This window comes from Flexilinea flocculi, assembly GCF_001192795.1.
Taxonomy (GTDB): Bacteria; Chloroflexota; Anaerolineae; order Anaerolineales; family Anaerolineaceae; genus Flexilinea; species Flexilinea flocculi.
In genome coordinates, this window is sequence record NZ_DF968180.1 from 1 (window position 1) to 115,343 (window position 115,343).

A 115,343-nucleotide genomic window follows, 5' to 3' on the forward strand; every position below is an offset into this window, starting at 1 on the left:
TAGGGGTTGTTCCATATTATGCAAGTTGTGGAATAGCCCCATTTTTTCTTCCAAAATTAATGAAAATATTGAACTTGCACAGGATTAAAATCCAATCTAAAAATTGCGACAAAAAATCTCTTAGCCTTTTAGCTAAGTTCAGAACTACAAAATACAGAGCAATCATGACCTTGCATGTATGTTCAGTCTTTCCTTTGATACAATCCATTCCATAGAACCGTTTCCCTTCACCAAATTTGCCTTCAACAGCATTCCGTTTTCTGGAATCCATTTGGGCAATTTTTCTTTCCGCTTTCTCCTGATTGACCTGTTTTCTGCCAAGTTTTGGCCCACTCAGTCGTATTCCTAATTCAGCACATTTTCGCCGGTTTTCTTTTGTTCGATAGATTTGATCTGCCAGAACAGCTTCCGGATAATGCCCCGTGCGAAGTTTATACGCTTCTATCTGTGACCAAAGGTCTTCACTTTCATTGTAGGAATCGAATTGGACGCGATCCAAATATGAATACCCATCAATTACGCTGATCGATATCTTTGCTCCGAATTCTGTTTTATTTTTTGCTTTTCCCCGGACAATCGGACGAATGTATGGCTGTGAAATGCTGACAATCCGGTTTTCGACATTATGCTTTTTTGCGCGATACATTTCCTCCTGTTGTTGATATACCAGACGAGTTGTCTCCAATTCCCTTTTTTGTTTCTCACTCAATAATTCAATTAAACCCGGCTCTTTTTCCAGCATCTGATCGATAGTTTTGAAATTCCTCCTGACATAGCCGATTTGTGCTTTTATTGCATTTCGGATCGCTCTTTGACTTGGATTCCGGTTCTTTGCAAACATCAAATACTTTTTTCGGGCAGTTTTTCGATAAGTCCTTGGTTTCTTTTTCCGTTCGCTGCTTCCAGCATACATGATGTCGATGATTTTTTCCTGCTTTTCCCTTCCTTCATTCAATAGATCGGTATCTTTCGGATATCGTATATCGGAGGGTACGCAAGTTGCATCAATTATCAGTTCGCCCTTGTTGTCACCTTTTCTCTCATCATCGCTCTTTTTTCCAGCCGTATTTGAATTTTCTCCGGGACGTCCGATTTCCTCAATCAGTCCCATAATCATCCCCAGATCGATCCTGTCTCGCCATTTGCTCAACATACTGTAACTGAATGGCAGCTCAAATTCAAACCTTTCCAACCCGATAAAGTATTGTAAGTACGGACTTTCCACAATTGCTTCTATCGTTTTCCGATCTGACAAATCCATCATTCGCTGGATTATCAACGTCCCCAATCCCATTCTTACCGGATGCGCTGTGTGCCGGGATTTCTCAGAAAATTGTTTGGCATATTCTTTTTCAAAACTATCCCATGGGATGATTTCTGCTAATCTTACCCATCGGTTTTCCGGATTTAAATTCCGATCGAATTGATACCACTGAGCGGTTTTACACAAATCTTGCTGTTGATTCTTTCGCAGATACATCGGCTTTTCTTTCTGATTGATGCAAGGTTTTTTGGTTCTTTTTGCTTTTTTCCGTGCACTAATTGTATCAGAAAGATCCTTTTTTATCCAATTTTACTCGTAGTTTTATGCCATCCTTAACAAATATTTCCTTTAGGAACAACCCCTAATTAACCTTTACGTTATGCTATAGTAATACAGCAACTTGTCAGGTTTTGAGAGGAGGAATTCTTCACCTCGATGATGTTGGGGGTGCCATTGCTTTCAAAAAATCGACTGACTCGCAAGGAAAAATTATTGATTCGTTAGAGTATTCTGCTGAAGATGAAATCGCTCTGGATTATAGAAAAATACAAAACACTTTCAATGTCGATTTTTATTATTCATATCCACGGGTGGAGGCTTTTACTAAGTTTTTGAGCAGCATCTCAATTTAGCACAACATTTTTCCGATTTCGATTTACGCCTAATGAGCTTTGTTCTCCTCGGGATTCAAAGCTCTTTTTTATTCCCAAGTGTAAAACTCGGGTTTCGTTGTTTTTGTTCTCCATTTATGCTAAATCTCCCGAAAAATAACGACCAAGCTGATTGCAAAGCTCTAGTGCTCGTTCAAGCGTCTGATCCATATTATAATATCTAAAATCGGCCAAGCGACCACAGTAGAACAGATTTCTGATAGAGTCCGCTTTTCGCTTAAGGGTAGCATAATGCTGCTGGCTTTCCACAGTAAGAATAGGATAATAAGGCTCGACCTGATTTTCGGCTTGATAGGGCAGCGGATATTCAACCGCATAGCTTGTACCATGAACATCTTGAACAGGGAGTTTCTTATATTCTGTAATGCGGGTATATCCCTCTGCCTGAGGATAGGCAACCACAGGAGCATCCTGCAAGCTGTTTATCTCTTCGTATTTCCATTCGAAGCGGAGGGAGCGGTAGGGGAGTGCACCCTTTTCTTCAAGCAGCTCATCAAGCGCCCCAGTATAGATAACCGGAATATCCATTGGTATGTCGTCTATCAGCAATGCATCACCGGAAGGTGTTACTCGTAGATGGTCGAGAGCTTCTATGCCCAGTTCTACCTGTATATTGGAATGATTAAGCAGTTTCTGAAAAAAATGTGTATAGCATATGTGAGGCATAATCTGATAGGAATCGTCGAAATAACCTGTTTTATAAGAGAATAGAATCGGCACGCGCTTGAGCACGCTTACATCGATCTCAGTGGGAGAAATGCCCCATTGCTTGGCTGTATAAAGGCTATAGTCCTTTTCAAACAAAAACGTGGCGTATTCCTTTATTACAGGATCTGGATGCTCCAGAAGATCGATGATTGTGGCTTTGTCCTGACCGGGGTATGCCAAGACCAATCGGTTTTTTAAATTCTCCGCCTGTTCAGAGGGGTAATAATCATCAATTGTTTGAAAATTAAAAGGACTGGGGGTGTATTTTCCGTCGATTTTTGTCAAACAGGTCAAATTATACTTATCCCATGTTCCAAACTGGCATAAATAATCGTAAAGATACTTTTTATTTGTATGAAATATATGAGGACCATATTGATGTACCAAGATACCGTGCTCATCTACGTAATCATACATATTGCCAGCAATATGATTGCGTCTTTCCCAGATAACAACATGTTTCCCTAGTTCTTCAGCCAAATAACGTGCAATTACGCTGCCACTAAGACCACAACCTACAACAAGGCAGTCCATCTTTCTTTTTTCAGAACCCACCATATGTTTCCATAAACATCGAGAATGTTTGCAGGTTTTTATCTTTTTCTGCAAGAATTATCTGATAATCTACTAGTTCCAAGGGCCATTTTATCCCGATATTCGGGTCGTTCCACATAATACCATCATCATATTCACCATAAAATTTTTCAGCACATTTGTAAGACATGATCGACTGTTCAAGGACAAGATAGCCATGAGCGCATCCTGCGGGAATGAGCAGCTCGCGCTTGTTTTCCTCATTGAGCTCAAAGTTGAGCCATTTTTTAAATGTAGGGCTATCCTTGCGCAAATCCACAACAACGTCAAAAACCTTTCCCAACACACAACGAATCAGCTTAGGCTGTTGTTTTTCACGTTGAAAGTGCAAAGCACGGATTACGCCTTTATATGAGTTGGTGTAAAAAACCTCTTTCAAGTCGTATTCAATGCCGTTTTGCTCAAATATCTCTTTGGAATAATCTTTCAGAAAATATCCTCTGCCATCGTCTGCGTAAAAAGGCTGCACCTCGATTAATCCTGCAATCTCTGTTTCTTTAAATTCAAACTTCTGCATCATCTCAGTTTTTCTCCGACAAGGATTCAATCCATTCCTTTGTGCGTTTTACACCCTCTGCAAAAGTAACTTCGGCTCGGAAACCAGTGTCCCTTTCTGTTTGCGAGCAGTCAAACTGTCCGATGTCAAGATTGATTCCTGTGAACGGAATGTCTCCAAAAATAAAATCAAGATTTGGCGCTATGGAAGCTTTCATCTCAAGCAAAAAATCGCGCAGAGGACGTGCCGTTGAACTTCCGATAAGATATTCGTAGAATGGCTTTCCATTTTTTCCTATTAGATAAAAGGCGCGCGCAACGTCATCAATGTAGACAAAATCGTAGTTTTGGTTCCCTGCAGTAAACTGCGGAGGTTCACCCGCAATGACCTTACGAATTGTGGTATTTACCATTCTGGGGCTAAACTCTCCCACACCATATGCATTTGTGATCTCGGCCCAAACCAATTCAATGCCAATTTCCGCTGCAATAGACTTACACATGACGTGTGCAATCAACTTGCCGCCGCCGTAGATATAACCCAATCCCGGTTTGTTACCCTGAGTATAGGCTGCTGCCATTGCTTCATGTTCCATTATACTGCCAGCACATATAAAGCGCTTGCAACCGAGTTCCTTGGCTAACCGCAGAGAATTTACCGTCCATTGAGCATTCTGAAGTTGTAATGCTGTGTCTGTACGCGCAAGTCCTGCGCTTCCCGCCCACGCAAAATGAAAGAAAAAATCATAATTTCCAATAGGTATAATGTCTTTGACAGCTGCGATATCTGCCAAATCGAAAGGCACAAATGTCACTTTATCGCTTTGTCGAATATTATTGTTGCAACCCTCGCGGTCAAGTGCCCAAATCTGCACATCATGCTTGAGAAGTTCGCGCACAAACGCACTGCCAACAAAACCATTTGCACCAGTAATAATTGCAGTTTTCAATTCCATCCCTCCAAATATTTATCAATTTGTCTGTTCATTATAGCTGGAATGTCTCCTCCATTCAGCCAGATATGTGCCCATTCGCAGGTTTTTTCAACAGCATCAGTAATATGCCATCGTGGCGTCCAGCCAATTATCGACTTGATTTTTGAACAATCCAGTTTTAGAAAACTTGCTTCATGCGGGCCACCCATCAATCTGCTTTCCCATTTAGCATTGTTACCCCACAGGGAACAGAACAGCTCCACTAGTGCACCGGTGGTCACGCAATCACATTCATCGGGGCCTACGTTGTACCAGTTGGCATATTTGCGATTTTCGAATTGCTTCTGTGCAATCAACAGATAGGCAAAAAGTGGTTCCAGAACATGCTGATAAGGACGAGTAGAGTGAGGATTCCGCACAATAATTGTCTCTCCTTTTTTAATAGCTCGCAAACAGTCTGGAATAATCCGGTCGCTGGCAAAATCACCACCACCAATCACATTACCCGCACGCGCGGTTGAAACAGCAACATCTCCATTCAAAAAAAAACTGTTCTTGTAACTGTGAGTGATAAGTTCAGAACAAGATTTTGAATTGGAATAAGGGTCAAGGCCATCAAGCGGATCAGTTTCCCTATAGCCCCAGGCCCATTCGTTATTTTGATATACCTTATCTGTTGTAATATTAAGGAAGCTCTTAACACTTCTATTTCTTCGGACACATTCAAGAATATTGACTATCCCCATTACATTGACTTCGTAAGTATAAGCGGGATCCCTATAGCTCTCACGAACAATAGGCTGAGCTGCTAGGTGAAATACGATTTCTGGTTGTGCGTTTTGAAAAGTCGCTGAAAGTGTAGATATATCACGAATATCACCGATAACAGATGTCATTTGTTTCTCTAAATCAGTCATTGAGAACAGATTGGGTTCAGTTGGTGCAGGTAGAGAATATCCGATTATCTCAGCTCCGGCTTTTGCCAAAATCATACAAAGCCATGTACCTTTAAAACCGGTATGGCCGGTTACAAATACTTTTTTCCCGCGATAGAATGTTAGATCAATCATTAATCCTCCCAAACTTTCCAGGGAGCGTTGCCTTTTGCAAGGAGATCCTCTAGAAGCTGCTTGTCCCGCATAGTGTCCATACACTGCCAGAAGCCATCATAATAATAAGCGATCAATTGACTTTCCCTTGATAGCTGTTCCAAAGGTTGTTTTTCAAATGTCGTTGCATCTCCATCAATATAATCGATTACCTGAGGTTCCAGAACCATAAAGCCACCGTTGATCCATCCACCATCTTCCTTACGTTTTTCCGCAAATCGGCTTATCGTCTGATCCGGTTGAATTTCGAGCGATCCAAAGCGACCTCTTGGTTGGATTGCGGTCAGGGTTGCCAGTTTACCGTGTGAACGATGAAATTCCAGCAGTTTGCCAAGATTTAAGTCACACAAACCATCGCCATAGGTCATCATGAATGTTTCATTCCCTATGAAATCTTTGACCCGTTTGATTCGGCCTCCAGTCATGGTGTTCAAACCGGTGTCTATCACAGTAACCTTCCAAGGTTCTGTCTTATTGTTGTGGATGATAATTTTGTTTTTATTAGTAAAATCAAACGTAATATTAGAACGGTGCAAATAGTAATTGCAGAAATATTCTTTAATTATGTTCTGTTTATATCCTGCACAAATAATAAACTCATTGAATCCATAACAAGAGTATGATTTCATTATATGCCACAGAATTGGCTGACTTCCAATCTCTATCATCGGTTTGGGTTTTGTGAGGCTTTCTTCAGATATTCTGGTACCGAAACCACCTGCTAATAATACTACTTTCATGATTATTTTCCTTTTCAATAAAATTCGATTTCAACTAGCTATTGGTTTTGTAGCCAATATTTAGGGTGGAAAATTATATAATAAACCTGTTTACAGAGATTCCAACGATGAGAGTCTTTTGGTAGAATTTTTTTAAGAAATTCACGCCGTCTCGTACCTATTGGTAATATCTTATCCGCAATTTTGCGAGGTGTTACGACGTCAACACCCTTATGAACGTCGATACTGTTATGAGGCGATCCCAGTTTATTATCTATCATTGCGGATAAGATAACTTCATAATAAATGGTCTGTCGCGCGTAATGCCAGAAGTAATGTGCTAAATCAACATGCGGTTCAAAACATGGGATAAAGCGACCCGCATAATGAATGGCTTTAGGAGCTTTTCTTGCTTCTAAATAATCTTTATAAATTGTTATAGGAGCAAAAAACTCCGAAAGTTGATAGGGTAAATCATATAGATGAGCCATAAAATTCCAAGATTGATCAAGAAGCTTCACCTTTCCTTCACAAATCATGTTCAGAACGTCTTGGTCAAACCATTTCCAATTTTCAGATGAAGCTATTTCGAACAGTTCATCAGTAGTATATCTCGCTTTAAACTCATCAATATTTATTAGAAGTACTCCTGCATTAAAATATTCGAATTCCCGCTTCAGCCCTAATATCTCTTTGTTATACTTGTTCTGTTCATGTCCCGGCATATTACACCATCCTGCCATAACCGAATCACGGGCTGCTGCAATCATGTATCCTTCTATATCTATGTTGTATAGATCCGCAATATCTGTATTGATTACAATGTCACAATCTAAATAGATTGCTTTTTTGTATCCAATTAAAATGTCAGGAACTGCTAGCCGCACATATGTTGTTGGTGTAACATGCATTCGAGTATAAAGGTTTTGTCCCCCTATATAATTATATGCATTTGCAAAACGGATTGATAAATTTCTATTGGAAAAAATAAACCTTTGTAAATAATCTTTATTACGGTCGCAGATTCCATCACTGACTATGATGAAATCATAGTTGTTTTTAGGTGACATATTTTCAATTATCGACTGAAGCAACACTGTGAGAAAGGGAACATATGCATCACTGGATGCCATAACTACAGCAATATTGTTTTCTTGAAATGCTGGTTTAAAATGCATGCGTTTTTGTGGATGTTCTACTTTGACTAACTGAAGCTCCTTTGTTCTATACTTGCCCAGCTTTTGCAAATGGTTGTAGTAGATGGCAAACATACACTCACCCATGTATCCTGCCAATCTTTTCTGTTCCTGATTGAATTTTGATATGTCTAGCTTTTTCTCTAGCTGGAATAGCACGTTAAACAAACGTTCACTGTAGTCAAAAAACAATTCTTTTTTGAGAATGTAACAGTTAAATGCGCGCCATATATGACCATTGAAATATTCATCAATATCTTCGGAATATTCGGGATATGTTTCTTTGAAAATCTTGATAAATAAATCTACGCCCATCATGTTATACACATAGGCATTATTTTCTAAAGATTTATAAACTGTCAATCCTTTTTCCAAATCATTGAGATCCATAGGCACAAGGCTAATGACATCATATTTCTCAATTACCTTTCGCATGGCAGTTTCATTTAAATTATGGCGGTAGATAAATTCTGGATCAATTTGTTGCTCAACTACATGCTTATAAATATCTGTTTCTTCAAATTGTTTATCAGCAAAAGATTGAAACCTTCTGTAATGACACAACCCATAATAGTCTGCCTCAGCGTTTTTCCATGCCCAATATTGAACTGTTAACTCACAAAAAGTATCTCTCTTTTCGGAAATATTCTCTAATGTGTTATCTCCCGGGATCTCCGATTCCTTATTATCAAAAACTGCGCCACATCGTACCGGATAATATAACGGATTGTCGATGATTTCACTCTCAAGATCGATTCGGTGAGAAACAAAAATCTTAATATCGCTCTTTTTGTAATCCGGACGATTTGTTTCGGGCGGACTTACACTCTTAAAATAGCTGTTTTGGAGCTCATGAATTCGTATCTCGGTTTTTTTTTCTATCAGATCAGTTAAAAAAACACCAAAAAAACGTTCGGCTACAAAGCCAATGGCGCGTTTACTGTACTCTGTGCGATTCGAGAGATCCAGTGTTTTATACAATTCTTCCAAAATAGGGAACAACCATTCACAATATTCAAAAAAGATATTTTTTCGCATAATATACATATTCAAATAATACCCCTTGGAAGAGTTCATATATCTGTTTGCAGCGGAAGAATATTCGGGATGCAGTCTTTTCAGAATATCGAGTGCGCATTTTAGGTCGTCGATATGATGTTCTGGACATAATTCATATTGTCGTTCAACGGTTCGATTAATTCCTAATTCTTTTGAGGAAATCCAGTCAAATGGTTTAGGAACAATAATATCATAGCTTTCGATCAGAGAGCGCATCTGTTCCTCAAATAATTTAAGACTCCTTATTGCATAAGAATCAATGGAATTAAACTCAATGCCAACATTTTTCCTTTCATAAAGCAACTGATTATTGAAAGACAAATATCTTCTGTTGTGAAAAAAACCATAATAATCTGCACTGACATTTTTCCATGCCCAGAATTGTGCTGTTAGTTCGCAAAACGACTCATTCTTCTTAGATATATTTTCACCTTCATCATCATGAAGCATGCTTTTAAAGCGATGTTCCGCTAAAGTTGTGCCTGTCTGAATGGGGAAAAGCAAAGGGTTTTCTGGTACATAACTTTCTGTTTTGCAAGCAACAAATATCTTAATATCAGTTTTTTTGTCGCTTTCTTTTTTTTCATAAGGCTTAGAGTCCTTGTTAATACTAATATAACTTGTGTGTTTTAATAATCTGCTATATTGTATAAGCTCCCTACCTTCTGATTTGCCATACAATTCATAATGCAACAATGCATTCATTCCAAGGCTTTTAACATCCGGATTTTTCAGGTAGTACTCTTTTGTGGAAAAATTTGGAGAAGGGTCTATGCCTTCTTCTGTGCCATGTTCTAAAAAATGGAGAACTGGATTTTGATCCGAATTGTATAAATATTTGTCTTGGTACCATTTTTCATCAAATAGATTTGAGTTTTTAATTGCTTTAATATTTCTTTTACTATATATTTGAAGACCAAAATTCATACCAATTTCCCTTATAAATTTATTTTTTATTCAAAACATATTATAAATAATAAACGACTGTAACTATTATACTTTTTGATGCCCTTTACAATTTATCCCCATCTTTACCAACAATTTTGTACACATTTGTACACAGAAGTATATATATTATAAAAGCAATTAGTGCCTTGGTTATATAAAAAATGGCATATAAAAAATGGTATTTATTTATTTATTTATTTCAGTAAAGTTGTTCCAATAGATGTGTAAAATTCAGATTAAAAACAAATTTCCCACTGAGAAAAATAAAGATTGAAATGAACAACAAAAATTATTGTAGGCACAAACGAAGTTGATTTTCCCAATGTGTAACAGAAGTATTAAATGATTTCACAATTCTGTCACAATTAAGCACTGAAAAAGGTGGACGTAACGCGGGGGTATAAAATTCTATTGTTTTAGCAGTTAATATTTCATTAATAATAAAATTCTCGTTTTGTGGAAAAAAATCAAGAATTCTTTTTGCCCAATCATACCGGCTGGCTTCTCCGCCGCTTGTCAGATGGTAAATCCCATTTCTTTCTGCAAACCAATTATACAATGGCTTTTCGGCGATTATGGCTTGGGAAAGGATTGCAGCGGTTGCTTCCGCGACAAAACGAGCCCAGGTTGGATTTCCAATCTGATCATCCACGATCCGGATCGTTTCATACTTCTTTGCCCATTCCAGAAATTTTGTAACAAAACTGTTCCCGCGCATCGAATAAAGCCAGGCGAGCCGGAAAATCAGAGCAGAACCAGTTTCTTGTTGGATTGACTGCTCCCCTCTCCATTTGCTGAGCCCATAGACATTGATCGGGTTCGGCTGGTCAGTTTCCACATAAGGAGTCTTCTTTGTTCCATCGAAGACAAAATCTGTCGAATAATGGATCAGCGGGATTTTTTTGGATGCACAGGCTGCTGCCAGCCAGCCAGGCCCATCCGCGTTGATCGCCATGGCTTTTTCCTTCTCGGTTTCGGCCAAATCAACGTTGGTATAGGCACTCGCGTTGATTACAATATCCGGAGCAACTGCTTTGACCGTATCTGCTATCTGTGTTTTGTCGGAGATATCAAATTGGGGATAGTCAACCGAAACCACTTCACCAACTGGCATCAAGGTACGGATCAGTTCCCAGGCTAATTGTCCTTTTTCACCTATCAATAAGATTTTCAATGAACTAACCTTTTGCAATTATTTCTAAATATTTCTGCATGGAGGGGTCGCCTGCTTCTTTTGACAGCAGCAGCAGTTGTTCCCGATCGATATAACCCATCCGAAATGCAATCTCTTCCGGGCAGCTTATCCGCATCCCCTGTCGGGTTTGGATTGCCTGAATAAACATTGCAGCCTGAATCAGGCTTTCGTGGGTCCCGGCATCCAGCCAGGCTATACCTCTTCGAAGAACCTGGACTTTCAATTCGCCGTTGTTTAAGTAAATGCGGTTCAGATCTGTAATTTCCAGTTCACCGCGTTTCGAAGGCTTCAAATTACAGGCGTATTCTGTGACCCAATGGTCGTAAAAATAGATTCCGGGAACAGCATAATTAGATTTGGGGTTCTTCGGTTTTTCTTCGAGACTGATCGCATTCCCTTCTTCATCAAAAGAGACAACGCCATATCTTTCCGGATCCGAAACTTCATAGGCGAAGACGACTGCCCCTTTTTCCAAGGATGCCGCGGTACGGAGTTTTGAAGGAATGTCTTGCCCGTAAAAAATATTGTCTCCCAAAACTAAACAGGCAGATTCACCGGACAGGAAATCTTTCCCGATGATAAAAGCCTGAGCCAGCCCCTCCGGTTTGGGTTGTTCGGCGTAAGCGAAAGAAATTCCCCATTGACTGCCGTCCGATAAAAGCCGTTTGTAGAGGGGTAAGTCATCAGGTGTGCTGATCACTAAGATTTCCCGGATTCCAGCCAGCATCAGCATGGAAAGCGGATAATAGATCATTGGTTTGTCGTACACCGGAAGCAATTGTTTGCTGATGACACGCGTCAGGGGGTAGAGGCGGGTGCCTTTCCCGCCGGCCAGGATAATGCCTTTCATAGGTTGTTTTTTCCTCCCAATATTTCAAATCGCTGCCGGATCAGCGCTGCTGATAATTCTGCTCCAGCCAGGCGTTAAATTCTTCTTTCTGCATCACGGATTGCAGCCAGGCGGTGTTGGACAAGTACCAGTCGATGGTTTCGCTTAGTCCCTGCTGCAGGTTGTGCTTCGGTTTCCAGCCCAGCTCCTGTTCAATTTTGGCGGTGTCGATGTCATAACGGAAATCATGCCCCGGCCGGTCGGTCACGAAGCGGATCAGGCTTTGATGCGGCTGCCCGTTCGCCAGCGGCAGTTTTTGATCCAGCAGATCGCAGATCGTGCGCACAATTTCCAGATTGGAGGGCTGGTTGTCCCCGCCGATGCAGTACGTTTCGCCGTCCCTGCCCTGTTTCAGGATGCGCAGGATGGCTTCGCAATGATCTTCGACGTGCAGCCAGTCGCGCACCTGGGCGCCCTGTCCGTATACCGGCAGCGGTTTTTGCATCATGCCGTTCAGGATCATCAGCGGGATCAGCTTTTCGGGGAACTGGTAGGGTCCGTAGTTGTTGCTGCAGTTGCTGATGGTAACCGGCAGGTGATACGTGGTGCCATAGGCTCTGACCAGATGGTCGCTGGAAGCTTTGGATGCGGAATAAGGGGAGTGCGGGTCATACGCTGTTTTTTCGGAAAATGGGGCATCCCCGGGTTGCAGCGCGCCGAAAACCTCATCGGTGGAAACGTGATGAAAGCGGAAGGGTCCGCTTTTCTCCGCCCAGGCGTTGCGGGCGGCCTCCAGCAGGGTGAAGGTCCCGACGATGTTGGTTTCGATGAAGGGCATCGGTCCGGAGATGGAGCGGTCGACGTGCGATTCGGCTGCAAAGTGGACGATCGTATCGATGGCTTCTTCGGCAAGGATCGCATTGACCAGCGGCCGGTCACAGATGTTTCCGTGGATGAAGCGGTGTTGCTGCGGGTTGGGGAGATTTTCGAGATTTTCCAGCCTGCCGGCGTAGGTCAGAAGATCCAGCGTCACGACGCGGACTTCCGGTTCACTGGCCAGCAGATGGCGCACAAAGTTGGATCCGATGAATCCGGCGCCGCCGGTTACCAATACATGTTTCATGCAAATACCTCCGCGTTTTGGAAAACTGCGCCATGGGCGTCTTTGGTGGAAAGAATGGGAGTCTGCCCCTGCAGCGGCCAGTCAATATGGATCTGCGGATCATCCCAGCGGATGGATCGTTCATATTGCGGCGCATAAAAATCGGTCGCTTTGTAAACGAATTCAGCGACGTCGCTGAGCACCAGAAAACCGTGCGCAAATCCCGGCGGGATCCACAGCATATTGAAATTTTCGGCGCTCAACACAGCTCCAGCCCATTTACCGAAAGTGGGGGAACTGCTGCGCAGATCGACCGCGACATCAAACACTTCGCCAACAATGACGCGGATCAGTTTGCCCTGCGGCTGTCGGATCTGATAATGCAGTCCACGCAGTACATTTTTGATGGAGCGCGAATGGTTGTCTTGCACGAAATCGGCCTGGATGCCGGCATCGGCAAAAACCTGCTGCTGCCAGCTTTCGAAGAAGAATCCGCGTTCATCGCGAAAAACTTGCGGGGTGATGAGGATAATTTCAGGAATGGATAATGGAGAAAATATCATAAAAATTCCACTTACCTGTTTCTTTCAATGTAATATTTTTTATTTTACCATACAACCAAGTAGAAAATATGCAATATTATACGAATCATTGAGCTTACTCTTGATTGCAAGGATCGCTTTATAGTATTAAAAAAAATTCGTTTTTTGAAAAATGATACTACACAGCAATTTGAAATATCGGCATGCTTTTCAAATAAAGAGAGAAAGCTTGTTGTTGTGTCGTTTTTGTGTTTCACGCAAAAACGACACAACAACAATTATTTCTTTACATATTTGGTATTTCTGGAATCTGAAGCAATAAATATGACATTAATAACTTAGAATTATTAAAAGATTTTATCACATGCGAAATTGGAGAAGACGTTGCCAATGGAGATCTCTCTTTATGATCTGGTCAAAGAGAATGCAGAAAAAAAGGGCATTTCGATTCGGTTTTCATTGCAGTTGCTGCAGTATATTTCGCAAGAGAACCCCTTCAAGACGGATGTTCTACGACTGTTGGAAGCGGATCAAGCGGAGACTTTTTTTGAGATGACCTCGTTTGCTTTAAAGAATGAACTTACTGCGCAGAAGATTCCATTCATGTTGAGCATGATCATTATCTTCAAAGGATATCCTGCTTTTCAGAAAGCCGTCATTAAATCCTTTTGTCACTCAAAAGTGTATCGTTATCATTGTAATCCGCTTGAAAATAATCTTTACGCTGACCACAGAGGAAAAATCATTACTTCCTTTCGGAGCAGACAAAATATCAAAGAACAGATTCGAAAAAAAATGTATCGCTCTTTTCAGAGTGCTCCGGGCTGGATGAAGCGTTTTTTGCGGATGATTTGGAAACGGATTTAAAGGATTGATTCTTATGAAAATCTATCTTGATCTGACTAATTTGATGCAGCAAGAATTTATTTCGGGTATACAGCGGGTAGTCCGTGAACTAACTGTTCGTCTGATACAACAAGCAAGAAACTTAAATTATGAGATAGTTCTTTTAAGTTATCATGAGGCATCAGGAAAGTATCTGATCCTCGATACAGAGAAAGTAGCTGACTTTTTTAAAGGAATCCCGGGTGAAAAAAGAGACTGTTATTCACAAGACTGCCTTTCTGTTTTTGATTTTGAAGGTGGATCAGTTTTTTTTGAATTGGATGCGGTTTGGATGAATCCTGTGCGGCGTTCTTTCCTATACCCGTTATTGAAAAACCATAATGTTCGTATCATCACCTTTTTCCATGATCTGATTCCAATTACCCATCCGCATTTCTTTCATTCAATCGGGATCATAAATTTCATGAATTTTCTGGAAGCAAATCTTCGCTGGGCAGACACATTTCTTGTCAGCACATCCAGTACGGCTGCTGAATTACAGATGATTCAGCAACGTCTCGGTTTTGAGCAACAGACGATTTCAGTTCTGCCACTTGGATTCAATTTTCATCAGGTTGATATACCTACCTCTGAAATTTCTGATTCTGTAAAAAAAATCAAAGAGTCCGGTCCGTATATTCTGTGTGTCGGGACGATAGAAATTCGAAAAAATCATCAGGTTATTCTGGATGCTTTTGATAAAAGGTTGCATCAGGATGGATTTCAGCTCGTTTTTGCCGGTCGCAATGGGTGGATGGCAGATGAATTGATGTCCCGGATCATGCGACATCCGCTGCGAGGGAAAGGTTTTTATTTTCTTGAAAATCTCGATGATACTTCCATGGATGAATTATACAGAAATGCATTCCTGACTGTCTCAGCATCATTTGTCGAAGGTTTTGGTCTGACGCTGATCGAATCTCTGATGCGTGGTACGCCGGTCATTGCCTCAAATATTCCCGTTTTCAGAGAAATTGGCGGGGAATTTTGCGATTATTTTGATCCATTACAGACCAATGACCTGATTCAAAAAATCGAGCGCTACCTTCATGATCCTCTGCAATATGCCGAGAAAAAAGCTTCATTGTCGGAATACAAACCATTGACCTGGGATGACTCGGCTGATGCTTTCGCAGAAGTTTTGTTTGCAGAAAAGAATAAGAAAAGCCTTTGCCAACCTTTAAAACAGATTATGATCCGTTCAGAACGAACAGACCTTCTGATTGAGACGCTCCGTTATTTGGAACATTTTCTTCCATTTATAACCGAAGCAGTCATTATTACATCTTCCATCAATCCGGAAAATTTTTCTCTGCATTGTAAAACTCGTCTGAAACTGATCTGGATTCTATTGGATGAAGCTGGTTTACAGTCACCTGTAAGCGAAAAACCATTTTGGTGGATTGCGGATGATCGCATTGATCCGGTATTCCTCCTGAGTGAAGATAATTACCGGCCGTTATTTCCTCTCTCCGAAGATTACTTTATTGAGAACGGAACGTTTAAAGTGTATTTCTGCGGCGATTTCTTCGCGTTGGACTTTCTGTCAGAAAGCCATTTTTTTACTGCTGAAGAGAGAAAAACAACTGATTTTTTGAAGGAACATCATTTTCCACTCCTGAATTATGATTCCTGCATGCCACAGGTTATCAGCAAGAATTGTTTCATGAAAATGATTCAGGAATATCCAGAGATCTGCAAGGGAGATCTTGATATTCGAAGCATCTACTTTAATATTACGGTACATACCAATCCAGATATATATATACCGCTGCCTTATCAGACGATGAATCGAGAGTTTGGGCCGTTAAGTGGAGAGTCATTTGTTCAACCAAAACGCTTCCAGTTTGAAAATTACGATGCTGCTTTATATGAAGCGGGACAGCCATTGTTTAACTTTTCTCAGGGCTGGCATGATGACACTCTACTCGAAAATATTAATAAAATTCAACATTATGAACGGGATTATCAAAAAAGATGGTCGGCAGCCATCGCTGAAAATGTTTTTTCTCAGATCTATGCGTGCCAATATCGGGAATTGCCTTCTTTTGTGATCGAATGTTGTCCCAATAAATTGTCATTCAGCATCCCCAGCCATTATCAATTCGTTCATGGAGCAGATAAACAAATTGATGTCCGCCTGGTTTGGCGAAAATTTCCAAAAGAAACCTTAAAAGGTTTTTCATTAAAATGGGAGCTTCGCTCAACCGAAAATGATCTTGTTTTTGAGGATCATGAAGATGTTTTCTTTGGACAAGCGGTAGTGACGCTCGGTGTCAACGTGCAAGCGGGTGAATCGGAACTGTTTTTCACTATTTCCGGGAATTTCTCCAAAACAGGAAAAATTTTTTCAAAAACAATTCCTGTTCAAATCCTTTTTTTATAATTCGATCGAAAAATGAAATTATTTTTGACCAAAAAAATCCAGACTATATTGTTCAAAACGTAAATATGGGGAGAGAAAAGGATCTGCAGGCACAACGAAATCTTTCCATTTTATTTTCAATTTGGAGAAATCCTGTTTTGCTCTTTGTATTTGAATTGAATTTGTGTCGTATCCACGGGAGAGAGATTCATGATGAACTAATTCAGCATAAGGTGTAAATAAATTGAACCATTTTTTTTGCAGCAACTGCAGGCATAAATCCACATCATTTAAATCTATACTGAAAATTTCATCAAATTTTCCTGCCTGGAAGAATTTTTGTTTGTTAACCATCAAACATGCCGCAGTAACACAGGAATAAGTGTTAACTTTTGTAAAAATTCCATAATACCCATTTTTTTTGCCATCAACACCCTGTGCGAAATGATAAACTGAATCAGGAATATAGCGGTCAAATCCTGCTCCTGCATGCTGCAGTCTGCCATCCGGAAAGCATAGTTTTACGCCCACAGCACCGACATCCGGCTGTTGCGCCAGTCCGAGCATTTCCTCGATCCATTGTGGGGTGATCACTTCGATATCGTTGTTGAGAAACAGTAGATATTCTCCGGATGATTGCTCTGCCGCCCAGTTGTTGATGGCGGAGTAATTGAAGGGGCTATCCCAACAAAGGATTTGTCCTGGGAAATTCGATCGGCCTTTCAGTTCCTCATAGTACGTGAAAATTTCCGGCGTCTGGCTGTTGTTTTCCGCGATGATGATCTCATAATTCGGATAGGTGGTTTTTTCCAGAATCGAATCGATACAGCGCTGCAAAATCGGCCGTTGGTCCTTGTTGGGGATAATGATCGACACCAGCGGCGATCCTTGCACGGCATAATGGACACGAAATGAATCCGGATAATCATTCGGCAATACATCTGCCTGGATGTGCATCCGTTCCAGATGATTCCGCAGCGCCAGCTCATCCAGCGGATTTGTTGTACTGGCAATCGGATGTCCCTTTGAATCGAGCCTTGCCTTTCGCGAATGATAAAGTACTGCCGGAATGTGGATCACATCGGATGTCTGTTCGACGCAGCGCAGGATCAGATCGTATGGATGAATCTCAAGGATTTGTCTTTTCACTTCCTGAGCTACAATTTTTTGCACAAGGTTTGTTTTGATAACCAGAAAATGTTCTAAATAATTGCCGCTTCGCAGGTTATATATGTTGAAATGGGGTTTAAACCATGGATCATAGCGCGTGCGCTTGCCTCGGATATGATCCTCATCGGAGTATACGACACAGGCTTGCGGATTTACGTTGATTGTTTTAACCACTTCCGACAAGGCAAACGGAGCCAATTCATCCCCTGCAGAAAGAAAGGCGCTGAATTCTCCACTCCATGTTGCTGCGTTGCTTTCCGTGTGGCTTAGCAGATGGATTTTGTGCCGAAGTTGAGCGGGAATGTAGCCGGCAAGCTGCTGCAGCTCCTCCGAATCAACAAAGAGGTACCACTCCCAATCGGGGTAATACTGTCTGGACACGGAGCGGATGGTTCTGAACAGCGAGTCTGTTGCTGCGCCCTTTTCGATGTTTGTGATGAGTGTGATGATGGGATGCTGTTGCAGGGAAGCGGTTGCTTTTTGAAAGGTCCATTTCCGAAAGAACTGCCATTCGTGTCGCAGAATCCAATACCAGTACGTTTTGAGAACGTGTTCCAGCAGCCAGGCATGCAGGATCCGCTTGATGGTTTTAAGTGGAAGGAGTATGCGCCATTGTTTTATGGATTGGATGACAGACGATTTCAAGCGAGTTCGACGCTACTTTCTTTCTGTTTATTGTGCCTTGTAGGCATCGGCGACTTCTTCCGCAGAGCCGGACATCTTGACCGTTCCATGTTCCAGCCACATTCCGCGGCTGCAGATTTTCTTGACGGTATCAGTGCTGTGCGAGACAAAAACGATGGTCGTACCGTGGCTCAGATAGTGCATCATGCGGTGGATGCATTTTTCCTGGAAGGGCGCATCACCGACGGACAAAATTTCATCCGCCAGCAGCAGATCGGGCTGGACGGCGGTCGCTGTTGCGAAAGCAAGGCGCGCGACCATGCCGGAAGAATAGGAGCGCAGCGGCGCATAGATGAAATCTCCCAGCTCGGAAAAGTCCACGATCTCGTCATACAGCTTGCCGACTTCGGCGTTGGTCAACCCCAATATGTTGCCATAGAGATAGATGTTTTCATGTCCTGTCAGATCCGGCACGAATCCGGCGCCCAGCTCAAGCATCGGGAAAACATTACCGCGGACGATGATTCTGCCCTCTTTGGGAGTCAGCACCCGTGCGATCACTTTTAACAGGGTGCTCTTTCCGGCACCGTTGCGACCCATGATACCGATGGATTCGCCGCGTTTCAGCTCGAAGCTGACATGACGCAGCGCCCAGAATTGATTAATTTTAATTTTCCGTTTGACAGCCTGTACAAAAAGATCTTTAGTCCCGGATATCGGTTCCGAGGGCATGCGGAAATAAATCCCCAAATTTTCAGCCTGAATTGCAAGATTTTGGTTCATGGTATCTCCTAAGCCCGGTAGGCAAATTCGTTGGAATTTTTGGTGAAAAGCCACCAGCCGAATAACAGGAAAACTACGCCATAGATAATTCCATTGATCCACAGGGATAGTTCCGGGATGGTTTGATAGAGTAGCGGATCCCTGAAGAGCGTCACATAAATGTACATGGGATTACTTTTATAAAGCGCAAGCGATTGCTCCGGAATAATATCCACGGGGTAAAACAGCGGTGTCAGATAGGTCCAGAGTGTGATGAGCACGCCCCAGATTTGGGAGAAGTCATTCAGGTAAGGCGTGATGGTTGCGACGATCAGGCTCATGCCAACGACAAAACAGGACAGCAGCAACAATGCCGGGATGATCATGAACATCTGGACCGAAAACTCCAGTTTGTCGATCAGTGCAATCAACAGAAACGGGATGAAAGTCAGGATCAGGTTGATTCCGTTGATCGCAATACCGGCCAGGATGTAAATTGTTTTGGGAAGGTAAACTCTGCGGATCATCGTTGCGTTGTACAGGATCTGCATCATCGCTTCGGCTGTGGATGACGCAAAAAAAGTAAAAATCATTTGACCACTGAGGATATAGAGCGGGTAATGAGGGATTTGAAATCGAAATAGTTGAGAAAAAACAACGACAAATACGATCATATTGAGCAGCGGGTTCAGCAGAGACCAGATGACGCCCAGGTAGGATCGTTTGTATCGGGTTTTAAAATTGGTATAAATCATCCGCCGCAGGATAAACCAGCGGGAATACAAACCTTTGGTTTCATCGATAAACGGTGAAACCAGCGCTGCAGAGTCATATACCGGGGTTGGATCAGTCGAAGTGTTTTTCAAAGATGGTTGCCTCTTGTTGTTCTTTCGAACACAGCGCTGCAGGTTATCCGTATGCAAGCTCGGTCCGAAAAGGAATTTTCTTGTTCAAGTTAATAATCCGCAATAGGTATTATAAAATCAAATTGGATTAAATCAGCAATTCGAAGTTTGGAGAGGATAAACTGTTGTTGTGATGTTTTTGTGCTTCGCGCAAAAACAACTCAACAACTACAATTATTTTTTTCTATTTCGAATCGCCGGGTTTCAATGAGAATCGGCAGGATTTCGCCTCCCGTCCCTGGTCACTGAGATCATACCAGTGAATCTGCGGATCAGAGCCTTTGAACCAGTTGGCCTGCCGGCGCACATAATTGCGCGTACCGCGCCGGATCTGCAGGACTGCCTCCTCCAGCGAAATCTCCTGCCGCAGATAAGCGCTGACCTCCCGGTATCCGATGGCGGACATGGAGGGCAATTCTGGAGAGAATCCTCTGTCCAGCAGTCCCCTCACTTCATTTACAAATCCGTTCTCAAACATCTGATCGATGCGCCGGTCAATGCGTTCATAGAGTTCCGCACGTGGACGAGTCAGCCCGATCACTAGCGGCTGATAGGGTGAATCGACCTGTTTTCGCTGTGCAGAAAAGAGTTCACCGCTTTTGAAGATCACCTCGAACGCGCGGATGGTGCGGCGCACGTTCTGATAATCGATTTTTGCGGCTGCAGCAGGATCGATGCAGCTCAATTTGCGGTGCAGATCCTCTGGACCGATGGCTTCCGCCCATGCTTCGAGCGCTTTTCGCATCGGCAGGTCGGGCGTCAACTCCGGCGGACTCCAGCCTTCCAGGACTGCGCGGATGTATTGGCCGGTGCCGCCGACAACGAGCACATTTTTCCCGCGCTGGTGGATATCCAGAATCGCTGCATGGGCTTTTTGTTGAAACAGCGCCAGACTCCAGGTTTGATCCGGTTCTGCGACGTCGATCAGATGATGGGGAATGCCCTGCATTTCTTCAACAGATGGTTTGGCAGTTCCGATATTCATGCCGCGATAAAAATAGCGGGAATCCGCAGAGACGATTTCTGCCTGGATCAGCTTGGCAAAAGCGATCGAAAATGCAGTTTTGCCGACAGCGGTCGGACCAACGATCACCGTAATCGGAATCTTAGAGATCGGCTGTGACATTCTCCATCCACTTCAGATCCACAGCGATTTTCTGCCGGGGGTCGTAGCTCACAGCAACAATATCAATGCGCCAGGCACTTGTTAAATCGTTCTCTTCCATATAATATTGCGCGGAAAGCATCATATGTTCGAGTTTTGTTTTCGTGACAGCTTCTTCCGGGTAACCGAATTTGTCGCTGGTTCTGGTTTTTACCTCTGTAAAAACGATTGTATCCTGCTGCACCAGAATCAGGTCGATTTCTCCGAAGGGTGTCCGGATATTGCGCCCGATCTGTCGCATCCCTTTTTGGCTGGCAGACTGCAGGGCGATGTTTTCTCCAAGATGACCGATGGTTACATTATGTTTTGTCATGCATGTATTTTAATGGATAAACCCTATTATTGTTATTACCCTTTAGGGGCGAGTCCCGTATGGTCCTATTTGTCATTGCGAGCCCTGCAAGGGCGAGTCTCGTATGGCCCTATTTGTCATTGCGAGCCCCGCAGGGGCGCGGCAATCTCCTAAACAAAGTGCAAAGTGTATCACACGAAAAAAGATTGCTTCTCTATGATCGCAATGTCAGATTCATTCAAGAATCATTCATTATGCAAATATTAAGCGTGAAACAAAAAAACAACACTTTAACTGATGATCTTTCTCATATTTCGAATTGATGGAAAAAGAATCGCAATTCACAATCGTACAAAGTATAATTGGAAAAGGAGTTAAGTATATGCGAGAAGTTGCGATTCTTGAAATTGGTCAAACCCCGGTTTCGGAACACTGGGATAAGAGTCTGCTGGAATTGGCTGGTGAGCCAGTGCTGCAGATTTTTCAGAAAACAGGCATCCAATCGGTGGACAGCGTGTTTGTCGGGAATATGATGGCTGGATCAGCCAACCATCAGCTCCACCTGGGATCCTATATTGCTGACTGGATCGGCGTACAGGGCGCCGAAGGAATCCATGTGGAAGCAGCCTGCAGTTCCGGCGCCGCCGCTGTGCGGGCATCATTGATTGCAGTTGCATCCGGGGATGTCGATTCTGCAATCGCTGTCGGTGTAGAAAAAATGACCGATTCTCCCTCTCCTGAAATTACTGGTGAACTGGCAACTGCAGCAGATGCCGATTTTGAACGGGATATGGGCGTTTCCTTTGTGTCGATTAACGCGCTGATCATGCGGCGTTATATGGAAGAATACGGCTGGGCAAAAGAAGCCTTTTCTGGTTTTTCCGTCAATGCGCATGCCAACGGCGTTCATAACCCCAATGCGCGCTTTCGATACTCCATTACTGCAGAGGATTATCGCAAAGCCTCCATGGTGTGTGATCCGATCAATGTCATGGATGCGGCAGGAATGGGAGATGGTGCGGCAGCGGTGTTAATTGTCCCGCTGGATCGCGTCAAAGGGATGGCACGAGCGGTCCGGATTTTGGCTTCTTCGGCTGCAACAGATACGATTGCGCTGCATATGCGCAAAGATCCGTTGTGGCTTTCAGCGGCAGAAAAATCTGCACGCAAAGCCTATGAACACGCAAAAATTTCACCTTCGGATGTCGATTTATTTGAGGTGCATGATGCCTTCACGATTATCGAGACACTATCTCTGGAAGCCTGCGGATTCGCGGAAAGAGGACAGGGACCAAGGTTGGCAGCTGAAAATGCCATCGTCCCGACAGGACGGATTCCCCTGGCAACGATGGGCGGGCTGAAAGCACGCGGACATCCGGTCGGAGCAACCGGTGTGTATCAGATTGTTGAAGCTGTACAGCAATTACGCGGAGAATGCGGTGCTGTTCAGGTACCCGATGCGCGGATTGCGATGACACAGAATATCGGTGGCAGTGGATCGAACGTTTATACGCACATTTTTCAGAAGCAATAGGAATTATTTCGATGAAAACGGTATTTTTATATAACCGATCATCGATCAAGATTTAATTTTAAATAGGAATAACAATACAACAATATCAGTGATTCGAAACTGAATATTTGGAATTACATCCGTTCTGATCCTGTAGCATCTCTTAATTGAAAAAGTCGGCGGATCAGATTTTTCCCTATATATGTTTCGGATTGCTGATCAAACATACGTTTCGATTTTTATCTTTTTCTTGAGGTGGTTTTATGATGGAATTTCATGTATCTCATCAATCCAGAAAACGTTATCAGTTTGATTTGAAAATGTTCAGTTATGACGGCAATGTGATCTTTGCCGATTTCATGGCTGCGCGAGAATTTGCTCAAAAAATTAACGGAATTCGGATCCAGGAAGGCGTTTTACCACAGGTTTATCCGGGTGTCCTGAATGCGTTGGGATTGGTTGATGAAATACTCCACTTCATGATTGATAGCTATCGGCGGGAATTTTGTCCGAATTTGCAAATTGCTGCCTATGAATGGCTGGAACGAAATTTGGGACAGCAGACTTTGCATGAGACGCTGGAAGCGTTCTGTATCGAGTTTCCGCCATCCGATGTGTATCAGGCGAAAAAGACGGTACAGGAATATCTTTCGGATACGAACCCGAAAGGGAAGATGAACCGCTATGAGGTCATCGAAGAAATTTTGGTCTTATGGATCACCAATCGCAATCCGGCAGCCATGAATCCGTTTGGTGAACTGCTGGATGAGAAGAACCTGATCATGCATTCATCCTATAGCAAGGTCATTTTTGAATTGAATCGCTTTTTCCAGACGTTGCCAAAAATTGATGATTTAACGTTGATTGAATACTTGCGCCTGCCCGCAATCACCCATCCGGATTCGCTTTTTGATCAGCTCGATTACATGCGTCTCCATTGGTCGGTGATGCTGGGTGAGTTTCTGCGCCGGCTGTTGACATCGTTGGACTGGATGAAAGAGGAAGGCAAAGAACATGGTTTTGGCGGACCTGGGCCGATTGAGATTCCGGTTTACACTGGTCCTGATAGTAGTAATGCGGATGAGGGTTACGAATATGAAGCGTTCAGCCAGGACAAAGAATGGATGCCACGGCTTGTGTTAATTGCCAAGAATACCTATGTTTGGCTGGATCAACTATCTAAAAAATACGGGCATACGATTTCAAAACTGAATGAAATTCCGGATGAGGAACTGCGAATTTTACGGGATGAGGGTTTTACAGGCCTTTGGTTGATCGGCTTGTGGGAACGTTCCAAAGCATCTGCAGCGATCAAACGGTATTGCGGCAATCCGGAAGCAATTGCCTCTGCCTATTCTCTGGCAGATTACCGGATAGCAGATGACCTGGGCGGTGAGGCTGCGTTTGAGGAGTTCAAACGAAAAGCTTGGCGATTTGGAATCCGTCTTGCCAGCGACATGGTTCCTAACCATATGGGAATCGATTCCAATTGGGTGATTTATCATCCTGATCGGTTCCTTTCTCTGCCGCAAAGCCCATTCCCTTCCTACACGTTCAACGGTCCGAATTTATCTCCGGATCCCAATATTGGAATTTATATTGAAGACCATTATTACACGCGAGAGGATGCAGCGGTTGTTTTCCAGCGAGTCGATTACAACACCGGAAATGTACAGTATATCTATCACGGAAACGACGGCACCACTATGCCATGGAATGATACTGCCCAGTTGAATTATCTGAGCCCGGAAGTTCGGGAAGCCGTGATTCAGACCATTATTCAAGTGGCAAAGCGTTTTCCCATCATCCGTTTTGACGCGGCAATGACACTGGCGAAAAAGCATTATCAGCGCCTTTGGTTCCCAGAGCCGGGAACAGGAGGGGATATTGCTACGCGTTCTGAGTTTGGTTTAACGAAAGCTGATTTTGACAAACTATTTCCTGTAGAGTTCTGGCGAGAGGTTGTGGACCGTATGGCAACAGAAGCCCCTGACACATTGCTGCTGGCGGAAGCTTTCTGGCTGATGGAAGGATATTTTGTCCGAACTTTGGGAATGCATCGCGTTTATAATAGCGCGTTTATGAACTTGCTGCGCAATGAGGACAATGCGCAATATCGCATCCTCTTAAAAACAACACTGGAGTATGATCCGGATATTTTGAAACGATACGTGAATTTTATGAATAATCCGGATGAAAAAACCGCGGTTGAACAATTTGGCAAGGGCGATAAATACTTTGGAATTTGCGTGCTGATGGCGACCATGCCGGGTCTGCCAATGTTCGGACATGGTCAGATTGAAGGATTCTCCGAAAAGTATGGTATGGAATACCGTAAAGCTTATTGGGATGAACCGGTTGATCAGGACCTGTTGCGCCGACACGAACGAGAAATTTTCCCGCTGCTCCATCAAAGACGTCGTTATGCTGAAGTTACGCACTTTGTACTTTACAATTTTGCGTCCGGTTATGGAAATGTAGATGAAAATGTCTTTGCTTATTCCAATTACGGGGAAGAACGCCATAATCTGGTGATTTATAACAATCGTTTTGGCGATTCCAGCGGGTATATCAAGCAGTCCGTGCCTTTTATGGTAAAAAACAACGGCGATAAACACATGGAGACGCGGACAATCGCAGACAGTCTCGGACTGCATGACGATCCGGAATATTATGTCGTTATGCAGGATGCGATTCGGAATCTGAGTTATGTGCAGCCATCCCAAAAAATATGTCATGAAGGATTCTATTTTGATCTGCACGCCTATCAATATGCTGTGTTCAATGAGATCTATGAAGTTCAGGATGATGCGTTGGGCACCTGGAAAAAATTGTATCAGTGGCTGAATGGAAATGGAACTCCCGATGTCAACGATTCGATTCAAGAGTTGACACTCCATTTTGTGCTGGAACCCTATCGTAATTGCTTCCATGGCAATAAGCTGCGCTGGCTGCAATCACAAATCGGATTTGATCGCGAGACGAATAACTGGACTGAAATTAAAAATGGGACCTGGCCGGATTTTGAAAAACTGGTTCAAGCTTTTCATACCTATTACGATCTTGAACGATCGACTGATGGATTATTTACAATTTACACGCATGGTATCGGAGAATTGTTGACAAAACCGAATCTGAAAAAAATTCCGTCCATGTTGAACTATAACGTATTGCTTGATACGCTGACAGAGATGGTCGAGAATAATCCCTGTTTATGGAATATCATTTTCGTCAGCTTGCAGGAACATTTGCTGACAACTTTTTCTCAATCGGATAATCCTGAACAAAGTCCGAAAAATATTCTGGATGATTGGAATTTGCAGAAAACACAAACCCGGATTTTACATGAAGCCGGATGGTATGATGTTTCAATCAGCGATCAGATTATTCTGATTCATTGGATCTGCCAATCACTGGATCAGATTAAAAAATGGACACTGGAAACACTGGAAACAGATTTAGATCATTTGCTTTTGCGAGAAGATATTCAGCGGTTTTTGAAATTAAACCTCTATGACGGAGTCCTTTGGTTCAACAAGGAATCTGCTGCGACATTGCAGAAACTGATTTGGATGTTGGGTTATTACCAGGATGTTTTCGACGTGCATGGATCAGCTTCGAAACAGATGGAATCCGTTCAACTGATGAAGAAAGCAGCGGAAATTCTGGCTGCGCGAGTATCCACTTCTGATTTCCATTATAAAGCGCTCCTATCGGGGAAAGCATCCAGTCCGCATTTTGAGAATCTTCAACCAGATAATTCCAAAAACGCATGATATTGGTGACGGGTGGAACAGGATTTATTGGACAGGTTTTAGTCCGGCAACTGGTTTCTCTGGGCTATCCGGTGCGATTGTTATTGAATCCATCCATGGTTTCTCCGCATATCCCACGAGGTGTGCCGGTCGATGTTGCCATTGCAGGAATTCAGGATGAACGGAATCTTCGTGCTGCAATGAAAGGAGTCCGCACGATTTTTCATTTAATCGGGACTGAGTGGAACGGCATTAATGCTGATTATCTGAATACGGATATCCAATCGGCTGATATGTTTTCAAAAGTCGCTTCCCAGATGAAAGTTGAGCGATTTTTTTATCTTAGTCATATTGGCGCTGATAAGTCATCGGCTTATAGTGTGCTGAAAGCCAAGGCAATGGCAGAAGCGGCTATTCGTAACAGCGGTGTTCCTTTTACAATTCTTCGTTCAGCGGTTGTTTACGGTCCGGGAGACCATTTTACAGAATCTTTTGCACGATATATTCATGCGATTCCCGGGATGATTCTACTGCCTGGAAAAGGAGAGAGCAGAATCCAGCCGATATGGGTTGAGGATCTGGTTACCTGTCTTCTTTTATGTCTGGATACTGAAAAAACTGTTTTTCAGACACTGACCATTGGCGGGATGGAAGTCCTAACTATCCATCAGTGTATCGAATTAATCTTATCCAAAATGGGAAAAAAGAAGCGTATCGTCCATATTCCTCCGCCCGGTTTGAGAACCATAATTGTTGCTCTCGAACAATGGTTTTCAAATTTTCCCCGAATGTATTTTTGGATGGAATATCTGGCTGAGGATCGGATAACCGCTTTAGACGTCTTGCCGAGAGAATTTGGCCTGATGCCTACCCGGATGAGTCAAAATTTGTCCTATCTGGAAAATTACAATAATAAATATAGATAATAATTATTGAAAAAATATCTAATAGCAAAAAAAAAGGATAAATCGGGAATTTTTTTCGAAAATCTTTTCGTTTTCTGCTTTATCGACTATAATCGGGTCATAGTCTAAAAGATAAGGGCGTTGTTTAATGAAGAAACAAGCTTTTTGTGTCCATGGACATTTCTATCAGCCTCCGAGAGAAAATCCATTTACCGGTATGATCCCTGTTGAACCTGGTGCTGCTCCGTTCAGCAATTGGAATGAAAAAATCCTTCAGCAATGTTATCGTCCCAATGCTGTTGAGGGTAATTTTGGACGGATCAGTTTTGATATTGGCCCGACGTTGGCGACCTGGATGGAAAAGAGCAATCCAGAAGTGATGCAGATGATTGTCGATCAGGAGCGTTCGGTTTATGAGAAATTCGGCGTCAGCAATGGAATGGCACAATCCTACAATCACACCATTCTGCCGTTAGCCACCCGAGAAGATAAAATTACTCAGGTTAAATGGGGAATTGCTGATTTTGAGAACCGCTTCGGTCATGAACCGCTTGGTATGTGGGCGCCGGAAACCGCGGTGGATACAGAAACGCTCTCCGTTTTTGCTGATTGCGGAATCCAGTATACGATATTGGCTCCATGGCAGGCGAAAACGATTACCGATCTGGACATTTCCAAACCATATTGGGTGGATTTGCCAGGAAATCAGCGGATTGCGGTTTTTTTCTATGGCGCAGGGATCAGTTCGAAAGTCAGCTTTCTTCCGGAAAGCACGGTCAATGCTGATGGTTTTGTTTTTCATGAATTACTGCCATTTTTCCCCGAGAATTCCAGAAAGGAACGGTATTATCTGATCGCATCAGATGGTGAATTATACGGTCATCATCAACCATTCCGTGACAAATTTCTGGAGTGGCTGACAACCGGTGCGCTTGAGAATCATGATCTGGAGATTATTTTTCCGGCAGTCTGGCTTCAAAAATTTCCACCGGAAAAGAGTATCAAGATTCGAGAGAATACATCCTGGAGCTGCCATCATGGCGTGAAACGCTGGGCGACCGTATGCCCCTGTTCGGAACATGGTGAATGGAAAGCCCCACTTCGAAGGGCTTTCAATAAGATTGCTGAGATCATCGATTCTGAAATGCAGGAAGCGCTCAAGCCTTATGGATGGGATCTGCTCGATTTCCGCAACGAATATGCCTCGGTTCTGACTCATTGGGAAACACCGGAAGAATTATTGGAACGACTGATGGAAAAAAGACTGGATGCAATTGAAGAAACAAAATTTGTAAAACTGATGCAGTCACAATATGAGCGGCAACGCATGTTTACTTCCTGCGGCTGGTTTTTTGGTGATTTTGACCGTTTAGAAGCACAAAACGATATCTCTTATGCTGCACGTGCAATTGATCTTCTTGAACAAGCTATCGGAAAAGAATACCGTAAACAGGTGGGAAAATATTTATCAAAAGCAGAAAGCTGGAATTCCGGACTAAAAGCCAGCACAGTTTTTAATAATATGTTTAAAGTAAAATAACAGTCTGTACTCAGTAATTCGAAGTTCAGACTTACAATTCGAACCAATCGGGAAATCCTTGTAGTTGAGATGCTTATACACGAAGCATATAAGCCCTCTCAACAACAAGGAATCCTCTTTATATTTCGAATTGTTGATTTCAGCGGAAAAAAGATATCCATTTATAATTTCCTGATATGAAGCTAACAATAAAAATATGCGGTTTATATTTCCTTTTAATATTGGCTTTATCCTGGTCAGAAGTCAGTGCACAATCATTGCAGACCTGGATCGATCCGGCATTGCCTTCAAATGGAAAGGAAATGCTTTCTTCTGAGATAAGAATAGCCTCCGACCGAGATACAGCGGATTGCAGGATCGAATTGGCATCCGATCCGAATCTGGACCCAAACAGCGTTACGATTCGTTGGGTGTATGTACTTGCTGCCCCCTATGCAACCCCGATCGATGATATATCTCTGCAAGCAGTACAAAAAGTATGGCATGGTGAGACAGACACTGTCATTTCACAATTTGTACTTGATGAAGAAACTTATCACGTTTTCTCAAAAAATTGGGGTGAAGCCGATCCGGATACGGTGAAAGTGCTATCGAAAGATGCGCTTCTGGCTGAGACCTGGCAAAAGGATGCCGTCTGGGCAATTATTCCGTTTGAAGCGATGGATCCGCGTTGGAAAATGATTCAGGTTGATGGAACCAGTCCTTTTGACATTGATTTTGATCCGGAACGCTATGCGCTATCAGTTGTCTGGCAGTTCCGGCCGCGAAACAAAATCAGACCATGTGCGTTTTCACTGCCAAAATCGAATTTCGACCGGGGAAAAATGACTTCATTGACGCTGACCGGTACAACTGCAATGGTTCGCCAACTGGCATATCATATTGAGGAGGATGGTCTGTTGTATCCCGTAAAGAATATCGCAGCAGTCTTATCCGCCTCAGATATAACGCATGTCAGTAACGAAGTTTCCTTTTCGTTAGATTGTCCTCCAGCAGTGCCTTTACGGCGCGAAGCGCGTTTTTGTTCTGATCCGCGTTATATTCGTATTCTTGAAGCGATCGGCGCTGATGTGATCGAATTAACTGGAAATCACGTGCTTGATTGGGGCACGGAACCGTTTCTCTATTCGCTTGATTTGTATCATAAAAAAGGATATCAGGTTTATGGAGGTGGTTTAAATGCCGATGAAGGACAGAAACCAGTGTTTTTTGAACATCATGGGAATCGGATCGCGATCCTCGGCTGCAATGCGATTGGACCGGAAAACATACTTGCCGGATCTGATACACCCGGTGCCGCTCCATGTGACCTTGAAAAGATGAAACAGCAGATCACTGATCTGAAGGATGCTGGCTGGCTGGTTGTTGTTACTTTTCAACATCTGGAGTGGCCTTATTATGATGTGACTCCTCTCCAGAGTCATGATTTCTATGAAATTGCAGAAACAGGTCCGGCGATTATCAGCGGCAGCCAGGCACACATTCCTCAGGGCATGACATTTGTGGGAAAAACTTTCATCCATTTCGGCCTGGGCAATTTATTATTTGATCAAATGTCCGATGTGGAACGTGATTCGTTTTTTGACCGGCATTATTTTTATGACGGACGTTACATCGGTAATGTATTAGAAACGATTCGACTCGAAAATTATTCTCAGCCGCGCTTTCTGCAGGCTGATGAGAGAGAATCATTTCTTGCGATGATCTTTGATACTTGTTCCTGGAATCGAGTTTTTTAATGGATCTGAAAAAAAGATTCTTTCGTTTATTATGGGTTCTGATCTTAATCATCGGCGTTGTATTGATGATTTATTTGGCTCAAAAAAAGGCGGACAATCCGGAAGCGGTCATCCGAAAATTTTTTGATGCCATTCGCACCAATCAACTGCAGGAAGTCTCCAATTATCTCGTAACCGATGATTTCCAAGTAGAGGAGCCTGCAAACGCTCTTGGAAACGCGATTCGTTCTAATATTCAGATCATAAAAATCGATTCTATTGTCAGTTCAGACAACGCTGGTTATACTGCAGATGTAACCTTGGAAGTTTTGGATGTCCGGCAGATTATGAGCCGGGCAACATTGCAGATGATGCTTTTAAGTCAGGGAAAAACCGATCAGGAGAAATTCGATGCTGACCGCGAACTGTCAGCAATCTATGATGCAATCCTGGGAAGTGGTTCACTCCCTAAAAAACAGACATTCTGCAATCTCACACTCGAAAAAAAGAATGGCAGGTTGAAGATTCTTCCGAATGAATCACTCCAAAAAATACTGGACGGAGAAATGTCTGAAAATCTGCAGTTTATTGAAACAATTATGAAAAATGGGGCGACGGATCAAAATGACAACTGAAAAAAATAAAATACCTTGCAAAGTGCTGATCATTGGCTCCGGGCCTGCCGGACTATCTGCTGCAATTTATACGGCACGAGCCGGTTTGGAGACGATTGTTCTGACAGGTCCAACGCTGGGCGGACAGATTTCTCTGACATCGGAAATTGAGAACTATCCAGGTTTCCCTGACACCTTATCGGGCGTGGAACTGATTGAAAAATTTCAAACTCAGGCAGAGCGGTTTGGCGCCAAATTCGCTTATGATTCTTCCATCCGAGTTGATTTTTCAAAACGACCTTTTATGGTTGAAGCGGAAGGAGCCGTTTATTTTCCGGAAAATGTGATTTTAGCTACCGGATCAAAAGCGATATCGTTGGATATTCCGGGAGAAAAAGAATTTATTGGACGTGGTGTCTCCTATTGTGCAACCTGCGACGGTTTTTTCTATCGGGGGAAGAATGTTGCTGTCGTTGGCGGAGGAAACTCTGCAGTTGAAGAAGCGATTTTCCTGACACACTTTGCCAGCAGCGTAACGATTGTTCATCGTCGGGATTCTTTGCGGGCTGACCAAATAATTCAAAAAAGAGCGATGGAAAACCCGAAAATTCATTTTCTCTGGGACACTGTCATCACGGAGATAAGCGGAAAAGACCGACTGGAAGAAGTTCATATTAAAAATATTAAAACTGGAGAGACCGGGACAATGGCTTTTGACGGTCTGTTTGTTTTTATCGGCAATAAACCTGTCTCCGACCTATATGAAGGTCAGCTTGAGATGGAAAATGGTTTCGTGAAAGTCGATCCGTATATGCGGACTAATATTCCTGGCGTATATGCGGCAGGAGAAACGACGGATGCATATTATCGTCAGGTTATTATTTCAGCCGGACTGGGAGCAATGGCTGCAATCTCTCTTATTAAGGAAAATAATTGATTTAGGGAACCAAATCAAACTGAATAAAAAAAAGAGAACAGATGGATGTTCATCCAATAATTTGAAAAAAAGAATCAATATGGAAAAACTTGTTGTGATGTTTTTGCACAAAGCACAAAAACATCACAACAATATAGAATTTTCCTATTATTTCGAATAATTATCTATCAGCACTCTCTAAATTTTATTTTTGAATTCGATTTTCAGCCCACATAGAAGCGCCGATAACACCTGCATTATTGCCTAATTCCGCCTGAACGATTTCAATTCTGTCCATAGGAACAAGGAAAACGCGTTCTTGAATGGCTTTTCGCATGGGAGCAAACAACAGTTCGCCCGCCTGTGCTATTCCACCGCCAATCACGATTTTCTGCGGTTCCAATGTCACGATTGAGTTCGCTATGGCGATTCCGAGATAATATCCGGCATTTTCGTAAATCGTACGGGCTATCGTATCCCCTTTCATGGCGGCGTTATATACTACTTCCGGAGTCATTTTATTCAGATCATAGCCAACCATTTCTCCGAGGATCGTGGTTCCGCCATGAGAAATTGCTTTCAGAGCAGCAGCTTTTATTGCAGGACCGGATGAGTATTGTTCCAGACAGCCATGATTACCGCAATTGCAGAGTGGCCCGTTTGGATCCACTGTCATATGTCCTAATTCTCCTGCCTGGCCGGAATTGCCGAGAACAAGCTGATTATTGACGACGATTCCGCCACCGATTCCTGTCCCAAGCGCATAACAAACCAGAGACTGACAGCCTTTTCCAGCTCCAAACTTGAGTTCACCCCAGGTGATGGCACGTACGTCATTTATCAGAAAGGCAGGAATGCCGGTTTTTTCTTTGATAATTGGGGCAACTGGAACGTTAATCCAATGCCCCGGCAAATTGGTGATGAACGTCGTCAATCCGCTTTCAAAATCCATCATCCCTGGAACACCGATTCCGATTCCTTGAATGTCGTCCGATTTCAGTTTCGATTTTTCGATAATATCTTTGAAAAGATTTGCCATTCGCAGTAAAACTGCTTCATAACCTTCATGTGCCATCGTCGGGATTATGGTCAGGCTGTTGACTTCTCCGGTCACCGAGTTGACAACTGCTGCCCGTAAATTTGTACCACCCAGATCACAACCAATAAAATAACCCATTTCAGCCTCGATCACAAAAAAGATAAAAAAGATTTCTTAATTCTTCTTGCAAGTATTTATAGAAATAACTGCGATATTGCTATTTATTCTACCCGATTCCAGCCTGATCTTAAAACTTTCTTCTATCCTGGTCCAGCAGTTCGAAATATAAACCAACCTTTCGAATCAATCGAGAAAACTTGATATTGTATTTTTCCCTCTGTATATAACCAATAAAACAAATACCTTTTCCTCAATCCAAAAAAATCCGCAGTTCAAACAACTGCAAATGAATCGAAAAAACTCCTTTTTACATTTTTTTTACAGTTTCAATCTCAATCCCTTTACTTTTATTTTGTATGATTGATTTAAATTTGAATAGGAGAAAAAGAAAATGAAAAAAATCGTAATATTCCTGGTAACAACAATTTTCGCCGTATCCATTGGTGGATTTGCTTATCCTAAGGCTCAATTCGATCCCGATAATGATATTAGTGTGGTTTCACGCGAAGATGGTTCAGGCACACGCGGCGCTTTCATTGAATTGTTTGGAATTGAACAAAAGGACGCGGATGGAAATAAACACGATCTGACGACCGTTGAAGCCATCATCACGAACAGCACATCCGTTATGATGACTGCCGTCGCAGGCAACCCTTACGCAATTGGCTACGTTTCCCTCGGATCTTTAAACAATACCGTTAAACCGATAAAAATCGATGGGGTGGATGCATCGGTTGAAAACATTCTGAATGATTCCTATAAGATTTCACGTCCGTTTCATATAGCTGTAAAGGATGGCATTTCTGAAACTGCACAGGATTTCATTAATTTCATACTGAGTACTGAAGGACAGGCTGTTGTTGAGGAAACCGGATATATTGCTGTTGCCGGTGAACATGCATATGCAGGAAATCAGCCGGAAGGCAAAGTCATTGTTGCCGGATCCTCTTCAGTTACACCGGTGATGGAAAAGTTAAAAGAGGCTTACCTGCTTGTCAATCCGAATGCATCCATCGAGATTCAGCAAAGTGATTCAACAACGGGAATGACCTCAACGATTGAAGGTGTTTGCGAAATTGGAATGGCATCCAGAGCTTTAAAAGATAGTGAGCTGGAGGCAGGTTTGATCCCGACAGTTATCGCAAAAGATGGAATTGCAGTGATTGTCAACCATGAGAATCCAGTTGAGACACTGACCGTCGATCAGGTGCGATCCATTTTTACCGGTGAACTGACCGAATGGTCTGAATTGTAATAACCATATTTGACTTCTAAAAAAGATTCCATGTTTGCCTCAATAAAAAGGTGAACATGAATTTTTTTTGATTTAAAGAAAGTATTCCCATTATATTTTCCTTGAGAAGCACAAACAAAAATGGATCGATTCAACATAAAAAAACTATTTTCTGCATCATACATGAAGAGAAAATTCTCTTTGTCATACCGATGTTTTTCGCAGTTTGACAAGGAGGTGCGATTATGTTTTAATAGGGAAAGTAAAAATTAAATAGCCCCTGAAGGCGCTCTTATCCAGAGAGGTGGAGGGACCGGCCCATCGAAACCTCGGCAACCTGATTAATTTCAAGGTGCCAAATCCGGCAGAAGAAAGAAAATCTGGAAGATAGGAGGGCAAGATACAAGATTATCCCAACCCCCTTGATTTCAAAGGGGGTTTTTATTATGAAGGAGAAAATATGTCAACGTTTATGAATTCACCGAAATTTCTGTTCACATCGGAATCTGTCACAGAAGGTCATCCGGATAAGATGTGTGATCAGATCAGCGATGCAGTGCTGGATGCTTGCCTGGCACAAGATCCATTTTCGCGTGTGGCTTGTGAAACTGCCACTAAAACCGGTTATGTCATGGTTTTTGGCGAAATAACCACAAAAGCTTTTGTCAATTTTGATGAGTTGGTCCGCAAGATCGTATTAAGTATTGGTTATGACAGCAGTGAAAAATGTTTTGATGGACATACTTGCGGGATCATCTCAGCGATTTCAACGCAGTCCCCTGATATTGCACTGGGTGTGGACAAATCGCTCGAAGCAAAAAAAGGCGAATTAAATGGATCCGGAACAGAGGATGTCGGTGCGGGTGATCAGGGAATGATGTTCGGATATGCTTGCAACGAAACAGATGTATTGTTGCCGTTGCCAATCTTTCTGGCACATCGGCTTGCTGAGAAATTGACTGAGGTTCGAAAGTCGGGAGTTCTTCCCTGGGTTTATCCGGATGGAAAAAGTCAAGTGACAGTTGAATATGCTTATGGTAAACCGCGCAGAATTGACACAGTTGTGATCAGCACGCAGCATTCTGATTCCATGCGGAATAAACATGACGAAATCGAAGCAGCTATTAAAAAATATGTCATCGATCCGATTCTTCCCAAAGAACTGGTTGATTCTGATATGAAAGTATATGTCAATCCGACCGGTGAATTCATTGTCGGTGGACCTCAGGGTGATTCCGGATTGACCGGACGCAAAATCATTGTTGATACGTATGGCGGCATGGGACGTCATGGCGGCGGTTGCTTCAGTGGAAAAGACTGCACAAAAGTGGATCGTTCTGCCGCTTATGCAGCCCGCTGGGTTGCCAAGAATATCGTGGCGGCAGGTATTGCCGACCGTTGTGAAATCCAGCTTTCCTATGCAATCGGTGTATCCAAACCGATTAGTATTAATGTTGAAACTTTTGGTACTGGCAAAATTTCTGACGAAAAAATCTCAGAAATTATCCATGCTAATTTCGATCTGCGCCCGGGTGCGATTATTCGTGATTTGAATCTGCGCAGACCTATTTATCAGAAAACCGCTTCCTATGGTCATTTTGGACGGGAAGATGATAGTTTCACCTGGGAAAAGACAAATAAAGCTGAAACACTGCGAAAAGCAGCAGGATTGTAAACGATTTATCAACAAAAAAACGCCGGAATTTAAGATCCGGCGTTTTTTTTTGTTGACAGCATGTGGATTAAAGGTCCATTCGTCAACAAATTTCATCGTTTTTCGGTGGATTTCTTGTTACTTCTTTGTGGATGATGCAAGAATTCAACTTATTGGCCAGCTTTTTGAATCAATCGTGAAAGCCGGTTTGTTTTTTTGCATAATTCGAAGAATCATAAGAAATCCTCCCCTTTATTTATAAATTGTTGACATCCGTTTTTTTTTGTGGATAGATTGTGGAGGAATGAAGAATTTATCCATATAAATCAAGTAGATATGGTGGATTACTGGTTTATTGTTTGTGGATGATGGGATTGACTTTTCAAATCGAGTAAGAAAATTTATTGTTCCAATGGTTTTACACGAAGCGCAAAACCATTGGAACAATTATGAATCCTTTTCATATTTCGAATTACTGCTGAAATAACCGTTTTCTTCAATTTTCCGGAAAAAATCTGTGGGTATTTTGTTGAAGATTTTATTTCTCTTGTTGATTTATTGTGTTTTCCCAAAAGGATTTGGTGGATAATTTTCCTGAATATGTGGAAAGAATTGCTGAAAAAATGTGGATGATTTCTTAACTTTATCAGATCGGCAGTACATTGATCATAAAAGCACGTTGCTTCTGTAATTGGTTCATAAAAATTCAAGCCTTATTGATGTATTGGATCAGAAATGTTCATAAGACGTTGAAAGAACGTTGATATACAACCAGATCATTAAGGAATACCTGTGGACAATTTACAAAAACCGTTGAAAACAGGCCTTGTTTTGTTGATTTTTTTGTTTATAATGCGGATCTTAGGAAAATCTTACTCTTGATGATCGAGTTTTCCAGTTGTGGATAAGCGATTCGCAAGATGGGAAGAATGATTTGTTGTTGTGTTATTTATGCGCTCTGCGCATAAGTAACACGATATCAATTTCTCTTTCTTTTGTAAAAGAAATTCCATTTTTCAAATTATTAACTGTGGATCATTTCAAAATAAAAATCAACGAAATCTGGGAAGGATCTTGAAAAAATTAATGGTCAATTGAGCAAGATAAATACTGGAAGCCAGAAGCCAGGCACTTATCTGTATCCATTTTTTTTGAAAGAAAGCATGAGTTTTCCCAGATTGAATTGCCAGCGGAATGCTGAAAATGGTTCCCATCAACGGAAGTAATACGGGCAGTACATATTGGGTCGATTTCACTGCAACGAAAAAGATCAGATATCCGCCAATCATAAGAAACCAGAAGAATTCCATCCGATGAGCAAGCTGAAATTTGCCATAAAAACAGCCAAATAATAGAGATGCGATCAAAAAGAAAAAGCAGAACATCTCTGTATAATGATCCTCAAACGCAGGGTACCAGGCATCCCATCCGGGACGATAGTCGTTTCGCGGATCATAATCTCCAGCGTAACCTTCGGCCATTTCACCGGATTTTTCCTGCATAATTTCAACCATTCTGTCTCTTGCATCAGCCCGGAATAAAAATGGATCGACAAACAGGACTGTCGCACACATCAATACAAAAAAAATGAATCCCCTGAAAATTGCAGTTCGAAATCGAAGGTTCTTTTTCGACAATCCCATTATCAGATATACGGCAACAGCCGTCACAAAGAAGAACCCGTAAAGGCGTGTTCCGATTGAAAGTCCGGTACATACTGCTGCAAGATAAAAATTTCTTCCAAATCGAAGCCGATCTCGCTGCAGAAAATAGAGGACCAGACAAACAAATAACAAGTTCAATCCATCCGGATGCCAAAATCCCTGATTGTTTTGAAGCGTTCCGGGAGTCAGCAACAGAAAAACAAAAACCGCAAGACTCAATAAAATATGATTGAAACGCGTAAATAACCAAGTAATGATCATACATGCCAGAATGACCGGGATGACTGAAACAAAAATTCGCAGCAGCGGTAAATTGATCGAAATCATATCGGGAAAATTCGCTCTATTGAGCAATTTCACCGGAAGAAGGACCAGTGCAGACCAGGCGTAAAACGGATATCCATAATGATAGTCTTCGTAAATAAACAGATGGTAAAGTGTTGCACTGAATGTCTCCCCTTCTTTCATCACATCCATCAATATCGGATAGATGACCACTTCATCTCCGCCGTAATGCTGAAATGCCTCAGGACTTTGCGTTCCATTTATATTGGATGGAATCAAAATCAGTATGTAAAGAATGGAAAATGCAACCAATACGAAAAGTACGGTCTTTTGATTTTTGGATAAGTCAGCAAAGCGCGGCAGCAATCGATATTTTTTTAAGAATTCGCCACCTCGAATCGATTGTGACTCATATCGTAAAAGAAGGACTGTGGCTTGAAGGAAAAATATCCCAAGCCATAGAATCTGCGGCCTGAGATTGGCGGGAATGAACAGCCAGGAAAACACAAATGACCAAATTGAAAGAAGCACTCCTGCGATGCAACCGATTAAAACAAAAAAAACATGGTCTCCTGTATGCAGAAAACGCTGATAGTCTTTTATAAAAGGATCGGTATCAGGCTTTTTTCTCAGGGACTGATGTGCTGACAAAAACAGCAAAACGACGACCAGTGTAATTGCACCCAGGATCAGTCTTTCATAAGAGAATCCCAGCAATTTTGCTGCGTCGGGTTCGGAAGGCTTCATAAAAGTAATCATGAGGACAACAAGACCTTCCACGGCAGTCAGTAGCGTCAACCGCTGCAGGTACGCTGAAGAAATCATATCGGATTGATGGTTCTTGAATTTGTGGTTCTCAGAGGCTGGATTCATCTCCACCTAATGTGACTGATAAGATTTGTTGTTTGCCATTGCGGTTCACTTCGATTGCAACCGTTTCATTCGGGCCGTATTTGAACAGACAGTTGTAAAAGGAACTTTGTTCGCCAATTGCGTAATCACCGATCTTCGTAATAATATCGTTTTCTTTCAAGCCACCACGATCTGCAGGACCTCCCCGAATGACTTCCATGATATAAATGCCGTGATCAACCGGCAATCGATAATTGGCTGCCATTCTTGGTGTGACATCTGCCCAACGAATACCCAAATAGGGCCTGCTGAAAGATCCTTTGGCGATGATTTGCTCAGAAATCAGTTTTACCGTTGTGGAGGGAATGGCGAAACCGAGCCCCTCAGCATAGGTCGATGTTGAACTGGATCCTCTGACAATCATCACATTAATTCCGATCACTTCTCCTGATAGATTGACCAGCGGACCTCCGGAATTACCCTGGTTGATCGCTGCATCCGTTTGAATCAAGTTTTCCATTTGATACCCGTTTTCTGTTTCCAAAAATCGTCCGGTTGCACTGATTACACCTACCGTGACTGTATTTTTGAAATTGCCTAAAGGGGATCCGATGGCAATGACCGTTTCTCCGGATTTTAGCCGATCAGAATTGCCGAGTTTCGCTACACCAGGCATTGTTCCTTCGACCTTAATGACAGCCAGGTCAGCGAATTCATCTGAGCTGATCAATTTACCTGGCAGCGTTGTCCCATCCGCCAGTTCTACTGAGAGCTCTGTCGCCTCAGAAACGACATGATTATTTGTCAAGATATATCCGTCCTTACTGATAATGACACCGCTGCCCATACTTGTGCTGGTTTGATTATAGCGATATCCAAACCATGACATAGCTGTACTCTGAATGTTCGCTGTGATGGTTACTACGGCAGGTCCAACTTTGTCAACCACATCGATGATTTCCGATTCAACATTTGAATAAGAAGTAACAACTTCAGCAGGATTTTCTGAAACCTTCTTCAAATCAGCCTTCAAATCGCTGATATCGTTTTGGATCGCTTGTATTGTTTCATCAGAAACAGGAGCGGATTGATTCTGCCGGGAAAAAGAAGAGAAAAGAAACACTCCCAGTGCGGCTGCACCGATCAAACCACCGATTATTGCAGCGAGGAGAATGGTCCAAAAGTTTGATTTCTTTTGCGGTTTTTTGCCTGGTTGATTTTCGGGTAAATAGATTGGATTATTATAGAATTCCATATTTTTTCCTTTTCTTCAATTCTAATCGCACTGAAAAAAGAAGAATTTAAATTTACATTAATATGATGAATAAAAAAATGGAATAAGTAACAGAACCACTTTTCGAAATTTGAAAGGGATTTTGAAACACGAATTCTCGGTGGATTTCAGCGATTTGATCCATTGGAAGAATGAATTGTTGAAATTATTTCAATTTTCTGCGCAGCCAGGCAAAGAAAAAGAAAACGGTTGATGCTGCCCAAAGCCAGCTGTATTGTCCAGGTCCTTTTTCACCAGTGCAAGCAGAATTTCTTTGAATGGAAAGCACCTGCCATTTATGCGGATTTTGTTGTACATGGCGGCTGCCGAATTTACCAAACATTTTTTCAGTTGTGATCGAGGAAAGCAGCAAATCCCGTTTCTCACCGGTTACAATCAGGGCATTGCCGCTGTACCAGCCATTCTTCATCCAGACTTGAATGGCAGAATTTGATAAAAGAACTTCAGTGCTCCGAATGTCTTCTTCTTTCTCCACGATTACAATCATCTCACCGGAAATCTCCTGATATTTCAATGGAATCATTTGATGATTTTCCATGAAGGTTAGAACCAGAGAATTCCCAATGTATTTCGGAATACTGTTCATGATTTTTCCCAATCCGGTTTTCCACATCCAGAGTTCTGTCTGGCGCTCTATCAGGAAAACTGCTTTTTGGAGGTTATTCTTATGAATCAGTTGGGAAATTTGATTGAATTTCAAAAGGAAGTCCTTTCTAACTCTTCATCCGAGCGTAGATTACAGAGGTTCCATCTGCTCCTTTTACCTCTTTTGTCTCAATATCATCCGGATACGCCTGGATCATGAGAGAGAGCCGTTTAAAGCCGAATGTTCGGGAATCAAACCCCGGATCCAACTGTTGCAGGTGATGCCCCAACGTCCCCAAAAATGCCCAGCCATTATCACGAACAGCAAGATCAAATGCGCTCCTTAATAAAGGCAGCGGATCTGGTGAACTATTATCTGTATCCGGCAGGATGGATGATGCGGGTTCAACTGTTTTTGTTTTTCTTTTGTGAGTAACAACATTGTTAATGCTTTTCAGCGGTTCTTTCGGAATAAGGTTTTCGGTATAAACGAACTGATCGCATGCATTGACGAATGCACGCGGTGTCGTCTTTTTCCCTACCCCCAGGACAAAAATTCCTTGCTCGCGGATTCTGGTTGCCAATCGGGTGTAATCGCTGTCGCTGGAGACAATACAAAAGGCGTCCACGGTTCCAGAATAAAAGATATCCATTGCATCAATGATCATCGCGCTGTCTGTTGCATTTTTGCCGACTGTATAACGAAATTGTTGGATCGGTTGGATGGCATGTGTCTGAAGGACATCTTTCCAGCCGCCCATGTTGGAAGCAGTCCAGTCCCCATAGATCCGTCGGATGGTTATCATTCCATATTTTGTTGTCTCAGCAAGAATTTTATCAATCAGGGCTGGCTGTGCATTATCTCCATCGATTAACATGGCGATTCTTTGGGTTGGCGTGACATCGGTGATATCACGAATTGTGAAACTGTTGTTTTGCAAATCAAAGTCTTTTGCCATGGTGTTTCCTTATGCTTTTTGATTATTATTTTTCATAATCCTATTATAGTGGAAAAAAACGGTCACCGCATAATACCCCCGGTAATTCGAAATATATGAGAAATCATTAGTGCTGTGTTGTTTGTGCGCTCCGTGCAAAAAACAACATAACATTAGGTTTTCTCAATTGATTCGGAAGGTTGGTTCCTATATCGAATTGCTGATAATACCCCTGTTAATTCGAAATATGAAAAGAATTCATTGTTGGTCTTATGGCTTTGCGCCAAAGATTTATATGATGAATCATTCATGGATTAATCTGTCATTGCGAGGAGGGTGTTAGCCCGACGAAGCAATCTATTCTCACGTGTGGCAGGAGATTGCTTTGCCCCTACGACAGGTTTCATCCATTTCGCTGGACTTGTAATCAAATAATTTCATATATAACATCATTCGGTAAGGTAAAAATCTTTCATATTTGTCGACAATTTTTATTCGTTTCTCCTAATTCCTCTATTTCGAATTAGTGGCGCAGATGATTGGAACGTTCTTCTTTGGTAAAATTGTTAGGATATGAAACAGGCTGAATTTATCGAAGCGTATACGCGTATCAACAAATTCTTTCAGGAATGCCTTGAATTACTCCAGGAAAACTCTGTTGAATCATTGCTGCATAAAATTGCGCTGAAAGCATCCTCATTCAGCAGCGCTTGTTATTGCGTATGCGGAATCTTAAATTCCAAACAGGAATATACCCGATATTATATTTCTGGATTTACACCGGTAGAACTCGATTTTATTAATGCATCTGAGTCTGGCATTGAGCATTTTCTGGGAAGCATAACATCAGATCAACCCATAAACACCACAAAAATTCGCGATTTCCCAAAAATTGAAGAATTTCTGACTGAGAAACATCTGTATTTCAATTCATTACTATATGTGCCGATCTTTTTTAGTGGTGAAAAAAAAGGATGTATTATTCTTGCCAATAAGATTGGAGCAGCTCATTTTAGCGCGCAAGACCTGTCACTGGTTGAAACCATCGCTGTATATGCAGGAATTGCTATTAATAATGCCGTTATCAATGAATGGATGATCAGCCGAGAACAGATCCTTTCCAAACGCAATGAAGATCTGGCTTTATTAAATGAACTGGCGAAGCTATTTGCAACTTCAATTACCCAGCAAGAAACGATCGTTGAAGAAACGATGCAGCAGGTAATGGGTTATCTGGATATCGACGTAGGGGAGTTTTTTCTGCGAGATGATGAAAATCCAGATTTGTTCCAAATGGTTTATAAAGAAGGACACACACTGGCAACGAGCCTGTTTGGCTTCTCGACCGTCCCATTCGGTGAAGGAATTATTGGCATCACAGCCGAAACCAGGCGTAATTACATTCTCTCTCAAGAGGAACTCGAAATTATCAACCAAAAAAAAGCGACATCGGTCAGCCTGAATTACGCGGTTTGCGTTCCTTTGATTTCTAATGATGGCGTGTTGGGTGTCATGTGTCTTGCGACAAAACTGGTCAAGGGTTCTGAAGGATCCATCAATCTTCAGTTCATTTCATCGATAGCGAGCTGGATTGCGACACTGATCCAGGATCTCCGTCTGACAAAACAGCAAAAACGCATCGCCATCTTAGAGGAACGCGAGAGAATCGGAATGGATTTACACGATGGCGTAATCCAATCCATTTATGGCGTGGGCTTGACGCTGGAACATGCGCGTCTGCTGGTTAATCAAAATCCGGAACAGACGACAGAGAAGATTAAAATCGCAATTGATGCTCTAAATGCAACGATTCGGGATATTCGTTCCTATATTATGAACTTGAAACCGGCGCGACTGACGAATGAAAACCTTATCCAAAGTTTACGCAGACTGGCAAATGATTTTCATTCCAATACCCTGGTTAACACAGAATTTCATCCGGTTATTGAAGACATTAACAACCTTTCAGAAGAACACGTCAATACGTTTTATCTGATATGCAAAGAGGCGTTATCCAATATTACAAAACATGCGCATGCAACCAAAGTGGACATCAGTTTTTACGAAATGGCGGATCGTTATATTTTAGAGGTTGATGATGATGGAGCAGGATTTGATCCTTCAACCGAACGAAAAGCAACCAGTCATGGAATTTCCAACATGTATTCGCGAACGAAAAACATGGACGGAAATATTGAATTAAAATCCAATCCGGGCGGCGGGACGAGAGTATTAGCCTGGTTACCCAAAAAAAATAATAAGAAGGTATAAGTTGGCAAAAGGCAAAAAGGAACAATGGCATTCGGATCAGGCAGCGGATCGCGGTGAACCATCTTATGTATGGCGGGATGGGCAGAAACGCCGTTTTGCCATGGTGAAAGAAGCTGCTGAAGATCGGATTAAAGGTATCGTTTTAGAAGATGGCTGTGGCGTTGGATCCTATTTGTTCAGAATTGCTGATGAAGCATCCTTTGCAGCAGGTATTGAAATTGAATACGATCGTGTCAAAATTGCCATGCGCAACAGAAACAGTGATCGAATTTCTACAGCCAATAGCTGTGGAGAAAACTTACCGTTTGCTTCCGACACGTTTGATTTAATTCTGAGTCATGAAGTAATTGAGCATGTCGATGATGACAGGCAGTGCGTGGAAGAGATGATTCGCTGTCTGAAGCCGGGAGGGCGGCTGACTTTGTTCTGCCCCAATCGCGGTTATCCATTTGAAACGCACGGCATCTATTGGAAGGGAACCTATCATTTCGGCAATAAATTATTTGTCAATTACCTGCCGAGAAAACTGCGCGATAAGCTGGCGCCGCACGTAGATATTTATACTGGAAAAGATCTCGAAAAACTGTTCCAGGGTTTACCGGTAAAATTAATCAAAAAGACCATTGTGTTTGGCGCTTATGACAATATCATTCAAAAGACTGGCGGATTTGGACGTATGCTCAGATCTTTCCTCCAGACGCTTGAGAAAACACCATTAAAGATTTTCGGTTTGTCTCATTTTTGGGTCATTGAGAAAAAACGATAATTTCAGAAAAAGGTATCGATGAAATATTACATTTGGACAGAAGGATGTCAGATGAATGTTGCTGATTCGCAGCGCCTGGCATCGGCATTTGAACAACTTGGCTATACAGCATCGGAAGCAATTGAAAACGCGGATGTGATTATTTTAAACACTTGCATGGTTCGTCAAAGTGCGGAAGATAAAGCATTGGGACGGCTTAGTTCATTGAAACCGTTAAAAATCGAACGGCCAGATTTAATCATCGGTTTGATGGGCTGTATGGTTGGTACAAAAGATCAATCGGTCATTCGAAAAAAATTACCTTATGTAGATGTTTTTGCACCACCTTCCGATCCGAAACCAATTATTGATTATTTGTTAGAAAAAGAATTACAGGAACACGATCAGAATGAGAATCCATTTGTGCGGCAGTTCACATGGGAGAGTGGAGAACTGCTTCTGCCGGAATCGGAACGCCGGAATCCGGTCAGCGCTTATATACCGATTGTTTATGGTTGTTCTCATGCTTGTGCTTACTGCATCATTCCATATAAACGGGGTGTCGAGCGCAGCCGGGATCCGCAGGAAATTCTCGATCATGCAAGGTCATTAGCCCGACAGGGTGTGAAAGAAGTGACCTTATTAGGACAGATTATCGATCGATATGCAAAGGATCGCCCGGATTATCCGACACTGGCACAACTTTTAGAACAAATTCACGAAATTGACGGGATCGAGCGGATTCGCTTTTTAACCAGTCACCCTAACTGGATGACCGACGATCTTTTGGATGTTGTCAACAGATTGCCGAAAGTGATGCGCCATATTGAAGTGCCGGCACAGGCAGGAAATGATGTTGTTCTTCAGAACATGCATCGTGGATATACGGATGCAGCTTATCGCGCATTGATCGCGAAAATTCGGGAAAAAATCCCGGGAGTTTCCATCGGAACTGATATTATTGTTGGATTCCCCGGAGAAACCGAAGAACAATTTGAAGACACGGTGTCTCAGCTTCGCGATCTGAAATTGAACGTTGTCCATCTTGCCCGCTATTCTCCGCGAACAGGAACATTATCGGAACGAACCATGGTGGATGATGTCCCCGATTCAGAAAAATGGCGTCGTTTTCGTGTCATCGAAAAACTGCAGGAGGGCATCGCTGCAGAAATTCATCAAAAACTATTGGATCAAACACTTCCGGTCCTTTTTGAAGAGAAAAAGAAAAATCGCTGGGTCGGTCGGACTGAAAACATGGATCTTGTCTTTGTCGAAAGCCAGGATGATCTGACAGGAAAAATCATCCCGGTCAAAATTTCATGGACAGGTCCCTGGACTTTAATCGGAACAATTGCAGGATAAATCCTGGTTTGGGATGTGAATCTTGGATAATAAAACTTTATTAATGCTGGAATATCCGCAGGTTATCAACCGGCTGGCAAAATATGCATCGTTCAGCGCATCGGAAGAGATTGCCCGTCAGCTTCACCCGTTTGAAGATCAAGATCTCGTTCAGTATAAATTGAGCCTGACAACAGAAGCGCGCCATCTGCTCAGTGTCAATGACGGTCTGCAACTGGGTGGATGTACGGATTTGCGGCCCTATCTGGAAATTGCAGCAAAAAGCGGGACACTGGACGCAAAGGCTTTCTCGGAAATCGCTTACACGCTCTCGATTGCACGGGATATCTATCGGTCGTTAAGTCACCATCAATCCGAATATCCCAAATTGGCGAAAATTGCTGAGGTTTTAATTCCGCCATCCGGGTTGATTGAACGGATCAATCAATCCATAACGGATCGGGGCGAAGTATTGGATAGCGCGTCAGAGCGGTTGACGCTGATCCGCAGAGAAATTCGCAACTCCTACAGCAAATTATTAGCAAAACTGGAAAAAATATTAAAAGAAACACGCTATCAACCGATGTTGCAGGAAGCGATTATCACCCAGCGCAACGGCAGATATGTCATTCCGCTGAAAGCGGAGTACAAAGGACAACTCAAATCGATCATTCACGATCAATCTGCCAGCGGCGCGACTTTATTTGTGGAGCCATTAGTTACGATTGAGCTCAATAATGCTTATCAAGAATTGCAATTATCGGAACGAAATGAAATCTTACGAATTTTGCACGAATTGACTGTCCTTGTGGGAGACTTCGCAGAACCATTGAAGTGGATCGTTGAAGCGCTGGCTGAAATTGATTTTACGCTGATGTGTGCCAAATATGCGGACGATCTTCATGCGGCTGAGCCGATTCTGTCTCCCCCGGATAAAAAGACGCATAATCCGGTCATGAAGCTGTATCATGCACGGCATCCGCTGCTCCCTGCTGATAAAGTCGTCCCGATTGATGTCGTATTGGATGATTCCACGTTTGCAGTTGTCATCACAGGTCCCAATACAGGCGGGAAGACTGTTTCATTAAAAACAATTGGTCTGATGTTCTTAATGGCTCAATCCGGGTTGCATATTCCTGTCCAATCCGGCTCGGAACTCAGCCTTTTCCAGAATATTTTTGCCGATATCGGCGATGAGCAGTCGATTGAGCAATCTCTTTCGACCTTCTCCGGACATATGACCAATATTATCCGGATACTAAAATTCTCTTCGACAAAAACACTGGTTCTGTTGGACGAATTGGGTTCTGGTACGGATCCGCAGGAAGGATCAGCGTTGGCCAGAGCGATTTTGCAATACCTCGTCCAAAAAAGGATTCCATGTTTTGTGGCAACACATTTTTCTGAGCTGAAAGCATTTGCTCATGCGACAGAAGGAATCGTGAATGCTTCCATGGAATTCAATCTGAAAACACTGCATCCGACTTATCGTCTCAGCATTGGTCTGCCCGGACGGTCCAATGCATTGCTGATCGCGGAAAAGTTAGGCTTACCGGCTGAAATTTTAGAAGCTGCCCGCAGCACAATCGATCCGGAAGAACTGAAAACTGAAAATTTGCTGGATGAAATTCACCGGCAGCATGACGCAGCGCGAAAAGCCCGCTCTCAGGCGGATCGTATGCGCAGTATTGCGGAAAACAGTCAGCGTGAACTGCAGAAAAGACTGAACGAAATTGAACAGGAGCGGGAAAAGATTCTTAGCGAAGCGCATGCAGAAGCAGAAAAAGAGCTGCAAACGGTAAGAGCGGATATTTCCAGGCTGCGAAAAGAATATTCTCGGGCAAAACTGCCTTTGGAGACAATCAAACCCCTGGAAACCGATGTGAAACAAAACGAGCAGTCTGTTAAAAACATCGGGCTGAAGTTTTCATCGAAATTAAGAAAACAATTGGAAAATATTGAACTGGAACCGTTGAAAATCGGGGAAAAAGTACGCGTCCGTTCATTAGGTACCGATTCGCTTGCAGTCATTACGGCAATCGATAAAGAAGAAGCCGAAATTCTGCTGGGTGCACTGCGCATGAGAGTACCGATCCGTGATCTGTTTCGAAAATTTGAAACGGAACCAGAGGAACCCCCAGCTGTTCCAGTACGACAGCCGGAGGACTCCCTTCGGAAAAATTCAGAGGGTTCAGCATCAAAGCCGCTGTATCATCCCTCTCCGGGCGTGGAGATCGATCTGAGAGGAAAGACCGCTGAGGAGATCACTGATATTCTGGATAAGTATCTGGATGATGCTGCATTGTCCGGGCTTCCTTTTGTGCGTATTATTCACGGCAAAGGAACCGGAAAACTTCGACAAGTGACTCGCGGTATACTGCATGAATCACCGCATGTCAAATATATTGAAACCGGACAGGACAAAGAAGGCGGAGAAGGCGTTACCGTTGCTCATATGAAGGGATAAAAGCGTGCATCCAAGGTCAGTGGTTCGAATTATGGAGCGGATGACTTGTTGTTGTGCAATTTTTGCGCGAAACACAAAAACTGCACAACAACAAATATTCTTGATTGATTCGAAAAGTCGGTTGATATTTCGGATGGCTGCTTCAAGGTCATTTCTTCTGCGTATTTCATCTATCTTGTTGTGTGTTTTTATTTGTTCCGGATGCGGCGGAATTCAGATTCAATCCATGATAACGCCCAGTGAGACCGCTGAACCTACTGGCACTGCGATTTTACCTCCGGCAGCACCGACGGAAGAAATTGTCTGGTTCCCTCCAACGGAAACCCCGCGTCCGTTAAATACCCCGACGCGATATGTGACGATAAGCACTTTTCCAAAAATCGGCGATCTTTTATTGCAGGATTCCTTTTCTGACGAGGGGACCTGGCAGACATTTCGTTCGGATCAGGGAAATGCCGTCATGGCAAACCATGAATTGACACTGGCAATTCAAAACGGCGAAAGTTCCATCACCTCTTATGCACAGCTTCCATATCAGGCTGATTTTTATCTGAGTCTTGATGTGAAGCTGTCGCTTTGTTCCTATCATGAGGATTCATACGGATTTCTATTTCGGGTTGGCAATTCGGATAATTATTATCGCTGGCAGATCAATTGTCTCGGACAAACGAAACTCGAAAGGCGATATAAGGGAGAATTGCTTCCCTTAAACGATTGGGCTGTCAATGGACAGGTTCGCCCTGGAGCTCCTCAGAAAATGAATATCGGGATTTTGGCAAGAGGCAGCACACTGAAATTCTATATTAACAAAGTGTTTCTGTTTGAGACCAACGATACCGTACTGGCTGAAGGTGGTTTTGGCCTCTTTGCTCATTCAGAAGGATACTCACCGTTGACAGTCAGTTTTTCCAATTTGGAACTTTACGCGCCGGAAAAATAAATTCGTTCGGCGGTTTGTTTGGGTAAACGATCTGTGAAAATTTCGCTTTATGAATAATACGCTTGCTCGAGAAGCTGAGAAAACCGATTATCCTTTTTTCGGCTTTTTATTTTTTCCTTCTGCCAGGTGAACCGAGGATGAGATCATCATAATCAACCCGATGGCAATGACCCCTTCGCCAGAAACCACGCCGGATGCTTGCAGCGGCCCAAAAAACGGTACGCTGGGGAGTTGGTGTGATCCAAATCCAAAGACATCTGCCATGCCCGTAAACACGGCGATAACAAAACCGGTTCCAACCAATCGAAGCCCGAAATCCGCAGTCAATGACACATGGTTTTTTGGCCAGAAGCTCATCAGCGTAATATATCCGCCAATGCAGATAATGCCAATGCCGATAATGAAGAATGCGGTTTGGACAAAGCCGATCACGGGACTGCGATCCATGCCAAAAACAGAAGGCCTGGCTCCCATGATCAGCGCTGCATAACCGGCTAACGTGGTGATCAAACCGGCACGCAGCCGCTTGGTTGAGTGCCGGGAAGCATTCCCGTTTTCCAACGGCAGAGGATTCTGTAAATCTTTCATTTTAAAATCCTTTCCAATAGACGAAGCCAGTTGCGATGAAATATATTCAGGACATCTTCAGGAGCGTACCCCCGATTTAAAAGAATCGCTTCGAGTTTTTGCAGATCCTGGATATCGTTCATCTCTTCCGGAATGTTTGGAAATCCGAATCCCCCATCGGAATCCGATCCGATGGCGGCATGTTTTGAGTCCCCGGCAATCTGGCAGATATGGTCGATATGGTTGGCTACGGTTGCCAGCGTTACTTTACTGCGCGGATCTCCGCTTTTCCAATACGTATCCAGAAATCCGTTGAAAGGCAGAACGCCCATCACGCTGTCGCGTTCGATCAGATGCGCGATCGTTTCATCGGTCAGATGTCTTTCCGTAGGAAAATCTTTGAGAAGTGCGCTGCAATTGCAGTGGCTGGCAAGAATCACCCCTTCATAACGATCCAGTGCTTCATTTGCACTGCGCGTATTCATATGCGCAATATCCAACGCAAATCCTTTTTCTGCCATCACCTGCATCAATTCTCTTCCCTCTGCGGTGAATGATATTTCTTTTGAATCACTCCCGCAGCCGCACCAGCGTCCACCGCCCCATACGGGACCGATGATCCGCATGCCCCGTTCATAGTATTCATCGAGATCCTGAAAAGAGCGCAGTCCCTCTGCTCCTTCCCAAAGGATGATCAGGCCGACCGGATGGGTCTGTTTTGGGAATTGAACCGGTTGTTTTTCCCATCGCTGCATGTGTTTCTTAAGATCGGATTGATTCAGAATCATCTGGAATTTGTCCGGATACTGATCTTGCCAGCGATGATAAAAATCAAGCTGCGTCGATACGGATGCATGGCATTCATCCGCTGAACGATAGGATGTTCCGGCAGTCATTTCACCGGTTTGCTGATCAGGCGGATTCAGAAATATCGTGCTGAAAATGATCCCGATTTCCCCTTTTTGCAGTTCCGGCCATCCGACAGTTGCCTGATTATCCAGGTTATCCGGTTCGCCATGGCGGATTTCTGCAACCGGTCGTGTATAATCCCTTTTTTCTGATAAAGACTCAAAAGCCAGATCAATATGTCCATCAATGATTATCGTCATAATCTGTCAACCTTTCCGATCTTTTCCCATTATACAACCAGTATTTCAAAATATCAGCGATTCAAAAAATGAGAGGAATTATTTATTGTTGTGTTGTTTTTGCGCTCAGCGCAAAAACAACACAACAATAAATTTTCTCTTTTTTTTCTCAAAAGGCTTTTCCAATTTTTGAATGGTTGTTTGGCGAGGGCGGAGAAAAACGGGAATATCGTAAGAAGTTTGCACTCGTTTTTCCTTTCAAATGATGACGAAATTCATATAAATATGAGGTTAAATATCGTTGACAGTTTTCTTTTCCTCACCTATGATTATGGAAGGAAGCATCACGAGAGATCATAAAATCCCGTCATAATGGATCATTGCTCCTGGCTCATCGGACAACAATTCGAAATATAAGGAGGATGATTGATTGTAATGTTATTTTTGTGCTCCGCACAAAAACAACGCAACAACCAACTTCCCCTCTTTTTTCAAAAGACTTTTCCAAATTTCGAATTGCTGTCGGCTCATAAAAGATTGTCAATCGAAAAGAAGATTTTCCGGATATACTACGCTTTCGCTTAAAATTAACGCGAAAGCGAAAAATCAGAGACTTCGGCATTTGGGAATCATACCATTCCACTTATGCCGATATCACTGATGGATGGAAAAGAAAATAGAACAGCAGATTGCGGTTTTTATCAGCAATTTGAAAAATTCGATTGACTTTTCGAATACAGAGAGAAAATTTGCTATTCTCTCCATATTTTGAATTACCGGGATTTTATGGTCAAACAAGTAAAAACAAAACAGCGTGTGACAGATCATGGAGAGGTATTCACTGCCGAACGGGAAGTCAACGCCATGCTGGATCTGGTCAAGCAGGAAACCGAACGCATCGACAGCCGCTTTCTTGAACCGGCTTGCGGCGATGGAAATTTTCTTGCTGAAATCTTGCGTCGAAAACTGGCAGTCGTCAAAAAAAAGTATCGAAAAAGCCCCATGGATTATGAGAAGAACGCCGTGCTTGCCGCAACCAGCATTTATGGAATCGACATCCTGCAGGATAACGTGGATGCCTGCCGAGAACGCATGTTTGAAATCTGGGACAAGGAATACCGATCGGTATTAAAGAAAGAAGTCAATGAGGACTGCCGCGAAGCGGTGCGCTTTATTTTCAGCCGCAATATCATATGCGGCAACGCGCTCAGCCTCAAAAAAGTGGATGCCAATGGCAATGACATCAACGAACCCATTGTCTTTTCAGAATGGGCTTTTGTGACCGGTGCAAACCTCCAGCGCAAAGACTACACTCTGGACAAGCTGCTGCAAGGTCCGGAGCAAGGGAAAGACATCTTCAACAGAGGCAAGCCGCCAAAAGCCCGGAATGCGGTACAGCAATCGCTGTTTGCTGAAGAAGCGGCAGACCAGCCGGATGGCGAAGGGGAATTTCTAAGGCAATATATTACCCATTACAGGAGGGTGCAGGATCATGGCGGATGATTTTTACAGCGGAATTTACAACCCGGATGTACTGTCCTGTCTGGCTAACCTGTCCAACGACGAGGTCTTTACACCGCCGGAAATTGCCAACCAGATGTTGGATCTGCTGCCGCAGGAACTGTTCCAAAGCCCCCAAACCAGATTTCTCGACCCGGCCTGCAAATCCGGCATTTTCTTGCGTGAGATCGCCAAACGACTGCTGAAAGGGCTGGAGCCGCAGATCCCCGACTTGCAGCTGCGCGTCGATCATATCTTTCAGCATCAGTTGTACGGCATCGCCATTACCGAGCTGACCAGTCTGCTTTCGCGGCGCAGCGTATACTGCAGCAAATACCCCAACAGCATCTATTCGGTGACAGCGTTCGATGACGCCCAGGGCAACATTCGGTATAAACGCATACAGCACCAGTGGAAAGATGGTCGGTGTGTTTTCTGTGGCGCGAGCCAAAGCCAATATGACCGGGATGTGACTCTTGAAACCCATGCCTACGAACTGATTCACACTACCCGACCGGAGGAGATATTCAAAATGAAATTTGATGTCATTATTGGAAATCCGCCATATCAACTTGATACTGGTGGTGCGGGGAGACAAGCAAAACCCATATACAATTTGTTCGTAGAACAAGCAAAAAAACTGAATCCTCGATTTTTATCAATGATTATTCCCTCAAGATGGTTCGCAGGTGGAATGGGTTTGGATAATTTTCGTGATTCAATGATGCAAGACAGGCATATTTCAAAGATCGTTGATTTCGCAAATGCAAAAGATTGTTTTCCACAAAATAGTATTAGTGGAGGAGTATGCTATTTCTTACGCGAAAGAGACGTTATAGGTGATTGTGAATTTACTAATATTAATAGTGGTCAAACAAATGTCTTGGTCCGGCCTCTGAATGAGTTTTCGGTGCTTGTCAGATACAATGAAGCAGTATCCATAATTCACAAAATCCGTAACATTGATAAAACTTCTCTTGATATTCTTATTAGCCCATTAATGCCATTTGGATTATCAACAGATTATCGTGGTAATTCGGCAAAATCATCGTCTACTGATTTAACTTTATATGCAAGTAATGGAACTTCATATATTCAACGAAGCATCATTAGCAAAGGAGTTGAATATATTGATAAATATAAAATTCTCATCAGCAAAACAAGTGCAGAACACGCTGGTGAGCCAGGAAAAGACGGAACATTTAAGGTATTGACATCTTCGTTAAAAGTAATAAATCCGGGTGAGATTTGTACCCATTCATATTTCATTATTGGACAGTATGACAACTACACTAATGCAAACAACTTGTTGTCATACTTAAAAACCAGATTTGTTCGATTCTTGATCCATTGCTTTCATGAGTCGATAAATCCGTCCCAGACTTATTTTTATGCCATATTCAACGCTCAAGCGTTGTTGCATTTTTCGAGCTCCCAGACGCTTTTTTGCTGCAGAATAGAGAACCAATATCTTTGAACGTATCTCTTGATTCTCAATAGATCTCGCTGATGGCTTCGATTGATAATGCTTGTAATAACTGCTGCGGTTTACACCGAGAACCCGACATAACGTCGTGATTGCATGTTGATATCGAAGTTTCCTGACAGCCATCATTCTCTACTGAATTGTGGCGTGAATATGGCAATCGCTTTTTTTAAGATCAGATTCTCCTCTTCTAATTCTGCATTCCGCTTTTGTGAGGCTTTGATCTGTTTAGCGGTCATTATGGTTTGATCATCTATCTTTACCTCAGAATATGCTTTTACCCATTTACAGATTGCACTTATCGATATTCCATATTCTTTGTGAAGTTGGGCTGCTGATTTCCCGTTATGATGCAGGCTAACAATACTTTTCTTATAATCTTCATCGTATTTCGGTTGGACCATTTTTTCCTCCTTTGTCCATTTTATCAATTTCCATTTTATTGTCTACTTTTTGAGGAATGGTCCATACCGCTATCGATTGCAGAATAAGCTGATGATGATGGCAATGAATATCACCACAGAAAAGTGGCAGGAGATGATACGAGAAAAGATCTATTCGAAATATGACCTGGGAAGCGTCAGTCTGCTGGCAGTCGGTGGTGATGGCGGTAACTGGGTCGGTTCAAGTTTTGATTTGGTTGGAGTCAAGCGTATGGAACGTGTATTGGATCCATTTCACATCAACGATGTATTGCGAGCAGCTTATGGACAAGAAATCGATGTATCCGATACTTTGAAAACCTTGTATCAAGACGGATTCAATGCCATCTCGCAGGAACTTCAAACATTAAAGGATAAGGGTTCAGCTTCCAAAAGAAAAGCCAAAAATCGTTGCTTCGATTACCTGAAGAACCATCAAGACGAAATATTGCCATTGTCGGCACGAGGATTACCTTATCAAAACTTGTCCAGCCTGGGTTGTATGGAGTCAAATGTAGGAAAAACCATTGCCATCCGAATGAAAACCCGTGGCTGCAGCTGGACACTGTCGGGAGCGGAAGCTATGGTAGCTATTCTGTCTCATATTAAGGAATTATCAGCTCATACACTTAGATATGAAGAGATTCGAGCAAAGGATCGGAAAAATCATCATAATTCACGCAGAAACAAGTCTGTTGCCAGTGAATATTCTGGACAACATGCTTCTTTTCCAATTCTAAATTCTGGCAAAGCTTCTGCTCCATTTTATGATCTTTTCAGGAATATAATTCATTCGGAACTTCTTCCATTAAACTGACCATGGAAATTTGAAACAGATACGATTTTGGGAGAGGAGCAATTCCTATGAAAATAGAATTCAATTTTCATTATCGGATGTGTAATTTCTTTTCATATTTCGAATTTCTGTTTTTCTTTATAGAATTTAGATTTCCTGTGCTATACTGATTTTCGTTGGAAACTATAGATTTACACAGATAGGTTGTATGTTAATATGAAAGACATTATGAGTTTTTGTGCTCCAAAATATAAAAAAGGTGGGTATACAAAAGTTGATGTCCAAATTTATCAAAAATCAAACTTATTCGTAACTTCATTATGTTTTCAACAAGAGCCAGAATATGGCGAGGGCGACAAAGCGAATTTGATATCTCAGTACCCCTTGGAAGACTTACTGGATCGGTTTTTTGTGTTTGTTTCTGATTTTTACACGGAGCTGAACACGTCGAAATCAAAAACATGTTATTTAGAATTTGCAAGCTCAGATTTATCTGATATTCAGAAATTGTGTGGAATCATAGGAAAACATGTATATGCTAAGAAGCATCTACAAAATGGTAACGTGTGCTTCGAATTAGTCATCGAATAATAAGAGTTGCCTGTTCAGAAGAAGGAAAACACTGATGCGAGGGAAGCAATTTCATAAGATTCTTTCACTCCTTTTGATACTGTCTTTGTTGTGCCCATTGCTCGTTGGATGTTCTGGAAAAAATGAAGAAAGAAAATCTTCAGGTTCACAGATCGCAGAGAATAAACTTCATGAACAATTTACCAACGAAGCAATTATCGATGAAAAGAATTTCGAAGAGTCTTATATCATAGAGCATCTTCTTTTCGAAGAAGGAATTTATGAATATAAAATAAACGAAAACACAATAAGCCAAGCCTATCTAATTGAAGTGATTGTCGGAGAGACAACCAATGAAGAGATTATGGCTCAATTGCCAGAAGAAATTGACGATTATGAGATAGACTGGCCAAAAGTCATCGGGAAATTTGCGGTAGGTTCATCAATCATTCTAGCAGTAGGCATTCTAAACCATTTATCGGTTTCCACATATTTTGTCTTTGGTTCGCCAGTTGCTGTCGCAAAGGACGCGCTTGTCGGCGGTGCTATAGCTGTGGTAATGAACGAGGTAATCCGAGGAGTCAAGGATGGCAAATTTACTCAGAAATCCACAAAAAAATATGCAATTGAACAATTTGCTGAAGGCTATATGTGGGGAGCCATTACTTCTGTTCTTAAGATTGCTTCAAAAAATTTCAAACCATTACAGAGCTTCAAACTTGCAACAGGCGGAAAAGCCAAGATCAAGGCTGATGGTTCAGTGTTCGATAATGACGGTAGACTTATCGGTAAGGCTTATTACGATAAAGAAAGTATTTGGCATTTGGTAAATGAGGAGGCACAAACAACAACAATTTTTGATTCCGCTGGAAAAGAATCTCTGACTCAAACTGGAATAGTATTACCAGTAAATTCCAGATTACGGCTTGGTACTAAAGCGACGGCAACAATTTGTTATACAGACGATGCTGGACAAGTTTTCCGTAAAAATAAAAATCTTATACCAAATATCAGTTATTCAATCAAAGGTTATAAATATCGCACTGATAAATTGGGTCGAATTATTGAGGTCAAATTCGATGAACTCTATTTAAATACAAAGCATAGATTAAACATCGCTGATAATTTAATAGATATTGGGAAAGGTTTTGCTAAAGAATTTGATCAGTTAGGTCATTTGATCGCTGATTTATTCGGAGGTGACAACACGATGGCAAATATTGTGCCGATGGGAAAAACTGTAAATCTGAGTACGGTAAAAAAAATCGAAAATGGTTGGGCTAAATGTCTAAAAGAAGGCGGTCGTGTTAGTGGTTCAATTAAAGTCATATATAGTGGGTCGTCCTTCCGCCCGAAAAGTTTCAAATATTCATATAATATGGGCGATGGAATCGTTTCGAAAACAATCCTAAATAAATAAACAAATACATTTGATACAGTTAAAGGATTTTTTAAGGAGAAAGAAATGGCTAAGAGAAAATCAATTCATTTTGACTTCATTTTGGTATTTGTGGCAATTCTTGCAATTATGTTGGCCGGTTGTGGCAAAAAGGACACAGATGGTCAGGCAACCGGTGACGCTTCAACAAAAGTAGACACAGAGGAAAGTGTTTCTGTTTCGCAAGAAGCGGTTGTCGAAGAAAAGAATTTTTTATCCGTTTATACTAACATTTCCTATTCAGCAGGAAATGATAGTGATTGGTCTTATGGTAACCAAAGAAAAGAATTTCCTAATAATGATGCCTGTTATGTAAGAATCGGGAGCACGGCTATTACAAATGGATTATTAGAAAAAGGCGTCGATGATGAAATCACTGTTACTTATAGATTTACCGGGACTGAGAAATGCAAAGTTGAGATTTCAGATGGGAAGGCGACTAAGACTGAAACGAATGATCCAAATGTAGTCGAGTTTACAAGAGTAATAAATGCGGCAAAGGAAAAGGCTGCAAAAGAAAACCTTATGATTTTCCGATATACACCAAATGGAGCAGAAAGCATGGCTCTTGAGGTTATTTATGATGATCAAATTGCCGAGAAATACGATGAGTTGAATACAGTATATTTCGTAAAGGAATCCGATTCCGAAAATGGGACGGATTAATTTTTCGGGAGTAGAAACAATTACTGAAATCCTGCACCGAAAACTGGTCGTCGTTAAAAAGAAGTGTCGAAAAAGCCCCATGGATTATGAGAAGATACCGTACTCACTCCAACGAGCATTTATGGTATTGAATTCTTCAGGAAATCGTCGATGCCTATCGAGTGCGCATGTTTGGAATCTGGGATTAGGAATACCAATTGGTATTTAAAAAGAAGTCGATGAGGACTGTTTTGAAATGGTACGCTTCATTCTAATGCCGGAAATTTCCATTGTCTTGAGCAGGAAATCACATGGCGGAGGATTGTTTTCCGATTATGACAGTGAAATGCTTCTGAAACCAGCTGTTAAGACTGCATAACTCCATACAGTTGTTTTATATAAGATAATAGACATTTTTTGTCTATTATCTTATATAAAAGTGCCATCCCATGGGAATCCGCGGCAGACTCCCGGATCGACGCAAACGTCAAATCGGTTTGTCGGTTGAAGCTGCAGCCGCTGCCATCTCCAATCCCCATGAAAGCCTTATTCAAACCAGCGGTCCCGGATCTCGTCCGGGGACATCAACCGGTCTGTATGAAAATCATCGTCTTCATATTCGATGACTGCCAGCGCATCGAGCAGATTGTCGTTGGTAATGACCGGAAAATCCACGAGGAACGCGTTGCCGTAGCTGCCTCCCAGCGCGGTTGCATCGATTGTTTCGCCGTTAAGCAAGAAATGAGCGGCATGCACCGCATCATAGGCGATGCCGGGCGGATTACTAACTGCCACACACGAAAATCCAGGATGTTCGGTTATACGGTCTTTCCAGATGTAAAAGCCCTCTTTGGTGGAATCACAGGTCAGCATCGGATACCGGTCCGGGTCGCTGATGTTGTTCACAATCCCGAAAACCGCGCTGGTATACGCGGCATTTGTCCAAACGGCTTTCAGAGACGGGTATGCGCTGACCAGATCATTGAAAATGAATTCATCCTGATTGAAATTGTATCGCTGCGTGTCCGTGGTTACGACCTGGATATCTGGATACTCTTTTTCAAGCAGGTTCTGGATGCGCTGTGCATCTTTCTGTGACGGATTAAAATCAAAGTAGGCAAATTCTCCCGATCTGCCGCTCGCTTGAAACAAAATATTCAGCGTGGTACGCAGCATCTCATCGTGATCTGCCGTGATGGTGTAGACGCCGTCTATGTCGATTTCGGCGTCCAGCACAAAAACAGGAATGCCACGATCCACTGCTTCCTGGAGTGCAGCGCTGGAATTCGTGATCGTTTCGGGACTGGAATTCAAGACGAGGGCGCTGATATTTGCGCTGAGCAATGCAGGGATCTCCCCATATATACAGGGTATGGCCAATTCATCACAGGCTTTTTGAAAATTAAGCTTGCGCTGCCATTGTGCACGAGTATCGCCAGCGTACCCCAAAAGCAGTACCGGTTTTGTTTCGGTAGGTGCGGCAACCGGAATGGGCGCTTTTTCAGGGCGAACTCCTTCAAAACCGGACAGACAGGTCGCCGGCCAGTCCGGATTGTGATCGATCCCGGGATGTTTCGTGAGGTTCAGGAAATTGTCTGGATAAATATCGCCGACCAGATAGATCTCTTCATCGCCGGTCAGAATGTCGACGCTGACACATTCGACTCGCTCTCCATCCACTGTTTTAAAAGGCAAATATTGCTGTATTCCGCCTTTTCCACCGGCATTACGGACATTGGATCCATCCGCTTGCATGACGCAGTTGCTGCAAACGCCATCCGGATGGTCCCAATGTGTGAAAATTTCTCCATCAATCGTCCAGAACACATCATATACATTGCCGTTTTGCGTCAGTTGCTGCACATGACTGCCGTCTGCATTCATGACGAAAAGCCAGGTCTGATCACCTTCCTTGCGCAACCAGGCGATTTGGCTGTCATCCGGTGACCAGGCGGGCTGCATCTCCTGTTCCGAGGATTTTGTCAGATTTATCGAGGGGCCGCTGCCGTCTGCGGGGATGATGTAGATATCCCCGTGATGCGAATAGGTGATCTGGCTGCCGTCATGCGACCAGTCCGGTGCGGCACTGTCATCTTCAAAGGTCAGTGGATGAACATTACTGCCGTCTGCGTCCATGATCAGGATATAATTTCCGCTTTCCCGTTCATCCATCGAACGGTTTGACACAAAAGCGATCCGGCTGCCATCGGGTGACCAGTCAGGTTCTGCATCATACGCCGGATTTTCCGTCAGATTCCTCATTTGGCTGCCGTCTGGCGCCATGCTGTATACCTCGTGATTGCCGTCCCGGTCCGTTTCGAAGACGATGTTGCAGGGGATGGATGGCGTTTCGATTGGCGCGACGGGACTTGTTGATAGCGGCGAAACCATGGCGGCTGCAGCAAGCGGCAGTGCTGCGTGTGCGTTGCTGTCGGTGGCAGCGCTTGCGTGACCGCTCAGAAGAACTATCCAAACAATTGTTGCGATGGCAGTACAACGGATGTAACGTTTCATCTTTTTACGTTCCTTTTCTCAGTATTTTGGAATATCGGCTGGCTTTGCGAATTAATCAAGAAAAAATTCACTCCTTATTTTGATTCACTGGTACATCAATGGTTAACCGCTAAAGTTATAGAAATTTTGACTTTTCTTTGTATGGTTTTCGAGAAGAATTGAAAATGATTTTATCATGATGACGATCTAAATCCTGGAGCAGCAGTGATTCGAAATATAAGGAGAATGATTCGTTGTTGTGTTGTATGTGCGCTTTGCCCACATACAACACAACAACGAGTTTTCTTACTTTTTGCAAAAATAAAACCTATATTTCGAACAACGGATGAAAAATATTACACATCCAATCATAAAAACTGAAATCAATTTTCTTAGGAATTGCTGTTATTAACTCTTTTTAAAAATCAATCATTGAATATTAGAGTCGATTTTTATATAATATATATGCAGGTCGGATTTCTGCAAATCTAAAATGATGGGAGAAACACGATGAGTAAACAATTTAATGGCACAGATTTCTTCAGGATGATGGCCGCTAATGAGAAAGCGGTCGGTGCATTGTACCGACAGTTGGCGGAGGATGCTAAATTCGGTGGTAAATTTTTCGAGAAACTTGCCAGTGATGAGGATCGTCATTTCACCATTTATACCGAACTATTAAAAAAATTCGCCGGCGGCAGTGATTTGACGGTCGAGGTCTCAGAGGAGCAGGAGCAGTACTTGATAATCTTGATAGAGAATAACGCGCTAAAAGACCCCGATAAATTGCGGGAAAAGGCAGCAAAAGCCACCAATAAAGATGAGATTTACGATATGGCCGAGCGTGCAGAAATAGATTCTGTCCTTTTCGTCGAGGAGTTGATCACTCTGTACCCTCAGCTGCAACCGGAAGATTTCCGCATTGTACTTAAGGAAGAAAAGAAACACCTGGCGCAAGTGATGAGCCATCGCATGGAAAGCCAGTTGAAAACGCTGCGCTTGTAAGAAGCCGGTCCAATCCTGCGAGCGTTCGTGATAAAGGGAGATTAGGGTTTTTCGGGTCACAGCAAGTAGCCGAAAAACCCTGAATTTGTTTTGTAAGAAAGTTTCTTTCCCAAAAGTAGTAGGTTAAAAAAAAAGAGTAAGCTCCAAGTAAACTGAAAGTTATTTAGGCCTATGGTTACAGGAACTTAAGATATCAATCGTCAGGCTACAACTGCCAGACATCAATATTTGTAAAACAAGTTGTCTGCGGTAATGCCCACACGGTGGTGAGAATCCTGTCATTGCTATTACCCTGTAGCGGCCAACTTTGTAAAACTTGTCATTGCGAGCCCTGTAGGGGCGTGGCAATCTCCCTGCTCCATTACGTAAAAATTGCCACACAAAAAGAGATTGCTTCTCTATGATCGCAATGACAGATGAATCCATGAATTATTCATCCTATCAATCTTTGGAATAAAGCACGAAAACACCACAACAACATTTTTTCTTCCCTTATTCAAAAAGTCGATCCATATTTCAAATGGCTGTTTTCGAACCGTTATCCCGCGACGATTTCGGCGTGAACGATTATACTTAACGCATGATTGAGATCACACCCGCCGTACAAATCGATGAAAACGAACTCCAGTTCGAATATATTCGCGCGTCCGGACCAGGTGGGCAGAACGTCAACAAGGTCGCGACTGCAGTGCAATTGCGCTTTGACGTCCGCAATTCCCCCTCGCTGGAACCGGACATCAAGGAGCAGCTGACGCTCCGCGCCGGAAATCACATGACGGTAGATGGCGTGCTGATCATCACAGCGAAACGCTACCGAACGCAGGAACAGAACCGTCTGGATGCCGTGCTGCGCTTCACTCATCTGGTGGAAGCGGCGCTGCACAAGCCGAAAATCCGCAAAGCGACGCATCCGGGTGTCTCCGCCAAAGCAGCGCGGCTGTTTCAGAAGAAACGGCGTGCCGAAGTCAAGAAACTGCGCAGTTATCACCCTGATGATTGGGAATAACAGCAATTTTCTCTTTTTTTGTAATGGTATTTTCAAATTTCGGAATGCTGATTTTGCTTGCAGTCATTCGAAATGTGAACAGAATTTATGATGATTCTCATAATTTATGCTTCATGTTAAAGTCATAAAAACACCAAATTCTCTTTCATGATTCGAAAACTTCATCCATATTTTGAAAAGCTGATATTACTTGTAAAAACAAGCGGAAAATCGTTATAATAAATTCTGTGACGAAGCGTCAGTGAATCTTTTTTTCCTACACCGCATGACCTTATATAGAACCATGGAGGAATCCTGTGTCAGTGTTTTTCCTCGCAATGAATCACATATACAAGAGTTTTTCACGCGTACCGGTTCTGAAGGATGTCTCCATCCAGATCCGGCCGGGGGAAGTTCATGCTCTGGTGGGTGAGAACGGCGCCGGAAAATCGACTTTGATGAAAATTCTGATGGGCATTTATACTGCTGACAGCGGTGAAATCCAGATTCAGGATAAAACGGTTCAGATTCATTCGCCGCAGGAAGCGCTGCACCTGGGCATTTCCATGATTCATCAGGAGTTGAGCCCTGTTCCGGATATGTCGGTATCCGAGAATCTGTTCATGGGAAGGGAAATTCGCCGCAATCATTTAGGCGGACTCAGCGTTGTGGATCAGAAGGAACAGATCCGGCAGACACGGTCGATTTTCGAATCGATGGGTGTTCAGATGGATCCGAAAGCGCTGATGCGCAACCTGAGCGTGGCACAGGTTCAACTGGTAGAGATCACCAAAGCCATTTCCCTGTCTTCCCGCATCATTATCATGGATGAACCGACTTCGGCGTTGACCGAAAAAGAAGTTCACACCTTGTTTGAGCAGATTGAAAAGCTGCGCCGGACTGGTGTGGGTATCATTTATATTTCCCATAAATTGGATGAGATTTTCAGAATTGCCGACCGCATTTCGGTTCTGCGTGACGGGGAATTGATCGGGACTTATGCGGCAGCGGAACTATCCAAAAATGCGCTGATCCAGTTGATGGTAGGGCGCGAGATTACGGCGGTTTACCCGAAAATTGAAACACAGCGAGGCGCTGTGGCGTTGGAAGTGACGAACTTCTCACGCGGAACCCATTTCCGCGATATTTCCTTTCAACTTCATTATGGCGAAATTTTAGGGATCGGCGGACTGGTCGGCGCTGGCCGCAGTGAGCTGGTGGAATGTATCTTCGGCATCACGCATCCGACTGCCGGCGATTTGAAAATTGAGGGACAGACAGTCAGGATTCGTCATCCCAAACAGGCGATCGGGCATAAAATTGCCCTGATCACGGAGGATCGCAAACGAACCGGTCTGAATTTAATCGAGTCGGTTGAAACCAATATTGCTGTTGTCATACTGGACCGCATTGCGAAACTGGGAATCGTTGATGCGAAGAAATCCGCGGAACTCACCGATACATATATTTCGAAATTGAATATTCGCACCAATTCGCGTGGGACAAAGATGTACAAACTCAGCGGTGGTAATCAGCAGAAAGTCGTCCTGGCAAAATGGCTGCTCAGCGAACCGGACATCATCATTCTGGATGAACCGACGCGCGGTATCGATGTTGGTGCCAAACGCGATATTTATCTCCTGATGGGGGAATTGGCTAAGGCAGGCAAGGCGGTACTGATGATTTCCTCAGAAATTCCGGAGCTGATGGGTCTGGCTGACCGCATCATTGTGCTGGCGGACGGACGTTTGACGGGAGAGATCCTGCGCAAGGACTTTTCTCAGGAGCGGATTATGCAGTATGCGTCCAACATGAATGACGAGGGCGAGTCTGTGTAAATTGTTATGAGCGAGTAATGATGAACCTGCCGAACGGGGAGATGAGACGAATGAATGTGAAACAAAGTAAAAAATGGAAAACGGACGATCTTCGAGAGCTGGGGATTTTTATTGCCTTCATTATCATTGTCTGTGTCCTGATGATTTTCAGCCCTCCCGGTTTTCGCTCGGGACGCAATATGCTGAACATTCTGAAGCAGACTTCCATCAACGGTATTTTGGCAACCGGCATGATGTATGTGATTATCACCGGCGGGATCGATCTTTCGGTCGGTTCGATCGCAGCGCTGTCCGGCGTGATGGCTGCGCATTTTGCCCATCCTGGGGAGTATCCGTTGATCATCCCGATCCTGCTGCCGGTGTTCATCGGGACACTGGTCGGCTTGTTCAATGGCATCGGAGTGACTTATGGCAGTATCCCGCCGTTCATTGTGACGCTGGGTTCGATGACGATTTTCCGTGGCGCTGCGCTGATTGCCAGCAAGGGACAGCCGGTTTTCAATGTTTCCAAACCGTTTGAAGCCATTTCAGGCGCTTTTGTCTTCGATACCATCCCGGTGCTGGTGATTTACTATATTGTCATCACGCTGATCTTCGCCTTTGTTTTAACGCGGACTGTCTTCGGCCGTCATGTTTACATGGTTGGGGGCAATGAGACCGCTGCCCGCGTTTCCGGCATTGACACCTATAGCGTCAAGATCGTTGTGTATATGATCTCCGGTTTTCTGGCGGGCATTGCCGGCTTGCTGTTGACGTCGCGCACGATTTCCGCCAATCCTACGGCTGCGCAAGGCTATGAGATGGATGCCATCACAGCGGTGATCATCGGCGGTGTCTCTATGTCGGGCGGATCGGGTAAATGGTACGGGACAGTCATCGGCGCGCTGTTGATCTCCATCATTGCCAATTCGCTGGATATTCTGAATGTCTCTTCGCATTATCAGCCGGTGATCAAGGGGATGATCATTATCCTGGCGGTTTTGATGGATATGAAGACAAAAAATCGAGGCAAATAGACCCGTTCTTATCAGCAATTCATACGGAGAGTCTGTTTTCGAAGCAATTAAGACAAATTCTCCCAATATTTCGAATCGCTGAGGTTTTATAGTTTTTTTATTTTGAAAAAGGAGGAAAAATGAAAAAAGCAAGAATGTTGTTGTTAGTAGCCCTCATTCTGATCATGAATGTGGGTGTTGTTTCAGCGGCGGATGAACCGGTATATGGTCTGTTTATGAGCCATATGACAAATGCCTTCACCATGGAAATGTCCACAGCGGTACAGACCAAGGCGGATGAACTGGGTGTCAAACTGACAGTATATGACGGCGGCAAGGATCCTGCCAAACAGATCAACCAGATAGAAACCGCTATCTCTCAGGGTATCGCTGCGATCATCGTGGAACCTGCTTCAGTGGATGGGATTATCCCGGCTGTCAAAGCAGCGCGTGAAGCCGGAATTCCGGTTGTAATCCTGAACCAGAAGATTACGGATCAGTCCATTGCCAGCACGTTTGTCGGTGTTTCCAATGTGGACGGCGGCAAGATGGAGATGAGCGCTGCGGTTGCAGACATGGGCGGCGAGGGTAAAGTTGCTTTATTGCTTGGCCCGATGGGTTCAGATGCACAGATTGGCCGCTCCGAAGGGTATCAAGCCATCATTGACGAGTCCAAAGGCAAAGTGGAAGTGGTCTATGAGTTGACCGCCAACTGGACGACGGATGAGGCGCTTGCAGTGGTTGAAACCTGGCTGAGCTCTGGCAAGGAAATCAATGCGATCGTCGCACAGAATGACGGTATGGCGATGGGCGCGCTGAAGGCTGTTGAAGATGCGAAGATGGAAGATAAAATCCTGGTTTATGGATTGGATGCCACTGATGAAGCGCTGGCAGCCGTGAAAGACGGACGTCTCAAGGCGACAGTTTCCCAGAGCACAACGCTCCAGGGTCTGAAAGCCATGGAAGCGGCAGTCGATCTGGTCAATGGCAAGGAAGTCGCTCCGGAGATTCTGGTTGATTTCACTTTGATCACCAAAGACAATGTGGATGAATTCCTGAAGTAACCATCATATTTATAAGCAAAAAAGATACAGATAACTTTCTTGTTATCTGTATCTTTTTTTTAATAGCTGTTTCGGCGTGATGTTCATTAATTCGCGATATGATAAAGATTCTTTGTTATTTGAAAGGTCAATCCATATCCCAATTGCTACGTGGTTGTCGATCGGGTCAGATTGTTTGCTTTTTTGCCGATCAGAAACATACTGATGCTGGTACAACATAAAATGAGGACAGGAATCGTCCAATTGTTGGTGGCATCATAGATCGAACCCAGCAAAACCGGGCCGATGGCAGCGATAATATAGCCGATCATCTGTGAAAAACCGGAAAGCCATGCCGTCTCCTGATGGGTGGTTCCATTCATACCGATCAGCAGCAGCGCATAACTGAAGCTGGCTCCAGAGGATGTACCGATCAGGCAACATCCGAGGATCAGCAGCGGGATCCAGTTACTCAGGAAGACGATCAGGATGCCGCTCAAATAGCAGGCGCTGGAAATGATGACTATCGGCAGCCCGTTGTGAATGCGGTGAGTGAAGATGGGCGCGGCAAAGCCGGAGATGACGCTTAGAAACTCCACTAAAAACATCAGCAATCCGATGGTTTCCACAACCGAAGATTTCGTTGCCAGAATGGTGGGCAGCCAGGCCACGATACAGTAATAGATCAACGCCTGCGAGCCCATGAATCCAGAAATCAACCAGAACTTCGGCTTGCGAAAGTTTCTTCCCAGCACGTGCAGCGGCAGAATAGCCGGTTTTGCCTGGATGGACAGTTTGGAGCGCGAAATCAGGATCCATAGAATGATAGCGATCAGCGATAGCGTGGACCACAGAGAAAGCACATTGCGCCAACTGCTGAGTGCAAAAACGAGTGAGACACTGAGTCCGGAACCCAAGGCAGCGAACAATTTCATGGAGGTGGTATATATGCCGGTCATCAGGCCGATTTGGTCAGGGAATTGCTCGCGAATAATCGCCAGTTGGATCACATTCAGCGTTCCGATCCCTGTGCCCAGCAAAATGGTCCCCACAAACAATCCTGCAGTGTTGGTATAGGAACGGATCCATCCCCCGCCTAAAATCAGCAGCAGACAGAACAGAACCACGGTGGAGCTTTTATACCGCGGGGCAATGATTCCAGCCAGCGGTGCTGCAAGCGCGAACAGGATTAACGGAATGGTAGTGATCATTCCAGCTTCGCTGCTGCTCAGCAGAAAATCGGATTTAATGAATTTGACCAGCGGCCCCACGGAGCCGATCGGAGAACGCATGCAGATTGCTGCGAAAACAATTCCAGAGGCTAACAATACTTTTGATTCTTTTTTCATTCGAATGCCAGTCTTTTTGAGATTTGATCTTTTTCGGTTGATACCGAATGGATCATGAACCGGAAATAATTACCCCTATCCGCCTGTCGATCAGTGATCCAATATTTGAGGAGAATGATTTGAATGGCAAACCCATAGTGCGAATTGTTGAATGTCTAATGCTTGATGGACAGGCAGCGGCTGGTAATCCCGATCAAGTCTAATGATACCAAATGCCTGATCAAAGCCCAGCGATTCGAATTATGAGAGGGGTTATTTGTAGTTGATTAGTTTTTACGCTCCGCGCAAAAACTAATCAACTACATTTTTTCTCTTGTTTCTCAAAAGATTTTTAACAAATTTCGAATAGTTGATCAAAGTCAGCGATTCGATGTAGATACCAGCCTTTCAAATCAATCGAGAAAACTTGCAATACTTTTTCTTGATGAATTCGTAAACATCCTAAGCATCTTTTGAAAGCCTGTTCGTGACTTAAAAACGGCAAAAGGTTTAACTAATTTCCTTTGAGTGTGCAAATCAACCGATTTTTCCCGTTCTCATAATGGTATTGAATGTCACTGCAGCGGCTGCGGATCAATTTGATACCCAGATCATCCGCCTGGGTCCCGCTGTCCAGCGGATCGTGTGCATCTCCGGCTGCTTCACAGGTGAACAGGAGTTCGGAGGTTTGTTCAGAATAGGAAAGACTGAGCCGGATATCCGAAAAATCTTTCTGCAGCAGCAGGATTTCTTCCATCAGCAGCAACAGGTTATTGGTGACCTTTTTCGGGATCAGGTGTTTTTCGCAAAAGGCTTCAACTTTTCCATTCATAGCGTACAGATCATAGATTGGGCTTTTGATTTCCCAGGAAAAGCTGCGAATCTTATGGATGAAAGCCCTGGTTTTTTCTTTCTGTGGCGACTCGAAGATTTGCTGGGGCGTCCCTTCTTCGTAGATACCGCCTTCATCCATATAGAAGATGCGGGTGGAAACATTGCGAGCAAATTCCATTTCGTGCGTTACGATGAGCATAGTCATGCCCTCTTTTGCCAGGCGGCGGATGACCGCCAACACTTCACTGACCATCGTTGGATCCAGCGCTGACGTGGGTTCATCGAACAGGATCAGATCTGGCTCCATAGCCAGACAGCGTGCTATGGCAACGCGTTGTTTCTGCCCTCCGGAGAGTTCATCTGGAAAACTGTTCACTTTTTCTGCCACACCGACCAGCTTCAGCAGTTCTTCCGCCTTCTGTTCCGCTTCAGCTTTGCTTTTCTTTAGCAATTTTCTCGGTCCGATAGTGACATTATCCAAAACCGAAAGATGTGCATACAGATTAAACCCCTGGAAAACCATGCCGATTTTTTTGCGGGCGTCGGAAATATTGGTTCCAGGTGCGAGCAGCGCTGTCCCGTTCAGTGTAATGCTGCCGCCATCCGGTTTTTCCAGCAAGTTCAGACAACGCAGAAACGTGCTTTTCCCGGTTCCGGATGGTCCGATGATTGAAATAACTTCACCATCCGCAATTTCGACACTGATGTCTTTGAGAACTGTCAGACTGCCATAGCGCTTTGATAAATGTTCTGTTCTAATCATGTGTTTTTACCATTTGTTTTCGATTTCTTTTCGGATCGGTTCGGATGCAGATCATGTCGAGGAACAATCCGAGCAGCCAGGAGAGCAGGAAGTAAATCGCGGATACCATCACCAGCGGGAAGAAGGCATCAAAAGTACGACTGCGGATGATGTCGCCGGCTTTGGTCAAATCCTGCACAGCGATGTAGCCGACCACGGATGTCATCTTGACCATGGAGATGAATTCTCCTTTGTAGACTGGCAGTACCTGTTTCACGGCTTGCGGCAGGATGATGTAAAGAAAGGTTTGAAACGAGGTAAAACCACTGGCAATGCCGGCTTCTTTTTGTCCTTTATCCACACTTTCAATGGCGGTGCGGAACATTTCAGAGACATAAGCAGCGAAATTCATGCCAAAGGCGATCACGGCTGCGATGGTCGGATGGATATCCACCGAGGCGAATACGACATAAAATACCAGCATCAAGACCAGAAGCGCGGGAATTCCGCGCAGAATGGATATGTACACATTCGCGATACTGCGCAGTATCCGGTTGGCGGACATTCGCAGCATGCAGATGAACGCACCCAGCAATGTGCCAACGATGGCGGAGAAAAGCGCGATAATAAAAGTGACTTTTAAACCTTCTACGATCAGCAGATAGCGTTTTTCGGCGATGATGTTATTCTGAAAACTGCTGGCAACTTTTTGCAGAAAAGAGCGATTTTCGGTCGGTTGCGTCGCTGTTTGCTGAGCAAAGACAGCCAGATTTTTTCGAAGGGCGATGATGTCAGTTTTTCCCTTGATATAAGGATCAGAGAAATCGATTTGCTTGCTTCTTTCTTCCGTGATGGCAATTCCGTCAGCAATCATGTCCACTTTGCCGGATGCCAGAGATGCCACAAGCGCTGAAAAATCCATAGCGGTAATTTCCAGATTCAGCCCTTCTTTTTCGGCAAATCGCTGCACCATTTCAATGTCAAAACCGACATAGCGGTTGTTGACGACTGCCACAAAAGGCAGATCTGCTACTGCCACGCCCAGTATGATTTTTGGACCGTCCGGATGATTCTTGATCTCCGGCATTTGTGCTTTTTCCGGATCCTCTTCGTACCAGCGCTTGTAGATTTCTTCGTACAAGCCATTGGATTTCGCTTCGGCCAGAAACCGATTGAATTTTTCCCGCAGTTGCGGATTTTTCTTATTAAAACCAACACCTCTTGGCAGGGACATAACTTCATCGCTCAGAATGCCGATTTCCGGATTGGTTTTCAGTGCTACTTCCGCGGAGATACCGTCAATCATGATTCCGTCAATCTTGCTGCTCTTCAATGCCATAATCATATCGGCAGTGCTGGAATAACTCAGCACCTGGGTTTCCGGATAATTTTTGCTTAGAAATTCTCCATATAACGTGCCGGTTTGAACGCCGATCCGCTTGCCGATGAGATCTTTCAGGCTGGCCATGAGCTTTCCATCTGCTGGTACGGAAACCTGATAGGCAGCGATGTTCTTTTTCAATCCAAAGACGCTGACTCCTAATTCATAATAAGGATCTGAGAAATCAATCTGCTTTTTTCGTTCATCAGTAATCACAAGGGTGCTGGAGAGCATGTCCACTTTGCCGGCAGAGACGGCCGGAATCAGGGATCCAAACTCCATATCAACGGGGACATACTCCTTCCCCAGATAGGCAGCAAACCGCTGCCCCAGTTCCACATCAAATCCGATCAACCGGTTGTTCTGGATCACGGTAAACGGCAGTCCTTTGTCACCGACCAGTCCCACTTTCAGTTGACCGTTTTCTCCGGAATTTTCAATGTCAGGCATGTCGGTGATATTGTTGGTAATCCAACGATTGACCATATCGTCAAAAATCCCGTTGGTTTTCAGATCGGCAAGAAAAGCATTGAATTCTCCAACCAGCGGACTCCCCTTCGAGAATCCTTTGCCGATTGGAATACGGTACAAAGATTCTGTGATGAAACCCAGTGTATCATCCTGCCTCATCACTTCCAGAAAGGTCTCCCGAGTGATGAACGCACAATCGATTTTGCCGGCTTTGATTGCCAGAATGATATCTGGCACGGATTTGTACTGCATCACGGTAGCATGCGGATAGTTCTTCGTGGCATAGGCGTCATGGATGCTGCCCAAAAGGACGCCGATACGTTTGTCCTGAATGTCGTCGATTGAATGAATCAGTTTTGAGTCATCTGCAGAAAGTTGCGCAGACTGCTGTATATTTTGCGCCGCTTTTTGACACCCGGAAAATAAAAAAAGGAGGATTAAAAAGATCCCAGCAATGATTATTTTTTTTCTCAATGGACGGGTTCCTTTCAACAAAAATTAGAGTACACAAACAACCGATCATCGAATCGATTGGGATTCTCTGAACGCTGCAGTGTGCCTGAATTAGATTGCAGTTTTAATTTGTTGACGTCGTAATAGTACTAATTCTACACGATTCTTTTTTATTTCAGCAATTTGAAAAATCACCTGACTTTTCAAATTATTTGCGAAAATTTGGAAAAATAAACCATAAGAACAACACAATAACAGGCTTTCTCTTTTTTCGTCTTTTTCAAATTTCGAATTGCTGTTGCTGTGTTTAATTCCTTGACGCAGCAAAATGGCCGAATTATAGTTGAATGATGATCGATTGTCAGTTTTTTTAAAAGGAGAATAGAAGATGCTACCTGAGAATGAAAGTCCTATTTCAAATCACAAAAAAATGAATGCTGCGGATTCACAGGAAGAAGTACTTTCTGATGAATTGCTGTCTGAGGCATCTGGGGGGATGCGCGGTGATCATCTGACCAGGGTATCCGACGTTATGCGGGGTGACCCTCCGATGTTTTGGCCTAGCTGTGCCTGGTGTTCGATTCGCGATCGCTGCACGATGGCTTGTTCAGACGGCAACGGTCATTAATGGAATATCGAAAATATATTGGGAAGGATCTCTGAATCTATCCGCTATAGAAAATCATAGAAGAATTTCCCGCTTTCTTTGAAAGGCCGACCGAGTTCTTCAATTGCTGCAAATCCAACGGATTTTTCCGTTGGATTTGCAGCAATATTTTTATTTAACGATCCCGATTGTGATAAATTTTCCAAACCACCCATCCGAGATACGTCGAAAATAGCACTGCACAAGCAATAAACAGGATCATTTGCCGTGTTTCCTCAGAGCTCATACTGGATGAAGATAAAAGAGTGGCAGCGATCATGACAAGCGTGATGACTGTAAACAGGATAAACGATACCATCACAGCATTCATCACATTGCGATTGCGTTTCTCGATACTTTCCAGATCTGTAAAAGATTCAGGACGGATAGCAGTGTATTCTTTGCGCCAAATGAAACAGCTTGCCATTTGACCGACAAATTCCCAACCAAATTGGCGGTAGGTTTCGAGATAATCCCGCTTTGCACTGGTATGAATGTCAAAGATGTACCGATATTGTTTCGGATCTGTTTTTTTGAATACCATGCGGATGGAACTCCATTGACCGATTTTATCGATATTCCAGCCATCTGCAGCCAGTTTTTCCATCCAGTTCTCATAGTCGGCTGGAACCATATAGCGAAACGTGGAAAACCATTCCGTTCTTGTTTTACTCATCGAAAATCCTCCGTGATCTGAAAAAGCTCTCGAATCCGTTCAATTTCTTCCGAAAGAATTTTTTCTCCAATCTTTGTGATTCGATACTGCTTCTTGCGTTCAATTTCCTGCGTTGGCTGGATCAAACCATCCGATTCCAGTTTTGACAGGCTTTGATAGACAGTGCCTGCACCCAGCTTGATCCTGCCTCTGGTAATTTTTTCAACATCCTGCATAATCCCATAGCCATGGTTTTCTTCCCGCAGTGAGAATAGGATGAAGAACATGGTTTCACTCATCGGGATAAACCGTTTCCTTATTTTCTGGTAATCCATCGGTACGCTCATTCTCTATAGGTTTTTATCGATTTCCGGGCTTAAAAAATAGGTTTGATTGTCTAATAAACAGGATTCATTCCTTTGCCAGCAATTCGAAATATAGGGAGAGTTTTTCGTTGTTGTGTTATTCTTATACTTCGCACAAAAAAAACACAACAACGATTCTTCTTTCTTTTTCGAAAAGTCAATCCATATTTTGAGTTGCTGCTCCTTTGGCTAAGCCCGGGCTTATATCACGATAAATTATAACGCATCGTGATATAGTAGCTATTATATCACAACGCGTTATATGTCAATCGATAATCGATCAATTTGAAATATGTAGAGGAGTTTTTATCGTTAGGTTGTTTTGAAAAAAGCACAAAAACAACAAATTTCCTTTTTTTTATTCGAAAAGTTAATCCATATTTCGAATTGCTGCATAACGATATGTTTTGGTGGTTGATGCGAAGGGTTGGCTAATCGTTCGAATGCTGCGATGAATGGCATTCGTTTCTTTGTAAATATTGATTTGTCAGAACTCGGCTTCACGGAATTTCAATTCAGGCGCCTTAATGCTGACGCGCGTATTTGCCGGAACGGAATCGGTCAGGAAGACGTTGCCGCCGATTGTGACATTGTCGCCAATCACGGTTTCACCGCCCAGAATGGTAGCTCCGGAATAGATCGTTACGTTGTTGCCCACGGTGGGATGGCGTTTCGTATCGCTCCGAGCTTGTCCGCTTTTCGGTGAAAGCGCGCCCAGAGTTGCTCCCTGATAAATTCGGACGTGGCTGCCGATGATTGTTGTTTCCCCGATGACGATGCCTGTTCCATGATCGATAAAGAAATATTCTCCGATGACAGCTCCTGGATGAATATCAATGCCGGTTTTACTGTGAGCGTACTCGGTCATCATGCGGGGGATTAACGGTACTTGGCGCAAATAGAGCTCATGAGCGATGCGATAGACAAAGATCGCAAAAAAACCGGGGTAGGAAAAAAGTACTTCCATTTTGCTTTTTGCCGCGGGATCACCTTCGAATGTAGCTGTCAGATCTTTTGCCAGATAGCGTTGGATATCCGGGATCTTCTGGATAATGGCTGAGCAAATTTCACGGGCTGCTGTTATATTTTCCGGTGTTTCTTCCAATGCCAACGAAATTTGTTTACAGAGTTTTTTCTGGATATGCTCCAATAATAATGCTGAGTATTGCTGCGGCGGAAGGCGGGTCAGGTAAGGATCGCCAAAATAGGCCGGGAAGAGCAGTTTTTGCAGATCATGCAAAATATCGATAACAGCGTTTCTTTCCGGCAGTCGCAGCAAAGAACCGTACATCGGAACATCATAATCGTTGTAGTTTTCAGCGATTCCTGCAGCAGCCTGCCTGATTTCATCTGTAGAATGATCCTGTTCCATGGTTTTCCTCTTTTTATCCGATTGATTTCCGCTGGTTATTCCGGATTGTTTATGCCTCACAGGTTCCATACAGCTCCCTATCCGGAGATCATCCAGCCAATATACATTTTACTCCCCGGATAGCTTCAGTTTCTTTCTTTGTTCGAATTTCTACTTATCAAGATTTAATAATCATCATTTTGAAATAGTAATTGCCCTTTTTCATGTGATAGAAGATTGCTTCGCCCTTGCAGGGCTCGCAATGACAAACTTCGCCACTGTGTGGCTCGCATGGTAATCTGTCATAGCGAGAATAGCATCAGCCCGACACGTTGTCATTGCGAGGAGGGCATGAGCCTGACGAAGCAATCTCTTTTCGTGTGGCACCCTTTACATAATGGGGCAGGGAGATTGCTTCGCCCTTGCAGGGCTCGCAATGGCAAACTTCGCACTGTGTGGCTCGCATGGTAATCTGTCATAGCGAGAATAGCATCAGCCCGACACGTTGTCATTGCGAGGAGGGCATGAGCCTGACGAAGCAATCTCTTTTCGTGTGGCACCCTTTACATAATAGGGCAGGGAGATTGCTTCGCCCTTGCAGGGCTCGCAATGACAAACTTCGCCACTGTGTGGCTCGCATGGTAATCTGTCATAGCGAGAATAGCATCAGCCCGACACGTTGTCATTGCGAGGAGGGCATGAGCCTGACGAAGCAATCTCTTTTCGTGTGGCACCCTTTACATAATGGGGCAGGGAGATTGCTTCGCCCTTGCTGGGCTCGCAATGACAAACTTCGCCACTGTGTGGCTCGCTCGGTAATCTGTCATAGCGAGAATAGCATCAGCCCGACACGTTGTCATTGCGAGGAGGGCATGAGCCTGACGAACCAATCTTTAAATAGCTACGAAAAAATGCCCTGTAGTTCGACATTCAGGGATGAATGCTCCAGATTGACGATTCCCGTGTTATTCGAGACAGGCGCTGCGCAAACCTGACACAACTCCTTGCATATAATACGGGTCAGGTGCAGAATTTTTCAAATAGCAGATCGCTTTTTCAGCTTGCATTCCCGGAGGAACATAGGCATAAGAGACGCATTCCCCGTCTGCCACACAGGCTGTCGCGCATTGATTCGGATCGGCTAACGTCATTTGAAACGACATGTAATCGGATCCAAATCGGTCGGTATCATATTGCATACACAAATCGCTCTCTGTGATATCCAGACTGTTCTCCGGTAATTCTGATTCCGTATATTGTCTGGAGTATTCCGCCTGATACTGGCAATACGTGCTTCCGCCACCCCCGCACCATTTTGTTCTTAAACCGGAAGTACAGGATTCTGTTACATACTCGACACCAACTCCACAGAACAAAGAAGTACTCCACAAGTCTAATCCATGAAAAACTCCCAGGCTGGGATGATTGTCAACGGATGAAAGCAACGGCCGGTTTGCTTCTCCTACATTGAAGGAGGTGTCAAAAACGGGCAGAATCGATTTCCCTGCGTTGATGGAATCATATGCTGATGTGCAATATTCATGCGTTTCCAAAATGCCGATCCAGTCTTCAATGCTGTAAGTTCCCTGATAAGTCGTTTGTGCACATTCCCAGAAAGGATCAATATATGCTCCATGTTTTCCTTTAGAAACATAAATCTGCGCATGACGGCTGCCGGGGACGGAGACATTGGCTGCGCTCATTTGATCAAATTGCACTGGCATGATCCCTGCTGGAGCTGGTATTTCGTAAATCCAGGCATGCTCATGACGGTGGATCACCAGTCTGCGAAGGATATAGCAGCGTGCGGATCCACCCGGATCATTGAATTGCTCTGACCAGTCTGGCGGATGCACACCGCAGGGTCCGTAAATTCGCTCCAGCCAAATTTCGATGGCTTCCGCATCCCCTTTGTGCCATTCGTATTGGAAAGCCGGAGTTTTCCATCCTAAAAAAGATCCGATATTCGGATATGCCCAGTCATCTTCATACAAAGCCACAACGGTTAAGATGACTCCGTTTTGCTGGATTCCATCCAGCAAAAATTGCGGAGAAACTTGATAGGCGTAGCGGATGACTTTCGCAGGTTCATCTACGTGCAGGTAATATTGTGGCGTAAAGGTGTTGGCAACCCAATTTTCCTCTGTTTCAGCGATTCCATCATCATCCCAGTCATCATCGTTTTGTGAATTTTGAGCCTCATCAGCGTTTTGATTTGAATAATTCTCTTCCTCGGAGGATTGATAGCCGGCAAATCCACTCTGATTAAAACCAAATGAGGTTTGTGCTGCAGCATTGAATGACCAACGCTGATCGGTTTCAGAACTATTGTCAAATTCACAATCCCAAAGCTGGATGTAGGAACCGCTTTCAGTTCCGGATACACCTGGAATATCTGCGCACTTCCCGGAGAAGAGATTCTGTAAATAACCATCCGAAGTGAGCGACCAGCGTTGATCGGTATCTTGATAATCCCATTCGCAATCCCATAATTGTAATTTTGCAGAATTCGCTCTTCCGGAAGCGCCTGGAACATCCAGGCATTTTCCAGATGCAGTATGAATCAGGTAGTTGTTGTTGTCGATTTCCCAATTTTGATCGGATGATGCATCACAATCGTTCAATTGGACCAGCGTTCCGTTCTCTGCATTGATCCCCTCCGGATCCATACATTTCCCGGAGAGCAGATTGATGATTGCGCTGTTATTTTGATTGTCAATGTTTTTCGGAGATGCTGCCAAAAGCGTAATAATCACCACTACATTCCAGATTAAAACCGAAATGACAATCCAATATCGGATTTTCATAGGTACCTCCTTCTTAACCGACCGGTTCCCCCATACCGGAATGGATCCATCAAATCGAAAATTTGAAAAGTCTTGTGATACAAGAGAGAAAGCTGGCTGTTATGTTGTTTTTTTGTTCTGTGAAAAAGCAATATAACATCGAATAATTCTTTCCATATTTCGAATTGCCGGAATGGATGACGGAATTGACCGAATTTTCGAATAAAGAGCGGTTTTTCCCAATATTTCGAAAAACTGGAATCCGTGGCTTTAGAATTTTGTTTCAGGTGGATATTTTTGGATTGAAGATAATAGAATTGACTGAAAGCAGGCTCAACTGCACAAAAAAAAGACTTCCCCATGATCAAAACCGTAAATATGATCAGGAAGACGATAAATATCTTCATTTTTATGCCTTTAACTTCATTCTACAATGAATTGTCCATCTCAAAACATTGATTTTCGATCCAATACTGTGAAATAAGGAGCGAGATTCTTTGTGGTTCTGATTATTTGTGCTTTGTGCCAACGATTATTATGATGAATCATTTATGGATTAATTTATCAGTGCGATCATAGAGTATCAATCTATTCCCACATTTGGCAGGAGATTGCTTCACCCTTACATCAATTCCATTTGACTTGTTTTCGAATAATTACATATAGACCATTATTCATTAAGGTAAAAGACTTTAATATTTGTAGACAATTTTTTCCATTTCTCCTAATTCCCATATTTCGAATTGCTGGTATACAATAAGAATAGAAGCTGGTTACATAAAAAGGATCATTGAAAACAAAATACAATGGAAGAAAATCAAATTAAAAAATTGTTAGCGTCAATCGCTCAAGGTGAAATTTCTGCTGAGGATGGATATAAAAAACTGCGAAATTATCCATTTGAAAGTGTTGAAGGTTTTGCGGTTTTGGATCATCAACGGGAGATGCGGACTGGTTTCCCGGAAGTGATCTTTGGGCAGGGGAAGACGGATGATCAGATTGTGGAGATTTTTCTGCGTCTGAAAGCAAAAAATCCGAATGTGATGGCAAGCCGCATTTCAGCGGAAGTCTATGCCCGCATCAAGGATAGGCTGCCGTTTGCAGTTTATGATTCAATGTCACGTATTCTGTATACCAAAGAAAAGGATGGCTCTATCCCTGGAATAACCGTGGTTACAGCGGGTACAGGGGATATTCCAGTTGCCGAAGAAGCTGCGTTAACCTGTGAGCTGATGGGTAATAAGGTGCAGCGCATCTATGATGTCGGTGTGTCCGGCTTGCATCGCCTGATTCATCGTCTGGACGATGTACAGCAATCCAATGTCATCATCGTTGTCGCCGGTATGGAAGGCGCCCTGGCAAGTGTAGTCGGCGGACTGGTTCAATGTCCGGTCATTGCGGTTCCTACCAGTATCGGATATGGAGCGAGCTTTCACGGTCTGGCTGCATTACTGGCAATGTTGAACAGTTGTGCCAGCGGTGTCGCGGTGGTAAACATCGACAATGGCTTCGGCGCCGGCTGCATGGCTTCGCGCATTAATCAACTGGCAGGCAGGTGATTCAGTTTTTACAATCATGATTCCCTTTTACTGGCATTTGCACCTGCACTTCAGCAGCAATTCGAAATATGGATTGACTTTTCTAATAAAGGATTCTTTTGATATTTCAAATTACTGGCAATTTGAGATGTAGATCGACTTTTTGAATAAAAAGCGACACCTTCATATACATAAAATCTTATATTTATATTGCTGCAAAATTTTGGCTTAGATTCATTGGATATCAATTTTTCTGATGGAATAGAAGAGATGGACGGTTAAATGGATTCCAGAAAGATGAAATGGTTTTATCGCTTGTCATTAGCTGAAGGGATCCTATGCCTCGGATTTTACCTTTTTTCTCCGGGCGGCAGCGGTGAAGGACAGCTTTTCTCTTTCAGCAAGATTCGTATTTTCCTGATTTTGCTGACTATGGCTGGAATTATTAAATATCTTTTCCCGCTAATCAACAAGCATTTTTTTGGATGGGTTCAATCCAAGCTCCGGATTGCTTCTATCCGTTTCTTCTTGCTCATATGGTCTCAACTGCTGATCCTCGGTGTAGTCAGCGGATTAAGGACCTTGTGGCTTCTGTATCATTCCACAGGACTCTATACCTGGCAGGCTGCTTATCAACGCTTGTTCCCGTTGCTGCTATGGGTTGTCCTTATCTGTCTTCAAATCTTATTGTTCCTGCTGCTGGATTCAGCTCCGCAATTCAAATTCGCTTATCGTTCAGAATCCGGATTATGGCGACGATTTTTCGTGTTAATCCTGATTGGACTCGCTGCAGGGATCTATGTGTATCGGACGCGGATCGGATTGGTGAAGGATAACAACTTCTTTGGAAAACCGACAGTGCCGCTACTGGAGTGGCATCTTTTGGCAGGATTTCTTTTCAGCCTGATATGGATTATCTTGGACCAATGGAGAGCCAAAAAGATTCCGCACTCGATAATCCGTTTGCTTCCGCTCCTGATCTGGCTGCTTGCAGTCGGAATCTGGTTGAGTATACCCAATCAGGAGGGCTTTTTTTCTCCTCCGGGCAGAGCACCGAATTATGAAGTATATCCGTTTTCGGATGGCTCATTTTATGGCCATTATGCACGCAGTTTGGCGGAAGGGATGGGTTTCAAAGGGGATGATATTCCACCACGGCCGCTCTATATTTTGATTTTAGCAATCTTCCATTTAATAGCCGGAAATCAATATCAATCCGTGATCCTTTTACAGACACTCTTGCTGGCATTGCTGCCGGTTCTGGTATATCTGATAGGCAAAGACCTGCATAGTGTGAGCGCTGGAATCGGCGCAGCCTGGCTGGTCATCCTGCGGGAAACCAACGCCATACTCAGCGCTCCGTTTGGTCACAATGTTTCTACGACGAAATATTTCTTTTCCGATTTACCAACAGCGCTGGCTTGTGCCTTTTTCGTGTGGATGTTGATCCGCTGGCTGAACAAGCGGAAACAAAATTCAGCGGAATCACTTTTTTATGCATTATTATCCGGCGGTAGTCTGGGAATCATGACACTGATTCGGACACAAAGCCTTTCCTTGTTGTTTGTGGCGATTCCTGTAATGCTGGCGGGGATCCGAAAGGATCGCAAATACGGGTTCCTGGAAGGCGGATTTTTTACGATTGCCATTCTTTGCTGTCTAACGCCATGGCTGATCCGGAACCAGCGCATTACGGGCAGTTTTATTTTTGATCACCCGATGACACAAACCGGTGAAATGGCAGCCAGTTATAATTTGGGCGGATTGGATATGACGCGCTCTGACGGGATGAATGATGCCGAGTATTCTGATATGCTGACGGATGTGATTCGAAAATCAATTCAGACATATCCAAGAGAGATTTTGGCTTTTATTGGCGCTCATTTTGCGAATAACGAAATCAGCAACCTGCGTTTATTCCCGCTGCGAGATGAACTTACTGCTCCCGAAGATATCATAAAACCTCGGACGGCTTTTTGGGAGACATTGGACAGCGCCAATCTCAGCAGCTATCATCTCATTTTTCTGGGGTTGTCCTATGCAGTCATCGGATTGGGTATTGCAGCCGGGATGAAAAAAAATTCGGGCAGCGGTCTGATTCCGATTTTGATATGCCTGTTATATAATCTCAGCACGGCTGTCGGACGTTATTCCGCCGGGAGATATCTGATACCGGTAGATTGGATTCTTTTCTTATATTTTTCGATTGGTCTGGCGGAATGGATGATGATGATGGTTCGTCTGAGCGGACATGAACAGATTTTAGAGATCAGGAAAGATGCAGACGAAGCTGTAAAAGAAAAATCGGTGAACCTGACCAGGAAAAGTGCAGTCTGGCTATTGATTTTTTTAATCATCGGTTTATCTTTGCCGCTCAGTGAAAAATGGATTCCTATGCGATTTATTCCGGCTACAAAGGAAGAAGTTTTTGCGAAATTGCATGTGGCTGCTTCTGATTTTGACAAAGAAGGCTTGATCGTGAATAAAGCAATCGCAATATATCCGCGTTATTATGCAGCGGGTGAAGGGGAACCGGAAAGTGCGAAACAAGGCTATGGGGTTGCTGCATATGGACGGCTGGTATTTCTGACTTTGGCGCCGAATGGTTTTGGCACCATCGAATTAAAAACCGATTCAGTTCCGGAATATTTTCCGGATGGTGCAACCATCTGGATGATCGGACATGAAAACGGCGCTACATCCGTTGCCGAACGCGTGTTGGTTGAACGGAACAATAGTGATGTTGTCTATTACGGAAAAAAATAGGTTTTCGGGCAGCGATTGCCCGATTGTCAGGAGGGAAATACAATGAAATTTCTGATTGCAGGATACGGTTCTATTGGCAGAAGGCATTTACGAAATCTGCAGTTATGCGGAGAAAATGATTTGTTTCTGCTGCGATCCCATCAAAGCACATTGCCAGAGGATGAAATCCGGCATATTCCGGTGGTAACCGATATTGAAGAGGCGTTGAAACAGAAGCCGGATGGTGTAATCATCGCTAATCCGACTGCTTTCCATCTGGATGCTGCTATTCCGGCAGCCAGAGCCGGCTGTTCGATTCTGATGGAAAAACCGATTTCTAACAGCCTAGAGCGGATTTCAGAGTTGAAAACCGCGTTATCCGATGGGAAAGGAAAGCTCTTAATGGGTTTTCAATATCGGTTTCATCCCGGTTTGATCAAAGCGCGCGAATTAATGGGATCGGGCAGTATCGGACGTCCGCTGTATTTCAGAGTATCCTGGGGAGAATATCTGCCGGGATGGCACCCATGGGAAGATTATCGAAAAAGTTACAGCGCGCGCTCGGATCTGGGCGGCGGCGCTGCGCTGACATTATGCCATCCTTTGGATTATATCCGCTGGCTGTTTGGAGAAGTGTCCATGCTGTGGGGTTTCAGCGGAAAAATCAGTGATCTGGAAATCTCGGTGGATGACCTTGCTGAAATTGGACTGCAGTTGGACAATGGTATGGTCGGTACCGTTCATCTGGATTATTTCCGCAGGCCTGGCAATAATGAAATGGAAGTTGTCGGATCCGATGGCGTCCTCCATTGGGATAATCAGACTGGAATCGTGACCATTCATAAAACAACACTTCCTTCAGAACAGACATTTCAGCAGCAGGAAGGATTTGAACGTAACTGGCTGTTTCTGGATGAGATGCGGCATTTCATCGCTGTGACAAAAGGTGAAGCCGATCCATCTTGCACACTGGATGACGGTGTGATCACGGAACAGATGGTAATTGCTTTGAAACATTCCTGGAATGAAAAGCGAATGATTCCAATAGCAGAGGTGAAGGCTCTTGTATAATTCTTTGCGCAAAAAACCATTTTTATTCTTCCTGCTGTGGTTCTGCATACTGGCAGTTGCTTTTACCTGGCCGCTGTGTCAGCATATTTTTCGCGAAATAGCTGGCGAGATTGGCGATAACATCTATTTCATCTGGATGATCGGATGGCTGCAGAAAGCGCTATTTGTTCTCCATACCAATCCTTTGAACGTTTCGTTTCTGAATTACCCGGAAGGCTGGAACATGGCGCGGACAGAAATGGCGCCGGCGCAATTGGTGCAGGCATTGCCGTTTTCTTTAATTGGCGGTGAAACTTTCGGATACAACATGTCACTGTTGGTGAGTTTCGTCCTGTCCGGTTTATTGATGTGTTATTGGGTGCGTCATTTGACGGGTTCGAACTGGGCTGGACTGATCAGCGGGACAATTTTTGCCTGTCTCCCTTATCGGCAGGCACATTTTCTGATCGGCCATCTGAATTTGTCCGGCACACAATGGATACCCCTGTTTTTCTGGGGATGGTTTGACCTGCTGAAGCCGGGATTGAATCAGATTCGGAAAAAATCCGCTTTTCTGGCAGCGCTCGGTTTAAGTTTGACCGCTCTGTGTTCACAATACTATTTCTTTATGTTATGTCTGATTGCTGGATTTCAGCTCTTGATCCAATTTCTGTTCATTGAAAAACAGCGTCTGAAAGATCGGAATACCTGGCTTTCATTGGGATTTTTTATTCTGTTTTCGATACCCTTAGTGGCTGCAGCGGAATTGCCATTCTTGGCTTTGGCAGGATCAGGTGGGATGCCTGACCGTGATTGGGGTGCGGCAAGAATGTATTCCGCTGGATTGACTGATTTTCTGCTCCCGGGAACCATGCATTTCGCATTTGGCGAATGGGTTGGAAGTCATTTTAATCGGGATCTTTGGAATGAAGCGACCTTGTATGTCGGCGTCATCGCTCTGGGACTTATGATCTATGGGTTGATTCATAAAAAGGGAGGAACATCCTGGGTATGGTCGATAATCTTGAGCGGGACGATCACCGGTCTGGTGTTTGCGATGGGGACGGATCTGCATTGGAATGGCACTCCGGTCGAAATATCGCTTCCGGTTTTCCTGCAGGCTCGTCTGGATCGTGAAACGATTCCTCTCATATTGCCGGGATTTGTTTTCTTCAAATTCTTTCCATTTTTTGGAAAGCTTCGCGCCATGATGCGATTTGGTCTATTTACATTGATTCTCATCGCCTGCGGAGCCGGATTTGGTTTTGCTGAGCTGCTGAGACGAATAAAATCCAATCAACGCTGGATCGTTACGGTCATAACCGTCTGTTTGATCCTATTTGAATTCTTTCCGGAACCGATTCAGCAATTCTCGGAAATTAAACCACGTCCGGTTGATGAATGGCTTGCCGCGCAGCCGGGGAAAGGTTCCGTGATGCGGATTCCTTTCTATCTGAACGATGACCAGGCTGGCACGTATTATACGCTATATCATGAAAAGCCTTTTATTGGCGGATTTTTTAATGCCTTTCCTCCTCCTCAATACAGTGCTATCAAAGGCTTGATGGAGACTTTTCCTTCGAGAGAATCGCTGGCTGAGGCAAATCAGTTGGGAGTTGAGTATTTTCTAATTGAGAAGCGAGAGGTAGAAGCTGCTATTCAGCGTAGTGATGATGAATTCGGCTGGGAAAGTCTGGATGCGCTGCTGGCTGCTTGTGATAAAAGCGGGCTGAAATTGGCAGGAACATTCGGCGATGTGATTGTGTATCTGAATCGAGAGGAAGAATGCGCGGAATGCAAATGGTTGAAAGAATCCTTGAGAAATTCGCAGTAATCACTGCGGCTGCGGTTGGCATTTACATGCTGGCTGTGAGTATGCGGCTTGGACCCGGTGTGGGTGGCGATGCAGTGATTTATATTACCTCAGCAAAAAATCTGCTTGCCGGCAACGGGTTGGGTTTGGTCAATCCGGCTGGAGATTTCCGATTGCTGCCATATTTTCCCCCGTTTTATCCCTTATTCCTGGCTTTCTTTGGCTTGCTTGGATTTTCCATCGCCAAAATAGCCGGAATACTCAATATAGTTCTCTTTACACTGACGATCATCCTAATCGGTCTATGGATCAAGAGAACGACGAAAAATACAGTGGCGAGTTTTTTGGGAAGCTTGCTGCTGGCATGTTCCCCGATCCTTATCCCGGCCTATTCCTGGGCGATGTCCGAGCCGTTGTGCATTTTTCTGGGCACGACCGGTTTGATTTTATTCGATCGCTATCTTGAATACCACACACCACGATCTCTTATCGGCAGCGCGATCTGCTGCGGTTTGTCATTTCTGACCCGATATAGTGCTGCGGCTTATATCGCTATGGGGGGCATTTTTCTGCTTTGTTTCCAAAAGCAGGAGCTGAAAAAAAGGATCAGCAGCGCTTTTCAATTTGGGTTGATTTCTATATTTCCCATGATTCTGTGGCTTGTTTATGATCTGCAAAAAACAGCCACTGTAGCGTCCCGCAGCATGATGCAGAGCACAGACTTTAATGCGGAAATGACTCGTTTCAACGAACAAATGAAATCAGTTTTCCTGCAATGGCTGATCCCTGATTCCTGGATCGAAAATCCTGTTTATCCGGCATGGATAAATGAAATTCTTTATGTTCTTGTGATTCTGCTGCCTCTTGTAAGTCTGCTATACGGTATTTTCCGGAATCTTCGGAAACGATCCTCGGTTCCTGAACAATGGATTCCCCGCATGGACAACATGCTATTGATATTGAGCGGATTCTATTTTATCTATTGGATCGTGATCTTTGGCGTCTCTGTGATGACGTTCCCTCCCATTACGATCGGACCCCGCATGTTTACACCGATCCATGTTGCATTTCTGTGGCTGCTGGCAATTCTCTTTGCCTGGATCGATATGGCACTGAAAAAAAAGCCGTATCTGCGTGTCATCAGCATGATTCTGTTGTTTGGTTTTACGGCTTTCTATGGCTTAAGAGCCATCCGCATCGCTCATCAGAATGCGATTGACGGATTGGGGTATCATGCAGTTCGCTGGAAGGAATCGGATGTGGTTGATTATCTGAGGGAGAATGTCCCTCAGGATCAGTTGATCGTCACGAATGAAGAGACAGCTCTTTTATTTTTAATGAATCGCACATCCTGGCCGATGCATGAGGTTTATGTTCAGGAACCCGATCCGGATTTTTACCATTATGAAACGGGTCCCGTAAAAGCGACGGATTTTGGGCGTGCCGCATTTCAGAGAGGCGAAGCGCTGCTGGTCGTTTTCGATTCCTTTGAGGATCAGATGCAGGGAATTTATGGCGAAAATACGAAAACCAGGATTTCCACTTTACTCGAAAACCTGCAAGTTGTCTTTGACGGGGATGACGGAACGATATACCAATTAAATCAGGATTCATAAATGATCTTTTTTGGAACCCTTGGCTTGTTACAGATTTTGGCATTACCCGGCTTGATCCTGATCAAAGCGTTAAAAGTTCGCGGCGGACTTGTAGAGCGCATGATTTATTGCTTCCCGCTCAGTTTGCTGGTGAATTATCTGGCTGTCTTTCTCCTCACTGTGGCAGGTATTTATATCCGGCTGGTTGTACTCATCTTGATAGCTTTGGAAATCTTCTTGCTGGTATACCTTTTTCGCAGCAGTTTGCGCCAGCCGTTTTCTGCAATGATCCAAAGATTCTATGCCGCGTTTGTCTCGGAACTCAATCCTTTTCATCAGATGGTACCGAACAATAAGGGAGTTTATTCGATCCTTTCTTTCGGAATCTGGATTGTGTTTGGCTGCAGCGCAGTGTCCGCTGTGCTCTGGGGTTTGCATGTCTGGAGGTTGAATTTCGGGACGATCTTCAGCGGTCAGGACACACTTTTTTCCTGGAATACCTTTGCCGAAAGCTGGGCTCAGAATCTAATTCCTGTCAGTCATGGTGCTTATCCTCAGTTGGTTCCGACAAATTGGTCTCTGAGCTATGTACTGCAAGGTAAGGATGCAGTTCAGCTTTTTAACACCTTGATTCCGCCAGTTTTCTTTTTACTGATATTTGTGATGTTATTCGATCTGGGTTTTCAAAAACGAGAAAGTGGATTTTTTATTGCTGCAGTTATTGCGCGATACATGATGAAAAAATTGATGGGCGATCAAATTGCGGATGGATACATGGATGTGCCGGTATCCTTTATGAGCTTGCTGGCTGTGTATACGCTCCTGAAAGGTATTGAAAAGGACAAATTTGGACAGTTCCAGACAATTATTCTCGCAGTTGTTTTTGCTTCCGGAGCCGCCATTACAAAACAGGCTGGATTGATGATTCTGGCTCTGACACCATTTTTCGCAGCTATTTGGCTGAAAGATGGCATTGCTTGTATCAGCCGTAGAAAATTTTTTCTCATCCTGTTGATTCCCTGCATGGTCGTTCTGCCTTGGTATTTGCTCTGCTGGATTAACAGCAGAGTTCCTGATCCAGCAAGCGGCGAACTGCTGGCAGATGGAATCAGACAATTCAACGAACGTTATGAATGGTCTCATAAACTGTTTTTAGCCCGGCAATCTTTGGGAAAATATGTTGTCTTTTTTATACTTAGCATAATCGGACTGCCGCTGATCCCCAAACGATATCGGCTTCCTTTCTTTTTGTGTTCCTGGCCATTAGTAATTGTCTGGGCTGCCTTTTTCTCTTATGATGCCCGAAATCTTGCCTGTGCTCTGCCTTTCATCGCGCTTTCTTCCGGTATGGCAGTGGATGGCGGAATCCGTTGGATAGCGGACTTAACCGGTATGAGGAAAATCAGTCAAATAAAAGTCTGGATTCCGCTGACTTTGCTGATCGTCGCCCTGCTGATTGGCCTCTGGTTTTTATTACCGGAAGCGGAACTGTCAGAAGTGCAGCGGTTAAAACAACGGGAACTTTTTGGCAAAGAACTGAATGAAGAATTGCTCTATGGAATTATTGGTGAAGAACACCATGAAAAGGATATCCTGACGGATTATCCGGCGTATTTCCTGAGCGGATATAAAGATTGCTGCGAAATGGCTGATTTTTCCGACGCACCAGCTTTTGAATGGCTTCTTTCCAAGGGTACCATTCGATATATCTTAATTCCAGAACAAATTCAAAATCACTCTCAGGATTCGGCGGTTGTACTTGATAAGTGTGTACAAACCGGACTATGCAGACAGGTTGGCTGCAGCGCCGGTTATTATGAACCTTATTGTCTGTATACTGTCTCTGAATCTAAATGAATATCGATCGAATTCAACCACGAAAAGAAGAGTGAACAACAGATAGCGCTTCCGATAATCCGAAAGCGTTATGGATATTTTGATCTCTTGATTTGGTGGGAATTGCCTGAAAAATCGGGACGAAATAAAAAGTTATTGTAAAATTAAATTGCTACAGCGATAATTTACAGAAATTTTTTGCAGAATAACCAATCTCATCCTTTTGAATGAATATTTGAATTGATTGGTTTAAAAATGATGCTTTCGTGCGAAAAATGGGAAGGATCATGTTTTTACAGCAATTCTAAATAGGGTAGGAATTATATGTTGTTGTGTTGTTTTTGCACGGATTGTAAAAACAACATAACAACAATTTCTCTCGTTATTTAAAAAGAATGTCCATATTTCGAATCGCTGATGATTTAGTAGTAAAATTTTTTCCGGTGAAAAATGAATATCCTACGAGGAGTGAATGAAAGATCCTTTAGAAATACTTGTAACCAATGATGATGGTATCCATGCGCCTGGACTCTGCGCACTGGCACAAGCAGCAAGCAAGATCGGGAATGTAACGGTCATCGCTCCGGATAAGAATTGGTCAGCATCCGGTCATCAAAAGGCGCTGGGAAGACCCCTTCGTGTTGAACAGGTCCCTTTTGACAATGGTATATCCGCTTACATGACAGATGGGGGACCTTCGGACTGTACTGCTCTGGTTGGACTGGGTTTTTTGAAAAAAAGAGTTGACCTGGTTCTCACTGGAATCAATCCAACAGCGAATGTCAGCCGGGATATTACTTATTCTGGAACGGTTACCAGCGCTCTGGAAGCAACCATTTGGAATATGAAGGGCATTGCATTTTCCATCGATGCCAATAAAGTCAAACCAGATCAAATCGATTTTTCTGCTGCAAAAGAAATCATCATACATGTCGTTCAAACATATCTGAAGCATGAATTACCTCCCTTCACGATATTAAATGTCAATATTCCGTATTTACCGCTTTCTCAGATTCGGGGATACAAGATTACTCGCGGCGGATCCAGATATTATCGGGATGAACTGGTTTCTTGTGTGGATCCGTTTGGACGCCCTTATTATTGGTTTGGCGGACTGCCACCCTATGGTGATGAGGATGAAGGAACAGATTGCGGAGAACTGTCCCGCGGTTATGTCAGTATCACACCGATTCACCTGGATCTGACAGCCTATGAGATGATGCCAGCTATTCAAAAATGGGAATGGAATTGGCAAGGAGATAATGTATTATGATACGTACGATAAAAACTTTTATGTTTTTGACAATAATCTCTTTTTGCTTTTTCTTTTCTTCTTGTACCCCAAAAATTACTGAAACTCCGACTGTCATTCCAACAGCCATGCTGCCGACAAGAATTGCAGCCACATTAGAACCAGTAGAAATTGAAACTGATTGCGTCAACAGCTTCTATTATTTGGATGATGTCAATTATCAGGACGGCACAGAAGTGGAAGCAGGGTCCGTTTTTCTCAAAGAATGGGAAGTCCAGAATAATGGATCGTGCGACTGGAATGAAAAATATCGGCTGCGATTTGTTTCCGGCGATCAGATGGGCGCGCCTGATTCTGTACCCATTCCATCTGTCATTGTGGGAAGTAAAGGCAAGCTTTCTGTAGAATTGCAGGCGCCTAAAGAACCTGGGACTTATCGTTCGGTCTGGAAGGCTTTTGGCAGTGATAACCGATCATTTGGCGAAACCGTTTATGTAGAAATTGTTGTGAAATAATAAAAAAGTGGATTTATTTTTCACTCGAAAAATAAATCCACCTGGTTGTTTTTTTTATATGACTTCTTCGATTCGATCAGATTGTTTGCGTAAAACAATCTCATTATCTTCGTTCAACGTGATCCGAATGGAATCACCCTCAGAGAATTGACGGGCAAGCAGCGCATCCGCAAGCGGGTCTTCTACTTTTTGTTGAATGACTCTGCGTAGTGGTCTGGCACCCATTTCCGGATCAAATCCATCTCTGGTCAGTTTTTCTAATGCACTTTCTGTAACAGAGATACGGATTTGCTGTTCTTTCAGACGTTCATTCAATTTTTGAATTTCAATTTCCGTAATCTGTTGCATATCTTCTAAATTCAGCATGCGGAAAACAATCACGCTGTCCAGGCGGTTGACAAATTCCGGCCGGAAGGTCTTTTTTAATTGTTCAAGCAGCTTTTTACGCATTTCATTGTAATCATCTTTTTCTTCATCACTTTTTTCGGTTTTCAATGAGAATCCAAACGTGTTTTGCCGTTTGATAAGATCATCACCAATATTGGAGGTCATTACAATGATTGTGTTCTTGAAATCGACTTTCTTGCCGCGGGCATCAGAAAGCTGGCCTTCTTCCATGATTTGCAGCAGAATATTTTGAATTTCCGGATTTGCCTTATCCATCTCATCAAAGACGACAATCGAATATGGACGGCGGCGGATAGCTTCTGTCAGCTGTCCTGCATCATCGTAGCCGACATATCCCGGAGGAGCGCCTGTCAAACGGCTTGCAGAGTGCCGTTCCATAAATTCTGACATATCAAGCTGGATCAGTGCATCCTCGCTGCCAAAAAGAAATTTTGCCAGCGCTTTCGTCAATTCAGTTTTTCCGACACCCGTTGGACCTAAAAATAGGAAGGATCCGATGGGGCGATGGGGATCTTTCAACCCGGAACGCGATCGGCGGATGGCATGCGCAATGGATTTAATCGCATCATCCTGACCGATAATCAATTTGCCAAGCTCATCTTCCATTCTCAACAACCGTTCCGATTCCTTTTCAGCCATTTGCATCACCGGAATGCCGGTCCACATGGATACAATTTCTGCAATATCATCCGCATTCACGGTCGGAGCAGTATCCCGATCCCATTGTTTGCTTTGATCTTCGATCTGTTGCTCCAATTGAGCTTCTCGGTTCTGCAGTTCGGCTGCCTGATCGTCTTGTCCCTGTTCTGCAGCCATCAGCATCAGTTTTCTGGTTTCTCGGAGGTCAGCCATAAGCTGATTGGCAGCGGCTGCCGCCGGGCTCTTATACATGCGGACGCGGGAAGATGCCTCATCAATTAAATCGATGGCTTTATCTGGCAGGAAACGCTCAGATACATAACGGACAGAAAGCGAAACGGCTGCTTCCAACGCCTCATCCGAAATTGTCAGTTGATGATGCTCCTCATATTTGGGACGCAATCCTTTTAGGATTTCAATGGCTTCTTCGGCTGTCGGTTCATTGACCAGAATTGGCTGAAAACGACGTTCAAGGGCTGCATCACTCTCGATATTCTTACGATACTCTTCGGATGTTGTGGCTCCGACAACTTGAACTTCTCCGCGCGATAAGGCTGGCTTGAGGATGTTTGCTGCATCAACAGTCGAACCGGATGCTCCGGCTCCTACCAGCATGTGAATTTCATCGATGAATAAAATTGCTTTCGTCGTTTTCAACTCTTCGATGACGCGTTTCATACGGTCTTCAAACTGACCGCGGTACATCGTTCCGGCAACCATCGATCCGACATCTAATTGGAGAACGCGTTTGTTTAACAATTGTGCCGGTACATTTCCTTCCACAATTGCCTGTGCCAATCCTTCCACGATGGCTGTCTTTCCTACCCCCGGTTCACCGATGAGTGCGGGATTATTTTTGGTTCTGCGGGCTAAAATCTGAATTACCCGCGCAATTTCATTTTTTCGGCCAATCACAGGATCCAATTTTCCCATTGCAGCTTTGGCAGTGAGATCTGTAGCAAGCTGATCAATCAACGGGGAACTGCTTTTTGCATTCTTATCCGATTTGACTTTTTTTGCCGGTTTAATGGCAGTGTCAGATTGTCCTTGTGTATCTGTCGGAGGAGTGGTCCCTTCTTCTAATACTCTTCTTAATTGGCGGCGTACCTGTTCCGGACTGATGCCGAGTTTTTTCAGGATTGTAACTGCTTTTGATTCTGGTGTATCGATCAGGCTTAACAGCAGGTGTTCTGTGCTGATATACACTTGCCCCATTTTAGTCCCTTCGATTACCGCCCTTTTTAAGATATCCTGTACTTCGGGAGATAATACTTCTTCCGATTTCTTCTCTTTCTTCTCTGTAGAAAACCCGTCCATACGGGACAAGATTTCACGAACGCGATCCGCTGTAAGATCTAAATCTTTCAGCACCTTGCCTGCAGTCGATCCTTCCACCAGCAGCAGACCGATCAGAATGTGTTCGGTTCCAATCATGTCCGCATTGTTTTGGTCAGCTTCCTGATGGGCAAGGCTCAGTACACGTCGTGCTCTTTGTGTAAATCTGTCAATTCCGGCCATTAATTCTTTTTTTTCCTTTATTTTTATATCCGCAACGTTTCAAATTAAAACCTTGTTCGGTTAATTTATTTAATAAACTTTTTTTTCTGGGTTTATTTTACCAGTTTATCCTTAGTGTTCTTTCGTAGTAATACGAAAATAAAACCTGCCTTCCGAATCAATCAGCAAATCATTTTCTTTATGATTCAAATTGCTGCTTCTTTAGTATAAAGTATGCTGACTGGAATCATTGTTAGAAATGTATTAATACTTGGATCTTGAAAATCGTAATGCCTGAAAGCTGCCTGATGAAATCCGGTTTTCGCGTAAACGGATTTCTTTTGAGCATTCAAAATGAATCTTCCTTGTAATAAAAATCGCTGATAAATCCGCAATTCGAAATATTGAAACAAAGAAAGCCTGTCATTGTTATTATCCTGCAGGGGGGGAAACAATCTTCTGCCATATGAGAAGCGATTACTTCTTCGGGTTGACACTCTCCTCGCAATGACAATTCAATCCATGAATGATTCATCGATTAAAGCGAATTATTGCTGGAAAATTATTATTATGATCTCTTCATGTATAATAATCTCAACAGGATCGGGCTGACTCTGAAAAGTGATCCCATGAAACCGCATATGGCTTTGGCTGTCCAGAGAATCTGTACTTTCAATATTTCTCTCAATTCTCAAAAGGCTTTCCTAAAATTTGAATTACTGCATTATTTGCCATCGGAAAACTCCATGCAATTGACTTCATTCTTATTCTTATTGTTTTTTCTGGTTGTCAGTTCGATTTATTATCTTTTCCCGTCGAAATATCGCTGGATCTGGCTCCTATTAGTCAGTTATTGCTTTTACGGAATCGGGAATATCAATTCGGTCGGTTTATTAATTCTGGTTACTGTTACAACCTGGTATGGGGGCAATCTCATAGCAGGAGCAAGGCATAATCATCGAATCAGGAATAGCTCCGCCCATCAAAAAATTATTCTTGCTGCGTGCGTTTTGCTCAATATCGGTATCCTTGTATTTTATAAATATTCCAATTTCGCGATCTACAACTTAAACCGGATTCTACGAATCGGACAAATCCCGCCGATTCAATTTACATTCAATTGGATTATGCCGATTGGTATTTCCTTTTTTATCCTTCAGGCGCTGACCTATCCCATTGATATTTATCGGGGGAAAATCAATCCGGAAAAGAATCCGTTGAAATATGCTTTATTTGTTTCTTTCTTTCCGCAAATTCTGTCCGGACCGATTGGAAGAGCAAAAAATATGCTCCCGCAGATCAGTACAAACCATCAATTTGATTTTGATCGCATTAAACATGGCATGTGGCGGATGTTATGGGGATTTTTTCAAAAAATGGTGATCGGTGATCGGTTATCCATTTTCATCGCTTCTGTCTTCGATGATCCGGTCGTTTTTCAACATGGTGGAATCATTAATTGGATCGCGATGGTTTTTTTCGGACTGCAAATTTATTATGATTTTGCCGGTTATTCAAATATTGCAATTGGTGCTGCTCAAATTTTAGGCTATTCCATACCCGTGAATTTTCTCCGTCCCTATTTCTCAAAATCTGTGACAGAATTTTGGAAACGTTGGCATATCTCGTTAACCAGCTGGTTTCGAGATTACCTCTATATCCCTTTGGGGGGAAATCGAGTTGGGAAAATACGCCATGCTGCCAATATCCTGATAGTCTTTCTGGTGTCCGGATTATGGCACGGCGCAAATTGGACTTTTATCATTTGGGGACTTCTCAATGGCTTTTATCAACTCATTGAGCTTTCTCTCAAATCTGTTCTAAAACCGATAATTGGACAACGGTCTTTTCAATTAAACTCTTTTGGTTGGAAAAGTCTCCGTGTTGTAATGGTTTTTTTCCTGACTGATTTTGCCTGGATTTTTTTCCGCTCGAACACGATTCATGATGCATTCGGATTCATTAAAGGCCTCTTTTACTTCAATCCGCAAATCCTGCTGGATGATCAACTGTATCAATATGGATTAACCCGAATCAATATGCAGATCCTTCTGATTGCTCTGGTTATTTCCGTAACTGTCAGTTGGCTTCAGAGAAGCGGCAGTATATGTGAAAAGATGGATCGTCAACCTTTCTGGTTTCGCTGGGCTGTAATTTTGACAGGGATTTTTGCAATTCTGCTGCTGGGAATCTACGGTCCCAATGTCGATACCAGTCAATTTATTTACACGAAGTTCTGATGAGAAATAATTCGAATATTTTATCAATCTTTCGAATTAGAAGAAAAAACATTTCAATATTTCGAAATGGTAGATGAGAAGAAAAACAAATGATGAAAAAGATCGTTTCCGCCATTTTATTTTCTGTGCTCTTGTATTATTCATTCCAGATGGTCAATGAGATGCTATTTATTAAGACGGAAGTAAATGCAGCAAAAGACCTGGTATTAGAACCGAAAAAAACGATTGATGTTTTCTTTCTTGGCACCAGTCATGTCTATTGTGGTGTCAATCCTTTGGAAATCTGGAAACAAAGCGGAATTACCAGTTTTGATCTCGTTACAAATCGCCAGCCAATCTGGGCTTCTTATAGTATTTTGAAACAATCGTTGAAACAACAAAAACCCGCTGTTATATTTTTCGAGGTTCTCGGAGCCACAGATTATGTGGAAGGATTAATTGAGAGCGACCGGGGAAATCATGCGACACACCTCGCTATGGATCCTATTCCACTTTCTTTTTCAAAAATCATGGATGTTCTGCGGATTGATGAGATCAAGAAGAAACAGGAAATGTTGTTTCCAGTGATTTATCATCACCGCCGTTTGGTGGAAAACGAACTGAATTCTACCGATCTGTTATATCCTTTTACGCGAAATCGCAATATTCAGAAAGGATATGTCCTTTCTTTAAAAACCGAACCGCAAGAAAGATCAGGTCCTTATCCGACACAATCGATACCGCTGCATCCAACTGCAGAAAAATATTTGATAAAAATCATTGAATTATGCAGGGAAGAAAAAATTCCGCTGGTTTTATTTAAAACACCTGCACCTTCTTCAGAAAATTTGCTGATGCAGTTGAATGGCATTGCCGAACTGGCTGATAAATTTGACATACCATGGATTGATTTCAATCGTCTCGTTGACCAGATCCATCTGGATTATTCAACCGATTTCGTCGATGGCGGGCATCTGAATGTATTTGGCGCAAAAAAAGTATCTGCATACTTAAGCCAGTATCTACAGGAACATTTTCACCTCGAGGATCGGCGGAAAGATTCGAAATTTTCTTCCTGGAATGCCGACGCGCTCCATTATGACAACCGGCTGAATTTACAGACAACAATGCTTTTCCCCGAATATATACGGCGATTAGGTGATCCGCATTTAATATCAGTCATTACGTTTAATCAAAGCGTTATGGATCATCAAGCGAATTTTCAGGAAGGGATACAGCGTTGTGAAGTAGAGCCCAGTGATATTTTGAATTCCAGCAACGGATTGATATGCATCTTCGATGCGGGAAAAGTGATAAAGTCTACTTCCGGACATTTCGTGCATTATGCGAATGATACGATTTTTAATATTGCTCTCGGTATTTCCGAAGGTACAAAATCCAGCATCCTGGTCAATCAAAAAGAACAGAGTTTGAATGTGGATGGTGTCAATATCGTAGTTTATGATAAGGATACGCAAACGATACTCGATCGAGTCGCTTTTCTGCCAACCGATGAAATGCAGGCAGTCAGAGATCCATCTGTAGTAACTCCGTGATTATGGATATGAGATTCCTGAATCGTAATTAATAATATGGATTGACTTTTTCTATTTCGAATTCATGATCTCAGTAGCGTTTACCGTTTCAATCAAGCATCAATCGGTTGAATCGTTTTCAGTATGCTCATTGCCAGATTTCACTGCTGTTTGTTTCTTTTCCCGCCAATACAGCCAGATCCAACCAGCAAGACTGATGCCGGATATCAATGCTCCGATGATTAATCCGTTGGTGTAAAGCGGATCGTCATGATTGCTGACCACCTTGATCGCCAGATTTGTATACGTGTATGGAAAGGCTTTCACACTGTTCAGGACTTTCCAGGCGCTGATATGATTCCATAGTTCCATGATCAGTATGACCAGCAACAAGGATGAAAGAAGAATTTTCAGGCGATGAAATTTCCGTATTTGCAGATTGTTTTGAAGGGCGGTACACGCCATTACGATCAGAAAGACGACGGGGAGGATCAGAAAACGAGCGCTGACGCGTTCTCCTGAAAAAAGCGGAATCTGAGTGAAACGAATGATCTGATAGAAATTTCGTATCGAAAAGAATACGAGTGCAGCCAACGGAAAAATTAATACTGGAAAGCCATGTTCTTTTTTCCGTTGCAGCAGCCACTGGATTCCAAAAAAAATCAGGAACACAGTACCGGCAATTCCGACATACATATCAAATTCCCACCAACCCAGAACAGCACCGGTTTTTTCCGCGTTCAAAGAGTCGGCAGGTGAGATGATTCGCATCAGTGCTTTTGCCATCACAAGCGGAGTTCCATATCCCCCGAGAAAGTCATCATCAAAAGCGCCCATCTGCAGCGCGGGAGGGATCATGCGGATTGCTGAAAGTAGGCAGGCTAAAATACCCGCTTTTAAGATCGGTATCAGGACACTGAATTTGGTGACAGCCAGAATGGCGAGAAAAATTACACACCAAACAAATTGATGAAATGATCCCTGAAGAAAGATGAAAAATAATAGAAAAGCTGTTCTGCCAACCCAGGTCCAGCTTTTTTCTCCATCGAGCAGACAAAAGACCAGCCAGATAAACCAGGAGAATAGGAAGTAACCGCCCCAGGTAACATGACCTACAGAATAATGCGACAAGATGTGTCCGTTGAAAAAGAAAAGGAAAAAAAGCCAGGTAAAACTGAACAGTGAAAGATGAAAATGTTTTTTGATCGCAAATAATCCCAAAAAACCAATGGAGAACAACAGCCAGGTGTGAACCAGAATAAAATCCCCGACACTCAACCATTTGAGAAGTATGATTTGCGGACTTAAGATGACATCCGGTAAAGCCATAAAGCGATCGGTAACACCGCGTAATGCCGATGCGTCGGGCATATGTAACGGAAGCGCCCCTTTTGTGACAGCATCTTTTAAAAATGCTATCCGCGGCGCATTGACTTCTGCCCAATCATGATAGTCAAATGGAATGTCGCCAAAATTGAGGAAATAACCCCACAGAATCAAACCGGTGATAAGAAGAAATCCGAGCCAGATCCAGGTCAACAGGGCATTTTCTTTTTCCGAATCAAAAATGGAATCTGATAAATCTTTCAAGGAAGTGCGGTTCATATGGATTCATTTTATATACAATTGTCCGCTTTCGCAACAGGTTCATCCAATATTCAGTAATTCCAAACATTGACCCGAAATATTCTCTCCATCTTTCAAATTGTTGGATTTTCCATTTTTGAAATGTTCTGATTGAATTATTATTTTATAATTTTCAGCAGAATATATGGTTTTCAACAATCAATTAATGGCTGTTGAAAAACCATGAGGAGAAAAACATGCCATATTCAGCTGTTGATTTGCATCAAGTGAAAACTGTTCCGCTTCCTGCGCGTCAAAATCGTGTTGGAACAGAAAACCTTGTTTTCCCGAACTCGTCGGTCGAACCTTTTGATACTTTGGATTTTCGAGAAATTGTTGAACGAATCTTAACCGCCAGAAGAGCTGGTAAACCGGTTGTCTGGATGCAAGGCGCCCATGTCATTAAATGCGGGCTTGCTCCTGTGATTATCGATCTGTTGAAGAAAGGTTTTATTCAACATATCGCCAGCAATGGTGCGGCTACGATTCATGATTTTGAAATTGCTCTGCTTGGTCACACCAGTGAAGATGTTGCGCAATCTTTGAAGGATGGCACTTTTGGAATGGCTGAGGAAACCGGCGCAATGATGAACCGTGCGATTCAATACGGATCAAAAAACGGGATGGGTATCGGGGAATCATTGGGAGCGATGATCGGTACAGAAGCTTGTTTTGCAGAACATCGGGACGTCAGTCTATTATATAATGCCTGGAAATTAGGTATTCCCTATACGGTTCATGTTGCAGTAGGTACCGATATTATTCATCAGCATCCCGCAGCAGATTTCGCTGCCATCGGCTGGGGTACCGGTCAGGATTTCAAAATCTTCTGTCAATCCATTTGCCACCTTGAAGGCGGTGTGTTCCTCAATTTTGGATCATCCGTTATCGGACCGGAAGTATTTTTAAAGGCGGTTTCGATTGCCAGAAATCTGGGCAATCCGCTGAAAGTATTTACTACCGCCAACTTCGATTTGGTCGATCTCGGAGACTATCGCGAACCACTTGGTGAAGATAAAGTTCAATATTATTACCGTCCTCGTAAAAATATTGTTAACCGTCCGGTCATGTTGGGCGGAAAAGGATTCCATGTCTGCGGTAATCATCGCCAGACCATTCCGAATCTGCACAAACTGTTGACATCCGGCGGCGATATTTTTCCGATTGAATCCCAAAGAATCCAAATAAATCCGATTGAGAAGCTCCGAATGGATGTGAAACAAATCCTTGAACAGGCAGTCCAAATGCATCCTGCCCTTGAATCCTGCAAAGATCAGATTGCGTGTGCATATCAATTAATTCGGCATTGTTATATAACAGGCGGAATCCTGTTCCTTGCCGGAAACGGCGGCAGTATGGCAGATGCACTGCATATCAGCGGAGAATTAGGAAAAGCTTTTAAGATTCATCGCCAGATACCGGATGGGCTCAAAGAACGATTGTCCGAATTGAAGGATGGAGATATCCTTGCTAAAAATCTGGAACCGGCGTTTCGTGCTTATGTGCTTGGCTTGAATCCGGTACTGCGGTCTGCCATTGAAAACGATTATCAGGATTCTGATCTCAGTATCGCACAGGAATTGTATGCCATGAGCAGACCAGGCGACGTATTGTTATCGATCAGTACCAGCGGGAATGCTGTGAATCTTCATCATGCTGCCAATCTGGCAAAAACGCTGGGAGTTTCCGTTATCGGTCTCAGCGGAGCAAAAGGCGGGTTGATGCGCAATGACGCCGATATATTTATTTCTGTGGAAGCAGATCGAACGGATGAAATTCAGAATCTGCATATATTGGTTTATCATACGCTGTGCAGTATGATTGAGCAAGATTTTTATCAGTAATTCGAAATATAAAAAGAATTCTTTGTTGTACTAATGGTTTTGCGTTTCATGTAAAACCATTAGTACAACAAGTCAAGGTCAATCCATATTTCGAATTGCTGGATTCTTATGGAGGAAACATATCATGGATCACCGCGAATCATTAATCAACAGTTATTTGTTCGAATTGAAAAACGCTCTGGATCACTTGCCCACAGATCAGATACTCAAAGCAGTGGACGTGATTCAAAAAGCACGTCTGGAAAAAAGAACGATTTTTACCATGGGTAATGGAGGAAGCTCTGCCACTGCCAGTCACATGGGATGTGATTTTTCAAAAAATACACGCAGTCCGGAACTGCCTGCAATTCGCATGATTTGTTTGAACGACAGTACACCTGCCATCACAGCTTTTGGCAATGATGAAGGGTATGATAAGATTTTTTCAGAACCGTTGAAAGCGCTGGCAGATGCAGGAGATGTGCTGATTGCCATCAGCGGGAGTGGTAACTCTCCGAATATTCTTCGAGCTTTAGAGACAGCAAAAAATCTTGGAATGACGACGATCGGACTTTCCGGATTCAAAGGCGGGAAGATGATTGAATTGGTCGATATTCCGATCAATATTGATACCGACAGCATCGAACGTGTTGAAGACATTCATATGATTTGTGATCATGTGATGACCATGGTCATGCGCGAATCGCTTCAAAGATAGCGATTCGAATAATCTCTTATTTCTCAAAAGGTTTTCCCGAATTTCGAATTATTGCTTCAATGAAGGGATAAAGCTGAAAGAAGAATTGCTCAAATGAATCAAAATGATACATATGTCTTAGCATTGGATTTTGGCGGGACGAAACTTGCAACAGCCGTCGTGCGAGTCGCTGACGGGGAATTATTCGGTTATCAAAAAGTGTCCACACCGGCTTCAATGGGGGCTGAAGCCTCTCTTTCATTGATCCTGCAAACTGCTGAATCAAGTTTGGAAAAGTCTTTGGTTCCCTCTGACAAGATCCGGGGGGCGGGTATCAGTTTCGGGGGTCCGGTTTCTGCGGATGGCAGTAAAGTCGTTTTATCCATGCATGTCAAAGGATGGGATAATTATCCTCTCCCTGCACTGGTCAGCGAACATTTTCATCTGCCCGTCCGAATGGGGAACGATGGGAACATAGCCGCTTTAGGCGAATGGTATTATGGAAGCAAAGCCATTCCGGATCACTTCATGTATATTCAAATCAGTACCGGTATTGGCGGCGGATTTATCCTGAATCGAAAACTGTATGCCGGACAAGGCTTAGGTGCAGAAGTAGGACATGTCAAAGTACGATTTGAAGATGCAGACGCCTATCCCTGCGCCTGCGGAAGTTATGGCTGTATCGAATCGGTTGCTTCCGGATGGGCGCTTGCCCGGGATGCAAAACGTTTATTTGAAGTAGTCAGCAAAGAGAGCATCTTCTATCAAACAGCAAAAGAAATTGGAGAATGCAGCGCTCGGACATTGGTCATAGCCGCCCGAAAAGGAGATCAAGATGCGCTTTCCATCATCCGTTCTGCATTTTGCAGCTTTGCGTTATCACTCTCTGATGCGATCACACTGCTGGACATGGAGGAAATTGTCATCGGCGGAGGTGTCGCCGTGAATTCCTGGGACTTGTTGGAACCGATCCTCAAGGAAAAAATACCGAATTTCCTGCAAACCAACCTGAGGGGCAGAACCAAAATCCGCCTGTCGCAGTTAAACGGTACCGAGACGCTGCTGGGAGCAGCAAAATTGCTGGATATTTGATAGAGAGCCGGGGATTATCCAATTAGATCAAACAACATAGCTGCACACAAGCCTGGTTGATAGTCAGCCGGATGATGCGATCTTCTTCGCAACAGTGATAATTTCATCGCGGCTGGCAGTTCCCGTCGTTCCAAGCTGACGGATCGTTATCGATGCTGTGATATTCCCGATGAGCGCAGCTTCTTCATACGAAGCGCCTGCGCAAAGGGCGCTTAGAATTCCAGCTGTGGCGCTATCTCCAGCGCCGCAAATATCAATCGGCCCCTCTACCCGGATTCCTGGAATCTGGTTTCCTGTTTGGTTGTGATAGACATAGATTCCTTCACTTCCGAGGGTGATGAAAGATCCTCTGGGATTTGTTTGAAAAAGCGCTTTTGCAGCCGCTTCAACCGTTTTGGTATTGGTATTTTTCAAAGCTTCAGATTGATTGCACTTGATGATTAAATGATGAAATTTCCCGGTGCGATGCCGTGAATCCACCAAAATCGGCTTTTGAGGGGATTGTCGACCAAGTTCGCAGATGGTTTCACGAATCCGATCCGTTATAACACCGCAATTTTCTTCTTCTACCTGATCCAGCACGACAATACCATCCACGGAATCAAAAACTTCCTGGAGATTTCGCATGAGATCATCTTCAACGTTTTTTGGCAGACGGGAGCGGTTTTTAATATCCAGACGCTCCAGTTCATGGACCGGTTCATTTTTACCGAATAACATTGGCTTCGTATAGGTTGGAGTCATAATGGCATCTGACTCCACCATAAATCGAGTATCCGCCTGGCGAGCTCTTAATGCTTGCATCAGATCAAAGCCGCGTCCGTCATTTCCGATTGCGCCAAGTGTAATCACCTGAGTGTCCAGCGCGCACAGGTTGTTGACGACAGTACCGGCTGCTCCCGGGCTGTTGCGGATTTCGGTTACCTGATAACATTCCAATTGCGTTTCCAATGATATTTCGGATATATCCCGATTCAGCATCAGATATTGATCCAAAAAATAATCACCCAGAACAAGGATTTTTATAGTCGGGAAACGACTTAATATTTCCTCTATCCGCTTCGTGTTCATCGTTATGATTCTCCTGAAGTCTCCATGATTGCGTGATACAGAACCGGAAATGTGACGGCATGATCACCGCGCACGTAATAGCTGACTCCGCCATCCGCAACGGTTCGTACCAATATCGTCTTATAAGGTCGGAAATAATAGGCTGCCTGATTCTTAGGAATTTCCTGATGCCAGTCTTCACCCAAATCCTGCAGATCGAAAACGGCAGTTGTAAAATGCCGAATTTCCCTTCCTTCCTGAAATGCTGCATTTCGTGCCATTGCCAGCGCTTTCAGATATACTTCAGGTCCCATAATGGCGGTTCCGTAACTGAGATAAACACCATTCTCCAGATGATCAATCGTATTGGTGAAAACCAGAAAATCCTGGTAGGAGGCTTTTCCTAATTTTTGCGGATCGCAGTTTGGATGCTCGTGAATGATGTCGCTGCCGATACTGACATGGACAGTGACGGGAATCTGCATTTCATATGCCTGTGCTAAAAGACTGGTAGATCGGAACGGGTATTCTCGCTCAATAATCGCCTTCCCGACAGCCTCTCCCAGTCCGAGTCCCTGATCTGCACCTTCGTTGATAAGGTCATTCAATTCGCCGGATTCTTTCCATAAGCCAAACTGACCTTCGTGAATATAACGGGCTACGCTCTCGGTCGTTGCCCCAATGCGGGCTAATTCATAATCATGGATACATCCTGCGCCATTCAGTCCAATATGATTGATGAAACCGTGTTTCATCAGATCAATGATCAGAGGATTCATTCCTTTTCGCAACAGATGTGCTCCCATCATCAGAATGACTGGCGCTTTTTTCTTTTTAGCTTCAACAATCGCAGCGCTGATTTTTGCAATGGAAGGATCGGAAAAATCAGGAACAGGATCGTCAATCGAGACCAGCATTTGCGGTAAATGGAGATCATGAATCCGTTCGGAAATCGGTTTAATCATCAGACGTGAACGATCAAAAGTTTTATATGGCATCGTGTTATCCTTTAAATTAAAAGTACATGAAAAAAAAAGAAAATCATCCTTTTAATATTTCAAATCGCTGCAACTGACAGATGTGATCCCTAAGAATTCTTCACATCTTCAGCCGAATGAACAGAACTCACTTCACGGGAAAGAGGATTTGCAGCAGCGAATCGGTGACACGAAAATCCGGGATAATCAGATCTGCTCCGGCCTGGATTAATCGGTTACGTTTCCACTCATCAATTCCCTCTCGATCAGCTTCATTGGTCGCAACGCCTACCGCAATCCCATTGACGGATTTTGTATCTTCAATTTCTACAAAACCGTCCCCAAATGCGACAAATTCAGGACCGCTGAGGTTGTTTTCTGCAATGATCCGCTGGATTACCATCTTTTTTGAAAAGTTCATGTAATCATCCTGAGCACCATAAATGCCGGCAAAATAGGGTGTCAGATGCAGCAATTCTGCTTCATCCAATACATATTTTTCATCGGTTCCGGAAGCCAGATAACATTTTACGCCATGTGACCGAAGTCCTTCCAAAATTGAAATCGCGCCGGGAACCAGGTATTCTTCCGGCTGGATGCGTTTGCTGCGCAGTCCGTCCAGCCGATATTGGATACGTTTTAAGAGTCTTTCGTGGTATTCATTTTTATAGGTCAGCGGATCCTCTGCGTTTCCTCCCCGCTTTTTCACTTCCTCAGCTAATTGGATCATTTGGAAAATCGTCTGTTTCCCGGTTAATCGTGTCACAAAATCACGCACAACTGTTGTGATTGTGTCTTTGTCTTCATGAGCAGGTGTCTGCATCAGGATTTCGATCATCATCGGGATCATAATTGCCTGCCAGCCTTCCCGAATCAGTGAGAGTGTCCCGTCAAAATCAAATAATGCATAATGCACACCGTCTCGTTCTGGCAACTGGCGAATCATTTCAATACTTGAATTTTCATTGATTTTCATTGTTCATCGCCTTTTTTATAGTATCTAAGAGAATTGTACCTTATCAATATGGCAAATGATTCAATTTTTTTCTACAATTATCAGTATGGACAATCTATTGAAGAATTCCAAATTCAGCAATTCCAAATATGGATTGTCTTTTCAAATTAAGAAAGAAAAATTGTGATTCTTCCGATATTTTGAATCGTTGGCTGCCATTGATCCACTTTCATGGAAAAGGTAAAATGATAGATAGCTTATAAAATATCGGGGCGCATTTCCCCAGGGGAAAGAAGAGGAGGAAAAGTATATATGAATCAGAAACGCGAAAATTATATCGGACATGAATCCCAATTGTATGGTGTAGAAGAACATCGCCTGATCGGAGGCAAAGGGGATGGCATCCGCTTGTTTCAAGTAAGAAATGGTTTGGGTTTGGAGTTCACCGTATCGGCGGATCGTTGCGCGGATATTTCCCGTTTATCCTTTCAGGGTATGAATTATGGGTTCTTTGCTGTCAATGGATATAGCGCTCCGGCTTATTATGACGACAAAGGAAGCGGCTGGTTGAAATCCTGCAGCCTTGGATTTATGGTTACCTGCGGTTTAACCAATGTCGGAGTCCCTTCAGAAGACGCCGGAGAATCTCTCGGATTACATGGCAGAGCAGGTCATACTCCGGCTGAAAACATATACTGGGAAATGGATCAGGATAAAATTCGGATTCATGCGTCTATCCGCCATGCGGGTATGTTTGCGGAAAAATTATTGCAGAAACGGGTCATCGAATGTTCTCTGAAGGAAAACAAAATTTCGATTACAGACCAAATCCGCAATGTCGGCGATCGAGTAACTCCGCTCATGATCCTTTATCATATGAATATGGGTTATCCGCTGCTGGATGAAGATAGTATCCTGGATATCCGGTCTGATGAGGTAATTCCCAGGAATGAGCATGCCCGAGAGGGACTTTCCGAGTGGAATCGGGTCATTCCTCCCCAGGTTGAATTTGAGGAGATGTGTTATTACCATCACTTTAATCATGCAGGACTGGCAAGAATTTTCCAGCCAAAACATCAAAAAGGACTGGCTATTTATTTTGATCCAAAAATTTTGGACGAATTCATTCAATGGAAAATGATGGGTGTAAAAGATTATGTCATGGGGCTTGAACCAGGCAATTGTCATGCGGACGGCCGTGATAAGATGCGCGCTGAGGGCAAGCTGAAATTCATTCAACCTGACGAAGAAAAGAGTTTTCGTATCGATTTGGAAATGATTGAAAAGTTGTAAAAGCGGAATTGAATGGATTCAGTCGTCATACAGATGTTTGACAATAAATCCATCTTTTTTCTTATCATCGACATTGATTAACAGATCAGTGATTCGAAAGTTAGGGAAATACTATGTTGTGGCGCTGCTTGTGTGCGTTGTGTTAAAACAATACAACAACATTTTTTCTCTCATAATCGATACGATTTTTTAGATTTCGAATTGCTGTCAACAGAGTATCGATGGAAATACAAATAAATAAAAAAAGTTAAGAGGGTATGCATGTCAAATTTTACAGTATGGAAAACCGCTGATCCAGCGTCTGCAGGTAAGATCAGTGCTGAAATTATTGCAAAAACAGTTATAGCCAAACCTGATTGCCTTCTTGGGTTGGCAACCGGATCTACGCCGGTCCCGATTTATAAAGAACTGGTAGCGCAACACAAAAAATCGAATCTGGACTTTTCAAAAGTTCGAACGGTCAATTTGGATGAATATGTCGGTCTTTCTGCTGAACATCCTCAAAGCTATCATCATTTTATGATGAGTAATTTTTTCGATCACATTAATATTGATCTTCAGAATACCCGGATTCCAGATGGCATGGCAGCCGATTTATCTGCGTTTTGTGATCAATACGAACAGCAGATTACGAATTGGGGTGGGATTGATCTGCAGCTTTTAGGTATCGGGCTTAATGGTCATATCGGTTTTAATGAACCGGCATCCGTTTTCACACGAAGAACCCATTTGACCGATCTTACTGAAAGTACACGCAAAGCCAATCAGCGGTTTTTTAACTCCCTGGATGAAGTACCCCGACAGGCTATTACGATGGGAATTGGAACGATAATGACAGCTCGTAAAATTTTGCTGGTTTGCACTGGTATCAAGAAGGCGGAAATTCTGGAACGTACATTTTTTGGCCCAATCGATCCGATGGTTCCGGCTTCAGTCCTGCAATTCCATCAGAATGTTACAGTTGTTGCCGACGAAGCTGCATTAAAAACCATCCTGCAAAAACACCCTGAGTTTTCTGCCTGAAAACGGATATCCAGCGATTCATAATCAGTATGTGATAGTTTATTGTTATTAACTTTTTTGGAGTTTTTTCAGGAAAAAGACATGAAAGTGTAATGAAAATGCTGACTATTGATGATATTCAAAGCGTTAATAAAGAAAACCTTGAAGAAATCAGCGCTGAATTAGAAGCGGATGATCTTAACCTGCTGGTGTCCTGTTTAGATGAAAAAGATGATAAGATCCGCTATCCGGCGCTCCTCCTTCTACAGCATCGATCGGAAATCCATGAAGATGTTTTTCCATTTTGGGATGAATTTACAAAAAAGTTAACCGATACAAACTCTTTTCAACGCAGTATCGGGCTGATGATGATCGCAGCAAATGCACGCTGGGATCATGGAGACCGAATGGAAACTACGCTTGATGACTATCTCAATTGTCTGAATGACGAGAAACCGATTACGATTCGGCAAGGTATTCAGGGACTGATGCAGATTGTCCCTTTTCATGAAAAACTTCGTCTGAAGATTGCCGATCGGCTGATGCAGTTAGATCTTAAGGAAATCCGAGAGACAATGCGAAAATCCATTTTAACGGATATTCTCAATGTTCTGATGATAATCCGTCGAAATGGAACAACCGATTCTATCGAACAATACATCGGAAATGCTCTGACAGGAGGTATTTTAGACCGCAAAACAGTGCAGCAATTTCAGCAACAACTATAGACCCGCGATTCGATTTTTTTGAAAAAGCCATGCAATTTCTCGGAAAATGGATTTCAATAATTCCAAATGAGCATATTTTTTTGTAAAAATCCGTATATACTTTTGGGCAAATAAATTGTGATTCGAAATGTGGGAAGAATAATACGTTATCGCATTCTGCGGCAAAATCAATGGAATAACAAATTTTCTTCCTTTTCATCAAAGATGATTTAAATTTCGAATTTCTGATAAAAAATCGAAAAAAAATGATTCATTTAGAATGGAGCTGCATCAATGAAAACAGTTGTAATCTATCAGTCAAAGACGGGGTACACAAAAAAATATGCTCAATGGATTGCGGAAGCACTGCAGGCAGATCTTTTTGAAAATACAAAAATCAAGGACGATGAAATTATTTCCTATGATGCTGTCGTGTATGGAGGAAGCCTTTTTGCCACCGGTATCCTCGGTTTGAAACGTATTAAAAAACTGTTGCCTTCATTAGCCGGCAAAAAGATTGCAGTATTCGGAGTTGGACTCTCACCTGTTCGTGAAGATACAATCAATAGCGTAAAACAGCACAATCTGACGGAAGAAGAATTAAAAGCTATCCATTTTTATTATTTTCGCGGCGGTTTTAACCTGAAAAAACTGTCTTTCATCGATCAAACGATGATGAAGATGATGAAATCTTCGATTGAAAAGAAAAAGAAAGCAGGAAAACTGCTCACAGAGGACGAAAACGAAATGTTGGAAGCTTTTAATGTCATTTCCGATTTTACCGATCGCAGCGCGATTGAACCGCTGCTTTCTTTTATCCAATCCTGATTCAGTCAACCGCAGGAGCATTCTGATGAAAATCACAGTTTTGCATGGACAAATGCATCATGGCAGCACATGGCATATCACACAACTCTTTATAAACGCGCTTCAAAATGAAACTGCACAAATTTCGGAATTCTATTTTCCTAAAGATGGTCCGGCTCCCTGTATCGGGTGTTTTCAATGTTTTCTAAAAGGGGAAAATTATTGTCCGCATGCTGAAGCTGTCCAGCCGATTGCAGCATCCATTGAAGCATCGGATCTGGTTATTCTGGAATCCCCTTGCTATGTGTATGGCATGAGCGGACAACTGAAATCTTTTTTGGATCATATGGCTTATCGCTGGATGTCCCACCGTCCGCATCCATCCATGTCAGGCAAGATCGGTTTGTGTATTTCTACTGCGGCTGGTTTAGGTTCCGGCAGAACCGCAAAGGATATGCAGCAAAACCTTTTCTATTGGGGAATTTCGAAATTGTACCGTTACAGTGTTAATGTATCCGCCATGAATTGGGAAACGATTGACCCGAAGCGAAAGGCGCGTATCGAAAAGCAAGTTTCTACAATGGTATCGCGAATACAAAAAAGTGCCGGAGCTGTGAAACCCGGTCTTAAGACGAGGTTTCTGTTTTCGATCATGCGATTGAATCAAAAGGGAAATACATGGAATTTGACCGATCGTAACCACTGGGTGGCCAATGGATGGCTGCCGGCAGGTAAAACAGATCGGTAATTGAATACATCAGATGCTTTTCAAGCTGGATCTATTGAAAAAAACGCCGCATTATTTGCGGCTTTTTTTTCTCTCGGATGATTATGCATGGATATTAATAAAGCATAGTGTTCCGAAATAATGGGTGAGTTAATGGTTGGTTAGTTCTTTTACGCTTTGCATGAAAGTAACCTGACAACTTGTTTGATTGATTCGAAAAGTTGATCAATTTATTGAATTTCCATATAAAGTAATCAATCTCCGCATAATTCTTAAAAATGACTATAATCGTATTGGCTTGACATGACAAATGTCATATTAAAAATATGACATTCATAATTCAGGCGAAAAATCGATTGCACCAGGCAATCGGTGGATAAAAGGGGAACGTGGATGAAGAAAAAAGCTTCATTACCATCTTTCCAAGAAGGATGAAGGAGGTTTTCATGGCATTGTTATACACAGTTTTTGTCGTTGTCAGTTATATCGCTATCGCATTCGCAGTCAATCTCGTTTCAGCTCCGGCTGAACCTTGCGCTGTGATTGTGGAATCGGATGAAAAATAATCAATCCTCCGGTTCGTCCTGTAAATGATCAGACGCTGTTTGTTCCCTGAAAGGGAGAAAGCCGCAGCACCTCACACAGAACAAGGCAGTTCTTGCTTTTGATATGTGCTCGCTTTACAGGATTTCTAATAGAAGAAAGGAAGGAAATGATGTTAGCAGCAATCTCAGCAATTTTTTTGGTCCTGCTTGCCACTTTTGTAAATAATTATCACGATTAAGCAGAAGAATCTGTCTCCTCAAAGAGACAGATCCGATTCGTTGCGCAATTTTCTGAGGGCGTCTGATTGATTCAGGCGCCCTTTTTATAACCATACATGATATGAGCGACAAACTGCATGGTGCCATTGCGGACGTCAAACCGCAATGGCACCGTTGACTGTCACACGCTATTTTGTTTTTTATTAGTTTGACTAAAAAATTCGCAATTACCCATCCTCCCCCAATCCCTCCACAGGAAGGGAAAGGGCTTCATGATATAATTCTTTGCGTAAAAGACCGTTTTTACGCCCTGTGTATCAGCATTTCGCTATTAATGGAGCATTCATAATGGCTTCCGCTTTTTATGGAAAAAAGAAAAATTTCATTTCGAAGTGCTGTACAGGCATTGAAAAATCCATGATCAGGAGTCGTGTCAAGTGAAAAGAACTGAAATCAAAGACCTGTTTTTATTTCCGTCCCAATTCGACAGCCAGGAAATCACTGTCTGCGGCTGGGCAAAATCGATCCGGGACCATAAAACGACTGCCTTTATCCATCTCACGGATGGAAGCTGCCATTCTCCGCTGCAGGTGGTCTTCACCAGCGAACTGCAGAATTATGCGGATGTTGCCAGTCAGAATGTGGGCGCCGCGTTTATCGTGAAAGGAACTTTCAAGCTGACACCGGATGCCAAACAGCCGTTTGAGGTCGAGGCGTCCGAGATCACGATTGAAGGATCGTCCTCGCCGGATTATCCGCTGCAGAAGAAGCATCATTCGCTGGAATTTTTGCGGACGATCCCGCATCTGCGGACCCGAACCAATACGCTCAGTGCGACGTTCCGTGTCCGAAGTGTCACAGCTTATGCGATTCACAAATTTTTCAATGAGCATGGCTTTGTATATGCACATACCCCGATTATCACTACCAGCGATTGTGAAGGCGCCGGAGAAATGTTCCGCGTCACCACGCTGGATCCTGTCAAACCGCCGCTGACCGAAAGTGGCGATCCGGATTATTCGAAAGACTTTTTTGGCAAGCCGACCAGCCTGACTGTCTCCGGACAGTTGGAAGCTGAAGTGATGGCATTGACATTTGGCAAGGTCTACACCTTCGGACCGACGTTCCGGGCAGAACAATCCTTCACCGCGCGCCATGCTTCCGAATTCTGGATGATCGAACCGGAAATTGCGTTCGCGGAGCTGCAGGATGACATGGATCTGGCACGCGACATGATCAAATTCGTGCTGCAGTACGTCATGGAACAATGCCCGCAGGAAATGGCATTCTTCAATGACATGTATGACAAAGAGCTGATTCAGCGGATCAATTCCGTGATTGAATCGGACTTTGCAAAAGTCACCTATACCGAAGCGATTGAGATCCTGGAGAAGGTCAAAGACAAATTCCAATATCCGGTCTTCTGGGGAGCCGACCTGCAGACGGAACATGAGCGTTATCTGACCGAACAGGTCTTCAAGAAACCGCTTTTCGTGATCAACTATCCCAAGGAATTGAAAGCCTTCTATATGCGGCTGAATGATGACGGGAAAACCGTCGCTGCGATGGATCTGCTGGTTCCAGCTGTCGGTGAAATCATCGGCGGGTCACAGCGTGAAGAACGCGCGGACGTGCTGGAACAACGCATCCGCGAATGCGGTCTGAATGTGGAAGATTATGAATGGTATCTGGATTTGCGCCGCTTTGGCGGTACGCATCACGCCGGTTTTGGCCTCGGTTTTGAACGGCTGATCATGTACATGACGAGCATGGCGAATATCCGGGATGTGATTCCCTTCCCAAGGACGCCGAATAACGCACTGCTTTAAGCCACGTTTTCAAAAAAGTATTTCTGGCGGGGATATATGTAAGGAAATTTCCCCACAATATCATTAAAACAAAGTAAAAAGGGACTTTTTTGTAGAATTCAATCAAAAAGTCCCTTTTTATCAGAATATTTTATTTATTAGCATAGATTCTTGAGATAGAACTGAGTGCAACTGCACAAACAAGAATCGCACCTTGGAATATGTACTGAACATAGTTTGACATTCCAAAGATTGCAAGACCATTAAAGCCGATATTAATAATAATTACTCCAATTAGTGTACCGAGAATATGAAATTCACCATCTTTTAAAGTAGCAGATCCAAGAAAAATAGCGGCAAATGAGTTCATAAGATAAGAATCGGCGGCAGTGCTGTTTCCACTACCAATAACAGATGAAAGTAAAATACCTGTTATACCTCCACAAACTGAGCTAAAAATGTAAGAAGTAATTTTTATGCTATCCACATTAATTCCTGATAGCTTAGTCGCAACTGAGTTTCCCCCAACCGCCTGAATTCTCTGCCCGAGTTCCGTCCGATTCAGAATTATCCATAAAATAAAAACAATCACGGCCATGTATATGATATTTATCGGAATCTTTCCAAATAAGCGAATTAGTGTCATGTTAAGAAATCCTTTTGGAATTCCGGTTACTATAGGAGAACCGCTTGTGTAGGCATAGTTCAAGCCAAATATTATGCCGCCTGTACCAATGGTTGCAATAACTGATGAGACCCTCAGTTTTGTGACGATAAGCCCATTGATCATCCCACATAAGGCACAAATCGCAATTGTACAAATGATAGCGAACCAGATCGGGAGATTCTGTTTCACCATTAACCCGGTGACAAGCACACCTGAAAAACTCGCAGTAATAGCAACACTCATATCGAAATCGCCGATTATTACAACGGCAGTCAAGCCACAGGCAATAATTATTAAAAGTGAACTTTGATTAAGAACATTTAGCAAGTTTCTTACCGTGGCGAATGCTCTCGGCTTCATAATTGAGAAAAATGTAATCATTATCAATAAAAATACAATGGTACCAAATTTGCCTATAAATCTAAAAAACCTGCGCCTGGATTCATTTTTCGAAATGGATTTATTCATAATTATTGCCTCCCCTGCTCATAAATATATTGTTGTACCGGCTCAGCATAACTCAAATGTAGTATTTCTTCTTTGGATATTGCACAACTTTGTAATTCACCAGTAAATTGACCATTAGCCATAACAATCACTCTATCGCACAATATTGGCAGTTCTTCGACATCCGATGATACGATTAAAAAACTAATTCCTTCTTTGGACATGGAACGAATCAATTTGTATATTTCGGCTCGTGCGCCAACATCAACACCTTGGGTTGGTTCGTCCATTATTATTAGTTTCGGATTGCATTCAAGCCATTTCCCAATAACAACCTTTTGCTGATTACCGCCACTGAGATTGAGTATTGGTGAATTAACTCCGTTCGTCTTTATCATAAATTTGTCAATTGCTTTTGTTGTAATACTGGAACTTTTTTTCATGCTGATAAACGGTAATGACTTAATATTTCTCAAAACACTCAGAGCAGGTAAATTAATGTTGAAATTAAGCGTCTTATTTGTGATTAATCCTTCTTCTCGACGGTTTTCAGGGACAAGCGCAATTCCTCTGATAACAGCATCCTTAGGATGGTTCGGTGTAAATTCTTTTCCATCAAAAATGATTGTGCCTGCTTTCCTCTTACGTGCGCCAAATAATGTCATGATAAGTTCAGTTCTACCAGAACCAACCAGTCCGGCTAGTCCCAAGACCTCACCTTTCTTCAAGCTAAAGCTGACGCCCTTGATTTTATTTTCATCATAAAGGTTTTTTACATCAAGAAGAACTTCACCCTTCTCATAGTTAAAGTTAATATGTTCAAATTCTTCAACTTTTCGGCCTGCAATTGCTGTAATGATTTCAACTTTTGTAAGATTAGCTGTCTTTTCATGAAGTGTCAGCAATCCATCTTTAAACACAGTTATTTCATCACATATCTTAATAACTTCATCTAATCTGTGAGAAACATAGATAACTCCAATTCCGCGTCTGGATAGATCTTGAATAATTGAGAATAACCTCTCAACTTCACTTTCAGATAAAGCTGCTGTTGGCTCATCCATAGCAATTAGTTTAACATCTTTGTATAAAGCCTTTGCAATGGCAACCAACCATTGCTCAGCTACACTGACTTCCTTAATCGGTGTGAATGGTGATTTATTGAATCCAACCTGAACTAGAACTGGAATTATTTTATTTGCAGTAGCCTTCCAATCCAGTAAACCAAACTTTCTTTCTTTTTTCAATCCCAACATGATGTTCTCGATAACGTTAAAATCAGGCACCATATTCAATTCCTGATGAATAAAACTAAGTCCAAGAGAATCTGCAACACCAGGATTTAGGATCTGAACCGGATTTCCATCAATCAAAATCTCACCATAATCAGGTTGATAAACACCAGCAAGAATTTTTATGAGAGTGGACTTACCGGCGCCATTGGCACCGATAAGTCCATGAACTTTGCCTGCAACAATATCCAAGTTAACATTATCCAAAGCTTTTACTCCTGCGAAGGCTTTTGTTAAGCCTTTTATGGATATAGTCATACCTTTATTATTTTCCATAATTGATATCTCCGTTTAGCAGGCAAAAAATAATTAATTACTCAATATTCGCAATTGCTTCTGGATGTTCTTTCATAAATGTGTCTACATTTTCTGAAGTTACGACAATTCCAGGAATTTCTTTGAATCCTTTTTCATAAGCATCGCCCAGCTCGAGCATAAGGACAAATTCGGCAATAGCTGCTTTACCTTCGGCATAACTATCTTGCCAAATTGTTGCGGTCATCCATCCTTCTTTAACGGCTTGAATTGCGTCTGCATTTCCATTCTCACCATAAATATGGACATCTTTGCGATCCATCTGTTTCAATGCTGCCATCGCGCCCAGAGCTGGATCATCCCAGCATCCCCAAATCGCATAATTTGTATCACCTTCAGGTCTGGAAGCGATCCAAGCGTTTGTGTAATCCATTCCATCCTGAATATATCCTGGAATGTCGACTTCATTCTTGGTAAGATTAATTTCGGAGTAGCTTGTAAGAATTTTATCCATTTCTTCTTCGCGTTCACGACAAACCTGGCCTGTATGATAGGTAAGTGCGAGTATGTCACCCTTACCGGTTAAGTCTTCCACCATTTTGTTAACGATTGGAATAGCATGCGGACCGCCCGAACCATTTGCCATCCAAACACCATCACCAAATCCGCCTCCCCAAGTCGCTACAGGAACATTTGCTTCTTTTGCATTGAGAAGACCTGTATTAAGTGATGTCACTGGAAAAACCATGTCAATGATGTAATCAACACCTCTTGTAACAAGGTTTGTAATCGCCGCATTAGCATCATCAACCGAGCCATCGCAATCTGTAACTGTAACAGTCCATCCAAATTCGGCTGCTGCATCGATAACACCCTGGATATAACGGGCATTGTTAGCTTCTGTA

At 43.2% G+C, this 115,343-nt stretch carries 88 protein-coding genes, 1 pseudogene and 1 riboswitch (1 of these 90 running past the window's edge); of the genes and pseudogenes, 48 read left to right on the plus strand and 41 right to left on the minus strand.

The window, feature by feature from the left end; genetic code table 11:
* Positions 1-16: 16 nt before the first annotated feature.
* The 11 genes from ATC1_RS02130 to rfbC (ATC1_RS02180) all read right to left on the minus strand — a co-directional run bounded on the left by ATC1_RS02130 (position 17) and on the right by rfbC (ATC1_RS02180) (position 13,387).
* Entirely contained in the window at positions 17-1,480 is a 1,464-nt protein-coding gene (locus tag ATC1_RS02130; RefSeq protein WP_062277905.1) for an IS5 family transposase, read from the minus strand.
* 530 nt (positions 1,481-2,010) lie between these two features.
* Positions 2,011-3,201, minus strand: a complete 1,191-nt coding sequence (gene glf / locus ATC1_RS02135) for a UDP-galactopyranose mutase (RefSeq protein ID WP_201777226.1) — start codon at positions 3,199-3,201, stop codon at positions 2,011-2,013.
* A complete protein-coding gene (rfbC, locus tag ATC1_RS02140) occupies positions 3,188-3,757 on the minus strand; it encodes a dTDP-4-dehydrorhamnose 3,5-epimerase (RefSeq protein ID WP_062277908.1) in 570 nt (189 codons plus the stop codon). Before rfbC (ATC1_RS02140) ends, glf begins: the two co-directional genes overlap by 14 nt.
* A gap of 1 nt (position 3,758) precedes the next feature.
* Positions 3,759-4,688, minus strand: a complete 930-nt coding sequence (locus tag ATC1_RS02145) for an NAD-dependent epimerase/dehydratase family protein (RefSeq protein ID WP_236688105.1) — start codon at positions 4,686-4,688, stop codon at positions 3,759-3,761.
* On the minus strand, positions 4,679-5,737 hold the full coding sequence (rfbG, locus tag ATC1_RS02150; protein WP_152024201.1) for a CDP-glucose 4,6-dehydratase: 1,059 nt from the start codon (positions 5,735-5,737) through the stop codon (positions 4,679-4,681). Before rfbG ends, ATC1_RS02145 begins: the two co-directional genes overlap by 10 nt.
* Complete coding sequence (gene rfbF / locus ATC1_RS02155) at positions 5,737-6,516, minus strand: glucose-1-phosphate cytidylyltransferase (RefSeq protein WP_062277913.1); 780 nt, start codon at positions 6,514-6,516, stop codon at positions 5,737-5,739. The genes rfbG and rfbF overlap by 1 nt, the downstream gene beginning before the upstream one ends.
* Positions 6,517-6,554: 38 nt before the next feature.
* A complete protein-coding gene (locus tag ATC1_RS02160) occupies positions 6,555-9,677 on the minus strand; it encodes a DUF4422 domain-containing protein (RefSeq protein ID WP_062277916.1) in 3,123 nt (1,040 codons plus the stop codon).
* Positions 9,678-9,987: 310 nt separating this feature from the next.
* Positions 9,988-10,872, minus strand: a complete 885-nt coding sequence (gene rfbD / locus ATC1_RS02165; RefSeq protein ID WP_172667694.1) for a dTDP-4-dehydrorhamnose reductase — start codon at positions 10,870-10,872, stop codon at positions 9,988-9,990.
* Between the two features lie 4 nt (positions 10,873-10,876).
* Positions 10,877-11,743, minus strand: coding sequence for a glucose-1-phosphate thymidylyltransferase RfbA (gene rfbA / locus ATC1_RS02170; protein ID WP_062277922.1), 867 nt, complete (start codon positions 11,741-11,743; stop codon positions 10,877-10,879).
* Between the two features lie 40 nt (positions 11,744-11,783).
* Positions 11,784-12,845, minus strand: coding sequence for a dTDP-glucose 4,6-dehydratase (rfbB, locus tag ATC1_RS02175; RefSeq protein WP_062277926.1), 1,062 nt, complete (start codon positions 12,843-12,845; stop codon positions 11,784-11,786).
* Complete coding sequence (gene rfbC, locus ATC1_RS02180) at positions 12,842-13,387, minus strand: dTDP-4-dehydrorhamnose 3,5-epimerase (protein WP_062277929.1); 546 nt, start codon at positions 13,385-13,387, stop codon at positions 12,842-12,844. Before rfbC (ATC1_RS02180) ends, rfbB begins: the two co-directional genes overlap by 4 nt.
* Positions 13,388-13,756: 369 nt before the next feature.
* On the opposite strand from rfbC (ATC1_RS02180), the gene ATC1_RS02185 reads away from it, so the two are divergent.
* Both ATC1_RS02185 and ATC1_RS02190 read left to right on the plus strand, forming a co-directional pair.
* Positions 13,757-14,233, plus strand: a complete 477-nt coding sequence (locus ATC1_RS02185; protein WP_062277932.1) for a hypothetical protein — start codon at positions 13,757-13,759, stop codon at positions 14,231-14,233.
* 13 nt (positions 14,234-14,246) lie between these two features.
* Entirely contained in the window at positions 14,247-16,637 is a 2,391-nt protein-coding gene (locus tag ATC1_RS02190) for a glycosyltransferase family 4 protein (RefSeq protein ID WP_062277935.1), read from the plus strand.
* A gap of 18 nt (positions 16,638-16,655) precedes the next feature.
* On the opposite strand, the gene ATC1_RS02195 is transcribed toward ATC1_RS02190, so the two are convergent.
* The 5 genes from ATC1_RS02195 to ATC1_RS02215 all read right to left on the minus strand — a co-directional run bounded on the left by ATC1_RS02195 (position 16,656) and on the right by ATC1_RS02215 (position 21,555).
* On the minus strand, positions 16,656-18,431 hold the full coding sequence (locus ATC1_RS02195) for a glycosyltransferase family 2 protein (protein WP_062277938.1): 1,776 nt from the start codon (positions 18,429-18,431) through the stop codon (positions 16,656-16,658).
* Between the two features lie 27 nt (positions 18,432-18,458).
* Positions 18,459-19,193, minus strand: a complete 735-nt coding sequence (locus ATC1_RS02200; protein WP_062277941.1) for an ABC transporter ATP-binding protein — start codon at positions 19,191-19,193, stop codon at positions 18,459-18,461.
* A gap of 8 nt (positions 19,194-19,201) precedes the next feature.
* The gene (locus tag ATC1_RS02205) at positions 19,202-20,038 is read right to left on the minus strand and encodes an ABC transporter permease (RefSeq protein WP_062277944.1); all 837 of its coding nucleotides are present in this window, start codon (positions 20,036-20,038) and stop codon (positions 19,202-19,204) included.
* Positions 20,039-20,261: 223 nt separating this feature from the next.
* A complete protein-coding gene (gene miaA / locus ATC1_RS02210; RefSeq protein WP_062277947.1) occupies positions 20,262-21,203 on the minus strand; it encodes a tRNA (adenosine(37)-N6)-dimethylallyltransferase MiaA in 942 nt (313 codons plus the stop codon).
* Positions 21,184-21,555: a YraN family protein gene (locus tag ATC1_RS02215; protein ID WP_062277951.1), complete on the minus strand. Its 372-nt coding sequence runs from the start codon at positions 21,553-21,555 to the stop codon at positions 21,184-21,186. The genes miaA and ATC1_RS02215 overlap by 20 nt, the downstream gene beginning before the upstream one ends.
* A 361-nt stretch (positions 21,556-21,916) precedes the next feature.
* Here ATC1_RS02215 and ATC1_RS02220 point away from each other — a divergent pair, with 361 nt between their 5' ends.
* The 7 genes from ATC1_RS02220 to trxB all read left to right on the plus strand — a co-directional run bounded on the left by ATC1_RS02220 (position 21,917) and on the right by trxB (position 32,516).
* Complete coding sequence (locus ATC1_RS02220) at positions 21,917-23,068, plus strand: thiolase domain-containing protein (RefSeq protein ID WP_062277955.1); 1,152 nt, start codon at positions 21,917-21,919, stop codon at positions 23,066-23,068.
* 242 nt (positions 23,069-23,310) lie between these two features.
* A complete protein-coding gene (locus tag ATC1_RS02225) occupies positions 23,311-26,823 on the plus strand; it encodes an alpha-amylase family glycosyl hydrolase (RefSeq protein ID WP_062277958.1) in 3,513 nt (1,170 codons plus the stop codon).
* Complete coding sequence (locus ATC1_RS02230; RefSeq protein WP_062277962.1) at positions 26,820-27,728, plus strand: SDR family oxidoreductase; 909 nt, start codon at positions 26,820-26,822, stop codon at positions 27,726-27,728. The genes ATC1_RS02225 and ATC1_RS02230 overlap by 4 nt, the downstream gene beginning before the upstream one ends.
* 127 nt (positions 27,729-27,855) lie before the next feature.
* Positions 27,856-29,247 (plus strand): DUF3536 domain-containing protein, encoded by a 1,392-nt coding sequence (locus ATC1_RS02235; RefSeq protein ID WP_062277965.1) that lies wholly within the window; start codon positions 27,856-27,858, stop codon positions 29,245-29,247.
* A 176-nt stretch (positions 29,248-29,423) separates the two neighbouring features.
* Positions 29,424-30,986, plus strand: a complete 1,563-nt coding sequence (locus ATC1_RS02240) for a CapA family protein (RefSeq protein WP_062277967.1) — start codon at positions 29,424-29,426, stop codon at positions 30,984-30,986.
* Positions 30,986-31,600 (plus strand): hypothetical protein, encoded by a 615-nt coding sequence (locus tag ATC1_RS02245; RefSeq protein ID WP_062277969.1) that lies wholly within the window; start codon positions 30,986-30,988, stop codon positions 31,598-31,600. The genes ATC1_RS02240 and ATC1_RS02245 overlap by 1 nt, the downstream gene beginning before the upstream one ends.
* The gene (gene trxB, locus ATC1_RS02250; RefSeq protein ID WP_062277971.1) at positions 31,590-32,516 is read left to right on the plus strand and encodes a thioredoxin-disulfide reductase; all 927 of its coding nucleotides are present in this window, start codon (positions 31,590-31,592) and stop codon (positions 32,514-32,516) included. Before ATC1_RS02245 ends, trxB begins: the two co-directional genes overlap by 11 nt.
* Positions 32,517-32,700: 184 nt before the next feature.
* On the opposite strand, the gene ATC1_RS02255 is transcribed toward trxB, so the two are convergent.
* The gene (locus ATC1_RS02255) at positions 32,701-33,672 is read right to left on the minus strand and encodes an ROK family protein (RefSeq protein WP_062277973.1); all 972 of its coding nucleotides are present in this window, start codon (positions 33,670-33,672) and stop codon (positions 32,701-32,703) included.
* Positions 33,673-34,045: 373 nt separating this feature from the next.
* On the opposite strand from ATC1_RS02255, the gene ATC1_RS02260 reads away from it, so the two are divergent.
* On the plus strand, positions 34,046-34,909 hold the full coding sequence (locus ATC1_RS02260) for a substrate-binding domain-containing protein (protein WP_062277976.1): 864 nt from the start codon (positions 34,046-34,048) through the stop codon (positions 34,907-34,909).
* A gap of 268 nt (positions 34,910-35,177) precedes the next feature.
* Positions 35,178-35,282, plus strand: a riboswitch (SAM riboswitch).
* A gap of 66 nt (positions 35,283-35,348) precedes the next feature.
* Positions 35,349-36,563: a methionine adenosyltransferase gene (gene metK, locus ATC1_RS02265; RefSeq protein ID WP_082174621.1), complete on the plus strand. Its 1,215-nt coding sequence runs from the start codon at positions 35,349-35,351 to the stop codon at positions 36,561-36,563.
* Between the two features lie 1,031 nt (positions 36,564-37,594).
* On the opposite strand, the gene ATC1_RS02275 is transcribed toward metK, so the two are convergent.
* The 4 genes from ATC1_RS02275 to ATC1_RS02290 form a co-directional block, all read right to left on the minus strand.
* Positions 37,595-39,364, minus strand: coding sequence for a hypothetical protein (locus ATC1_RS02275; RefSeq protein WP_062277980.1), 1,770 nt, complete (start codon positions 39,362-39,364; stop codon positions 37,595-37,597).
* Positions 39,348-40,598 carry a trypsin-like peptidase domain-containing protein gene (locus tag ATC1_RS02280; protein WP_062277982.1) on the minus strand — a complete coding sequence of 417 codons (1,251 nt, stop codon included), beginning with the start codon at positions 40,596-40,598 and terminating at the stop codon, positions 39,348-39,350. The genes ATC1_RS02275 and ATC1_RS02280 overlap by 17 nt, the downstream gene beginning before the upstream one ends.
* A gap of 184 nt (positions 40,599-40,782) precedes the next feature.
* Complete coding sequence (locus tag ATC1_RS02285; RefSeq protein WP_062277984.1) at positions 40,783-41,337, minus strand: hypothetical protein; 555 nt, start codon at positions 41,335-41,337, stop codon at positions 40,783-40,785.
* Between the two features lie 13 nt (positions 41,338-41,350).
* On the minus strand, positions 41,351-42,181 hold the full coding sequence (locus tag ATC1_RS02290; RefSeq protein WP_082174622.1) for an NYN domain-containing protein: 831 nt from the start codon (positions 42,179-42,181) through the stop codon (positions 41,351-41,353).
* Between the two features lie 552 nt (positions 42,182-42,733).
* Here ATC1_RS02290 and ATC1_RS02295 point away from each other — a divergent pair.
* The 5 genes from ATC1_RS02295 (at position 42,734) to ATC1_RS02315 (ending at position 49,924) form a co-directional block, all read left to right on the plus strand.
* Positions 42,734-44,431: a GAF domain-containing sensor histidine kinase gene (locus tag ATC1_RS02295; protein WP_062277986.1), complete on the plus strand. Its 1,698-nt coding sequence runs from the start codon at positions 42,734-42,736 to the stop codon at positions 44,429-44,431.
* 1 nt (position 44,432) lies between these two features.
* Positions 44,433-45,197 carry a class I SAM-dependent methyltransferase gene (locus tag ATC1_RS02300; RefSeq protein WP_062277989.1) on the plus strand — a complete coding sequence of 255 codons (765 nt, stop codon included), beginning with the start codon at positions 44,433-44,435 and terminating at the stop codon, positions 45,195-45,197.
* Positions 45,198-45,215: 18 nt separating this feature from the next.
* A complete protein-coding gene (gene miaB / locus ATC1_RS02305; protein ID WP_062277992.1) occupies positions 45,216-46,538 on the plus strand; it encodes a tRNA (N6-isopentenyl adenosine(37)-C2)-methylthiotransferase MiaB in 1,323 nt (440 codons plus the stop codon).
* A 22-nt stretch (positions 46,539-46,560) separates the two neighbouring features.
* Entirely contained in the window at positions 46,561-48,984 is a 2,424-nt protein-coding gene (locus ATC1_RS02310; protein WP_152024203.1) for an endonuclease MutS2, read from the plus strand.
* A gap of 133 nt (positions 48,985-49,117) precedes the next feature.
* A complete protein-coding gene (locus ATC1_RS02315) occupies positions 49,118-49,924 on the plus strand; it encodes a hypothetical protein (protein WP_152024204.1) in 807 nt (268 codons plus the stop codon).
* 87 nt (positions 49,925-50,011) lie between these two features.
* Here ATC1_RS02315 and ATC1_RS02320 read toward each other — a convergent pair whose 3' ends face one another.
* Together ATC1_RS02320 and ATC1_RS02325 are read right to left on the minus strand one after the other, a co-directional pair.
* Positions 50,012-50,512 carry a hypothetical protein gene (locus ATC1_RS02320; protein WP_062278001.1) on the minus strand — a complete coding sequence of 167 codons (501 nt, stop codon included), beginning with the start codon at positions 50,510-50,512 and terminating at the stop codon, positions 50,012-50,014.
* Positions 50,509-51,600, minus strand: coding sequence for a dipeptidase (locus ATC1_RS02325; protein ID WP_062278004.1), 1,092 nt, complete (start codon positions 51,598-51,600; stop codon positions 50,509-50,511). The genes ATC1_RS02320 and ATC1_RS02325 overlap by 4 nt, the downstream gene beginning before the upstream one ends.
* A gap of 765 nt (positions 51,601-52,365) precedes the next feature.
* On the opposite strand from ATC1_RS02325, the gene ATC1_RS02335 reads away from it, so the two are divergent.
* Together ATC1_RS02335 and ATC1_RS02340 are read left to right on the plus strand one after the other, a co-directional pair.
* Positions 52,366-53,082 carry a hypothetical protein gene (locus tag ATC1_RS02335; RefSeq protein ID WP_062278010.1) on the plus strand — a complete coding sequence of 239 codons (717 nt, stop codon included), beginning with the start codon at positions 52,366-52,368 and terminating at the stop codon, positions 53,080-53,082.
* 94 nt (positions 53,083-53,176) lie between these two features.
* Entirely contained in the window at positions 53,177-54,556 is a 1,380-nt protein-coding gene (locus ATC1_RS02340) for an Eco57I restriction-modification methylase domain-containing protein (RefSeq protein WP_407920567.1), read from the plus strand.
* On the opposite strand, the pseudogene ATC1_RS15135 reads toward ATC1_RS02340, so the two are convergent.
* Positions 54,485-54,694 (minus strand): annotated as a pseudogene (locus ATC1_RS15135) (IS3-like element ISSag5 family transposase); the annotation flags it as partial. The gene ATC1_RS02340 and the pseudogene ATC1_RS15135 overlap by 72 nt on opposite strands.
* Entirely contained in the window at positions 54,691-54,969 is a 279-nt protein-coding gene (locus ATC1_RS02345; RefSeq protein WP_062278017.1) for an IS3 family transposase, read from the minus strand. The pseudogene ATC1_RS15135 and the gene ATC1_RS02345, both read right to left, overlap by 4 nt.
* Positions 54,970-55,045: 76 nt before the next feature.
* Here ATC1_RS02345 and ATC1_RS02350 point away from each other — a divergent pair, with 76 nt between their 5' ends.
* The 4 genes from ATC1_RS02350 (at position 55,046) to ATC1_RS15070 (ending at position 58,815) form a co-directional block, all read left to right on the plus strand.
* Complete coding sequence (locus tag ATC1_RS02350; protein WP_269079287.1) at positions 55,046-55,804, plus strand: UPF0236 family transposase-like protein; 759 nt, start codon at positions 55,046-55,048, stop codon at positions 55,802-55,804.
* Between the two features lie 604 nt (positions 55,805-56,408).
* The gene (locus tag ATC1_RS02360) at positions 56,409-57,773 is read left to right on the plus strand and encodes a DNA/RNA non-specific endonuclease (protein ID WP_062278023.1); all 1,365 of its coding nucleotides are present in this window, start codon (positions 56,409-56,411) and stop codon (positions 57,771-57,773) included.
* 45 nt (positions 57,774-57,818) lie between these two features.
* Entirely contained in the window at positions 57,819-58,457 is a 639-nt protein-coding gene (locus ATC1_RS02365; protein ID WP_062278025.1) for a hypothetical protein, read from the plus strand.
* Positions 58,458-58,692: 235 nt separating this feature from the next.
* On the plus strand, positions 58,693-58,815 hold the full coding sequence (locus tag ATC1_RS15070) for a hypothetical protein (RefSeq protein WP_269079288.1): 123 nt from the start codon (positions 58,693-58,695) through the stop codon (positions 58,813-58,815).
* 167 nt (positions 58,816-58,982) lie between these two features.
* Here the strand turns inward: ATC1_RS15070 and ATC1_RS02370 are convergent, their stop codons facing one another.
* Positions 58,983-60,950, minus strand: a complete 1,968-nt coding sequence (locus tag ATC1_RS02370; protein WP_062278028.1) for a substrate-binding domain-containing protein — start codon at positions 60,948-60,950, stop codon at positions 58,983-58,985.
* Between the two features lie 489 nt (positions 60,951-61,439).
* On the opposite strand from ATC1_RS02370, the gene ATC1_RS02375 reads away from it, so the two are divergent.
* The 5 genes from ATC1_RS02375 (at position 61,440) to ATC1_RS02395 (ending at position 66,816) form a co-directional block, all read left to right on the plus strand.
* The gene (locus tag ATC1_RS02375; RefSeq protein ID WP_062278030.1) at positions 61,440-61,934 is read left to right on the plus strand and encodes a ferritin family protein; all 495 of its coding nucleotides are present in this window, start codon (positions 61,440-61,442) and stop codon (positions 61,932-61,934) included.
* Between the two features lie 580 nt (positions 61,935-62,514).
* A complete protein-coding gene (arfB, locus tag ATC1_RS02380) occupies positions 62,515-62,940 on the plus strand; it encodes an alternative ribosome rescue aminoacyl-tRNA hydrolase ArfB (protein ID WP_062278032.1) in 426 nt (141 codons plus the stop codon).
* Between the two features lie 296 nt (positions 62,941-63,236).
* A complete protein-coding gene (locus ATC1_RS02385) occupies positions 63,237-64,757 on the plus strand; it encodes a sugar ABC transporter ATP-binding protein (RefSeq protein ID WP_201777227.1) in 1,521 nt (506 codons plus the stop codon).
* A 17-nt stretch (positions 64,758-64,774) separates the two neighbouring features.
* Positions 64,775-65,773: an ABC transporter permease gene (locus ATC1_RS02390; protein ID WP_201777228.1), complete on the plus strand. Its 999-nt coding sequence runs from the start codon at positions 64,775-64,777 to the stop codon at positions 65,771-65,773.
* A gap of 119 nt (positions 65,774-65,892) precedes the next feature.
* On the plus strand, positions 65,893-66,816 hold the full coding sequence (locus tag ATC1_RS02395; protein ID WP_062278036.1) for a sugar ABC transporter substrate-binding protein: 924 nt from the start codon (positions 65,893-65,895) through the stop codon (positions 66,814-66,816).
* A gap of 146 nt (positions 66,817-66,962) precedes the next feature.
* On the opposite strand, the gene ATC1_RS02400 is transcribed toward ATC1_RS02395, so the two are convergent.
* On the minus strand, positions 66,963-68,144 hold the full coding sequence (locus ATC1_RS02400; RefSeq protein ID WP_082174623.1) for an MFS transporter: 1,182 nt from the start codon (positions 68,142-68,144) through the stop codon (positions 66,963-66,965).
* A 47-nt stretch (positions 68,145-68,191) separates the two neighbouring features.
* Between ATC1_RS02400 and ATC1_RS14795 the strand changes: the two genes are divergently transcribed.
* On the plus strand, positions 68,192-68,347 hold the full coding sequence (locus ATC1_RS14795; protein ID WP_154664735.1) for a hypothetical protein: 156 nt from the start codon (positions 68,192-68,194) through the stop codon (positions 68,345-68,347).
* A gap of 290 nt (positions 68,348-68,637) precedes the next feature.
* On the opposite strand, the gene ATC1_RS02405 is transcribed toward ATC1_RS14795, so the two are convergent.
* Together ATC1_RS02405 and ATC1_RS02410 are read right to left on the minus strand one after the other, a co-directional pair.
* Positions 68,638-69,720 carry an amino acid ABC transporter ATP-binding protein gene (locus tag ATC1_RS02405; RefSeq protein ID WP_062278043.1) on the minus strand — a complete coding sequence of 361 codons (1,083 nt, stop codon included), beginning with the start codon at positions 69,718-69,720 and terminating at the stop codon, positions 68,638-68,640.
* A complete protein-coding gene (locus ATC1_RS02410; RefSeq protein ID WP_062278046.1) occupies positions 69,713-72,025 on the minus strand; it encodes an ABC transporter permease subunit in 2,313 nt (770 codons plus the stop codon). The genes ATC1_RS02405 and ATC1_RS02410 overlap by 8 nt, the downstream gene beginning before the upstream one ends.
* A 367-nt stretch (positions 72,026-72,392) precedes the next feature.
* Here ATC1_RS02410 and ATC1_RS02415 point away from each other — a divergent pair, with 367 nt between their 5' ends.
* A complete protein-coding gene (locus tag ATC1_RS02415) occupies positions 72,393-72,632 on the plus strand; it encodes a hypothetical protein (protein WP_062278049.1) in 240 nt (79 codons plus the stop codon).
* Between the two features lie 154 nt (positions 72,633-72,786).
* Here the strand turns inward: ATC1_RS02415 and ATC1_RS02420 are convergent, their stop codons facing one another.
* The 4 genes from ATC1_RS02420 to ATC1_RS02435 all read right to left on the minus strand — a co-directional run bounded on the left by ATC1_RS02420 (position 72,787) and on the right by ATC1_RS02435 (position 77,828).
* Positions 72,787-73,326 carry a DUF2812 domain-containing protein gene (locus ATC1_RS02420; protein ID WP_062278052.1) on the minus strand — a complete coding sequence of 180 codons (540 nt, stop codon included), beginning with the start codon at positions 73,324-73,326 and terminating at the stop codon, positions 72,787-72,789.
* Positions 73,323-73,640, minus strand: coding sequence for a PadR family transcriptional regulator (locus ATC1_RS02425; RefSeq protein WP_062278960.1), 318 nt, complete (start codon positions 73,638-73,640; stop codon positions 73,323-73,325). Before ATC1_RS02425 ends, ATC1_RS02420 begins: the two co-directional genes overlap by 4 nt.
* Positions 73,641-74,157: 517 nt before the next feature.
* The gene (gene epsC / locus ATC1_RS02430; RefSeq protein ID WP_201777229.1) at positions 74,158-75,111 is read right to left on the minus strand and encodes a serine O-acetyltransferase EpsC; all 954 of its coding nucleotides are present in this window, start codon (positions 75,109-75,111) and stop codon (positions 74,158-74,160) included.
* An 875-nt stretch (positions 75,112-75,986) separates the two neighbouring features.
* Positions 75,987-77,828, minus strand: coding sequence for a ricin-type beta-trefoil lectin domain protein (locus ATC1_RS02435; protein WP_062278054.1), 1,842 nt, complete (start codon positions 77,826-77,828; stop codon positions 75,987-75,989).
* A gap of 785 nt (positions 77,829-78,613) precedes the next feature.
* Between ATC1_RS02435 and larB the strand changes: the two genes are divergently transcribed.
* From larB to ATC1_RS02480, 8 genes are all read left to right on the plus strand, one after another.
* Positions 78,614-79,366 carry a nickel pincer cofactor biosynthesis protein LarB gene (gene larB, locus ATC1_RS02445; protein ID WP_062278060.1) on the plus strand — a complete coding sequence of 251 codons (753 nt, stop codon included), beginning with the start codon at positions 78,614-78,616 and terminating at the stop codon, positions 79,364-79,366.
* Between the two features lie 261 nt (positions 79,367-79,627).
* Positions 79,628-82,111 carry a hypothetical protein gene (locus ATC1_RS02450; protein WP_062278063.1) on the plus strand — a complete coding sequence of 828 codons (2,484 nt, stop codon included), beginning with the start codon at positions 79,628-79,630 and terminating at the stop codon, positions 82,109-82,111.
* Positions 82,112-82,153: 42 nt separating this feature from the next.
* Positions 82,154-83,161: a Gfo/Idh/MocA family protein gene (locus ATC1_RS02455; RefSeq protein WP_062278066.1), complete on the plus strand. Its 1,008-nt coding sequence runs from the start codon at positions 82,154-82,156 to the stop codon at positions 83,159-83,161.
* The gene (locus ATC1_RS02460; RefSeq protein WP_062278069.1) at positions 83,154-84,974 is read left to right on the plus strand and encodes a hypothetical protein; all 1,821 of its coding nucleotides are present in this window, start codon (positions 83,154-83,156) and stop codon (positions 84,972-84,974) included. Before ATC1_RS02455 ends, ATC1_RS02460 begins: the two co-directional genes overlap by 8 nt.
* Complete coding sequence (locus tag ATC1_RS02465; RefSeq protein ID WP_172667695.1) at positions 84,941-86,569, plus strand: ArnT family glycosyltransferase; 1,629 nt, start codon at positions 84,941-84,943, stop codon at positions 86,567-86,569. The genes ATC1_RS02460 and ATC1_RS02465 overlap by 34 nt, the downstream gene beginning before the upstream one ends.
* Complete coding sequence (locus ATC1_RS02470) at positions 86,570-88,405, plus strand: hypothetical protein (protein ID WP_062278075.1); 1,836 nt, start codon at positions 86,570-86,572, stop codon at positions 88,403-88,405.
* Positions 88,406-88,856: 451 nt separating this feature from the next.
* Complete coding sequence (gene surE, locus ATC1_RS02475; RefSeq protein WP_062278078.1) at positions 88,857-89,657, plus strand: 5'/3'-nucleotidase SurE; 801 nt, start codon at positions 88,857-88,859, stop codon at positions 89,655-89,657.
* Positions 89,654-90,151 (plus strand): NBR1-Ig-like domain-containing protein, encoded by a 498-nt coding sequence (locus ATC1_RS02480; protein WP_062278081.1) that lies wholly within the window; start codon positions 89,654-89,656, stop codon positions 90,149-90,151. The genes surE and ATC1_RS02480 overlap by 4 nt, the downstream gene beginning before the upstream one ends.
* A 54-nt stretch (positions 90,152-90,205) precedes the next feature.
* Here ATC1_RS02480 and ATC1_RS02485 read toward each other — a convergent pair whose 3' ends face one another.
* Positions 90,206-92,716, minus strand: a complete 2,511-nt coding sequence (locus ATC1_RS02485) for an ATP-dependent Clp protease ATP-binding subunit (protein ID WP_062278084.1) — start codon at positions 92,714-92,716, stop codon at positions 90,206-90,208.
* Positions 92,717-93,276: 560 nt separating this feature from the next.
* Here ATC1_RS02485 and ATC1_RS02495 point away from each other — a divergent pair.
* Complete coding sequence (locus tag ATC1_RS02495) at positions 93,277-94,935, plus strand: MBOAT family O-acyltransferase (RefSeq protein WP_062278087.1); 1,659 nt, start codon at positions 93,277-93,279, stop codon at positions 94,933-94,935.
* Positions 94,936-95,024: 89 nt separating this feature from the next.
* A complete protein-coding gene (locus ATC1_RS02500; protein WP_062278089.1) occupies positions 95,025-96,470 on the plus strand; it encodes an SGNH/GDSL hydrolase family protein in 1,446 nt (481 codons plus the stop codon).
* A gap of 99 nt (positions 96,471-96,569) precedes the next feature.
* On the opposite strand, the gene ATC1_RS02505 is transcribed toward ATC1_RS02500, so the two are convergent.
* Positions 96,570-98,054 carry a hypothetical protein gene (locus ATC1_RS02505; RefSeq protein WP_062278091.1) on the minus strand — a complete coding sequence of 495 codons (1,485 nt, stop codon included), beginning with the start codon at positions 98,052-98,054 and terminating at the stop codon, positions 96,570-96,572.
* Positions 98,055-98,272: 218 nt separating this feature from the next.
* Between ATC1_RS02505 and ATC1_RS14880 the strand changes: the two genes are divergently transcribed.
* The 3 genes from ATC1_RS14880 to ATC1_RS02520 all read left to right on the plus strand — a co-directional run bounded on the left by ATC1_RS14880 (position 98,273) and on the right by ATC1_RS02520 (position 101,687).
* A complete protein-coding gene (locus ATC1_RS14880; protein ID WP_172667697.1) occupies positions 98,273-99,919 on the plus strand; it encodes a D-sedoheptulose-7-phosphate isomerase in 1,647 nt (548 codons plus the stop codon).
* 124 nt (positions 99,920-100,043) lie between these two features.
* On the plus strand, positions 100,044-100,616 hold the full coding sequence (locus ATC1_RS02515; protein WP_062278093.1) for a D-sedoheptulose-7-phosphate isomerase: 573 nt from the start codon (positions 100,044-100,046) through the stop codon (positions 100,614-100,616).
* Positions 100,617-100,709: 93 nt separating this feature from the next.
* Positions 100,710-101,687 carry an ROK family protein gene (locus ATC1_RS02520; RefSeq protein WP_062278094.1) on the plus strand — a complete coding sequence of 326 codons (978 nt, stop codon included), beginning with the start codon at positions 100,710-100,712 and terminating at the stop codon, positions 101,685-101,687.
* A gap of 63 nt (positions 101,688-101,750) precedes the next feature.
* Here ATC1_RS02520 and ATC1_RS02525 read toward each other — a convergent pair whose 3' ends face one another.
* The 3 genes from ATC1_RS02525 to ATC1_RS02535 form a co-directional block, all read right to left on the minus strand.
* Positions 101,751-102,758 (minus strand): bifunctional heptose 7-phosphate kinase/heptose 1-phosphate adenyltransferase, encoded by a 1,008-nt coding sequence (locus tag ATC1_RS02525; RefSeq protein WP_062278096.1) that lies wholly within the window; start codon positions 102,756-102,758, stop codon positions 101,751-101,753.
* Positions 102,759-102,760: 2 nt separating this feature from the next.
* Positions 102,761-103,735 carry a hypothetical protein gene (locus ATC1_RS02530; protein WP_062278097.1) on the minus strand — a complete coding sequence of 325 codons (975 nt, stop codon included), beginning with the start codon at positions 103,733-103,735 and terminating at the stop codon, positions 102,761-102,763.
* Positions 103,736-103,862: 127 nt separating this feature from the next.
* Positions 103,863-104,690 (minus strand): HAD family hydrolase, encoded by an 828-nt coding sequence (locus tag ATC1_RS02535; RefSeq protein WP_062278099.1) that lies wholly within the window; start codon positions 104,688-104,690, stop codon positions 103,863-103,865.
* A 291-nt stretch (positions 104,691-104,981) separates the two neighbouring features.
* Here ATC1_RS02535 and ATC1_RS02540 point away from each other — a divergent pair, with 291 nt between their 5' ends.
* The 6 genes from ATC1_RS02540 to asnS all read left to right on the plus strand — a co-directional run bounded on the left by ATC1_RS02540 (position 104,982) and on the right by asnS (position 111,798).
* Positions 104,982-105,962: an aldose 1-epimerase family protein gene (locus ATC1_RS02540; protein ID WP_062278101.1), complete on the plus strand. Its 981-nt coding sequence runs from the start codon at positions 104,982-104,984 to the stop codon at positions 105,960-105,962.
* Between the two features lie 261 nt (positions 105,963-106,223).
* On the plus strand, positions 106,224-106,985 hold the full coding sequence (nagB, locus tag ATC1_RS02545) for a glucosamine-6-phosphate deaminase (protein WP_062278102.1): 762 nt from the start codon (positions 106,224-106,226) through the stop codon (positions 106,983-106,985).
* A gap of 92 nt (positions 106,986-107,077) precedes the next feature.
* The gene (locus tag ATC1_RS02550; RefSeq protein WP_201777230.1) at positions 107,078-107,692 is read left to right on the plus strand and encodes a hypothetical protein; all 615 of its coding nucleotides are present in this window, start codon (positions 107,078-107,080) and stop codon (positions 107,690-107,692) included.
* A 273-nt stretch (positions 107,693-107,965) separates the two neighbouring features.
* The gene (locus ATC1_RS02555; protein ID WP_062278104.1) at positions 107,966-108,499 is read left to right on the plus strand and encodes a flavodoxin domain-containing protein; all 534 of its coding nucleotides are present in this window, start codon (positions 107,966-107,968) and stop codon (positions 108,497-108,499) included.
* A 25-nt stretch (positions 108,500-108,524) separates the two neighbouring features.
* Positions 108,525-109,226 (plus strand): flavodoxin family protein, encoded by a 702-nt coding sequence (locus ATC1_RS02560; protein ID WP_062278105.1) that lies wholly within the window; start codon positions 108,525-108,527, stop codon positions 109,224-109,226.
* A 1,180-nt stretch (positions 109,227-110,406) separates the two neighbouring features.
* Positions 110,407-111,798: an asparagine--tRNA ligase gene (gene asnS, locus ATC1_RS02565; protein ID WP_062278107.1), complete on the plus strand. Its 1,392-nt coding sequence runs from the start codon at positions 110,407-110,409 to the stop codon at positions 111,796-111,798.
* A gap of 130 nt (positions 111,799-111,928) precedes the next feature.
* Here asnS and ATC1_RS02570 read toward each other — a convergent pair whose 3' ends face one another.
* The 3 genes in view from ATC1_RS02570 to ATC1_RS02580 are tightly spaced (at most 37 nt apart) and all read right to left on the minus strand, a layout consistent with a single transcriptional unit that may run on beyond the window.
* Entirely contained in the window at positions 111,929-112,912 is a 984-nt protein-coding gene (locus tag ATC1_RS02570; protein ID WP_062278109.1) for an ABC transporter permease, read from the minus strand.
* A 2-nt stretch (positions 112,913-112,914) separates the two neighbouring features.
* Entirely contained in the window at positions 112,915-114,459 is a 1,545-nt protein-coding gene (locus ATC1_RS02575; protein ID WP_062278111.1) for a sugar ABC transporter ATP-binding protein, read from the minus strand.
* 37 nt (positions 114,460-114,496) lie between these two features.
* Positions 114,497-115,343, minus strand: the 3' portion of a protein-coding gene (locus ATC1_RS02580; protein ID WP_062278113.1) for a sugar ABC transporter substrate-binding protein. It continues 122 nt past the right edge of the window; 847 of the gene's 969 nt are visible here — the last part of the coding sequence; the start codon falls outside the window, past its right edge — the gene reads right to left on this strand; the stop codon is at positions 114,497-114,499.

Coding starts and splice junctions, on each gene's coding strand:
- ATC1_RS02515 (WP_062278093.1), top strand. CDS start 100,044: ATGGATCACCGCGAATCATTAATCAACAGTTATTTGTTCGAATTGAAA.
- ATC1_RS02315 (WP_152024204.1), top strand. CDS start 49,118: ATGGCTGCTTCAAGGTCATTTCTTCTGCGTATTTCATCTATCTTGTTG.
- ATC1_RS02530 (WP_062278097.1), bottom strand. CDS start 103,735: ATGCCATATAAAACTTTTGATCGTTCACGTCTGATGATTAAACCGATT.
- ATC1_RS02335 (WP_062278010.1), top strand. CDS start 52,366: ATGGTCAAACAAGTAAAAACAAAACAGCGTGTGACAGATCATGGAGAG.
- ATC1_RS02505 (WP_062278091.1), bottom strand. CDS start 98,054: ATGAACCGCACTTCCTTGAAAGATTTATCAGATTCCATTTTTGATTCG.
- metK (WP_082174621.1), top strand. CDS start 35,349: ATGTCAACGTTTATGAATTCACCGAAATTTCTGTTCACATCGGAATCT.
- ATC1_RS02245 (WP_062277969.1), top strand. CDS start 30,986: ATGGATCTGAAAAAAAGATTCTTTCGTTTATTATGGGTTCTGATCTTA.
- ATC1_RS02540 (WP_062278101.1), top strand. CDS start 104,982: ATGAATCAGAAACGCGAAAATTATATCGGACATGAATCCCAATTGTAT.
- rfbC (WP_062277908.1), bottom strand. CDS start 3,757: ATGATGCAGAAGTTTGAATTTAAAGAAACAGAGATTGCAGGATTAATC.
- ATC1_RS02375 (WP_062278030.1), top strand. CDS start 61,440: ATGAGTAAACAATTTAATGGCACAGATTTCTTCAGGATGATGGCCGCT.
- ATC1_RS02295 (WP_062277986.1), top strand. CDS start 42,734: ATGAAACAGGCTGAATTTATCGAAGCGTATACGCGTATCAACAAATTC.
- ATC1_RS02455 (WP_062278066.1), top strand. CDS start 82,154: ATGAAATTTCTGATTGCAGGATACGGTTCTATTGGCAGAAGGCATTTA.
- ATC1_RS02570 (WP_062278109.1), bottom strand. CDS start 112,912: ATGAATAAATCCATTTCGAAAAATGAATCCAGGCGCAGGTTTTTTAGA.
- ATC1_RS02290 (WP_082174622.1), bottom strand. CDS start 42,181: ATGGCAAAAGACTTTGATTTGCAAAACAACAGTTTCACAATTCGTGAT.
- ATC1_RS02255 (WP_062277973.1), bottom strand. CDS start 33,672: ATGGGTTATTTTATTGGTTGTGATCTGGGTGGTACAAATTTACGGGCA.
- ATC1_RS02405 (WP_062278043.1), bottom strand. CDS start 69,720: ATGATTAGAACAGAACATTTATCAAAGCGCTATGGCAGTCTGACAGTT.
- ATC1_RS14795 (WP_154664735.1), top strand. CDS start 68,192: ATGGATCATGAACCGGAAATAATTACCCCTATCCGCCTGTCGATCAGT.
- ATC1_RS02225 (WP_062277958.1), top strand. CDS start 23,311: ATGATGGAATTTCATGTATCTCATCAATCCAGAAAACGTTATCAGTTT.
- ATC1_RS02470 (WP_062278075.1), top strand. CDS start 86,570: ATGATCTTTTTTGGAACCCTTGGCTTGTTACAGATTTTGGCATTACCC.
- ATC1_RS02400 (WP_082174623.1), bottom strand. CDS start 68,144: ATGAAAAAAGAATCAAAAGTATTGTTAGCCTCTGGAATTGTTTTCGCA.
- ATC1_RS02500 (WP_062278089.1), top strand. CDS start 95,025: ATGATGAAAAAGATCGTTTCCGCCATTTTATTTTCTGTGCTCTTGTAT.
- rfbF (WP_062277913.1), bottom strand. CDS start 6,516: ATGAAAGTAGTATTATTAGCAGGTGGTTTCGGTACCAGAATATCTGAA.
- miaB (WP_062277992.1), top strand. CDS start 45,216: ATGAAATATTACATTTGGACAGAAGGATGTCAGATGAATGTTGCTGAT.
- ATC1_RS02550 (WP_201777230.1), top strand. CDS start 107,078: ATGAAAATGCTGACTATTGATGATATTCAAAGCGTTAATAAAGAAAAC.
- ATC1_RS02190 (WP_062277935.1), top strand. CDS start 14,247: ATGAAAATCTATCTTGATCTGACTAATTTGATGCAGCAAGAATTTATT.
- rfbB (WP_062277926.1), bottom strand. CDS start 12,845: ATGAAACATGTATTGGTAACCGGCGGCGCCGGATTCATCGGATCCAAC.
- ATC1_RS02365 (WP_062278025.1), top strand. CDS start 57,819: ATGGCTAAGAGAAAATCAATTCATTTTGACTTCATTTTGGTATTTGTG.
- ATC1_RS02215 (WP_062277951.1), bottom strand. CDS start 21,555: ATGACAAAACATAATGTAACCATCGGTCATCTTGGAGAAAACATCGCC.
- ATC1_RS14880 (WP_172667697.1), top strand. CDS start 98,273: ATGCCATATTCAGCTGTTGATTTGCATCAAGTGAAAACTGTTCCGCTT.
- ATC1_RS02325 (WP_062278004.1), bottom strand. CDS start 51,600: ATGACGATAATCATTGATGGACATATTGATCTGGCTTTTGAGTCTTTA.
- ATC1_RS02420 (WP_062278052.1), bottom strand. CDS start 73,326: ATGAGTAAAACAAGAACGGAATGGTTTTCCACGTTTCGCTATATGGTT.
- rfbG (WP_152024201.1), bottom strand. CDS start 5,737: ATGATTGATCTAACATTCTATCGCGGGAAAAAAGTATTTGTAACCGGC.
- ATC1_RS02360 (WP_062278023.1), top strand. CDS start 56,409: ATGCGAGGGAAGCAATTTCATAAGATTCTTTCACTCCTTTTGATACTG.
- ATC1_RS02145 (WP_236688105.1), bottom strand. CDS start 4,688: ATGGAATTGAAAACTGCAATTATTACTGGTGCAAATGGTTTTGTTGGC.
- ATC1_RS02485 (WP_062278084.1), bottom strand. CDS start 92,716: ATGGCCGGAATTGACAGATTTACACAAAGAGCACGACGTGTACTGAGC.
- ATC1_RS02220 (WP_062277955.1), top strand. CDS start 21,917: ATGCGAGAAGTTGCGATTCTTGAAATTGGTCAAACCCCGGTTTCGGAA.
- ATC1_RS02130 (WP_062277905.1), bottom strand. CDS start 1,480: ATGTATCTGCGAAAGAATCAACAGCAAGATTTGTGTAAAACCGCTCAG.
- ATC1_RS02260 (WP_062277976.1), top strand. CDS start 34,046: ATGAAAAAAATCGTAATATTCCTGGTAACAACAATTTTCGCCGTATCC.
- ATC1_RS02560 (WP_062278105.1), top strand. CDS start 108,525: ATGAAAATCACAGTTTTGCATGGACAAATGCATCATGGCAGCACATGG.
- ATC1_RS02280 (WP_062277982.1), bottom strand. CDS start 40,598: ATGGAATTCTATAATAATCCAATCTATTTACCCGAAAATCAACCAGGC.
- ATC1_RS02465 (WP_172667695.1), top strand. CDS start 84,941: ATGGTTGAAAGAATCCTTGAGAAATTCGCAGTAATCACTGCGGCTGCG.
- ATC1_RS15070 (WP_269079288.1), top strand. CDS start 58,693: ATGGTACGCTTCATTCTAATGCCGGAAATTTCCATTGTCTTGAGCAGG.
- ATC1_RS02200 (WP_062277941.1), bottom strand. CDS start 19,193: ATGAACCAAAATCTTGCAATTCAGGCTGAAAATTTGGGGATTTATTTC.
- ATC1_RS02495 (WP_062278087.1), top strand. CDS start 93,277: ATGTATAATAATCTCAACAGGATCGGGCTGACTCTGAAAAGTGATCCC.
- ATC1_RS02450 (WP_062278063.1), top strand. CDS start 79,628: ATGGATTCCAGAAAGATGAAATGGTTTTATCGCTTGTCATTAGCTGAA.
- ATC1_RS02535 (WP_062278099.1), bottom strand. CDS start 104,690: ATGAAAATCAATGAAAATTCAAGTATTGAAATGATTCGCCAGTTGCCA.
- ATC1_RS02425 (WP_062278960.1), bottom strand. CDS start 73,640: ATGGATTACCAGAAAATAAGGAAACGGTTTATCCCGATGAGTGAAACC.
- ATC1_RS02520 (WP_062278094.1), top strand. CDS start 100,710: ATGAATCAAAATGATACATATGTCTTAGCATTGGATTTTGGCGGGACG.
- rfbA (WP_062277922.1), bottom strand. CDS start 11,743: ATGAAAGGCATTATCCTGGCCGGCGGGAAAGGCACCCGCCTCTACCCC.
- surE (WP_062278078.1), top strand. CDS start 88,857: ATGAAAGATCCTTTAGAAATACTTGTAACCAATGATGATGGTATCCAT.
- ATC1_RS02275 (WP_062277980.1), bottom strand. CDS start 39,364: ATGAATCCAGCCTCTGAGAACCACAAATTCAAGAACCATCAATCCGAT.
- ATC1_RS02320 (WP_062278001.1), bottom strand. CDS start 50,512: ATGAAAGATTTACAGAATCCTCTGCCGTTGGAAAACGGGAATGCTTCC.
- rfbC (WP_062277929.1), bottom strand. CDS start 13,387: ATGATATTTTCTCCATTATCCATTCCTGAAATTATCCTCATCACCCCG.
- trxB (WP_062277971.1), top strand. CDS start 31,590: ATGACAACTGAAAAAAATAAAATACCTTGCAAAGTGCTGATCATTGGC.
- ATC1_RS02395 (WP_062278036.1), top strand. CDS start 65,893: ATGAAAAAAGCAAGAATGTTGTTGTTAGTAGCCCTCATTCTGATCATG.
- ATC1_RS02160 (WP_062277916.1), bottom strand. CDS start 9,677: ATGAATTTTGGTCTTCAAATATATAGTAAAAGAAATATTAAAGCAATT.
- larB (WP_062278060.1), top strand. CDS start 78,614: ATGGAAGAAAATCAAATTAAAAAATTGTTAGCGTCAATCGCTCAAGGT.
- epsC (WP_201777229.1), bottom strand. CDS start 75,111: ATGGAACCTGTGAGGCATAAACAATCCGGAATAACCAGCGGAAATCAA.
- ATC1_RS02345 (WP_062278017.1), bottom strand. CDS start 54,969: ATGGTCCAACCGAAATACGATGAAGATTATAAGAAAAGTATTGTTAGC.
- ATC1_RS02555 (WP_062278104.1), top strand. CDS start 107,966: ATGAAAACAGTTGTAATCTATCAGTCAAAGACGGGGTACACAAAAAAA.
- miaA (WP_062277947.1), bottom strand. CDS start 21,203: ATGTCACAGCCGATCTCTAAGATTCCGATTACGGTGATCGTTGGTCCG.
- nagB (WP_062278102.1), top strand. CDS start 106,224: ATGTCAAATTTTACAGTATGGAAAACCGCTGATCCAGCGTCTGCAGGT.
- ATC1_RS02525 (WP_062278096.1), bottom strand. CDS start 102,758: ATGAACACGAAGCGGATAGAGGAAATATTAAGTCGTTTCCCGACTATA.
- ATC1_RS02415 (WP_062278049.1), top strand. CDS start 72,393: ATGCTACCTGAGAATGAAAGTCCTATTTCAAATCACAAAAAAATGAAT.
- ATC1_RS02480 (WP_062278081.1), top strand. CDS start 89,654: ATGATACGTACGATAAAAACTTTTATGTTTTTGACAATAATCTCTTTT.
- ATC1_RS02185 (WP_062277932.1), top strand. CDS start 13,757: ATGGAGATCTCTCTTTATGATCTGGTCAAAGAGAATGCAGAAAAAAAG.
- arfB (WP_062278032.1), top strand. CDS start 62,515: ATGATTGAGATCACACCCGCCGTACAAATCGATGAAAACGAACTCCAG.
- ATC1_RS02435 (WP_062278054.1), bottom strand. CDS start 77,828: ATGAAAATCCGATATTGGATTGTCATTTCGGTTTTAATCTGGAATGTA.
- ATC1_RS02390 (WP_201777228.1), top strand. CDS start 64,775: ATGATGAACCTGCCGAACGGGGAGATGAGACGAATGAATGTGAAACAA.
- ATC1_RS02340 (WP_407920567.1), top strand. CDS start 53,177: ATGTTGGATCTGCTGCCGCAGGAACTGTTCCAAAGCCCCCAAACCAGA.
- ATC1_RS02235 (WP_062277965.1), top strand. CDS start 27,856: ATGAAGAAACAAGCTTTTTGTGTCCATGGACATTTCTATCAGCCTCCG.
- ATC1_RS02230 (WP_062277962.1), top strand. CDS start 26,820: ATGATATTGGTGACGGGTGGAACAGGATTTATTGGACAGGTTTTAGTC.
- glf (WP_201777226.1), bottom strand. CDS start 3,201: ATGGTGGGTTCTGAAAAAAGAAAGATGGACTGCCTTGTTGTAGGTTGT.
- ATC1_RS02370 (WP_062278028.1), bottom strand. CDS start 60,950: ATGAAACGTTACATCCGTTGTACTGCCATCGCAACAATTGTTTGGATA.
- ATC1_RS02575 (WP_062278111.1), bottom strand. CDS start 114,459: ATGGAAAATAATAAAGGTATGACTATATCCATAAAAGGCTTAACAAAA.
- ATC1_RS02240 (WP_062277967.1), top strand. CDS start 29,424: ATGAAGCTAACAATAAAAATATGCGGTTTATATTTCCTTTTAATATTG.